The following is a 115343-nucleotide window of genomic DNA, read 5'->3' on the forward strand; positions in this document are numbered from 1 at the left end:
CCTTCAAACCGTCTTGAATAGCTTTTAAGTCTTCAAATTTTAGGTTTTTATCTAGTTCTATTTGGAATAAGCGTGTTACACCATTTTTAGAATTGGTGAATTTTTTAACCACAGTTTCATCATTGGTAAACAACAATAATCCTGTTGAGTTTCTACCTAAACGTCCAATAGGTTTAATACGTGCGCTAGTTGCATTTGCTACCAAATCCATTACTGTACGTCCTTTGCCTTCGCTAGTGGTTGTAGCAAAACCCTTAGGTTTATTAAGTAAAACATATGTTTTTTTCTCAGGTGTAATGCGTGCTCCATCATAACGCACATCGTCATCAAGTTGCACTTTATAACCCATTTCGGTAACTACTTTTCCATTTACAGTTACCAAACCAATTGCAATATGCTCATCAGCTTCACGACGAGAACACATACCAGAATTGGCAATGTATTTATTTAAGCGTATTTCATCTGCTGACGCCTTTGTGGTATTTTTCTTTTTCATAGGAGCATTTCCTCTTGCATAGCTTTTTCCTCCAGAGTTGTTTCCTCCTCTTCCAGATCGAGTTCCTTGGTTGTGTCTTTGTCCTCTACCTGATGGTCTTTTGCTTCCTCCTGTACCTTGCTTTCTGCTCATATCTTTATTCCGCTAAAACGGAAATTGTATTAATTAAACTAAATTTTGCTGCAAAGATATACGATAAATTATTGCTTATCGAATAAAAGTGATTTTATTAAGTACTAAGCCAATATCAATCAAAGGAATACTAATGACTCCTAAAACTATAATAAGCTTTAAAATATTATGAAGAATTAAGTATTGTGATTTTGAATTTGATTTCCATAGCATTACAACAAACACTAAAAGCAACACAATACTTACATAAAAGTAATAACTCATTTTTCCTACTTGATACTGAAAAATAAGCAGCAGCGTAGGCACTAATGTCAAAACACTTAAAACAGTAAGCATTAATTTTGAAGCTTTTTCGCCATACACCACAGGAATAGTATGATAGTCTTGAGCCATATCTCCCTGAAGATTTTCCAAATCTTTTGTAAGCTCACGCATAGAAATCACTAAAAACAAAAACATAGCATGCACAAAAACTACGTGCTCAAAGTTTTTATAGTATACAAAAATGACAAAGAAAGGTGTAATGGTTAAAATAGCAGAAACCAAGTTACCAATAAACGGTAACTTTTTTAATTTATGAGAGTAAAACCAAATTGCAAAAATATACACCGAAAAGAATACTACCGCTCTAAATGACACGTAACTAGCCATAATAACAGCAATGAAATTAAGCACAAAATAGAATGATAGCTTCGTGTTTTGACTCACTAATCTGTCTAACATTGTTTTTCTTGGCCTATTGATTAAATCCTTTTCAGAATCGTAGAAATTGTTAATAATATAACCTCCTGCAATAGCAGCTGCCGATGCAAGTACAAGCATTAATAAATTAAGGTCTAGAACGACTTCCTTTACTGGTTTATCATGTGCTAAAATATAAATGGATGCTAAATACTGCGCAATTACTACAACCAAAATGTTATAACCTCTAATCACAGAAAACATACTGAAAAACTTAAGTAGGATATGTTTTTGTTTTCTGGTTAGCATGAGAATAAAGGATTATTTTGAAGTTACTCCAATAGATGCATGGAGCTACAAAAAAGACCTAAAAATTATAAACTACTTCTAGTTTATAACCTTCTAACGCTTTTTTGGCTTTATTAATGTCTTCAGTGAAACCTAAAATATAGCCTCCTCCACCAGAACCGCAAAGCTTTAAGTAATAGTCATTGGTTTCTAAACCTTTCTTCCATAGTTCATGAAATTGCTTTGGAATCATAGGTTTAAAATGATTTAAAACCACTTTAGACAATTGCTTGGTATTATTAAACAATGATTTAATATCACCTTTTAAGAAGTCTTCAACACAAGCATCTGTATGTTTTATAAATTGGTCTTTAAGCATATTACGGAAACCTTCTTGCTTCATGTTTTCCATAAAAATACTAACCATAGGAGCTGTTTCTCCTACAACACCACTATCTAATAAAAAGACAGCACCTTTACCGTCTACTTTTTGCGAAGGGATACCTGTTGCTTCAATATTATCTTTTGAATTGATAAGAATTGGCAAACTTAAATAACTGTTTAACGGATCTAATCCAGAAGATTTTCCATGGAAAAAGGATTCCATTTCAGAGAAAATAGCTTTAAGCTGCAATAACTTTTCACGTGTTAAATTCTCTAAAACGGTTATTTTATCATGAGCATATTTATCGTAAATCGCTGCAACAAGTGCACCACTACTTCCTACACCATAACCTTGTGGTATAGACGAGTCAAAATACATTCCGTTAGCAATATCTTGCTTTAACGATTCAATATCAAAAGTCACTAATTCAGCATCAACTTGCTCTAAATAATCAGCAAATCGTTTTAAAGCGTCATTGGATGCTTTTGCTTCATTGGTAAGCTCTGATGCTACTTTTAAAGCTCCATTATAAAAATTATACGGAATAGATAATCCTTTGGAATCTTTAATGATTCCATATTCTCCAAAAAGTAGGATTTTTGAGTAAAAAAGTGGTCCTTTCATAGTTTCAATAGCAATCTACTATGTAAATATACGATTAATTATTCTATTTGGTTCGCTCCAAAACCAATTTGGTCGCAAATATATTCGCCATTTTTACAATATGCAACTAATTCGTTTTCAATAAAGTTAAGAATTTCTACTTTTTCAGATTCTGGATATAATATATGAACATTAGCACCTGCATCTAACGTAAAACCAATATAAAAACCTGTATCTTCTCTAAACTTCCAAATACGATTAATTACTTCCAAAGTGTTTGGTTTCATTAAAATGTAATACGGATTGCTAGTCATCATCATCGCATGCAAGGTTAACGCTTCGCTTTCCATGAGGTTGATAAATCCTTTTAAATCGCCAGCTTCTAGAATTGGTTTTAGCTTTTCAAGATTATCGTGAGCTTGCTGAAAACGACTTACTGCATAAGGATGATTATGCATTAAATTATGACCAACTGTACTACTTACTTGTTTTTCGCCTTTATCAATCAACAGGATGGTATCTTGATAGTTTTTAAAATGGTCGTTAACTGTATAAGGATATTTCACTCCAAACAAATCACTGCTTTCAGCTACGTGTTTTGTGTGTCCCCAAACTATCAAATCACCTTCCACACTTCTGCATGCCGAACCAGAACCTAAACGCGCTAAAAACGATGCTTTTTGATTAAAAAACGTATTTGACATTTCTGTATTAAACAGTTTTTCAACACTCATTAAACACAATGCCAAAGCACTCATTCCTGAAGCAGATGATGCAATTCCTGAACTATGCGGAAACGTATTTTTTGTTTCAATAGTAAAATGAAAATCCTTTAAAAACGGTACATATTTCTCAACACGCTTAAAGAATGTTTCAATTTTTGGTTTAAAAGCGTCTTTTTTTTCACCATCTAAAAACACATCAAACGAAAAATCGCTAGTTGCCTCCTTTTGCTTGTATGATAGTGTTGTTATGGTTTTGCATTGACTTAACGTAAAACTTATAGATGGATTCTCTGGAATTTGTGGATCGCGTTTTCCCCAATATTTCACCAAGGCAATGTTACTAGGCGACTCCCAAGTGACTTTTCCTTGTTTTAAAGTGTTTGTATATGGCTTTGGAATAAAATCTTGTTCGGTCATTATATATGTTTTATTAAAAAAGTCAAAAAACTCTTAAAGATGTTCATCTTCCCAAATCTCTATTGATTGTTTACCAATAACAACAGTTCTTAAGCCATAAACATATCTCATTTTCTCTGCATCATCTTTACGGATTAAAGCTGTAACTAAATACAATACGAAATCCCGTTTAGATTTATTCAGTTCTTCATTCCATAAATTAAATACTTTCTCACAAAAACTTTTGTAATCGTAATCTATGGTATAAGTAAACAACAACGCATCACAGTTTTTATATTTCTTACATGTTTTAGCTAATTTTATGATTTCTCCTTTAGGTTTAAAAACCGTATTTGTGTCATATTCCCATTCAGCACATAAATAAACATTATTCTCATAGTCTCTTACAGCTCCATCATGTCTGTTTTCTACTTCAAAATCACAAGCTAAATTCACCATTTGGCAAGTCCTTAAAAAAGTATTGGCTGTGTGTTGTGTCCAATTTGACCTTCCAACTTTTTCTTTATTGTAATAGGAACCTAAATCCTTTAAATACGTCAAATTAAACACTTTAACTATTAATTCAGAAAATATTTCAGGTTTAATAAAACAATTAGAAAAACTAGAGAAACGTTCATACAATTCTGCCGTTTCCTTTTGAACTTCAATTTCAAAACCTTTAATATTTATTTTTTTCGTTTCCATCTATATTTTCAAACTTCTTTGCCCATAATTATTCCGACAAAGATAACAACTTTAGCATTGTTTTATAGTTTCTAGCAGTTGCTGTGACATTTAATTTCTTTTCAAAGAAATTATTGTTGTATTTGGTTTTCCCATAACCTGTGGAACAGTAAAAATAAATACAGTTTTTGGCTATTGAAACTTCTTCGTTTGGGTATTTTATTTCTGCAACAGCATCAATCAATTCTTGCTTTGGCGCATCATATAATAATGAGAAGTAGCTGTTTTGCTTTTTTTCTTCAGAAAAAGGACAATCATCAAAAATTTGTCGCAGTACTTTAGGCGTTATAACCAAAACAGGCACATCAAAGCCAAAATGATTTTTTATAGTAACTTCTATTTGATTTTTAATTGTATCAATAGATGCAGTCGCATCAAAAATGACGTTACCTGTCTGAATATAAGTTTGCACATTTTCTAAACCAGAATCTGTTAATAGTTTTCGTAATTCTGCCATCGGGATTTTCTTGTGTCCCGATACATTAATACCACGAAGTAATGCTATATATTTCATAATTTATTTCCCTCCTAGAAAGGAGGGATTAAGGGAGGTGTATTATTTTCTTCAAATTTAAGAATATAATCTTCAATTGCTCTAATAACATTATCAATATCATTCATGATTTGAAAATCAGAAAAACGCAAAACATAAACCCCCAAATCATTCAATCGTTTTGTCTTTTTCACATCCTTTTCATAAACCTCTAATATTTCATGAGAATAGCCATCACACTCAATAGCTAATTGTAATTTATTACAAAAGAAATCAACAATATACTCATCAATAGGCTTTTGTCTGTGAAAATCATATCCATACATCTGGTTTCTGCGTAAATAAGTCCAAAGTTTAATTTCTGACTTTGTTGCGTTATTTCGAAGTTGCCTTGCTAATTCTTTAAGTTTTGGATTGTAATAAATTTTCATTCGAAACTAATTTATATGAACACACCCCAAATCCCCTCTTTTTAGAGGGGACTTTTTTTGGCTATCGTGTTTGCAGCAATAAAAGCTCCTGTCCAAGCATTTTGGAAGTTAAAGCCACCTGTAATGGCATCTATATTGAGTACTTCGCCAGCAAAATATAAATTAGGAACGCGCTTACTTTCAAACGTTTTAAAATTAACTTCTTTTAAATCGATACCACCTGCAGTAACAAATTCGTCTTTAAACGTGCTTTTTCCATTGACATCAAAAACGGCTTGTGTTAACTGTTCTGTAAGACTGTCTAATTCTTGCTTATTTACATCTGCCCAACGTGTATCTTGAGTCATACCTGACGCTAAAACCAATTGCTGCCATAAGCGTTTAGGCAATTCAAACTGTGGTAATTTATAAACTAGTTTTTTACCAAAATCGTGTTTGATAGCTTTGAGATGATCTAAACAACTCTCAAAATCTTGCTTTATAAAATTAATTTCAATTTGAAATTTGTAATCCATTTTTGCTAATTCCACAGCGCCAAAAGCCGATAATTTTAAAATAGCAGGTGCGCTCATTCCCCAATGTGTAATAAGCAAAGGGCCTTGCGATGATAAATCGGTTTTTAAAATGTTAACTTCTACATCTTGAGCAACAACTCCTGGAATGTTTTTGATACGTTTATCATTAATATTAAACGTAAATAACGACGGAACAGGTTGCACAATCGTATGTCCTAATTGAGATATTAGTTTCCAGAATTTCACGCTACTTCCTGTGGCTACAAGTAGCTTTTCGCATTGAAAATTGATGTCTTTTGTTTTAATTTGAAATACCTCTTGCGCTTCTAAAATTTCAATATCCTGAACATTTTGGCTGTACAAAACGTCTATTTGAAGTTTTTTTGCTTCGTTTAAAAAACAGTCTATAATAGTTTGCGACGAATCGGTTACTGGAAACATACGACCATCTTCTTCTATCTTTAATACTACACCACGTTTATCAAACCACTCAATCGTATCTCCTGTCATAAACTGATGAAAAGGTCCTAACAACTCCTTTTCGCCTCTTGGATAATTATGCACCAATTCCTGCGGAATAAACTCTGCATGCGTCACATTACAGCGACCACCTCCAGAAATTTTTACCTTTTGTAAGCCTTCTTTATTTTTTTCTAGAATGCAGATATTGAGATTTGGGTTTTGCTCTGCACAATTAATAGCCGCAAAAAAACCTGCTGCACCACCACCAATTATTATAACGTCGTAATGTTTCATTAGCTATTTAATGGACGCATTAATCCTTCTTGAGCCACTGAAGCTACAAGTTTTCCGTCTCGTGTAAAAATGTTTCCTTTGGCAAATCCGCGTGCATTTGATGTATTAGGCGATTCGATAGAATACAGCAACCAATCATCAAAATCAAAATCTCTAAAATACCACATAGAGTGGTCTAAACTAGCAGTTTGCGTATTTCCCCAATGTGCTTTACTAGCATGACGATTCATTGCAGCAGCCAGAATATTATAGTCTGAAACGTATGTTAAAATTTGCTGCTTTGATGCTAAATTCAAATTACTTGTGTCGCCTTTTAATTTAAACCACACGTTTGTAAAAGGTGGCAAATCTTCTTTATTAAACGGATTTACAACCTCAACAGGTTTAAACTCAATTGGGCGTTCAATTTCAATAAACCCTTTTGTTTTTTCAGGAATCGCATCGCCAAATTGCTCTAGCATATCAGTCCAACTCATTAGTTCTTCTGGTTGCTTTACCTTGGTATTTATATCAATTTGATGATTATAGCCATCTTCTTTTTTATGAAACGATGCCGAAAGAATAAAAATGGTTTTTCCGTTTTGGTCTGCAGTGACACGACGTACCGAAAAACTTCCGCCATCTCTCACCAAAGCCACATTATAAATTATAGGAAGTTCTAAATTCCCTGCTTCTAAAAAATACGCATGCATAGAGTGCAAAACTCTATTATTAGTTATGGTTTGCGAAGCCGCATTAATGGCCTGCGCCAAAACCTGACCACCAAACACATTTGGGCTTCCTACGGTTTTATTATACCCTTGAAACACATTTACATCAACGGATTTTAAATTGAGAAGTTCGAGTAAATCTTCAACTTTTGTCATAATCATAAAGGCTTTTTAGTTTCAAAATTATTAAAAATGAGCAAGCAATAGCTCATATTTTATAAATACTTTAAGGTTAATAATTTTAGTTTGGTTAACAATCTCAATATCTTGTCAGCATGAAGATTTTTATAATGATTAAAGCCCAAATTTTATTTTTCGCCTTTATTTTAACCGCTTGTCAAACAGGAAAACTAGACGTAGTTTGCAATATACCTGAACATCTCACTGAGGTTTCAGCTATTGAAACTATTGATAACAATGACTTGTTTTGGGTTATTGAAGATAAGGGAAATGCTAACAACCTTTACGCAATTGATGTTAATGGAACTTTAAGTAGAGATATAGACATTGATAATGCAGATAATATTGATTGGGAAGAATTGACTTCGGACACTGAAGGCAATATTTACATTGGAGATTTTGGGAACAATTCAGGTAAACGCGACGATTTTTTTATTTATAAAGTAGCGCATTCAAATTTGAATGATGACGACGTTAATGCTGAAAAAATTGAGTTTTCATTACCAAAAGGTATTAAAAAGAAGGATTTTGAAGCTTTTTTCCTGTTTAATGACCATTTTTACCTTTTTAGTAAAGAAACCAAAAAATGTGTATTGCTTAAGGTGAAAAATGAAATAGGAAAGCAAACTGCAAAACTTGTTACTGAATTTAATCTTGACGGAAAAGACAATAAAATCACCTCTGCTGATATTAGTAACGATGGTAAAACTGTAGTGCTTTTAAACCATGACAAGCTATGGAAAATCACAGGTTTTAGTTCAGATAACTTTTTTAAAGGCACTATAGAAGCTCAATATTTTGACCATAACTCTCAAAAAGAAGGTATTTGCTTTAAAGACCAAAACACCGTTTACATTTCTGAAGAGCGCAATGGCGATTTAGGCAGTAACATTTACAGCTTTAAGCTTCATTAAAAGTTTAAACCAAAGCCAAACGAGAATCGCCAACCTTCGACACTATTAAAAAAGTTGAAAGTTCCTGAAAGACTTTCGGCAGCAGTTATCCAAGTACCAAAACCGTAGTCGTTGTGCCACTTTTCGGAATCTTCATATTTTGCCCAAACTCGACCTACATCAAAACCTCCAAAAACACCTATTTGAAATGGTAATGTTTTTGTTTTAAAAGATGGAAAACTGTATCGTAAATCGGCACTTGTAACCAAGGAACTTTTTCCTGTAAATCGGTCTGTTCTAAAACCTCTTAGTCCATTATGTCCACCAATAATTGCACCTTGGTAAAACAAGAAATCATCACCAAATCTTAGCTGAGTTCTGATATCTGTTTTAAGCACAAGCTCTCGCATACCAAGCGCATTGTAAAACCCTAAATTTGAGTTTACAAAAGCAAATATGTTTTTAAACTTTTCTAATTCGGTTTTTGCTCCTGCATTAAACATAAACGTCATTCCTTTGCTTGGATTGATTTTATTATCAAAACTTTCATATTCATAAGTTGCATCAACTGATGAAAAATAACGTCTTTCATAAAACGCTTCATCTGAACCAACTGGAACCAAATCGGTAATTATTCTATTTGGTGAGTCTTGTAACTCTACACCTTCAAAAGCAAGTTTAAACCCATAATCACTACCAAATCCAGATTTTTTCACAATTCCAATAGCTGCTCCATAAACACTGGTTTTTACCCTATTGTAATCTAAACCTAAATCGTCATCATTATTTACGGTTTCATTACCATATCCAAAGTAATTATTTGCAAAATTCTCACTAGTTAGTACTCCGCTTAAATGCAAGTTCCATTCACCAAAAATATTTGCAAATTCGCCTTCATACCTTAAATCAAAACCACTTGTTGCAAAATAATACCCTGTTTTAAACCTATGTTCTTGTGAAAACGGATTACGTTGGAACCCTTTTACTGAGTAATGAATTGAACCACCTATTAAGAATCCATCATCTGGGTTGAACCCCAAATTTGGTGTAATTACAGTATTTCTAGTAATATTTTTCTTGAAATCAAAAAGGTTTAGGTTGTAAACATCTGTCAATTTTATCTGCGCGCCTTTATTTTCTTGAATTGTGTTCTTTTTACTTTTATGGTCGTAGATTTTAACGCGTCGTCCTTTTTTTATAATGTAAGTGTCGTTTTCTTGACCTCCAATTAATCTTGTGAAAATTAAGTTGTTAGCCTTTCCTGTAACTTCAAAAACATCTTTATCATCTAAACCATAAATCCATAACTCCTTTGTGATGTCTTTATCAAAAACTCTATCAACCAACACATCGGCTTTTTCTCCATCTTTAATTCTTGAGATTGTAACCTGAGTTTTGTTGTCTCCAATACGCTTTACTTCAATATAATCGTCTTTATCAGTTGCTGAAAGAATTACTAATTCATTTAAATAATTGTAATACCTTTTGGCAATGTCTTGCAGATTACCTCTACGTCCTTTTAGCTTCTGTTTGATTTCTTCAAAAGTTTCGTCTTGAACTTCTTTAGGTGTTTTTGAAAAAGCATGCTCAATAACATCATCTGTAACGTTTTCTTGTAAAAACTGTGCTTGTGCTAACCATACATCAAGTTCTGATTGCTGAATTAAAACTCGGTCTAGTTTAACTCCAGCACTATTCATCCATTTGACGTCTTTCAGTTCTTCATCATATACTTGTAACTGATTTGTAGACCCTGAAATTACTCTCATAACATCTAACAACGCACCATCAAAATTTGAAAACACTTGGTCTCTATCTCTTGGTATTGGTTTGTAGAGTTTATCTCCATTTTTTTGGTCAAATTGTGCCCAACGCCATTGGTCTTGGTGTCTGTCCCAATCTCCAATTAGCATATCGAACAAACGTGCACGAATGTATGCTTCTTCGTCTATTTTATATTCTTCATCCTTACGTACTTTTTCAATAATATCGTGTGTGCTTTCAATATCATCAGCATAACCAAAAGTTCTTTCATCAGTATAGTTATCTTCTGGTCGCTCTTCAATCATATATAACTCATCACCATATTCAGTATTAAAATCACCTAAGTGTTTATGCTTTGGAATATAGTACAGCTTTGGGTTGGTATGATACACATTTGCAGCATCAGACAAATCAGGAACTACCATAAACGCGTAAGGATGTGCTGCTGTATAGAAATCGAGAATTAAACTTTCAACTTCGGTTTGTTCAAACTGATCTTCAATATAATTTTCTTTAAATAAAACCGCTTGTAAGTACTGCGTTGCACTTTTTCGTAATGCTCTCATGTTGAGTTCACGACCATCTTTTGTCTTTAATCTTAGAGATCTTGTTTGGTGTCCTCCACCTTTTCTAACTACTTCTAAACCTCCATAAAGGGTATCTAACGTAGCTACTTTAGCTTTAATTTTTGTACTATAAACTTTTCGGTAGTGATCTCCCCAAACCGATTTAAAAAACATAGATTTATCTGTTTCTTCTTCATCGTAAACAGAAACTTCAACTTCATTAGGAAACGTATCAGGAAGCGATGATGTATCAAAATGCTTGTTTGGTTTATAAACCTCTTTTTGAAACATAACTTTAGGTGTATTACCTTCGGCATCATAATATCTCACCCAAGAACTTCCATCTTTAAAAACGGTAAGTTCAGCAAACCCTTGCTTTCCATAGGAAAACAATCCGTCGTGTGATAATGCTGCATAAGACTCTTTAGCTCCTGATCCTGAAACTATTTGTTTTATCCCTTCGTGCTCAATGTACTGCAAGGTATGTTCATGACCTGAAACAAAAACGATGTTTCCACTTTCCTTCGCTAAAGTTTCTATTCTGTTAACGAGTTTATGGTATCTTTCGTTGTATCTATCTTGTATTGAAATTCCTCCTTGAGTTCTAATTTGTGTAATTACCGAACCTAAAATTGGCATTGGAATTTTTTGCTGCAATGGAAATAGATGTTTTATTGCTGCATATTGTCCTCCATGTGTACCATTAGTGTACATAGGATGGTGCATCGCTAAAACAATGGTCTTGTTCTGCGCTTTTTTAATTTCTCCTTCGAGCTCTAGAATAAATCTATCTCTTGTTTTTATTTCGCACTCATCATTTATAGTTGGGTTATGATTCCAGTTTTCGAGATACCACTGACTATCTATAATGATTAATTGAACTGTTTCATTTACATCTATACTCTCTAAAGGACAACCGTTTTCAGGCAAAAAAGTGTTTTTCCCTAAAGCATCCTCTACATATTTCTCTTGTGCTTTAACACCTTTTACACCATTGGCATACCACTCATGATTGCCAGGAATAAAAATGATTTCACCTTTAAAATCTTTAACCGATTTAAATTGAGCATCAAGATTGTTTTCATCACTTGCTCTCAATTTATGGTTTTTACCATGAAGTCCTGAAGGATATACATTATCTCCTAAAAAAAGAACATAATCGTCTTTTGTTTTCTTTCCTTGCAAATGTTGATTTAAAGCCGTTAAACCTTTTGACATTCCATTTTCTGGTGATAACCCTGCATCTCCAATAAGATAAAATGTTTTATCAATTTCTTTATCAGGAAATGTAGGTTGCGACCACTCTTCACTACTATATTGAGGTTTGTAAGTAGCGCAACCAATGGTTAAAAAAGTAATGACGCTTAAAAACAAAAGCTTTTTTGCGGATATCATATGTAAAATTTTATTATAAAAATACTAATTAAGAACTGCATGACAGCATTGAACACCCTATTTTATGTCTTGCCCATTCTGGTCGTTTTGCAAACCACTTTTCATTTCCTAGTTGTTCGTCGTAGGGCTTTTTTAACAATTCAAACAACTCTTCAACCAAGCTATAATCTCCTTCTTCGGCTTTATCTATTGCTAATTGTGCCATGTAATTTCGCAATACATATTTTGGGTTTACAGCATTCATTTTTTTAGAACGTTCAGTGCTACTCAACGTTTCCTTTTTTAATCTTAACGCATACTTATCAAACCAAAGCAGCCACTTTTCTTTTATTTCATTAGATATTTCAGAATAAAAAGCAGGCTTTATGAGTTCTAAACCTCTTTTTGGATTATCTACTGAAAACTTAGAAAGCAACCTAAAAAACAGTGTCATATCTGTTTCAGATAACAATAACGTTTCTTCCAACTCATGAATAAGTTGTATATCTGAATCCTCTTTAAATTCCAAACCAAGTTTTGAACGCATCATTTCTAATGATTGTTTATCAAAATTGTTCTTATAGGCTTCTAAAGCTGTTTCAAAAGGCGTGGCATCTTCAACCAGAGCATACAACGCGTTTGCTAGTTGGTATAAATTCCAAAGTCCAATATTGGGTTGATTTCCAAATCTGTATCGCTTATGTTGAGCGTCTGTTGTGTTTGGTGTCCAACCATAATCAAAACCTTCTAACCAACCATAAGGACCATAATCTATGGTTAAACCAAGAATTGACATATTATCAGTATTCATTACACCATGCACAAAACCTACTCGTTGCCAATGGATAATCATCTCTAAAGTGCGTTGACAAACTTCATCAAAAAACTTAATATAAGTCTCTTTTGATGGCTTTCCTAGGTGAGGAAAAAACTGATTAATTGTATAATCGGTTAATTGAGTAAGCGTTTTTAAATCTTGTCGTGCTGCGAAAATTTCAAAATTCCCAAAACGAATAAAAGTTGGAGACACTCTACAAACTATTGCTCCTTTCTCATAAGCTGAGTTACCATCATACATCACATCTCTAAGCACTTTTTCTCCTGTTGACAACAGTGCCAAAGCTCTAGTAGTTGGCACTCCTAAATGATGCATTGCTTCGCTACATAAATACTCTCTAATTGATGAGCGCAATACTGCCAAACCATCACCTTGTCTTGAGTATGGAGTTTCTCCTGCACCTTTAAGCTGCAAAACCCATTGCTTGTTGTTTTGCTGAATTTCAAAAAGGTTTATAGCACGACCATCACCTAGTTGTCCAGCCCAATTACCAAATTGATGTCCACCATAATTCATGGCATAAGGTTTTGTGTTTGGATACACACTGTTACCAGACATTATTTGCAAAAAATCATTTGATTTAAGGTCTTGCGCTGTTAAACCTAAGTTTTTAGCTAAGTCCACTGAACTATGAATCAACTCAGGGTTTTGAGTCAATTTAGGATTAACATAAGAAAAACACGCCTGCTCAACTTGTCTTCTGGTGTTTTCTAAAACTACATCAGAAGGCAAGTTCTCAGAAAATGTGTTATTGATATTGAATGTTATCATATTAATTTATCGGCATGCAGTTGACGTAGTTTAGCTAATTTTGGAGTAATTACAAAATTACAATAGCCATAATCAGGATTATTCTTATAAAAATCTTGATGTTCAACTTCGGCATCATAAAATACATCTAGTTCACTAAGCTCTGTAACTATAGGGCTTTCAAAATATACATTAAGCTCATTTAAAACCTGTTCAGCTACTTTTTTCTGATTGTCATTATGATAAAAAATCACTGAACGATACTGTGTTCCAACATCAGCACCTTGCCTGTTTAAAGTTGTTGGATCATGCGTTGTCATAAAAATTGTGATAATATCCTTATATGAAATTATATTAGGATTAAACTCTATTTGAACTACTTCGGCATGACCTGTGAGCCCTGAACAAATTTCTCGATAGGTTGGTTTACCAGGAACTGTTCCTCCAGAATATCCCGAGGTTACCTTAACAACGCCTTTAACCTGTTGAAAAACGGCTTCGGTACACCAAAAGCATCCACCACCTACTGTTGCTAATTCATGTGTTGCATTCATAATGTTTAACCTTCCTTTTGCAACGTTAATGACTCCGAATTTACACAATACCTTAATCCACTTGGCTCTGGTCCATCGGGAAAAACATGACCTAAATGCGCATCACAAACGTTACACATAATTTCCACGCGAATCATACCAAACGAAGAGTCCTTTTCATATTTAATAGCGTTTTCCTTTATAGGCTGTGTAAAACTAGGCCAACCAGTGCCTGAGTTAAACTTTATGGTAGAATCAAACATTGGTGTATTACAGCAAACACAATTGTATTTACCTGCTTCGTGTGTTGAACAAAAGGCTCCTGTTCCTGCCATTTCAGTACCTTTTTTTCTTGTAATTCGATATTGATCGGTAGTGAGTAGCGCTTTCCATTCTTCTTCTGTTTTTTCAACTCTTTTGTCTGGTGTTGGATTACCATTAACTGAAAAATCGATAATATTTTTCCAAGTAAGCATATGTTGTCCTTTCTTTTATTAATTAAAACTGAAAAAAATGTGTTCAAAATTAGTCGACATGCTTCTATTTTACTTACAATCAAAGCGTAAAAGCAGTCTGCTGTTTTTCGATTTTTTTTAGTACTTTGTATTCTATAAATTTAAACAAGATTTATGTCTAAACTAGTTGAAAATGCTGAAAAGTTTGTTTTTGATCTTTTTAAAAATGACCTTGACCAAACGTTTCTTTACCATAATTATACACATACCGAACGTGTACTAAGAAGCTTAAGAGAAATTCTTGAAAACTCTGAAGTTAACAAAGAAGATTCTGAAATTTTAGAACTTGCTGTTTTATTTCACGATACAGGTTACACCAAGCTTAGAGAGGGTCATGAAGAAGAAAGTGTAAAAATAGCTTCAACATTTCTAAAAGATAATGATGCAAGTGATGACTTGATAGCTTCGGTTAGTGAGTGCATTATGGCTACAAAGTTTAAAGACACTCCTAAAACTAAACTGGGTAAAATTATAAGGGATGCTGATGCTTCGCATTTTGGTAAAAAATATTTTAATGAAGCCAGTGAGTTTTTAAGAAAGGAAATGGAAATACAAGGTGTTTGCAAGTTTTCACCTAGCGAATGGCTTGAAGAAAACATAAAAGTACTTACCGAGAAGCATGAGTTTTATACTGATTATGCTTTAAAAAATTGGCAAAGACAAAAAGAAGAAAACCTTGCTAAACTGATAAAAAAGAAAAAGAAGAATAAAGAAAAAGCCAATAAAGAAAAAATAAAGGCAAAGTATAAAGCACAATATAAAAACGAAAGTCCTGAACGTGGCATTCAAACCTTTTACAGAACTGCGTTAAGAAATCATATGAAATTAAGCGATATTGCTGATACAAAAGCTAACATTTTGCTTTCTGTAAACGCCATTATTATTTCATTGGTACTTTCTAACCTAATATCAAAGCTTGATTCTCCTTCAAACAGCTATTTAATAGTACCTACATTAATATTTACTGTTTCTAGCGTGGTTTCGATGATTTTATCAATAATTGCTACAAGACCAAATATTACCAGTGGTGAGTTTACCAAAGAAGATGTTAAGAACAAAAAAGTGAATTTAACCTTTTTTGGAAACTTTCATAAAATGGAGTTAAGTGAGTACCAATGGGCAATTAGTGAGCTTTTAAAAGACAAAGATTATGTGTACAGTTCTTTAACTAAAGACTTGTACTTTCTTGGTAAAGTTTTAGACCGAAAATACAGGATTTTACGTTTAACCTATACTATTTTTATGGCTGGAATGGTAATATCTGTGATTTCTTTTGCGGTATCTTTTAAAGCTCAACACCCAAAGAAAGACATTAAAGATGTGATTACTAAAAACGAGTATAAACTAAACCCAAAAACTTCAACAAAAAGTAGTGATTCCTTTTACATTACTGCTTAAGTGTTGCCATTAAATCATCATAGGTGTAGAATTTTTGATCCTCTTTATCAGTGTATAAGATACTGGCTCTTATAGCTCTTAAACCAGTAACACTTTGTAGGTCTTCTAACTCTAAAATTTCAACCTCATCTCCAAGTACGTGCTTAGATTGTAAGAACTTTACATAACGCATGTATTCTTGCTCATCTTCTTTTTGAGAATATACTATAGTAATTTTTCCTTTGTGTGTAATTCTATCAGTAGTTCCTTTAACAAAAGCTTTGTCCACACGTTTTTTTACAACTTCATATCTTGCATTGTAAGTACCATCTACATCAAAACGTTTTTCATCCATTCTAAATCTTATAGACAATGGTTGATTAAACACTAAAATCATTGAAGTAACGTCTAAAGACATTGGATACTCGTGCTGATTGTTGTAAAATTCGTTTTCCATTTCGCACATTACCTGAAGCTGCCATAATCTTAGGTTGTACAAGTATATATTATCAAAGCTATCTTCTTTTGTAATCGCTTCTCCTATATACATATTATGCTCAACTCCATCGGTTTTATAACGCTCAAAAAAGTGTGGGTACATTTGTTGCGCATCAACTTGTTTTTCGTCTAGCATACCAGACATTTTTTTGTTGATAAGCGCAATGGTATCATCATAGTTTTTTCTGTAGTAATAAATCATCCCTAAGCTGGAATCAATTTTACTAAAGTAGTCTTCTATACTTTCTTTTAATTCAGAATGTTTAGCTAGTAAAAACTTAAATAAAGCGTCTAATTCTTTATGGAAAAACGCAGCTATTTGTTGCTCACTATCAACTTTAAAATCGGTCTCAATTTCTTTAATATAAGAATCAATTTGAAATCTTACTTGGTCATAGATAGGCATATTTAAATGCTCAGGAATATCTTCAAGAATTTTATTAGCAAAAGACAGTTGAAGCAATAAATCTTTTTGAGTAGTTAAATTTCTGGCTTCTGATGATCCTTTTACATCAATTTGTCCAAAAAGTGGATATACTTTTTCAAAAGAAATTTTTTGAAACATTGCATTTCCATCATTATTGTGCTGATCAATTAAAAATTGCTTTGCAGCTTTTTTAAATTTCCACGACACACTAGGATGTATAGATGTACATTCTTGTTGTATAACTGCCTCTATTAAGTTTTCTTCTTCGCGTTTAGATCGTTTAACCGAAGACACTATAAATGGCATTACATCGATTAGCTTGTTAGCTACAATGCTATTAAGTACATGTGGTTTTTCTGAAGCTATTTCAAGAACACCTAACACTTCATCTTTATCAGCAATTGGAGCTAAAATAGCACTTTTAATACCTTGTTTGTTTAAAATAGAAACATGAGGCATTTCTTCTTTATCTACACAAGATTTCTCGACATTAGATACCGAAAAAAATTGCTTTTGGTTTATGATTAAATCATAAGACCAATCACAAAGTGCATTTTTACAACTTAAATGATCTTGATCACACAAAAGAAAACTCTCAATACCTTCTCCATAAACTCGTTCAAAACTATCATCTTCTTTATTATAAATAGAAAAACCAACTTTTAAATCTTTAATTCCTAAGAAAGAACTAAAGATATTCTGGAAATCGCCCATAAAGCTTTTATCCTTACGTTTGGCTTCTCCTATAAGTGTAGATTTTATATTGGAGATAGATTGATCATCAGTAACATCAAACATGTTAGAAATAACAAACCCTTTAAACTCATAACTATTAGGCGGAAACTTTTCTTTCCACAAATCGAGATTATCAAAATTGTCTAGTAATTCTTCGTAATCGTCTTGAGTTACTTTAGGAGCATTCTTTTTTGGTACAACTTCAGTAAAATCGGCATTATACAAAATCTTATAATACCTCATTACTCCTTTTTCATCAGGTATTTCGTATAAAAAGGGACGTTTAAAGCTTAAATCGTAACCATAATGAAAATTCAAAATAATAGTACACGCAATAATGTACAAATCGCTTTCAGGAAGGTTTTTGATTTTAAGTTCAAAACCATCTCCTGCTGCTTTTACTATTTTCTTGAAACGCTCAGAGGAGTTAAAAATAATATTCTGAAATGGTAATGAAACTGCTTTAATTTCGTTATTAGTTAAAGCGTCACTAAAAGTATCTTGTAAAATTGTAGTGATCAGTTCTTGATGCTCTTTCAAGGTTGATTCATCATCAAAGCCATCTCTCAATATACTATGAGGTTCTTGTAACCTAAGTATTCTTTCTGCTTTGGCTTTTTCAAAATCATCTCCTGTTTGCTTCAAATCCTCGTAATATTTGAGCAACTTATCAAAGCTTATCTTAAGCTCAAAAGGCAATTGTGTATTAGGGTCAAAATGCTTCATAGTGTGCTGCAAATTTACGAATAAAATAGATTGGTCGTAATTTTATTGATTAAATAACATAATGACTCAACAGAAAAACATGTTTAAAATAACGATTATTTCTGTTTAATGATGGGGAAAAGAGGCAATTAAACTGTTTTAATATTATATTTGATAGTATTCATTACAAACAATAATGCCTTGTAGCTCAATACATAAATTAAAACTTAAACTAACTCGAAGTAAATCATTACAGCTTTCAACAAAAAAGCGAATTGACCTAAGAGCAAAATTGTTTGGAATAACATCTCAATTTTCAAGTAACCTACAGAAGTCTTTTTTTAGCTTTATTTTACTTTTTTTTTCAACGTTTAGCTACGCGCAACTACCTAATTTCAACTTAAACGTTACTGCTGTTAACGAAACTTGTTCTGGTAATGGTGCTCTACAAATGGAAGTTTCCAATACAGCATCAGGAGCTGATATTACATATACACTTTACATTTTACCTGACGACTCTACTCCTGTTGCTCAAACATCAACCAACTCATTTAATAATCTTTTTGCAGGAAACTACAAAGTGGTTGCAACCCAATCGTTAAATGGAGACGAAAACACCCAAGAGCAGGAAGCAACTATTAACAACTTAACTACCGAACTGGATTTTGAAATTAGCCACACAACTGCTACATCCTGTAACCAAACTGCCACATTAATTGTAAATGTAACATCTGGTGACGCAGCATTGTATGAAATTACTTCTGGACCAATAACTGTTGCTCCACAAACCTCAAATGAATTTTCCAATTTAACACCAGGAACTTATGTTGTACGCGTATATGATGAATGTGAAAACGCACTATCTAAAACCTACACATTAATTCTTGACGAAAATGACATTACTATTGAGCAATCAGTACTTCCAGTTGTTTATAGCTCTTGTTCAGAAATAGAAATAACCAATAGCATCAATGCGCCTCCTGAAAACCCTATAATTTATCCGCTAACCATAACTTATACAATTTATCCTCCTGATGGCTCTCCTGAAATTGTAATTGTTGAAGAAATGACCTCAGGACCTGAGCTACAATTTAACATTAGCCAAAGCATTATGACTTTTGGTGAAGAAACATTTACAGTAAACATTACAATTACTGATGCTTGCAACAATGTTTTTGAAAGAGATAATGAAATTGACCCAAACCCAAAAGTAATGTTGTTTCCTACTGAAGCATACTGCGGAAAATTTTTAAACCTTATAGTAAACAACTTCTTACCTCCTTATCAAGTTGAATTCATTGAAGCTCCTGAAGATTTTATACCTTCAGTTTACAATGAAGAATACCCTGGACCTTACAACAATAATGTTGTAGTTTTCGAAACAGAAGGAAACCCTGTACCTTACGGAACATACACTATAAATCTTATAGATGCTTGTGGCAGATTAGGCACACATACTCTACTCTTAGAAGAAATTCCTCTAGAGCCAAATCTAGTAGTTAACAATACAGGTTGTTCGGTTGACTCTGGCTTTATAAATGTTTCCATTCCAGATCGAGAAATTGTATCTGCTATAGTAACTGTAGCTCCAGTATCTTATGAAAACGCCTTACCAGATGATATTTCAGAAAACATCAATAATGGCGCTTTAAGTTTAAGTAATTTAGGAAGTGGAATTTATACTATACTAGTTATCGATGATTGCGGAAGTGAATACATCATTGAAACAATTGTTCCTGAATTTGTAATGCAAGAACTATCAGTTATAGCAAAACCAAATTGCTTAACCGAAACCGGATCTTTACGTCTTGCTAGTGGACATGGTAGCCTTACTACAGTTTTAATTTCATCGGCTCCATCTAACTATACACCTTCACTTCCTGATGATGTAAGTGAAAATATAGCTGACTCAGGTTTTTTCTTTATGAACAACCTTCCTGCTGGAGATTACACTTTTGAATTAGTTGACGAATGTGGATTTCAATACACGGAAAATGTTTACATAAATGCATACATCAGCACTCCAAGTGCTTATACTTTAAACAGAAACTGTGGTTCTTTTGATGTTGGTATTAACGATTCTGACGATTCAGTAGTTTCAAAAACCTATTGGTTTCAAAGGTATTTTCCTGAAACCGAAACATGGGGACACCCAAATACTGGAAGTCCATATACCGAAGGTGATATTCCTAATAACACTACAGCCATTCAAATTTTGAATGAGCAAACCATTTACAACATTTTTTTAACTGGAGAATTTAGACTTATTAAGGTATTTCAACCATTCAACAACCAAAACCCTAACGATTTTTGTTTAGATATTTTTGCAAACTTCTCAGTGTTTTCAAACCTTGTTATTTCTGGTGTTTATAATTTAGGTTGCGATGGTGGTAGCGGACCATCAGATGTTATTGTAGACGTTGTTGGCGTTGGTCCTTTTAACTTTAGTATTATTTCGCCTTTTGAATTTGATAATGGTGAAAGCAACACGTTCTTAAATTTAAATGCAGGAACTTACGAGATAAAAGTTGAAGATGCTTGCGGAAATATTGAAAACACTGTAATAAATATTGAAAACCTATTACCAGTTGTAAATATTACCCAACCTAACAATCTACTGTTCTGTACTGATACCAATAGCAATTCTGAAACCTTTAGTTTAAACGATCAAAATGCATTAATTCTAGGTAATCAAAACCCAAATAATTTCACCGTTAGCTACCACCTAAATCAAGCAGATGCTAACTCAGGTGATAATGCACTACCTAACAACTATACAAACACAAACAATCCACAAACTATCTATACAAGAGTTATTCATAACACATTAGATGTTTGTTATGCAACTACCTCTTTTCAAATTCAAGTTGGCGACATTCCTGTTGTTGATGACGATCAAACTATTTCTATTTGCGATGGAAGCACTACAACATTAACAGCAACATCAGGTTATGATGCTTACGAATGGTCTACTGGAGAAACTTCTCAAAGTATTGTAGTAAGCCAAGGTGGAACTTATTCGGTTACTGTAAAGAATATGTTTGGCAACAATAGTTGTGAGGCTATTCAAAATTTCACAGTCTACACCTCTAGTATCGCAACTATTGAAAACATAGAAACTATTGATTGGACCGCCAACAGCAACTCCATTTCTGTTTCAGTTTCAGGAACTGGAGATTATGTGTTTTCTTTGGATGGTATTATTTATCAAGAATCAAATGTTTTCACTAATCTTCCAGCTGGTTCTTATACTGTTTTTGTCAAAGATTTAAATGATTGTGGTATTGTTACTGAAGACGTTTCAATACTAAATTACCCAAGCTTTTTCACTCCAAACAATGATGGTTACAACGATTATTGGCAAATCATAGAATCGCAAACCGAACCCAGTTTAGAAGTCACCATTTTTGATCGATTTGGGAAAATACTAACGTCTTTTTATGGCAATCATTTTGGTTGGGATGGTACGTATAATGGAAACAATATGCCAACCAATGATTATTGGTTTTTAGTGAAACGTGCTGACGGAACAACTCATAGAGGTCACTTTACTCTAAAAAGATAAAAAGCTCCTTTCGGAGCTTTTATTTATTTCTTAAGAATACTTATTGCAAAACCGCCTCCTTCTGCTAATTTTACTGAAAGATTTGAGCCTTTTGATACTTCAATTTTTTCAATTATGATGTCTAAAGGATTATTATCCCAATGTGCTTCATCTCCATCTCTGTAAATTACCGCTTCGTAACTTTGGTTTTCATCTAAAAAGTCGAAAGTTAAGTCTATTGTTCTCGCATTTTCATCTGTAATACCACCAATAAACCAATTACCTGTTTCGCGCTCTTGTCTTGCTATGGTTACATAATCGCCAACCACACCATTCAGCACTTTGGTTTGTTGCCAATCTACTCCAACATCTTTTATAAATTGAAGTGGCTCTGGATTTGCTTCATAATGTTCTACCAAATCAGCAGCCATTTGTATTGGACTATAAATCACCACATACAATGCTAATTGCTGAGCAATCGTAGTGTTTACCTGATTGTCTGGTTTGTATTCATCAAACTTAATATTGAAAATTCCTGGTGTATAATCTATTGGACCAGACAACATTCTTGTAAAAGCAACTATTGGTAAGTGCTCTGGTGGATTACCTCCATCACTTGCCCAAGCATTAAATTCTTGTCCTCTTAAACCTTCGCGAGAAATGATATTAGGATAGGTTCTTCTTAAGCCTGTTGCTTTAATAGGTTCGTGCGCATTAACTGCCACTTCATATTTTGACGCTTTTATAGCTGCATTGTTATAGTGGTTTACCATATACTGTCCGTGATGGTATTCACCTTTAGGGAGTATCTTACCAACATAACCAGATTTTACCGAGTGCATGCCATATTTTTGCATTAAAGCATAAGCAGTGTCTTGTTGCTTAGTATACGTTTCGGTTGCTGCAGAGGTTTCGTGGTGCATTATAATTTCTACACCTTTTTCTTTAGCATATCGTGTAACCTCATCAATATCATAGTCTGGATAAGGTGTTACAAAATCGAATACACCTTCACGGTCTTCAAAACCAATCCAATGTTCCCAACCAGTATTCCAACCTTCAACTAAAACACCACCAATGTTATTTTTTGCTGAAAAGTCTATAAAACGTTTTACATTTTCAGTATTTGCTCCATGTTTTCCGTGTGCACCTCCTGTATCTGTCCACGTACTCATATTCTGTGTCATTCCGTAATCCCAAGAGGATTTTCCTAAGTGCATTTCCCACCAAACACCTGTATACTTCATTGGTGTAAACCAAGATACATCTCCAAGTTTATTAGGCTCATTTAGATTCACGATTAACTTTGATTCTATAAGTTTTGGTGCGTTATCTGAAATTTGAATCGTTCTCCAAGGTGTCTCAAAAGGTAAAGCTCGTTTTACCTTATAAACAGTATTTTCTGAACCTACTAAATTACTTTTTAAATCAAGATTTTTAGTATCTACTTTTAAGGTCATTCCTGAATAATCTATCAAAGCTGCTTCGTGAAAACTTAAATGTGTTCCATCTGCACCAACCATAGTAACTGGTGTGTTAACAGCATTTTCCGGAATATACGTTTGCGCTAAATTTTTATGGTTTGCAAACTGTAAGGCATCAACCTCTGATAACTTTGTAGTATTGTACAAATGCTCATAAATATCCCAATCTCCAGGAATCCAAAAGGTGTTGTAATCTTCAGTTAAGTTGAACTCTGTATGTTCATCTTTAATCAGTGCTTCTTTAAAATTAGCTTGTTCTGGGAATTCATATCTGAATCCAATACCATCGTCATATACTTTAAAAACAAGGTTTAGTTTTCGTTTTAATTCTGATGTTTCTTGTAATTCAACTCTTAATTCATTGTAATGGTTTACTACATCTACTTGTTCTCCCCAAGGCATTTGCCAAGTCTCATTGAACGTGCTTGTTGTTGTATTTACAATATTGAAATTATCCTTTAAAGCTTTAGCATTTGTAAACTCAAACCCTAAGTAAGAGCTATCTACTACGGTTTTGTTATTGAACATTACTGTGTAAAACGGTTGTCCCTGAGCATTAAGGTTGAAATTTACTTTCACTTCACTATTTGGCGAAGTCACTTCAGTAATATGTTTTTCCTTTTGATTACAAGAAAAGAAAAGGACTGTAAGGATTAATGGGATAAGATTGAATTTCATTAAGATTGATTTATTGTCTTTCGATTAAAATGATATTAGCATTCGAATTTATGATAATTTTTCCATTTTCTACAGTGGCTTTAACACCAGAATATGCATCTTGAAGTTTATCTCCTTCTTCAAAAACTTTAGAAACATCGATAACTTTTTCGCCTTTTGGTAAGTCTAAACCAACAATTACCAAATCTTTAAAGTCTCCTTGCTGATAGCTTCTGTAAAATAAATAAGGCTCTTGGGTTATCATTTGATGCTTACCAGCGCCTACAGCAGAATGATTTGTTCTGAATTGTCCCAACTTTTGCCAATGCTCTAAAACTGCTTTTGTTTTTGGGTCTGAATTTAAAGCTTCCCAATTCATAAATGAACGTAAGGTAGCATCACCTTCAGTGCCTTCTATAACCAATGATCTTGCAGACTCATCTCCATAATAAACTTGCGATGTTCCTGGTGATAGTAATAATCTATTTGCGGTCTCGTATGGTTTTTCTCTTTTAGCATCAAACGGACTACCATCATCGTGAGAACTTAAATAATTTAATGTTCCAAAACCTTTTAATGGACCTTTTAAACTATCATTATATTTTTTAAAAGCGTCTTCATAACTCAACTCTTTTGAATTCCATTTGAATTCAAAATTGATTAAGCTTTGAAAACTTGGTGGATTAAAATAGTTCACTTTTCTATCTCCAAAATCGAACCATTGGCCACCTGAAATTCCGTAGTTATACACTTCGCCAACCAAATAGAAGTCGTTACCGTCTAAAACCTTATCTGGATTGTTCTTCTTATACGTTTCAAATGCATAATCACATTCTTTTTTAAACTCTTGCCATACATATTCTTCGGTGTGTTTTACGGTATCTACACGGTAACCATCAATACCAAAATCGGTAATGTAATCCGTTAACCATTTCATTATGTAAAAACGAGGTGCTCTTGGATGCCCTGTTCGTTCAAAAAAAGCATCGAGCTCTTTTACTTCTTGGTCGTAACGACCTTCAGCTTTCCATTTTTCTACCAATTGTGGTGGTAGTTCTACATTCTCGTTGCTTTCTGTTTTTATATCCGGCAGATTAGCAACAAGTGTACAGCTTATAGTGTTATCATAACTATCGTAAGTACATTGTTTATCTGTTCTTACCCATTCTTCTGGCCAAACTGGGTCTTTTTCTGTCACAGGACCTGTATGATTGATTACTGCGTCTAATACTACACGAATGCCTTTGGCGTGTGCTTCCTTTACCAGTTCTTTTAAATCCTCTTCAGTTCCGAAATTTGGATCAATTTTAGTCCAGTCTTTTGCCCAATAACCGTGAAAACCATAAGTAACACCTGTACCCTCGTCTGTTCCTCCATGGATTTGCTCTACAATTGGTGTCATCCAAATTGCATTTATGCCCAAATCGGTAAAATAGCCTTCTTTAATTTTTTGTGTAATCCCTTTGATGTCGCCTCCTTGAAAACCACGCAACTTCCCTGTTTCTCTCGTCCTGTCAAAATTGACATCATTTGAAGTCTCGCCATTATTGAATCGGTCTGTCAATAAAAAATATAAGTTAGCACCTTCCCAGACAAATGGTGTTTCTGGCTTTGGTGGTTCTTGTTTCTGTTCTTGATTGCAAGACATAGCTAAAGTGATCGTAAGTATTGCTAAAGTTAGTTTTTTCATTGGTGTTTATTTTCTGCGTAACTAGAATTTAAATTATTCTTTGATTTTTAGAATGAAAGATTCCAGAGGTTTTATATCTATCCTCACTTTCCCTCTACTATTTTCAACTTTTAAGGTTGACGTATAATTCTTGTATAACTGGTCTTCCACTTGATAGTCTCCTTCTTTCAAAGCTAATTTTGAGACCAAATCTTCTGGTAATTGCAATTCAAAACCATAGGTGTTTTCGGCATTAAAGTTTGAAATGATAATTAGCTTTTCATCATCACTCCAACGTGAAAAACTTAAGACTTTATCGTTATACCATTCTGTATGCTGCTGATTGTAATGCTGCAAATCTTGATAGTCTCCCATTAAAGCATCACTCTTAATCGTGAAGTTTAACAAACGCTTATAGAAATCTCGCAAAGTTTTTTCTGCTTCGGTAGATTGGCCGCCATCAAACTGTTTGTTGTTTACCCAACGCACAACACTTGGTACGCTTCCATAGTCGAAAATAGATGTTCGTGTTGGGTCTCCAAAGCCTAAATCCTCTTCGGCTTTTTCGCCAAATTCCTGACCGAAATACACCATTGTTGGCGATGTACTAATTGTTGCAGAAACCACCATTGCTGGCTTTCCTTTTTCAGCATTACCTGCAAAATCTGGACTTGCAATACGTTGCTCATCGTGATTTTCTAAAAAGTGAAGCATATGATGCTCAATATCTTTTAAATCTTCTTGAATTGGTGGAATATTATACGTACTTCCGTGACCTTGCATAACGTGCTTTAAGGTGTCATACAATTGTACCTTGTCGTACAGGTAATCCATTTTTCCTTTTTTGATGTAATCTCTGTACAAATGCGGTTGGTAAACTTCAGCCAATAAGAATGCATCTGGATTCTGCATTTTGATGTGCGAATTCATATAACTCCAAAATTCCACAGGCACCATTTCTGCCATATCAAAACGGAAACCATCTACGCCTTTGGCTGTCCAATACAAGGCGATATCTTTAAACTTTACCCAAGAACTAGGCACTGTTTTGTCTTTCCAAAAGTTATAATGTGCTTTGTAATCTTCGTTATCGAAACCTTCAGGTAATTCATCAAAATCTTTTTTGCCTTCTGGATTAATACCGTAGTTAACTTTTACGGTTTCGTACCAATCGTTCATATTTGGCTGCGACGCTCTTGAACCATTACCTGTCCATTTTGCAGGAATTTCCTCAAACTTACTATCAGCTTTTGGGTGATTTTCGCCTCCCAAAGGTTGGTAACCATTTTCCCAATTTGGCACTTTAAATGGTTCTCCTGGATTGTAATAAAAGTTGTTATTGACTGCGTAAGTCACAGTTTTATCATCTTCTGCACCAAAATCTGTTACACCTTCAGGATTCGTTAAACTTTGATAATTACGTGCCACGTGGTTTGGTACAATGTCTATTAACACTTTTAAACCTGCATTGTGTGAACGCTCAATTAAGGCTTCAAACTCTTGCAATCTATTCTCTACATTTTCGGCTAAATCAGGATTTACATTATAATAATCCTTAACTGCATAAGGCGAACCTGCACGACCTTTTACAATATCTGGGTCGTCGTTAGAAATCCCGAATTCACTGTAATCGGTTATCACATCGTGATGTGGCACACCTGTGTACCAAATATGTGTGACTCCGAGATCTTTAATTTCAGTAAGTGCTTTATCTGTGAAGTCGTTGAATTTACCAACGCCATTTTCTTCTAAAGTTCCCCAAGGTTTGTTGTTGGTATTGGTATTTCCGAATAAACGCGTAAAGACTTGATATACGACTTCTTTCTTTTTCATTTTTTGCTTTGTTGCATTTGCTTTCAATTCACTATTATTTGGTGTCGTGTTGTTTTCATTTTTACAACTGAATATCACTGAAGCGATTAAAATTAGAGCAACTATATAGTTTGAACGCATATTATTTGTTAAGCTTTATTTTAATTTCTTTTTTGGTTGAAGTATCCCAAGTCACATCAAGTCTTAAGGTTTCATTATTGATATTGTAATCACCTTCAACTTTTTGACTTCCTATTTTTATTGTTATTGGTGCTTTAGAAATGTTATGAATAACAAGCTCGATTTCTTTTGTTTCACTTGAAAAGTGCTTGCCTATTTCTGCATTAAACTCAAATTCTAAATAGCGTTGGTTGCTTTCAGATTTGAATTCGAGAATTTCGTAGTTTCCATTTTCAAAAGCGTCAACAGTTGAACCATTGTCATTATACATTTGATAATCACTATCTCCTACATCTTTATCAAAATAATAATGAAGTTCTAATACCGAACCATTGTAGGTTTTTGTTGATTGCATTGGTTTTGCCATAGGAATAAAACTTCCACCTCTCACAAATGTTGGTATGCTATTCTCTTTTATTTCGCAATTAATTGGATGACCTCCTTTGTATAATTCATCAGAATAAAAATCAAACCAATTAGATGTCTTTGGAAAATAAACCGATGTCGTTTTTTGTCCAGCCTCAAGAATTGGAGCAACTAGAATATTGTTTCCCCATAAATACGTTTTTGAATAATTATAAAGCTGTGAATTAGCGGCTTCTTCAAAAAACAATGGTCGCATTAATGGTGCTCCTGTTTGGTTGTTTTCAAACATAAGGTTGTAGTTATAAGGCAACAGCTTGTAGCGTAATTCTATGGCTTGTTTCGCCAAAGCTTTGGCTTTCTCACTTCTAAAAACCGGTTCACTAGGAACGTCTTCTTGTGCATGAGGTCTATAAATTGGTTGAAAAACGCCATACTGAAGCCAACGCACATAAAGTTCATCATCAAGGTTTGCTCCTGCAAAACCACCAAGATCACTATGCATATAGGCTAAACCTTGCATTCCCATTTGCAATGCAATTTCTGGCTGACTTTGTAATCCGCCCCAAGTTCTGTTTACGTCTCCAGACCAAGGCACTAAACCATAGCGTTGCGAACCAGAATAACCAGCACGCATTAAAATAAATGGTCGCTGATTTGGTAAAGCTTCATGAAAAGCATCTTGAACCAGTTTTGCCCAGTCGTGACCAAAAGTATTATGAACTTCATCAGCTGTTCCTGTTGCATGAATTACACTGGAAGGATGTACTTCGGGTTCTCCTAAATCGCCCCAAATTCCAGTAACACCAAGATTCAACAAGTCTTTATTTACACCCTTAAACCAATTGTAACCAGACTCACTATATACATCTACCAAGCCTGTGTTTCCGAAGAAAAAATCATAGGTTGCTGGATTGCCCAAACTGTCTTTTGCTAAAGCGTTGTTGGTAACTGCTTCGTTCCAACGGTTAGAGGTTGTTAATATAAATGGTTCAGTAATGAGAATGGTTTCTACATTTTTGCCCTGCAATTCCTTAATCATTTGTTTTGGATTTGGGAACGAATCTCTATGAAATTCTAAATTACCCATGGTTCCCATAACCTCTTTTCCAAACCAATATAAATCCAAAATCACTGCGTCAACAGGAATATGTTCTTCTCTAAAAGCATCAATGGTTTTTAATGTTTCTTTTTGAGAATGATAACCAAATCTGCTTGAAAAATTTCCTAAAGCCCAACGAGGCAACATAGGTTGTTTTCCTGTTAAATCAGTGTAATTATCTATGACATCATACCAAGAATCTCCAACAATGACTTGATATTTTTTACGACCAGAAATAGTTTCGTAAGTTAGTGTATTGTCGCCTTTACTATCTAAATCTAAATATCCTATTGGAGCATTGTCAAAATGTACCATATACTGTTTTGACGACATCACAATTGGCAAAGTAAAATTCATTAACTCACTTGTAGTTTCATAGCCATAATGCGCTTTATTATAAAGCTGCAAACGATGACCACGACGATTCATTCCTAAAGCTCTTGCTCCAGCTCCATACAACACTTCATCAGGTGTTAAACTAAATTGAATGGTCTCAAAAGCATCATTTTTTTGGTAGCTATTTTTTTCTGAAATGACTTCTTTTCCGTCTTTCCAATATGAAATATTGAAAGGCGATTTGGTTATAAGAACCGATAAATCTTTAGATTTTAACGTCACTTCTGAATTGGTTTCAGAAAATTGAATATCAGAAAACCCTTTGTTTAAAACCACTGCGTGAGATGGTTTTGCACTTGCCGTTTCACCTTTTTGCAGAAAGGTGGTTTCTGCAATTTTAGATGTAAAGAATTGAATGTTATATGAACCATCAGAAACTTTCACGTTTAGCTCATTATTATTAAAAGAAGCATTAACAAACTCACGCGTTTTTATAGCATCTTGAAACAACCACGTAATAGCTTCTTCAAAATTTTCTCGCCATAATGTTTCGTTGTGTTTTCCGTCAGGAACAACTTTTGACCTTATGTTTTCAGCAGAAAAACCATTGTTTTTTAAAACAGAAATCATTTGATTCATGTCTTTAACAGTCTGACTTATCTCATCAAAACCAGCTTTTTCACCTTCTTTTCCTCCTGCAAGGAAATACATTTTTGTATCGTTTAGATTTGCATGTGATTTTGTGTAATTTTCAATTTCTGGTGCAAACCAAAATGCTGGTGAATACACACCTACTTTCCCGAATACGTTAGGATATTTTAAGGCTGCATAATGCGAAATTAAACCTCCCATTGAACTCCCAAAAATGGCTGTGTGCTTTTTATCTTTTAAGGTGTTGTAATTAGCATCAATGTATGGTTTTAGTGTATTGACGATAAACTCTAAATAGGCATCGCCTTCGCCTCCGCCATATTTTTCATTTTTGAAAGGCGAATATTCATCCAGACGCTTATCTGCGCCATTATCAATACCAACAACTATAAGCTTTAAATTTTTATTTCGGAATAGTTTATCTAGTGTTTCATCAACACTCCATTCATTTGAATATGAAGATGTTTTTTTATCAAATAAATTTTGTCCGTCGTGCATATACACAACAGGATACGATTGATTTGAGGTCTTATAATCTGCTGGCAAATACAACCAAACACGACGTTTGCGGTTGAGTTGCGGCATGTTGAACGTATCTGATAGAACTGTAACTTGCTTTGTGACTGTTGAGGCATTTTCAACATCAAATAAATTGTCCCAACCTACTATCTTTAGTTTTAAAGTATCTGGTTTACTACCAAATGTGTAGCTACGATTTTCAATAGCAAAACCTTTTTTGTCACACTCAACAGAACTCCAAGCACCTTGCGTAAACTTGAAATTAATTGTGCCTTCGCTTTGAGGTAATGTGATGGTATAACGACCATCTTGTAACTCTAATTGATAGGCTTTTTGTCCTCCAGACCAACCTTCAAAATCGCCTGAAATAAAAATCGAAGCATTTTCTGGTGTTTCCTTTGGCACTTGCTCTACAACAATAGTAACTTGAGCAAACGTTGTTTGGAATAAAAGAAGACATAAGATGTAGGTAAGTTGTTTCATTTAAGTTTTGTTGTTAATACTATGGCTCCTTTTTCTTTTAAAGCAATGCTATCTTTCCAAATTACAGTTTCTCCTGTAAATACATTTTTTAATGTTTTTCCTGTTAAACCTAATTCTTCAAATCGGCTTGTATTTAAATTAAAAGCGTCTTCATTTTTGTTCAGAATATGAACAACTGTTTCGTCATCATTAAACCTTGCTAAAACATAGGTGTTGTTTTCTGGTGCAAAGTGCATGGTTTTTCCATTATGAATGGCTTTAGAGTTTTTTCTAAAATTCATCAATTTAGACACATAACTTTGCATATCTTTTTTAGTTTCTTCCAGATTGTCACCTGTAAATGCATTTACGGCATCACCTTCCCAACCACCAGGAAAATCGGTACGAATTAATCCGTGATCACCTGGTTTATCAAAATCATTCATTAAGATTTCTGTACCATAATACATTTGAAACGTACGCGGTAATACTGCCAAATAGCTCAACGCCATTTTCGTGTTGGTAATATCACCTTGTAATTGCGTAAAAATACGGCTCATATCGTGGTTGTCTGGAAACACTAAAATGTCTTCAGGTCTTGTATAATGAAAATCGTTTGCCAATGCTGTGTATATTTCTTTAAGACCAGTTCCCCAAGTTTCTTCGTTTTTTAATCCTGCTATAATTTTTTCTTGCATAGCAAAATCCATAGTTGAGCGTAAGTTAGAGTCATAACCATCTGCATTTTGATGACCATCTTGCCAATATCCAATTAACAACGGATTGCTTGACCATTCTTCACCTACAATATTAAAATTTGGATATTCTGCCATTATAGCTCCAGCCCAATCGCTCATAAAATCTTTGTCAGGATATGGATAAGTATCTTGACGAATACCACCAAGACCCAGTGTTTCTACCCACCAAATACTATTTTGAATAAGATACTTTGCCATAAACGGATTACGTTGATTAAGATCTGGCATTCCCTGAACAAACCAACCATCGCTCATTTCTTGCTTATCAATTTTTGAAGCATAGCTATCTTGGTTTACCGTTCTTCTGTGTGATGAACGTTTTACAATCTCATTGTTCCAATTGGCTTTATTTGCTTCGTAATGCGCTTGGTAATTTACCCAATCACTAAATGGTAAGTCTTTCATCCACCAATGTTCCAAACCGCAATGGTTTGCGACTTGGTCCATAATTAGCTTCATATTATTTTTTCGTAATTCGTCAGCTAATTTTCTGTAGTCTTCGGTTGTACCAAATCTTGGATCTACTTGATAATAATCAGTAATAGCATAACCATGATACGATGCATGATGCATGTCGTTAGTTAGCACAGGACAAGGCCAAACAGCAGTAAAACCTAAATCTTTAATATAGTTGACATGCTCTGTAATTCCTTGAAGATCGCCTCCATGACGTGCATAATCATTGGTTCTATCTATGTGCTTTTCGTTTAAATTATCAAACGTATCATTGTTTGGATTCGCGTTTGCAAAACGATCTGGTGTGATTAGATAAATAGCGTCTGAACTATTAAACCCTACAAAATCTTCAGCTGATTTTTCTCTAGCTTTAAGCTCGTAAGTTGTTAATAGTTCTTCGTTGTCATCATTTTTAAATATGATATTGAAAGTTCCTGCTTTGGTACTGTTTGAAATGATGACATCTATAAACAGGTAGTTATTGCTTTTTTCTGCTTTACTTACATGTGCAATAGTTACTCCAGGATATTCAATACTTGGTTGGTAACTCCCAATATTTTGATGGTGTACTAATAACTGTAAGCTATCATTTTTAAAACCAGTCCACCAATTAGGTGGTTCTACGCGATCAATATCGTTTTTATTGATAAATTCTGAAACTGAAGTTTCAGCAACTGATTCTTTTTCAGGTTTTTTACAGCCCAACAAAATTGCACTAATGAGCAGCATTAAAACATATTTCTTCATAATCTTTGTTTTTTGTGGATTCCGCATCAAGTGCGGAATGACAAACAGAATAATACAACTTTACACTGTAACCAAGCTATTAGCTTCAATTGTTACTTTTTTATCGTTTACCAAGATGTCTAAACTTTCGCCACCTTCAAGTTCGAAGTTGGTTTTACCTTGGTTAACATTCACTTTTATGATTTGATTTCTAAAGTTGATTTTAAACGAATAACCATCCCATTCTTTTGGAATTTTAGGTGAAAAAGACAAGGTATTATCTTTTACACGCATTCCGCCAAAACCTTCAACAATACTCATCCAAGTTCCTGCCATAGATGTAATATGCAAGCCTTCGTGAACCTCTTTATTATAATCATCTAAATCTAATCGCGATGTTCTTAAATAAAACGTATAAGCTTGTTCCATACGGTCAATTTTTGCCGCTTGAATACTATGAACACAAGGTGACAATGAACTTTCGTGTACAGTATATGGCTCGTAAAAATCGAAATGACGCTCTAACTCTTCAGTAGAAAAATGATCTTCGAAGAAATAGAAACCTTGTAATGTATCGGCTTGTTTTATGTAAGGCGAACGCAAAATGCGATCCCAAGACCAATATTGGTTTATAGGTCGTTGACTAGCATCTAGCTCATCAACTTTTATTAATTCTTTATCTAAAAATCCGTCTTGCTGTAAGTACACATTATGCTCTTCAGAATATGGGAAGTACATCGCATCTGCAACCGATTTCCATTGTGTTATTTCAGCTTTAGACAGCTTAACTTTATTCATTATTCTAGTAAAGTCTGTATCGTATTCTGCTTCAACTTTACTAATATTTTCAATAGCATAATCTATACACCATTTAGCTATATAGTTAGTATACCAATTATTGTTTACGTTGTTTTCGTACTCATTTGGACCTGTAACACCTAAAATAACGTACTTATTTTTTGCTGTTGAAAACGTAGCGCGTTGGTGCCAAAAACGTGCAATACCAATAAGTACTTCCAAGCCTTTTTCAGGTATATAACTGTAATCGTTTGTAAACCTGTGGTAGTTATAAATGGCAAAAGCAATGGCGCCATTACGATGAATTTCTTCAAAAGTAATTTCCCATTCGTTATGACATTCTTCTCCATTCATAGTTACCATTGGGTACAATGCTGCGCCATTAGTAAAGCCTAATTTTTCAGCATTCTCAATAGCTTTTTGCAAATGATTATATCTGTACTCCAATAAGCTTCTTGCTACTTTTTGGTCTTTTGTAGCCATGTAAAACGGAATGCAATATGCTTCGGTATCCCAATAGGTGCTTCCACCATATTTTTCGCCTGTAAATCCTTTTGGACCAATATTTAATCTAGAATCTTTTCCTAAATACGTCTGATTTAAATGAAATATATTAAAACGAATACCTTGTTGCGCTTTTACATCACCACTAATGGTGATATCTGCCATATCCCAAATGTTTGCCCAAGCTTGTTTTTGTTGCTCTAGCAAAGTATCAAAACCAAGTTGTGTAGCTGTTGCCAACACTGATTTTGCTGCAGTTACCAATGCGTTTTTATCATGGTTTCTATCTACAGTATAACCTCCAAATTTATGAATGGCATATGTTTCGCCTTGCTTAACATTTTGTTTGTAGCTGTAAGATACTAATGTTACATCTGCACTAACGTTTGGCTCGATTAATACCGACTTACCATTGATAAAAACCTTTGATTCCATGAACGTGCATGTATAAAAATCGGTTTTCATGGTTTTAGCCTGAATAAACGCTTGGTTATTATCGTGACTTACTTGAGTAGTGTCCCAAAACTTATCGTCCCAGTTAGTATCTTCGTTTGTAATTCCTGAATCTATATAAGGTTGAAATACAATTTCAGCATCACTATTTAATGGTGTTACTTGATAATTGATTACTCCCATTTCGTCTTGGTTAAGACTTAAAAAACGTTTTGCGTTAACTTCTACTTCTATACCATTTTGAAGTGTTGCCTTAAAAGTTCTAGACAACCAACCTTCTTTCATATTAAGTTCTCGTCTAAAATCTTGAACCGTTTTGCACTTGTTTAGGTCTAACTGCTCGCCATTTATTGCTACATTAATACCAATCCAGTTTGGTGCATTAAGTACTTTTGCAAAATATTCTGGGTAGCCGTTTTTCCACCAACCAACACGTGTTTTATCAGGATAATATACACCTGCTATGTAGCTTCCTTGAAAGGTTTTTCCTGAATATTGTTCTTCAAAATTAGCGCGTTGTCCCATGGCTCCGTTACCAATACTAAACAAACTTTCTGATGATTCTACGCGCTCTGCATGAAACCCTTCTTCTATGATTGACCAATTATCTGGTTTAATATAATCTTGGTTCATAATTTTAATATATTGTCTTGTCATCGCTACAACGACAACTTATTTCTTTATTAATTCTTCTATAAATTCTATACTTATTTCAGTGAAATCTTTAAAAACATAATCTGCTTCAGATAACACCGTTTTATCACCTATACCAATTGAAATCATATTGGCATTATTTGCTGCTTGAACACCTGCTACAGAATCTTCAAACACAATGCAATTTTCAGGTTTTTGGTTAAGTGCTTTTGCACCTATAAGGAATACTTCTGGATCTGGTTTTGCCTTACTTACATCGTTACCATCTACAATGGCTTGAAAGTTTGAAATAAGGTTTACTTTTTGAAGTATTTTTCTAGCGTTTTTACTTGCCGACCCTAAAGCTACGCCTTGATTATTTTCATTAAGATGATTTAAAATTTTTGGCACATCTGGAAGAATTTCGCTTTCTCCCATTTTATCTATGTAGCTTAAATAATCATCATTCTTTTTTGCCATTAATGCCATAAACTCATCTTCTGAAATTGTTTTATTTCCCCAAGACAAGATTTTTTCTAAAGATTTTACACGACTTACACCTTTTAGTTGTTCGTTTTGTGTTTCAGTAAAATCAACATCAATACTATTGGCTAATTTTTTCCATGCTAAAAAATGGTATTTTGCAGTATCTACGATAACACCATCTAGGTCAAATATGAATCCTTTTGTATTCATTTTAATTTATTTCGTTTTCTGGTTGATATGAAATTGCGTCTTTATTCACAATAAACAGGTTGCAAAGTGCTGCTAGAATCAAACTAATACCAGCTACAGTCATAGCATTAATAGCATCTTCACCTAAAAGACTAGACACATAATTAATGCCACCAAGTGCTGCTATAATTTGAGGTATTACAATAAACATATTGAAGATACCCATAATAACTCCCATCTTTTTAGGATCTACAGAACTTGATAACATTGCATACGGCATTGAAAGAATACTTCCCCATGCAATTCCTATTAAAATAAAACAGTACTTTAAGGTTTCTGGTGTTGCATAATACATAGCCATAAACCCTACGCCTCCTAGTATAAGAGAACCCATGTGAACAAATTTTCTGTTTATACGCTTTTTTGATGTATACAGTGCTAGTAGTAATGCAAATGCCATAGAAGACAATCCATAAACACCCATTGCAGAACCTACCAAGTTTGATGATTTTTGAAATGCTGTATTTGCCGTATCAAAAGCTTCAGCTTGTGAAACAATAGTTAAATCAAATGCTGCTTCTATTGGTGCAGGTGTGTGAAACACATGCTCTGTAAGTGCAGGATTTGCCATACTCCACATAGTAAAAAACGCAAACCAACTGAAGAACTGTATAAGCCCTAGTTTTTTCATTGTTAGTGGCATTTTGCCTATGTTTTCTAAAATATCAGGAATAAAGCGGTTTTTCTTTTTTCGTTCACGCTCAAATTCCTCCATATCTTCAGGAGGATATTCGGATGTGGTAAATACGGTATATAGTATGCTTATTAAAAATACAACAGCACCAATACCAAAGGCTACTTTTACCGACATTGGCACAACGCCTTTTGGCGCTGCATCGCTAACACCTAGTTGTGATACCATCCAAGGCAAATTACTTGCTATCCAAGTACCAATACCAATAATAAGTGTTTGCACAACAAAACCATATGAACGTTGCGAATTGGGTAGCTTATCTGCTACTAAAGCCCTGAAAGGCTCCATTGAAACATTGATAGAAGCATCAAGAATCCATAAAAAACCTGCAGCCATCCACAAAACTGATGAATGTGGTACTAAAAACAGTGCAAGCGAGCTTAAAATAGCTCCGATTAAAAAATATGGACGACGTCTTCCCCAACGTGGATGCCAAGTTTTATCGCTTAAATAACCAATAATGGGTTGCACTAGTAATCCTGTTAAAGGAGCTGCAATCCATAACAATGGAATAGCATCTTTATCAGCACCAAGTGTTTGAAATATTCGAGACATGAAGCCTCCTTGTAACGCAAAACCAAATTGAATTCCTAGGAAACCGAAACTCATATTCCAGATTTCCCAAAAACTTAAGGAACGCTTTTTCATTAATAGTATAATTTAGATTAATACTATTTTGATAAGCATAAACTCATCAAAACTTATGGTGAGAAGTGAAAATATAAGTTTTGATTTCTGGTGGTAAAGATATAAAAGTTTTTAAATACGCAATGTTAAATTTCTATTTGGTAGATTCTCTTTCAATTAATTCGGTCTCAATTACAACTGTTTGGTAGTTTTCTTCATCGTCTTCATTTTCTAATTTGTCTATCAATAATTCAGCTGCTTGTTCGCCCATAGTTTGCGCATGTTGACTTACCGTTGTTAAACTTGGAGTTGCGTGTTTTGATAAAACTCCGTCAGTAAATCCTATAAACTGTATATCCTCAGGTATTTTTTTCTTTAGCTTTCTGGCTATTTTCATTGCTGTTAGAGCATAAAGTTCATTTACAGCAAAAACACCATCTATCTTTTTATTCTCTTTAAAAAGTTGTTCTATTTCGGCTTCTAGATCTTCTAAATGATCTTCTGAATCTAATTCTTCTACAATTTTCAAAATCAAGTCTGATTGTGGCTCAATACCATGATCCTCCAAAGCTTCTAAATAACCTTGAGTCCTAAGTTTACCTACACTCACATAGTCTTTGGTAGTAATGATTGCTATATTTTTACAACCATTTTCAATAAGTTTATTAACTGCTTTTTTAGAGCCTTTTAAATCGTCTACAATAACTTTATCACAATTAACCTCGTTTACAACCCTATCAAACATCACGATTGGCATTCCTTGATTTATGGTTTCGTAAAAATGATGATAATCTTGTTGTGCTAATGTATCTTTGGAAATAGAGAGCACAAAACCATCTATACTACCATTGGCAAGCATTTCCATATTTATAACTTCTTTATTAAAAGACTCATTAGAAAGCCCAATAATAACATTATAACCTCTTCTATTGGCTACTAACTCGATACCTCTTATCACTTTGGCAAAGAAATAATGTACTATCTCAGGAATTATAATTCCAATAGTTTTAGTTTTTCGGTTTTTTAAGCTTAAAGCAATATTGTTTGGACGATAATTATAGAGTTTCGCAAAAGCCTGAACTTTTTGCTTAGTATCATCACTAATTTCTGCACTATTTCTTAACGCTTTTGAAACCGTAGAAATTGACACATCTAACTCTCTTGCAATCTGTTTTAGGGTAATCTTTCTTTTCATATTTTTTTTGTACCTTATAAAGGTAAAAATTGCTAAATAATTTTCAATAAACATCTTATTGTTAAAATAAGACTCATCTCAATTTTTTTGAAGATGACAATAAAGGTATTACTTTATTACATTTTTAATAATTTTAAGTTGTTTTTTATTGTTTTCTCTCATTTTTAAAAAAGTTTTTAACACGAAAACGTTTTCGCAAGGTAATTAAAAGTAGAACTCCAAGAAGATACACAAAATTTACATAGATTTAACATCGAGAAGTGAAAATATACATAGAAAATTAACAAACTAACATTAAAAGTATTGTATGAAAACAACGTTAAATTGCTTACTGTTTTTGTTCTTTATTATACCATCATTTTTGATGGCTCAAAATAGAGTTTCGGGTACAGTAACAGAACAATCCTCATCATTACCTTTACCAGGAGTAAACGTACTAGTAAAAGGTACAACTCAAGGTACAGCAACAGATTTTGATGGGAAATACCAAATTAACATTAATAATGGTGACATATTAGTGTTTTCTTATCTTGGTTACATTACCCAAGAAATCACTTATACAGGACAATCAACAATTGATGTAAGCCTAGTTGAAGATGCTTCTCAATTAGACGAAGTAGTAGTAATTGGTTATGGTAGTGTAAAGAAAGAAGACTTAACTGGGACTACTGATTTATTAACATCTGACGACTTCAACAAAGGGCCTATTGTATCAGCTCAATCATTAATTAGCGGTAAAGTTGCTGGTGTTAATGTTACATCAGGAGGGGGAGCTCCAGGAGAAGGTCAAAGTATCAAAATACGAGGAACAGGTTCTCTATCATTAGACAGTGAACCGATGTATGTAGTTGATGGTGTTCCAATTTCTGGAGCTATTGGAGGCTCAAGGAACCCACTAAACTTTATCAATCCTAATGATATTGAAAGTTTTGTGGTACTAAAAGATGCTTCTTCAACTGCTATTTATGGGTCTAGAGGTGCAAATGGTGTTATATTGATAACAACTAAAAAAGGAAAGAGTAAAGAGTTTCAATTTAACATTAGCTCTCAAACCACTGTATATGATACATTTAATCAAGTAGATGTTTTAAATGCAGATAGATACAGAGAATTAATAAATAATACTGGAGATGCAGGTGATATTGCTTTATTGGGTGATGCTAACACCAACTGGCAAGACCAGATATATACATTTGCAGTTGGACAAGACCACAACTTCAGCGCTTTAGGAAGTGCCTTTGGAGTGCCAATGAGAGCCTCATTAGGTTTTTCAGATCATGATGGTGTTTTAAAAGGAGATAATTTTTCTAGAGGAACCGCTTCTTTAAATTTTATGCCTAGTTTTTTAGACGATCATTTAAAGTTAGAATTTAATGCCAGAGGTGTTTACACTGAAAATGAATTTGCAAACAGAGGTGCAATAGGTTCAGCAATTATTTTTGACCCTACACAGTCTGTATTCGATTCGAATTCTCCGTTTGGCTATTTTACATGGTTAAATAATGAAAACGTACAAAACAGCTTAGCTGCAACTAATCCAGTAGCGCTATTAGACCTAAGAAGTGATACTTCTGAGATTAGACGTTTTGTAGGTAATGCCAAAGCAGACTATAAATTGCATTTCTTCCCTGATATTACTGCAACTGTAAACGTTGGTATAGATAAATCTAACAGCAACGGTAGAACCATTACTTCTGAAAATATGCCTACTTCAGATCCACTATGGAACGGTTCTAGATATGATTACTCCAATGAAACAATAAATAAGCTATTTGACGCTTATTTAACCTATACTAAGTCATTTAATGATGATGCTCATAACCTTTCAGTTGTTGCAGGACACTCTTATCAATCATTTGAATATCCAACATTTACTTACGATAGCGAACTAGAAGAAGATGGTAACAACCCAATAAACATAGGGAACAATAAAGATGTATTGTTATCTTATTTTGGACGCTTAAATTATGATTATAAAGGCAAATATTTATTAACGGCTTCTTTAAGAGCTGATGCATCTTCTAAATTAAATCCTAATGACCGTTGGGGATATTTCCCTTCTGCAGCAATTGCTTGGAAAATTAGCGATGAAGATTTTATGCAAAACTCAGGATTTGATTTATTAAAACTTAGAGTAGGTTATGGTGAAATTGCTAATGTAAATGGACTTGGTAATTACTTATTCTTGACTAGATATGAAGGTAGTACAGATACTGCACAATACCAATTAGGTTCTTCATTTTATCAAACTTATAGACCAGAACCAATTAACCCTAACCTTCGTTGGGAAGTTGGAAAATCAGTCAACGTAGGTATAGACTATAGTATCTTCAACGGTAGGGTTTCTGGTTTAGTTAATGCCTACATAAGAAAAACAGAAGACTTAATTGCATTAGCAATAGTAGATCCATTTACAAATTTTGGAAACAGAATTGATACTAACATTGGTGATATGGAAAATAGAGGTTTAGAGTTTAACTTAAATGTTGATGCAGTTAAAACTGACAACTTAAAAGTATCCCTTAACTATAATATCTCGTTCAATGACAATGAAATCACTAGCTTACCAACTGACCAACCTCATGGTTTAATTTCATCAGGTGTAGGTAGCAATGTTCAAGTACATAGAGAAGGTGAAGAAGCATCTAGCTTCTTGGTATACCAACAGGTATATGACGATAATGGGACTCCAATAGAAGGTGTTTTTGTTGACAGAAATGATGATGGAATTATCAATGATGATGATAGATATATAAACGAAAGTCCTTTTGCTGATGTATTTATGGGATTAAATGCTAATGTTAGCTACAAAAACTGGGATTTCTCAGTACAATCTAGAGCAAGTTTTGGAAATTACATGTATAATGATGTTGCTGCTAGTAAAGGAATACTTAGTAATGCTACAATAAATAGTGGACTACTTAATAATGTTCATTCAGACTATTTTAACTCAGGCTTTACTGTTTTTCAAGACAGAACAGCTTTCAGCGACCATTTTGTTCAAGAAGCTTCATTCTTTAAGTTAGACAATATTACTTTGGGCTACACCTTAGATAATGCTATAAAAAACACAACCATTAGGTTATTTGGATCATTACAAAATGTTCTTATAGTAACTGATTATGATGGTTTAGACCCTGAAATTAATGGAGGTATTGATAATAACTTCTACCCTAGACCACGTTCATTCGTACTAGGATTAAATGTTGATTTTTAAAAAAATTGTATTATGAAAAATTATATTAAATCATTTATTCTTGTTTCAGTCTTGGCTATAGGTTTTACTTCTTGTCATGACGATTTAAATCAGTCGCCTTTAGACCCTGATTTATTCACTGAACAAGATGTTTTCTCAAACGCAGTTGAAGCTAAAAGTGCTTTAGCTAAGCTGTACTCAAGTTTGGCTCTTACAGGACAACAAGGTCCTGCCGGAAATCCTGACTTAGACCCTAATGATATTGATGAAGGTTTCTCTCAATATTCTAGAATGTTATTTAATTTAAATGAGTTAACTACTGACCATGCCGTGATAGGATGGGGAGATGCTGGCTTACCAGACTTACATGGTATGTACTGGTCTTCTAGTAATGATTTTTCTGAAGCTATGTATTATAGATTAGCTCAAGAAGTATCATTTTGTAATTCATTTATTGAAAACGCATCACAATTAGAAGATGATGAGGTACAAGGATTTATAGCCGAAGCAAGGTTTTTAAGGGCTTTTACCTACTACAATCTTATTGATTTCTTTGGAAACGTACCTCTTCAAACTGTAGTCAGCACAGAATTACCTTTACAAAGCACCAGAGAAGAATTGTTTTCTTTTGTTGAAGCAGAGTTATTAGAAATAGAAGAGTTATTAATTTCTGATGGCGCTAACGAATATGGTAGAGTAGATCAAGTTGCTGCATGGGCTTTATTGTCTAAGCTATATTTAAATGCAGAATCTTGGACAGGACAAAATAGATATTCTGATTGTATTACTTATTCTGATAAAGTGATTAATTCAACCTATTCACTTAACACAAACGATGCCAATGGAAATGGTTCGGCTTATGATGAATTATTTTTAGCCGATAATGATGTAAATGGCGCACAAAACGAATTTATTTTCGCACTAAACTTTGATGGGTTACAATCTACAACTTATGGTGGTACTACCTTTTTAGTTCACGGATCTATTGGAGGATCTATGATTGCAAGTGAATATGGAGTTAATGGAGGATGGGCAGGAATGCGTACCACTAAAAACCTAGTTAATAAATTTGCTAATGATATTGATGATCTAAATGCTGCTCTAGGTTCTCTTTCTGATTGGGGACTTGTTGGAGACGCAACTGTTAATGCATGGGACGGTCCAGATATGGAAATGTATCAAACTGCACCTAATCAATATGCGCTTTATGCCGACTTAAATGCAGGAGAACTTAAATTTAGATTTAATGAAGATTGGGGACAAAACTATGGAGACACTGATGCTGATGGCACATTAGAACCTGGTGGAGCTAATATTGCTATTGCAGCAGCTGGCACATATTTCGTCACTTTAGATTTAGATGGTCTTACATATTCAATTACTCCATTCTCAAGCGATAAACGAGGTATGTTTTATACAGATGGTCAAAATTTAGAAATTTCAGATATAGGAAGTTTTGAAGATGGCTATGCAGTAACTAAGTTTAAAAACATAGACTCAAGTGGAAGTCAAGGGAATGATAGTAGCGGAGAATTTGCATCAACAGACTTACCCTTAATTCGTGTTGCTGAAATTTATTTAAACTATGCTGAAGCTAGCCTTAGAGGTGGTGGTGGAGATAGTAATTTAGCGTTAACATTAGTTAATAACTTAAGAGAACGTGCTTATGGCAACATGTCAGGAAATATATCTTCAGGAGAGTTAACATTAGACTTTATTTTAGATGAACGCTCTAGAGAATTATATTGGGAAGGTCAAAGAAGAACTGATTTAATCCGTTATGGGCTTTTTACCACTGACACCTATTTATGGCCTTTTAAAGGTAATGACGAATTTGGAACATCAGTACCATCTTATAGAAGACTATTCCCTCTTCCATCTAGTACATTAACTACTAACCCTAACCTATCGCAAAACGAAGGTTATTAACAATATAATTATGAAAACAACAATAAATAAAGTATTATTTGTATTAAGCTTGTTTTTTGTTTTCACCTCTTGTGATGACAAAGAAATCATTACGCTTAATAGTGATGCAAACACAGTAGTTACTTTGTCAACTAATTCAGTAGTACTAACAGGTGATACTGCTAGTGAAGAAGCTGTAACAGTATCTTGGACAGAGCCTGATTTTGGTTTTGAATCTGCCACAACATATCGAATTTTGATGGATGTTTCTGGTGGAGATTTTTCAAACCCTCAAACCATTTCAATTGGTAATGCTTATAGCAGAACATTTTTAGTGCAAGAACTTAACAGTAGAGCTATTAATTTAGGTTTAGAACCTGATATGGAGTCTTCCATAGATATAATAGTTGAAACTCGTTTAAGTGAGCAAACAACAATGCAATCTAACCTTGTAACTTTAACTGTAACTCCTTATTCAGCTGTTTTAGACTTAAGCACTACTTGGGGAGTTGTAGGTAGTGCAACACCTAATGGTTGGGATGGTCCTGATGTTCCATTTTATCAATCTTCTACAGCAGGCGTATATGTTGCATATACAACATTAATTGATGGACTTATAAAATTTAGAGAAAATAATGATTGGACTAATAATTATGGAGATGATGGTGCTGATGGAACACTTGAAGCAGGAGGAGCAGATATTCCTGTAACCGCTGGGACATATAAAATTACGTTTAACATTAATGCTCTAACTTATACCTTAGAAGCTTATTCTTGGGGTGTTGTAGGTGATGCAACTCCTAACGGCTGGGATGGTCCTGATATAAATTTAGAATATGACCCAACATCTGATCAATGGAGAGCACTAGCTACATTAACTGATGGTTTAATAAAGTTCAGACAAAATAATGATTGGGGAACAAACTATGGTGATGATGGAGTTGATGGAACACTTGAATTAAATGGCTCTGATATTAGTGTTACAGCTGGTAATTATTTAATAACTGTAAACTTCAATGACTTAACTTATACTCTTGAAGAAGTTGATTTTTGGGGAGTTGTAGGTAGTGCAACACCTAATGGCTGGGATGGTCCTGATGTAGAATTAAGCCTAGATTATACTAGTGATGGTGCTGTATGGTATAATGACAATGTTGATCTAGTTGATGGTCTAATAAAATTTAGAGCAAATAATGATTGGGGGGTAAATTATGGAGATGATGGTGCTGATGGAAGTTTAGAATCTGGAGGAGCAGATATCAATGTAACTGCAGGTAACTATTCTATCTCAATTAATCTTACTGAGTTAACATACACACTTACTCAGAACTAGATTATAAAATTATAACTATAAAGGCTGTATATATTTACAGCCTTTTTCTCTTTAAAAATATAGAGCTATGAAAAAAACTTTACTTTTACTTTTCCTTTTCTTACTTGCTTTTACAAGTTTACATGCGCAACTTTCATGGCAAGGAGGAACTAACCCTGAAGAAAATGACTCTGCAACACTTTTGTTTGATAAAACAGGTACAGGATTAGAGTCTTATTCTGGAACTATTTATGCTCATACTGGTGTAACTTTAGATGATACTGATCAATGGCAGAATGTTATTGGTACTTGGGGAAGCAACAGCACACAACCAGCTTTAACTCTTGTTTCAGGAAATATCTACGAACTAGACCTAACGCCAACAATAAGAGATTTTTACAATAACCCTACAGGTTCTATCACCTCAATTAATGTTGTTTTTAGAAGCGACGACGGATCTCAACAAACCGTTGATCTTGAAATTAGTGTAGGTGCTTTTCAAGTAACTATGATTAATCCTGCACCTAGTGCTAACGGTGTTATTATAGTTGACAATGGTGGTGGCACACAAATTTTAGCCCAAAACAGTAATGGTCCTGCTAACTACGAATTATTTGCTAATGGAGTTAGTATACACACTCAAAACAATACAACATTTTACAACGGTTATTTGTTTTCTGGATTAACCGAAAATCAATATTGCGAATTAGTAGTTACTCAAGGTGCTGCAACTACTTCTCGTTCTTTTTTAATTCTAGTAAATAGCACTATTGAAGAAAGTATACCTTCAAACCTTGAAGACGGAATAAATTATAATGATAGTGACCCTACAACAGCTACATTAGTTATCGATGCACCTAATAAAGATTTTGTGTATGTCGCAGGAAGTTTTAATAATTGGGAGCCAACATCTGCTCATGCAATGAAAAAAGACCCAAGCTCTAGTAAATTTTGGGTAGAATTAACTGGTTTAACTTCTGGCCAAATAGAAACTTATCAATACTGGGTTGGCAGCTTAAACCCTATTGCTGGTTCACCTAAATTAGTTAAAACAGCAGACCCTTATTCAACACTAGTACTGTCTCCTTTTGATGATCCATGGATTTCTGCTACTACATACCCTAACTTGCCTGCCTACCCTGAAGGTCAAGAGCGCGAAGTAACTGTTTTAGAAACTGGTCAAACACCTTACGCGTGGCAAGTAACTAACTTTCAAAAACCTAAAAAAGAAGATTTAATCATCTATGAGGTATTAGTACGCGATTTTGACCAAGACAGAAATTTTCAAGACTTAATTGACAAGGTCGATTATTTTAAAGACCTTAACGTTAACGCAATTCAATTAATGCCTGTAATGGAATTTGAAGGCAATGAAAGTTGGGGATACAATACTTCATTCCACATGGCTTTAGATAAATTTTATGGTACTGAAGAGAAGTTCAAGGAATTAGTAGATGTTTTCCATCAAAACGGAATTGCAGTAATTCTTGATATTGCTTTAAACCATGCTTTTGGAAGAAACCCAATGGTACGTATGTGGATGGACGATCCTGATGGTGATGGTTGGGGAGAACCAAGTAGCGAAAACCCATATTTTAATCAAGTTGCAAAACATAGTTACAGCGTAGGTTCTGATTTTAATCATCAGCAAACAAGAACTCAATATTATGTTGAAAGGGTTGTAAAACATTGGATAGAAGAATTTAACATTGATGGTTTCCGTTGGGATTTAACCAAAGGGTTTACACAAAACTGTGAAAACAGTGATACCTGCACAGATGCTCCCCAACCTGACAGAATTGCAATTTTACAGCAATATGCTGATTATAGTTGGAGTTTAGATCCCGATCATTATGTTATTTTTGAACACTTAGGCAATCCTGCCGAAGAACAACAATGGGCAAATTACAGAATTGATGAAGGAAAAGGTGTGATGATGTGGAAAGAAGTATGGAATGATTATAAAAATCTAGCTCAAGGTAATTCTGCAAACATTAATGCTATGGGTAATACTGCTAGTGGTTTTACTGGCAAAAGAGCCCTTGGCTACCCTGAAAGTCATGATAAAGACCGAATAATGTATGAAATGTTACAATTTGGTAACAGTAATGGCGGCTATGATGTTACAAACTTAAACACAGCATTACAACGTATGTCAACTATTGGTGCTGTTTCATTAACCATTCCTGGTCCAAAAATGATTTGGCATTTTGGTGAGCTAGGTATGGACGTATCCATTTGGACATGTAATAATGGTGTTGTTAATAGTGATTATGATGGTAACAATGATGGTGATTGTAAATTAGACACAAAGCCACAACCACAATGGGTAAACAACTGGATTGCAGACACTAACAGAAGTCAAATTTATAACGATTGGGCTAGGTTAAATGAGTTAAAAATAAATGAAGATGTATTTGAAGGTAACTACTCTATAGATTCAGGTGATACGACACCTCGTATTTATATTTGGGATGATACGCTTCCATCAACAAGTTTAAAAAATGTTGTTATTCTAGCAAACTTTGATGTAACTGCTCAAAACATTGTTCCTGATTTTCCTTATACTGGAACTTGGTATGATTTAATGGATGATTCAGGCAGTTCATCAATTACTGTTTCAAGTACTACTGCTACTATCAACATTCCTGCTGGAGAATTTAGAATTTATGGAAACCAAGCTTCAACTTTAAGCGTTGAAGATTTCTCATCACTATCAACACTTAAAATGTTCCCAAATCCTACTTCAAACTCTTTCAAAACTAATAAAACACTTGATAAAGTTTTGATTTACAACACCACTGGTAAACTGATCTACACTTTTGATGGAGGATTCGAAAAAAATCACGAGTTTAATGTTTCTAATCTGTCTCAAGGATTGTATATGGTTAAATTAGAAAGTAATTCTAACACTACAACTAGAAAACTAATTATTAACTAACACCTATAACTCATGAAGAAACTTTATACTTTAGCTTTAAGCTTTTTATCATTTGGTTTGTTTGCTCAAACTACAGTTCAGTATCCTCAACAGGCAGAAAACTATAACGCGTTTTTTTCTGATAGTGGCGGACATTTTAACCAAAACTCTGATGAGTTTGGTATGTGGGCTAATGGTGGCGGAGCAAAACAATCAGTAGCTTGGAGATCATTTACTGAAACTGGTCTTCCTGGAGGCACACCTTCTACAATGGCTGTTGGTGACAGCTTTACAATTACTGTTTCTGCTACCCAAGCATCTTATGGACAAATTGGTGTGTCACTACTATCAAATCCTTCAACAACATCTTGGGATGACAGAGTGAGTAACTACGCTGTTCAGGTAAACTTAAATGGAAACAGTGGAGCAAATGACCCATGGGAAGTTGTTTCAAATGGTGGCACAATAAACACTTCTTCAATTGGAGGTTCTACAAATTATGCTGATTTTAAATTTCAGTTTACTTTAAATTCTGCCAATACTATGACAGTATCAATAAACGATGGTGCTGAAGTTTTTAATATCACATTAAATAATACTGATATTACTGGTTATTCTGTTTATTTTGCTGATGACTGGAATGGAGCCGCAAATGCCAATATTTACTGGAAACCTGTTACTGAGTACACTTATGCTTCGACCTTAAGTATTAATAATGTAAATGCTGTTCCATTTAACTTATACCCAAATCCAGTTAATGATTCCTTTAAGACCAATAAATCCTTAAATGGACTTCAGATTTATGATATTACTGGTAAGCTAGTAAAATCATTTACTGGTGAGTTTACTAAAAATGATAGCTATGATATTTCGAGTTTAACTAATGGTATGTATTTAGTAAAAATAGAAAACGAAAACGGTGAGTCCATTACATCAAAACTTGTAAAGCTTTAATTGATAATAGTAATTTGAATTAGCCTTAAAAGCTTTCCATTGATTTGGAAAGCTTTTTTTTATTCTAACTTAACTTTTATAATTCCAACTCCATGAGCATCATTTTGTTGTTGCTTAGGTACTTCTGGTCCAATTGAAAACTGGATACTTTCTACTCTATTTACATCAAACTTTGAGTTATTATTGTTCTCAAAATAATAAGGTAAAAAACTTGGGTATGGTCTAGGCAGCGTAACTGTTTTTACTGGTTTTAGTTCTGATAGATTTAGTATATAATCTTTAGTTTCAGCACCTATTTCTATAACGTTCCCAAAAGAAGAACCATCATCCATCACCAAGGCTATTTGTAATTTACATGGTTTATTGTTCAAGGCTCTTCCTGTAAATACCAATTGGTTTTTAGAAGCCAAATCTTTTTGCCTTTGATTTATTTCATCAATCACAAAATGCTTGAATGAATAATCAAAAACAGGCTCAGCATTTAGGTTTTCTTCATCTACCACAAATAGGTTCTCTATGTTCATTTGGTATTCAGCTTCGTTCATATTTTGGGTTGGAATCAATTTAAAACCGCGTCGCCATTGTCTCACCAATTTATCAGAATCCTCTAAGGCATCAAACAGATAAATTGGGTTGTTTGCATTCACCACTCGTGTGGTATATGTCTCTCTATCATAAAAATCCCAAGCAAACGGATTTCCTTCTTTGTCGGCTGGATAGGTTCTGGTTTTTCCATTGGTTTCTACCAAAATATAATAGTTCAAAAAACCTTCTTTCAAATTTTCGACAGGAACCGTAACTTCAAACTTATAAGGTGCAATCTCTTTAAACTCAAGATTAAATCTACTCTCACCATTGTAACCTACTAAACTTATCTTGTCTGGTTGTTCTAGAGCTACATATTGAAGAGAAAAGGTAAATGGTTTGTCAGCACTAATTTCACCCACTTCTTTAAAAGTCATCCAAGGCTTATCAACTGTGGTTTTTGGTGCATAAAACTGATTGAGTTCATAACCCTTAAAATCTTGGTTTTTTGACCATTTTTTTGAGTTTCCTTTTCGACTCAACACATAAGTTCCTGGTCTTACTTGGAAGTTTTTCCCATTTACTTCTGAAGAAAAATTATTACCATCATTAATGGCGATTATTGAGAAATCGCTTCCTAAATCTTTCAGATTAATAGTCATATTTCGGGTTTCCCATTTGATAACGCCTACGGTTTTATCCAAACTGTTTCTTCCAAAAGGATTGTTGACCCAAATAGCATCAGGCTGCACTTCTAATCGCCAAATACCATCATCCAGCTTATCCAAAAAATAAGCTCCTGTTCCATCGTAGGTCACAAGCGTAGAATTTCTTGAACCTGCAATTTCCTTGAGCGATTTTTCATTTTTAGGATGTGATGTAGTACTATTAGTATAAAAGAATTTAGCTTCGGAATTGTATTCAGCTAAATCGGTTTTATAATCGATTTTAAAATCTCCAAACGTAGTGTTTTCAGGATACGTCCCAAAATTAGCATGCATTGGCACTTCATGAAATACTTCAGAACAAATCTTCAATGCCAAAGCTTTTTGCGGTGTGTAATTTAAGTTCATGTAGTGTGTGTTGTATTCAGTATTGGCATACGCCAAATAGGTTGGATCGTATGCAAAATGAGTCCCAATTTGGATGCCAGCACTTCTAAAACTACGTGCCATAGCTGGATAAATGTAAGAACGTCCCACATCGGCAGCATCAAATTCATACACTAACTTTGCGCCTTTATGCTTTTTGAAAACAGCATCAAAAGGCATGTTGTAATCGTTCACATTAGGCAACAAATTACCTTGCAGTTCTTCGCCATAGCCTAAACCTGTTGGATACCATTGAAACGTTCCTCCATCTACTCCTCCTTCAAAATAAGCATCCATAAACTGAACTGCATGACTCATATTATAGAAAATAGGTTTTTTGGTTCCAGTACGTTTCATAGCGTTTACCATACCACTAACAAAATTGGTAACATCTTCCGAATTTCCTCTATGGTGTGGCTCGTTGCTTACTTCAAAAGCAATAATATTAGGTTCATCTTTATAAGCTACTCCAGTGTACGGATTCACATGATTTAAAAACTGAAACAAATAATTCTGTTGCGCTTTTATCGCTTCAGGATTTGTCAAGCAATCGCCTTTTCCATATTTATGCGAAAATCCAGGTGTTTCGGTATCAGGTTCAGGCCAACCGTTTCCCCAAAAAGCAATAGGTGTAATCACATAGTTAATGTTATGGTCTTTAAGCGTTTTTAATAAATAATCGAAAGTATCCAAGTATTCATTCTCCAATAAATTTCCTTCTACATCACTTATTTGAGTATCCCAAACATGCAACCTATAAAGGTCAAAACCTAATCGGGTAAAATGGTACACTTCATTATCAATAGCTGTTTTTGGGTCTATTCCCAATTTTTTAGCAGACCTATAAGCATGTGCAAAAGGAACAGAATAATTAACTCCAAAACCTTTGACTTCTTCATTTGTGTTTTCCCAACGCATTACACCATCATCATCCACATAAACATTAGAATTTTGAGCTATTCCTACTATTGAAAAAAGCACGATAAAAAGAGTTGCTAACTTTTTCATTTTTAAAGGTATTTTGTTGTGTATAAATTATCTGCTAAATGCTTAAGCGTTTGAGCTGCAGTTTCAGGTGTAATATCGCGTTGTGCCATACCAAACATTTCATAGCCTACCATAAACTTTTTTACGGTTGCGCTTCGTAACAAAGGCGGATAAAAACTCATGTGCCAATGCCAATGCTCATTGTTTTCATTGTTAGTTGGTGCTTGATGTATTCCGCTGGAGTATGGAAACGAAGTATTAAACAGTTTATCATAAATTTTGGTCAATACCGAAATAGCTTCAGCAAACAAAATAGTTTCTTCTCTAGGCAACTCAATAATATCTTTTTGAGGCTGCTTAGGCACTATCATTGCTTCATAAGGCCAAATAGCCCAAAAAGGAACCAAGACCACAAAGGCTCTATTTTCAAAAACAATACGCTCTTTAAGTTTTAATTCTTGTTTTAAATAATCCTGAAGTAAAGTATTATTATTCTGCTTGTAGTAGGTTTCTTGATGAATATCTTTTTTTGAAACCTCATTTGGCAAAGTAGATTGACTCCAAATTTGACCATGCGGATGCGGATTACTACAACCCATTACTGCTCCTTTGTTTTCAAAAATTTGCACATAATTGATATTAGGTTGCTTCCCTAAAGACGTAAACTCACTTTGCCAAGTATGAATTACTTTTTGAATATCCTTTACATTCATATCTGCTAAGGACTTGGAATGGTCTGGACTAAAACAAATTACTTTGCAAATACCTTGCTCTGCTTCTGCTTTTATCAATCCATCATTAAGTGAGAATTGTTTAGAATCTTTTTGAAGTGCCGAAAAATCATTGACAAACACAAACACATCTTCATAGTCTGGATTTTTTTCTCCATTAGCTCTTGTATTTCCAGAACACAAATAACAATCAGGATCGTGTGTTGGTCTTGTCTCTTGATTTGTATCTTCCTCCTGCCCTTGCCAAGGTCGTTTTGCACGATGTGGAGACACCAAAACCCATTCACCTATTAATGGATTAAAGCGCTTGTGTGAATATTCTTGTGTATTTTCCATAGCTATTAATTATTAGTAAGGTGTGTACCTTGAGATAATTCGACAAAATAGATAGAGCATTCTCTCTTAAAAGCTTTTCTGTATTTTTTAGAAATGTCCTCTGAAAACGCGTTTACAGCTTCAGCCTTTACAAAATTGATAGTACAACCACCAAAGCCTCCACCCATCATTCTTGCTCCAATTACATGAGGATTATTTCGAGCTTCATCAACTAAAAAATCTAATTCTTTACAACTAATTTTAAATTGATGCTGTGCGCCATAGTGCGCCTCAAAAAGTAGTTTCCCAAAACCCAAAACGTTTTTTTCTTCAAGCATTTTTCCTGCTTTCAAAACGCGTTCATTTTCTTGAATGATGTATAAAGCTTTTTGATATTCGTCTTCAGAAAGTTGATGCTTAACACTGTTAAGCATGGCTTTAGTAGCATCTCTTAAAAAATTCACATTTAGTAATTTTGCTACTTTTTCGCATACGTCTCTTCGATCATTATATTCGGCATCAACCAAATTATGACTTACATTGGTATTGATAAGCATAACCTGATAATCCTCAAATTCTAATGGATATGTTTTTGCTTTTAGTGTTCTACAGTCAAGCAATAATGCTCTGTCCTTTTCACCAAACATGCTCGCATATTGGTCCATAATACCACATCGTACACCAACGTAATTATGCTCAGCTTTTTGGGAAATTTCAATCATTTCCTTTTTAGATAACTCAAGACCAAACAATTCGTTTAACCCAAAAACCACACTGTTCTCTAAAGCTGCTGAAGATGATAATCCAGCTCCTTTTGGGATATCACCACCAAAAACAAAATTGAAAGGTTCTACTTCTATACCTCTCTTTTGTAATTCGCCTACAACACCTACAACAAAATTTCGCCATTGACCATTAGCAATTGGCTTGATTGTGTTTAATGAAAATTCGTACTCCTCGTCTAAATCATTAGCTATTACAGTGCAATATGGTTTTTCAGCTTTTTGTATTGCTCCAACAATACCTTTGTTTATTGCGGCAGGAAACACAAATCCTTCGTTATAATCGGTATGCTCTCCAATTAAATTTATGCGTCCAGGAGAATGCAACACTAAAGGTTGAGTTTTGAATTTATCTTGAAATCTAGTTACGATTTCTGTTGTTAATTTTGGATTCATTAGCGTTTAAAATATTACAATGAATGTCTTATAATAAGTGTATTTGGGTTTTCAATATTTTGCTTTTCTTCTTTAATCAACATTTGAGCTAATCGCTTTCCCATGGCTTTAAAATCAGTTGAAATAGTTGTTATTCCATCCTCTACAACTTCTTTTAAAAGCGTATCGTTATATGAAATAATACCAATATCACTTCCTGTTTTTAATTGTTGCTCTTTTATTTTTTTTATAAGAAGTATTAAATCATGATCGTCTAAAACCAGATATACTTCTCCTTTTTTAAGTATCCTATTATCTAACGAATCAATAACTTCACAAGGAAAATCAATGGACTTTCTAAATTTTTGAAAACCATTTAACATGCCTTTAGGCTGCTTTAAACTTGGAAATAACAACACCACTCTTTCATATTTTTTAATTAAGTGGAATGCGTCATTTAAACTCTTAAAAATGTCGTTTTCAAAATTTTGATGAATAGATGGATAGTGTTGTAATTCTTCAGGCATTTGATCAAGAATATAAACCTTATCTTCTGGAAGTTTATCAATCACCATTTGTGTTTGGCTCATATTTGCAGGCATAATTACATAGTAATTGTAATTTCCAATACTATCATAAATATGCTTTTGGAAAACATCAAAACTAAAATGATGAAAAAAGATATCTACTTGAATATTATCATTTAATTCTTCTAAAAAAGCATTATATAAATCTTCCTTAAATGCATTAAGTTCATCAAAAAGCAAAAACACTTTTCGCTTCACATCTATATTTTCACTTTTAATGTAATAACCTTTACCAGAAACCGACTCAACAATCCCTCGCATTTTCAACTCATTAAAAGCCATCAAAACAGTATCTCTAGACAACGAAAACTTATTCCTAATACTATTAATAGAAGGTAGTTTGTCACCCTTTTTTAGCAATCCACTGGTTAAACCATCTTCAATTGAAGTTATAATTTGTTTATACTTTGGTGCTCCTATTTGTTCTGAAACTGAAATAATACTCATGTGACAAAGATATAAAAAACTGGTAGGTACTGGTAGGGTTTTTGAAAAATATTTTTTAAATTCGCATCAAACAATAGTGTTTTTAAGTATTTTAATCATCAAACTCTTTGATTTTTATGAAATTAACAAAGTCCATATACGCTCTCAATTTAATCCTGTTTTTAGTTTTTGCATGTTCGTCTGATAGTGATAATTCAAACAATCAAGATCCATCAGATGACGATCCTACTCCTATTGAAGATAGTTTTTATTATGGTGCAGATTTATCTTACGTAAACGAAATGGAAGATTGTGGAGCGACATACAAAGATGCAAACGGAGCTACTAAAGACCCTTTTACCATTTTTCAAGAAGCAGGAACAAACCTAGTACGTGTGCGTTTATGGCACAATCCTACTTGGACCAATTACTCAAATTTTAACGATGTAAAAGAAACCATTCAACGTGCTAAAGCAAAAGGAATGGATGTACTCTTAGATTTTCATTATTCCGATACTTGGGCAGATCCAGACACTCAAGAAATTCCAGCAGCTTGGGTAAGTGAAATTGATAACAATGAAACATTAGGAAACCTGCTTTACAACTATACTTATGATACTTTAGAAGCACTTTCTAATGACAACTTATTACCAGAAATAGTGCAAGTGGGCAACGAAATAAATGGTATGATTTTACAACAAGGCGAACTCGTTTGGCCTATCGATTGGACTAGAAATTCGCATTTGATAAATAAAGGCATTGAAGCAGTTAGAGACATTTCAGTAGCCAAAAATAAAAACATTGAAATCATGCTTCACATTGCTCAACCCGAAAATGGCTTGTGGTGGTTTGAACAGGCAACCAGTGCAGGTGTAACTGATTATGACTGGATTGGGCTTTCCTATTATCCAATATGGAGCGATTACAATTTAAGCAACGTGGGTTCTGCCCTAAGCACATTAATCAACACCTACAACAAACGTTTAATGATTGTTGAAACTGCTTATCCATTTACTATGGAAAATACCGATAGTGCCAATAACATTCTTGGAAACGACGCTTTAGTTTCTAGTTATCCTGCTACTCAACAAGGTCAATTAGGGTATTTAAATCAACTCCAAAGCGTCGTAGAAAATGCAGGTGGAGAAGGTATTGTGTATTGGGAACCTGCTTGGGTTTCTACTAGCTGCTCCACGCAATGGGCTCAAGGTTCTCATTGGGACAACGCTACACTTTTTGATCATAATTATCAAGCTACTTTAGGCATGCAATTTTATAACGGTTCACAAGGCAATTAAACATGAAAACTAAAGCACTTCTTTTTTTCTTATCAATCATAATTTTAAGCTGTTCAAAAACTAAAAAGGAGTCTTCCACTCGTGAAATTTTAACTTTAAAAGAAGGCTGGAAATTCCAAAAAGGCAGCTTTCCAGATGCGGCTTCAAGTGATTTTGACGATAACAATTGGGAAACCATAAACGTACCACACGATTGGGCTATTTACGGACCGTTTGACAAAGAAATTGATAAACAAGTAGTAGCCATCACCCAAAATGGTGAAGAAGTAGCCACAGAAAAAACAGGACGCACAGGTGCTTTACCTTACATTGGCGAAGCGTGGTATAGAAATACGTTTGACATACCTAATTATGATAAAAACAAAAAGGTTTTGATTTTATTTGAAGGCGCTATGAGCGAACCTGAAGTCTTCGTAAACGGTAAAAAAGTTGGCGAATGGAAATATGGTTACGCCTATTTCTATTTTGATATTTCTGAGCACATACAAGCAACAAACAATACACTTTCAGTAAAACTCAACAACAAAGGAAAATCTTCAAGATGGTATCCTGGAGCTGGCTTATACAGAAATGTACGTGTTATTTTAAAAAATCAAGAAAGTATTGACCAATGGGGAACCTTCATTACAACGCCAAATATTAATGAAGAGGTTGCTCAAGTAAATGTTAAGACCAAAGTCACAGGAGATAATCTAAAACTAGTTACCACTATTTTTGATGCTGAAGGCAATGAAGTTGTTTCAAATGAAACTACTAAGCGTTTCGGTAACCAATTCGAACAAAACATTGCCGTAAAAAACCCAAAACTGTGGGATACTGAAAATCCTTATCTATATAAAGCTATTTCAAAATTGTATGTGGGCAATACTTTAAAGGATGAAGTCACTACCAAATTTGGTATTCGTGACATCAACTACGACCGAAATACTGGTTTTTCTCTTAACGGAAAACCAACCAAGTTTAAAGGAGTTTGTTTACATCATGATTTAGGCCCTTTAGGAACAGCAGTCAACACCTCAGCTTTAAGACGTCAGTTAGAAATATTAAAAGATATGGGAGCAAATGCTATTAGGAGTTCCCACAATATGCCATCGTTTGAACAACTGGAATTGTGTGACGAAATGGGATTTCTATTTTTAGCCGAAAGCTTTGACGAATGGAAAAAACCAAAAGTTGAAAACGGTTACAACCTATACTTTGATGACTATGCCGAAAAAGATGTGGTCAACTTAGTGCGTGCAACAAGAAACCATCCTTCAATTGTCATGTGGAGTTCTGGAAATGAAGTACCAGACCAATGGGGAAGCGAAGGTGTAAAACGTGCCAAATGGCTACAGGATATTTTTCATCGTGAAGACCCAACACGACCTGTTACTGTAGGTATGGACCAAGTAAAAGCGGTTATGGAATCTGGGTTTGGAGCCATTATGGACATTCCAGGACTAAACTATCGTGTGCATTTATATGAGGAAGCTTACGAACGTTTTCCGCAAGGATTTATTCTAGGTTCAGAAACAGCTTCGACCGTAAGTTCTCGTGGTATTTACCATTTTCCTGTTGAAAAAGGTAGCATGGTGCAACATGACGATTACCAATCCTCTTCTTATGATTTGGAATATTGCAGCTGGTCTAACCTTCCAGAAGACGATTTCATCTTACAGGACAACAAACCTTGGGTTTTAGGCGAATTTGTTTGGACTGGTTTTGATTATTTAGGTGAACCAACACCTTATGACGAAGTGTGGCCATCACGTAGTTCGTATTTTGGAATTAATGATTTAGCAGGCTTGCCAAAAGACCGTTACTATTTGTACCGAAGCAGATGGAATACTAAAGACGAAACCTTACACATCTTACCACATTGGAATTGGGAAGGTCGCGAAGGCGTAACAACACCTGTTTTTGTTTATACCAATTACAATAGTGCTGAATTATTTTTGAACGGAAAAAGTTTGGGTATTCAAACCAAAAATAATAGTTCACCGCAACATCGCTATCGATTAATGTGGATGGATGTAAACTATGAATCTGGAACTTTAAAAGTAGTAGCGCTAGATGATAACGGAAATCCAACTGCTGAAAAAGAGATTAAAACTTCAGGTAAACCACATCAACTAATTTTAGAACCTAACACTACAACTATAAAAGCAAATGGCGAAGATCTTGCTTTTGTAACCGTTTCAGTTGTGGATGAAAATGGGATTCCTTGTCCTACAGCAACTAATCAGTTAAAATTTGAAGTAACAGGCAATGGAAGGTATCGAGCAGCTTGTAATGGAGATGCTACCTCATTGGAGCAATTTCATTTACCAACCATGAAACTATTTAGTGGAAAGCTTGTTGTTTTGGTACAATCCACAAAGGAAGCAGGAGATATTACGCTTACCGTTTCAGGTGAAGGATTAAAACCTTCTAGTGTTCAGTTAAAATCAATGTAATAAAAAAAGCCTCAGTATTTAACTGAAGCTTTCTCGTCTTGTACAGGCGGAGAGACTCGAACTCTCACACCTCGCGGCACTAGATCCTAAGTCTAGCGTGTCTACCAATTCCACCACGCCTGCATTTATTCTCCGAAGTTTCGGGATGCAAATATAAACAATAGTTTCAATATTCAAATAACTTTATTTACTAAAAAATCGTCCTCGATTTTGTATTTTTGGGAGAATTCAAAAAAATACAACATATGCAACATATTCAATCTTATATTGAAGAACATAAAGATCGATTTTTAAATGAGTTGATTGATTTACTCAAAATACCTTCTATTAGTGCTGACTCAGCTTATAAAAATGATGTTTTAAAAACGGCTGATGCTATTAAAACCAGCTTAGAGCTTGCTGGATGTGACCATGTAGAAGTTTGCGAAACCGAAGGTTACCCAATCGTTTATGGCGAAAAAATAATTGATAAAAACCTACCTACCGTTTTAGTGTATGGTCATTATGATGTACAACCACCAGACCCACTTGAGCTGTGGACTTCACCGCCTTTTGAGCCAGTAATAAAAGCAACCGAACTTCATCCTGAAGGTGCTATTTTTGCGCGTGGAGCTTGCGATGACAAAGGCCAAATGTATATGCATGTTAAGGCTATGGAGTTTATGACTAAAACCAACCAACTACCTTGTAATGTGAAATTTATGATTGAAGGTGAAGAAGAAGTTGGTAGCGTTAACCTTTCAAAATTTGTTAAAAACAACCAGGAGAAATTAAAAAATGATGTCATTTTAATTTCTGATACAGGAATGATTGCTAAAGATGTACCTTCTATTACAACAGGCTTAAGAGGATTAAGCTATGTAGAAGTTGAAGTTACTGGACCTAACAGAGACTTACACTCTGGTTTATATGGAGGAGCTGTTGCTAATCCAATAAATGTGTTAACCAAAATGATTGCATCTCTTCATGACGAAAACAATCATATTACAATCCCAGGATTTTATGATAAGGTTGAAAATTTATCAGATGCAGAACGTGCTGAAATGGCAAAAGCACCTTTTTCATTAGAAGACTACAAAAAAGCTTTAGATATTGATGCTGTTTATGGAGAAGAAGGATATACTACAAACGAACGCAACTCAATACGACCAACTCTTGATGTTAATGGCATTTGGGGAGGTTATACTGGCGAAGGCGCTAAAACAGTTATTGCTAGTAAAGCTTACGCCAAAATATCAATGCGTTTAGTACCTCATCAAGATTGGGAGGACATCACACAGTTATTTAAAACTCATTTTGAAAGTATAGCTCCAGCAGGAGTAAAAGTAAAAGTGAAACCTCATCATGGTGGACAAGGTTATGTAACACCTATTGATAGTATAGGTTATCAAGCAGCTTCAAAAGCTTATGAAGACACCTTTGGAAAAACACCAATACCTCAACGTAGTGGTGGAAGTATTCCAATTGTTTCTCTTTTTGAGCAAGAACTGAAAAGTAAAACTATTTTAATGGGATTCGGTTTAAATAGTGATGCTATACATTCACCAAACGAACATTATGGTGTGTGGAATTATTTTAAAGGCATCGAAACTATTCCTTTATTTTATAAGTATTTTACTGAGCTTTCTAAATAATAGTAATAAAAAACCGTTCAATTTCTTGAACGGTTTTTTTATGCTTTTTACAAAAAGTTACTCCTTAACAATTTTATAAGTCCCTGATTTATTAGAAGACGACACTTTTAAAAAATAAATACCTTTAGGCAAATCTTTTGTTTTCAAAGTTGTTGAACCCATAATTTCTGATTTATTTAATAGCAATTTACCTCCAACATCATAAAGAGTAAATTCATAAGGCTCTTCAAAAGAAATATCGATATTGAGTTTACTTTTTACAGGATTTGGAAAAACACTTATTTCAGAATTAGAAAACGGTTCTAAACTCAACGAATTAAAACTCACACAAACACTAAACTCTGAACAACTTCCATTGGTGACTTCAACAGCATAATTACCATTTACAGTTGGTGTAAAAGTTTGCCCTGTTTCACCTGACAATGCAATGTTTGTATCACAATTATACCATTGATAAGATGCAGAAGCATCATTAGAAGTTAATGTACTTGGGCTTTGCGTAATTGTATTATCAACATCAATCAAATTTGCCTTAGTAACCATATAACCCATAATAAGCTTAGCTAATTCATGATAATACGGAAAGTTTAACGTGTTGTACCTATCATTTGAAGAATGGTAAAATGGTGTTTCGTCATTAGTTTCCCAAGACTCTCCTACTAAAACAGCTGTAAAACCTTGATTCCAAAACCTAGCATGATCACTTGCTGTTGTTCCAGGATTTACAACATTAACATTTAAAGTAAAACCATAGGTAGGATCTTCTAAAACTGCAATAATATCATCTTTCATAGCAAGCGAATTGCCAAAATCTCTAACATCAATATCAAAATCGTTATCATCATTGCCATCATAACCCATCATATCAATGTTTAAAACGCCCAAGATATTATCACCATTTGAAGCTGCTTGAGTAGCGTAATAATTTGCACCTAGTAAGCCTATTTCTTCTTCATCCCAAAGTGCATAAACAATAGTATTGTCTAAGCATTGTGTCGATAAAATACGAGCAATTTCTAGTACAGTTGCAACTCCACTAGCATTATCATCAGCACAATAATCGGCAACCGTATCATAATGCGCACAAATAATATAAATATCGTCAGGATTGGTTTTTCCTACTTGAGTTGCAATTACATTTCTACCGTTAGAGTCGAATTGTTGAGCTACTACAGTAATGTTGTCCATTTGCTCAAACCTTTGAACCAAATAGTCTGCTGCCAAATCGTTATTTGCTTGTTGCCTATTAAGAATTGTTACTGTATTTCCGTTAACAACAGTCGATTGCTCACCTGAAAATTCTCTTAAGGTGAGTTGAAGAGAGTCTAAATTGACTTCATTTATAATGTCTGAAATGTTTTGAGCACTTGTAACGAACACAAATGCAAAAACACCTAACAGACTAAAAATAAGCTTCTTCATTTTGGGGATTCGTGTGAAATTTAGTCAAATATAATAGATTTTAATAAAATAATGCCTTGGATAATTTGGTTGTTTTGTTTTTTATTCTACATTTGTAGAGTTAATTCTAAATATGTAGAATAATGAGTTTATCAAAAACCGAAGAAGATTTAATGAACCATCTGTGGAAGTTAGAAAAAGCTTTCATGAAAGATTTGCTTGATGCTTACCCAGAACCAAAACCAGCTACAACAACCGTTGCTACACTTTTAAAACGTATGATTGATAAAGGATTTGTAGATTATAAACTCTATGGAAAGTCTAGAGAATATTTTCCTTTAGTAAAAAAGAAAGATTATTTCTCTAAGCATGTTAATGGGTTAATCAAGAACTTTTTTAATGATAGCGCAAGTCAATTTGCATCGTTTTTTACCAAAGAAACTAACTTATCAAAAAAAGAACTTGAAGACTTAAAAGCTTTAATTGATAGTGAAATAAAAAAGAAACCAAACTAAAAAACCATGCTCGATTATATTTTAAAATCATCGGCTTGCTTACTTGTTTTACTACTATTTTACAAGTTAATCTTGGAGCGTGAAAACATGCACCAGCTAAAACGTTTCTACCTATTGTTTGCAACCGTTTTAGGGTTTACTATTCCGTTTATTACCATTACAACCTATGTAGAACCAACATATACTTTAGGCACATTTCAACCTCCTTTATTAGAGCCAGTGTTTTATCCTGAAACAACTCAACCTACTGAACAAAACACCAATTTTTGGTCTATACTATTATGGAGTATTTATGGAATAGGAGTGCTTTTATTTTTAGTGAAGTTTATGGTTAACCTCACAAAACTCATCGTAAAAATAAAGACCAATCCTAAACTAAAAAGCAAAAACATCATTAATGTTTTAATCAATAATCTTGAAATTCCTCACACGTTTTTAAGCTATATCTTTTTAAACAAAGCCAAGTTTGAAAACAATCAAATACCAGAAGAAGTATTATTACATGAGCACACACACGCTACTCAAAAACATAGTTTAGACATATTATTTATTGAACTTTTACAAATTGTGTTTTGGTTTAATCCAATTATATACTTCTTAAAAAAAGACGTTAAACTCAACCATGAGTACTTAGCTGACCAAGCCGTATTACAACAAGGTACACAAATAAACACATACCAACATTTATTGTTGGCTTTTTCATCAACACATGGTGGTAACGAACTTACCAATGCCATTAATTATTCATCAATCAAAAAACGACTTACAGTTATGAAAACACAAACATCATCCACCAAAAAATGGATTAAAACCTTAGTGGTTTTACCACTTTTGGCAATTTTAATCTTTGGGTTTAGTAAGAAAGAAGAGGTTGTAAAAGAAGTCACACCTTTAATTACTGAAAACAACCACACAACTACTCCTGTTTTAGAAGTAAAACAAAATCAATCAATATTAATACTGAACAATGAAAATACATCTTTAGAAAGCTTAGGTGAAGATTTTTTGAGTATCACAAAAGGCGAAAAATCAGATTTAAAAATCATTTCAGAAGAAAACATTAAAATGTCCTTTATTGAACAAATTAGTGAAGCTTTAAAACCAAACTTATTGCAAATCTATTTTGAGTCTGAATATGGAATAACTCACGATAATTTCAACTTTAATAGTGACAAGGAAATTGTAAACAATCATATTGAGAATAAACCACTACTAGAGTTTATAAATGGAATTAAAACGGATTGCAACCAATGCGCTCTAAGTAAAAACCTAATTGGTCAGTTAGCAATTACCACAACTCTTGATGAAACTGTTGAAGAGTTTAAAATTCAATTTAAAAATGAAGATGCGTTTTTAGTAAAAGGCAATCAATTGGATGCCAGAGCACAGGAACTTCTTAAAAAAATGAATCATAATGATTTGGTATTCATTTATGATATTAAAACTAAGTTCAAGACATTTAAAAACAAAATACAGCTTAAAGCAAAAATCACAAAACAAGACGAGAACAAAGGTGCTTCAGAAGAACAAATGCAAGAGTATCGCAATTTTATCAATGAATACAAATCAACTAACGTTGTTTATTCTGAAAAACATAAACGTGCGGTAATTATTTATGACCAATTAATGACTGATAAGCAACGTGCATCGGTTGATAAATATCCTAGTAATTTAATTCCTGATAGCAATCTTTCTAAAACACAACCAAAGCAACCAACATCCTCTGAGTTTGAATCTTGGAAAAATGAAAAAGAGTTTGCCATTTGGTTAGATGGAAAACCCATACCAAACTCAAATCTAAGCAAACTTTCTGCTAATGATATTGTATATTATACAGGTTCATTTGTTCACAATAATGCAAGAAGCGATAGGTTTCCTCAACCTTACCAATACTCATTATACACAAAGAAAGGGTTTGAAAACACGTATCAAAAAGCAAATGTAAATCAGTATAAAAAAGCATCAGAAGCATATACTAATGCGATACAAAATTTCTTAAAGGGTTCACAAGAAGACAATTCTGAACTAAAAATTTTAAAAGCTCAAGCTGATAAAATATACAATACGTTTACAAAAGAAGAACTTAAAGAGAATAACATACTACAAACACCTCCATTACCAGCTCAAAAAAAAGCATTTAACAATTGGGTTAAGGTTGAAAATATCTTAGAACAGAGTTCGCAAGACACTAAAGGAGTTACTAAAGAAGAATTAAAAGAATACAATACGCTTGCTAAACATATCAATTCTCAAATTTCTGAGAGTGAATATCCAATTGTGAAGCACAAAGATGCAGTAAGGGTAAAGTATTTGTACAATAAAATGTCTAAAGAGCAAAAAGAATCTGCCGAAGCTTTTCCCGATTTCTCAAAGCTTCCACCTCCACCTCCACCTGCTCCAGACCCAAATGTTAAAACAGGCTTTATAACTATTAATAATTCTACTCATTATTATGTTACTCAAAATGGAAACACTAAATATTATAACCGTTATGGTCAAGAAACCAATAAGGAAGGAACTATAATCAACGACACTCAAGTTGATGGCGACAAAGTAGTTCCAGGTCAAAAAATAACAAAAGTATATAAAGATGATAAGGTTGTAAGTGAGTTTAATAAAAATTGGGATCAAGACGTTCCACCTCCTCCACCTCCTCCAAAATCACCTTTAGACCATATAATTGACATGGCTAAAAAAGGCGCTGCATTTTTTTATGAAGGAAAGTCAATTTCTTCAGACGAAGCCATTGCTTTATTAAAAAAGAATAATGAGCTTAATATTTCCACACAACAGACTGATTCAAAACAAGCTAAAGTTTACATCACAAAAGCACCTGTTAGTATTAAAAATTGATTCACTTAAAACTTACAATTACCAGAAGCCTTGAATTTTCAAGGCTTTTTTTGTAACAATTCAGTGTTTTTTACGTTCTAATAGTCATCAACCAAAAAACCGAATCAGTTATGTTAAAAAAATTCTTCATCATTTGTTCTGGTTCTGATACTGATATTCTTGACAATTGTTCTATTGGCGAACAAAACAAATTTGCAGGTATTGGAGCTACTGTTTTTTTTACTGCAGTAATGGCATTTATTGCTGCTAGTTATGCGCTTTATACTGTTTTTGATAATTATTTTACAGCTGTTGCTTTTGGTTTTATTTGGGGATTACTCATTTTTAACCTCGACCGCTTTATAGTATCAACCATAAAAAAAAGAGGTAACATTATTGATGAGCTTATACAAGCTTCTCCAAGGATAATTTTAGCAGTGATTATAGCTATAGTTATTTCTAAACCACTCGAATTAAAGATTTTTGAAAAGGAAATCAACCAGGTGCTTTTAGAAGAAAAGAATAGCATGACACTTGCTAATCAAAATCAAATTGCTGAACAATACACTCCTGAAATTGCAGCATTAGAAAACAATATTGAGTTTCTTAGAAATCAAGTCAACACCAAAGAAGCTGAAGTTAATGCACTGTACGACACCTACATTACTGAAGCTGAAGGCACAAGTGGCTCCATGAAACTAGGCAAAGGTCCTGTTTACAAAGAAAAACGTGATAAGCATGATACTGCTCTAGCGGAATTACAACAACTAAAAGCCGCTAATAAAACAAAAATCGAAGCGATTGAAGCTGAAATTACTCAGCTTAAAACCAATTACGACACACAAATTGCAACCACACAACCTATTATTGATGGTTTTGATGGTTTAATGGCTCGTGTAAATGCTTTAGGCAAACTACCTTGGCTGCCTTCGTTTTTTATCTTTTTGCTGTTTTTAGCTATTGAAACCTCTCCTATTTTTGCAAAACTATTATCTCCAAAAGGCGAGTATGATTTCAAACTAGAAGATGCTGAAACTGCTGTTAAAACTTGGGTTGAACAAAAGGTTAACGAACGAAATGTTCTATTAAAAACAGATAGAGACATCAACAATAAAATCTACAGCGATATTGCTGAGGAAGACGAGTTGTATCAATACAAGCGCAAAAAAGCTCGAGAATTAATGCAACTACAAGCTGAAGCCTTTTTTAAGCACCAAAAAAACGCATTATAAATTAAGCTGCTGTTTCTTTAGTTTTAAAATGGTCGTATAACTCTTTACATCCAAAACCAATAATCGACAAGCGTTTTTGTTTTGTAATAGATTCGTTATGGAGTTTAGCTAATGCTCTTACACCATATCTATCAATACTTTCAATGCCTTCAATACTAATGGTGATTTCATCAGACTTTTCGAATACATTTCTAAATTCATGATGAAAAACATCTACACTAGTTCTATCGAGTACACCAGTGACTTTAAAAAAATTGTTGTAGCAAGTAATTTTAAGACTCATAAACATAATTTTATAAGGTTAAACAATAAATCTGGTGCTATTAAAATCGGGTGGGAATGGTGTAAATGTCTATAAATGAAATAAAAAACCGAAAGATTTTCGATAAACTACTTAAAAGCTAGACTAGATAAAATTACAAAGCAGAAAAGTCGACAAAACACAGGTTTAGAGTATTTTACCTACTAAAATCTTCTGTCTGGAGTAAAAACATTCACATCTAGCGAAGTTGGATGATTTGAAATAATTTCAGACACTAACTTCCCTGTTGCTGTTCCCATACTCCAACCCATCATTGCATGCCCTGTTGCAATAGTTAGATTTTCGCATTTTGATGATTTTCCTATATAAGGTAATCCATCAGGAGTAACTGGTCGCAAACCACACGCTGCATTTTGCTTTTCTTGTTGAGTTAATTCTACATTAGGATAAAAACGTGTTGTCGCTTGAGAAATGGCTTCAACTCGAGTGTTGTTGACTGTATGGTTAATTCCTGCTATTTCCATAGTACCTGCAAAACGCGTAAAACCATTCATAGGAGTTACTGCTACTTTAGCTTCTGTTAATATTGAAGGAATTTGTATTCCAGTAGTCTGAGTAGTATTGATTCTGTAGCCTTTTCCTGCTTGTAACAATAATTTTAAACCTAATTTTTTACTGAGCAAGTGACTCCAAGAACCAGCAGCCAAAACAAACTCATCTGCCTTTAAAGATTGCTTATTTGTTTTTATTTCTGAAATCTTTCCGTTGTCAACCGTTAAATCTTCTACTTTTTCACTTAAAAGAAATTGAACTCCTACAGTTTGTAAATATGTTTTCATTTCAGCCATAAACTCATGTGGTGTAGTATGCGAATCGCATTTATAATACGTTGCACCTTTAACATTTATGTTGACGTTAGGTTCTAAAGTTTTCAGATCTTGAAGACTAATTTCTGATGCATCTAACCCTTCTCGTTTAGCTAAATGTGCTGTTTTAACTTCTTCTTCAAGCATTTTTTCTGTTTGACACAACATTAAAAGCCCTTTCTTTTCATAATGAAATGAAAAGTTCTCAGCTTGCTTTATATCGTCATACAAGTCCTGACTCAACAATGAAATAGATTTTATGGCAGGAATTGCTTTTTTAACATGATTAGCATTACACGACTTATTAAACGCTAAGACCCATTTTAGAAAATCAGATTCTAATCTTGGTTTAATGTATAACGGACTTGATGAATTAAACATCCATTTTAATCCTTTTTTCATAACTCCAGGAGCAGAAAGTGGAACAATATGACTTGGTGATAAATAACCTGCATTTACATAAGAAGCTCCTGAGTCCATACCAAATTGATCAACAACAGTTACTTGGTGACCTTCTTTTTGAAGATAATACGCAGAACATAAACCAATAATTCCGCCTCCAATTATTATACAATGCTTCATGGATTTAATGATTTAATGAAATAGTGCTTCATAAAATTAATTAATTGTTCCTGCACTTTTTCTAGCTTTAGAAACTATTTTTACAATTTCAAGCGCTTCGTTCATTAAAGGTGTAAGATGTTCAACAGAAACTAAATTAGAATCATTTAAAATTTCTAACCAAAATAAAGTCTCGTCAGCCTCTTCAACTACAATAGACATTTTCGAGAAAAATTCTTTTTTTGAACGTGAAATACAAGCAGCTCTATAATTTGCTGCAGTGGAAGTTGCAGATCGAATAAGTTGCCTACCAATAACTCTGGTTGCTTCAGTTTTCTGAATTTCATCATAAAGCAAGATAATATCGACAGCCAATTGCTTTGTTCTTTTCTTTATTGATTCTACAAATTCTGACTTTTCCATAATTACATCATTATTTCATTATTTCATTGTTTCATTGTTTCATTGTTTCAGTCTTAAATCACTTGAAATCCATACGCATAAGGATCGTCTTCAGTATCTATAGTTATTGTATTATGTCCATAAATTTTTGCCCAACCTTGAATACTTGGCATTATGGCTAATTTACTATCTAAAGTTGTTTCTTTTTCAACACGTCCTATAAATTTACTACCTATAAAACTTTCATGAATAAAATCTTCTCCAACCTTCAGCTTTCCTTTTGCGTACAACTGTGCCATTCTAGCTGAAGTTCCTGTACCACATGGACTTCTATCTATGGCTTTATCACCATAAAACACCGCATTTCTACCTGATGAATTAGCATCAATAGGGTTTCCTGTCCAGAGCATGTGTGAGACATCTTTTATAGTTTCATTTTCAGGATGTATAAATTGATTAGGATATTTTTCATTAATGCGCTGTCTTACCACTTGTGAGTACTGGATAATTTTTGATGCTGAAAAATCATGAACTCCAGAAAAATTATCTTGTGGGTCAACGATAGCATAAAAATTTCCTCCGTAAGCAACATCAAACTTAATTTCACCTAATTCAGGACATTCAACTGATAAGTTTTCTGCTGCTAAATAACTTTTCACGTTAGTTAGCTTAACCCAATCTACTTTTTTACCTATTTGTTGATATTCTATATCTACCAAACCAGCAGGAGCTTCCATTTTTATTTTTCCAGGTGTTTTAGGAGTAATCAATCCCTCTTCAATAGCAATGGTAATTGTTCCTATAGTACCATGTCCACACATTGGCAAGCATCCTGAAGTTTCAATAAACAAAATGGCAAAATCATTTTCTGGATTGTGTGGTGGATATAAAATTGAACCACTCATCATGTCATGACCTCGTGGTTCAAACATTAATCCTTTTCGTATCCAGTCAAAGTCTTTTAAAAAATGCTGACGCTTTTCGCTCATTGTTTTACCAATAAGTTTTGGCCCTCCTTCTTTTATAAGCCTAACAGGATTTCCGCAGGTATGCGCATCAATGCAAACAAAAGTGTTTTTACTCATTTACAAATTTTTAAGCACTCTCCTTATAAGTTTTAGGAAAGTGTCATTCAATTAACAATTCTTTTATTTTTGTTTCTAATGATAACAAAACGCTAAACATATTTTGTTTGACTTCAATATCTGAGAACCTAACAAAAATTACTCCTTCTTTTTCAAGTCGTCCCTGTCTTCTTGCATCATAAAAATATTTATGTTCATGACTACTTCCATCAATTTCAATAGCCAAACCTATTTCATGACAATAGAAATCTACAATATAATCCAACATAGGCACCTGTCTATGAAACTGGACTCCAAAAGCTCTGTTCTTTATATTTTGCCAAAGTAATATTTCTGACATTGTAGAGTTTTTTCTTAAATGTCTAGCATATTCTCTGAGCTCAGGATTATATGGAATTATTTTGTTAGGCATGTTTCTTTTTACACTCCCCTTAATCCCCTCTCAAGAGGGGAATTCTTTTGAGTTTCCTCCCTTGAGGGAGGACTAAGGTGGGTGTTTAGTTTACTTTTTGAATGTAGTTATTCACTCGCTCTTCAAGGATTGACAAGGTTACTGTGCCTTGTTCTAAAATTATTTCATGAAATGCTCTAATATCAAACTTAGCACCTAATTCTTTTTCTGCTTTTTGACGTAGTTCTCTTATTTTCAATTCTCCAATTTTATAAGATAATGCTTGTCCTGGCCATGAAATGTATCTGTCAGTTTCGGTATTAATTTCGTGTAGTGATAATGCAGTATTTGATGACATATAATCCACTACTTGCTCTCGCGTCCATCCTTTTGCATGTATCCCTGTATCAACCACCAATCGGCAAGCACGCCACATTTCGTAAGTTAATTTTCCGAATTGTTCATATGGCGTTGTGTATATACCCATTTCATCAGCTAAATATTCTGAATATAATCCCCAACCTTCTCCATAAGCTGAGAGGTATAAATTTTTTCTAAACTGCGGAATACTGTCTCCTAGTTCATTATTTAAGCTCCCTTGTAAGTGATGACCAGGAACTGCCTCATGAGCTGTTAATGCTGGCAAGGTGTACAGGGTTCTACTAGGTAAATCGTAAGTATTTACCCAATAATAACCAGGATTAGTGCTTTCTTTAGAAGTGCCTATGTAACGACCACCTGTATATTTTGGTGCAATAGCATCTGGTACTGGAGCTACACCATAAGGTTTACGTGGTAAGGTTTTGAAATATCTTGGCAACTGCGCATCAATACGTTTTGCCATATCACGAGCAATCATTAAAATTTCCTCAGGAGTTTCAGCATAAAACTGCTTGTCTGTTCTTAAAAAATGAAAGAAGTCAGCAAAGCTTCCTTCAAAATTTAACTCTTTTATGATTTGCTCCATTTCGGCTTTTATACGAGCAACTTCTTTTAATCCAATATTGTGAATATCGTCTGCTGTGTATTGTGTACTAGTTGTATAAAAGTTAATTCTATTTTGATAAAACTCATTTCCGTTTGGCGTTTCAGAAACACCTAAAGATGTTCTTGTTTTTGGGAAATACTCGGTTTCAAAAAAAGTTTTAATCCGCTTAAATTCTGGAGTTACTTTTGTTTCAATTGCATTTTTAGCAGCTGTTAACACAGAGTCTTTTTGAGCTTCACTTAAATCTGAAGGTAAATTCTTAAATGGCGAATAGTAGTAACTATCTTGATAATTATCTACAATATTATCGTTATACGTTGATTCATAACCTTTAAAAATAACTAGAGGTTGCGAAATCCCTTTTTCTAATCCTTCTCTTAAGTTTACCAGATGCTGATTTACAAATTCTGGAATAGCATTAAGCTTATTTAAGTAATCTTTTACTTGATTATAATTTGCAAGCGGTCTTACCTCATAAGTCAAGCTGCTATGAAAACCTGCATCAGAAAGTATTGGATTTAAGTATTGTTCAAACATGTAATAATCAATTTGGTCTTGAAGCACAAACGCTAAAAGTTTAGCTGAAATTTTATCAGTTTCGCTCAAACTACTTGTGTCAATTTTTGCTAATTCATCTAATGTTTTTTGAGCAAAAACAGCTTCGGTTTTATAATATTCTTTTGTAAAAAGACCTAAAGGATATGACTTGTAATCATACCCTTCATGATCTTGATAGCTATTAATGATTTCATCTAATTTTGATGCTTTCTCAACTTGTTGGTCTTTGTTGCATCCAAAGCATAGTACCAATGCAATAAGTGCAATTTGTTTTATGCGTTTCATATTTTTTCAGTGGTTTGTTTGTTATTTACTAAACGTGAAATCTCAAGTGGATTTTCATTTTTCAGTTCATCAGGAAGCAATTCATTAGGCCAATCTTGATAACTAAATGGACGCACCCAACGCTTTATAGAATGAATACCAACAGCTGTAAAACGACTATCAGTTGATGATGGATATGGACCACCATGTGTCATTGAAGGGCAAACCTCAACTCCTGTTGGCACACCATTAAAAATGATTCGTCCTACTCTATTTTGTAATGCAGAAACAATTTCAGGATATTGAGCAGCTTCATCATCATGAGCAATTAATGTTCCTGTAAGCTGACCTTCTAAATTTGAAATAATAGCTTCTAATTCTTCTACAGAGTCACATTCAACAACTAAAGAATATGGTCCAAACACTTCTTGGTGTAATGTTGGATTATCTATAAATGCTTTTCCAGAAACCGTTGCAACTGTTTGTCTAGCATAGTTGGTTTTAACGTCTTCAGCATATTCAGCAGCAACGTGTAAATTATCTTGAGTCACAGCCTTTTGTCGTTTAGCATCATAAGCCTTAATAATATTAGGATGTAGCATACAAGTAGGATCGATTTTTATAATTTCTTCAGATAATTTAATGATGAAATTGGTTAAATCATCACCTTTAATTCCTAAAATTAAACCTGGATTGGTACAAAACTGACCTGTTCCTAACGTGATAGAACTCGCATAGGTTTTTGCTAAACTCTCATGATTGTTTTTTACGGATTTTGGAAGCATCACAACAGGATTTATACTTCCCATTTCAGCAAACACAGGAATTGGCTCATCGCGTTGAGCAGCTAAATCGTACAATGCTCTTCCGCCATTAATACTTCCTGTAAATCCTACTGCTTTAACTCCTGAATGTTTAACCAGTTGCTCTCCAACTTCAATTCCGCTACTATTTAAATTTGAAAACACTCCGTTTGGCATTCCTGTTTTTTGAGCTGCTTTTACTATTGCAGAAGCTACTAATTCTCCTGTTCCTGCGTGCATAGGATGTGATTTTACAATAACAGGACAACCAGCAGCAAAAGCTGCAGCTGTATCACCACCAGCAGTTGAATATGCTAAGGGAAAATTACTTGCTCCAAACACCACTACTGGACCTAAAGGAATATACAGTTTACGTAAATCGGGTTTTGGAGCTGGTTCTCTGTTGGGTAATGCTGTATCTATTGTAGCATCAACCCAAGAGCCTTCATTTACTAAATCGGCAAACATGCGCAATTGCATTACTGTTCTACCTCGTTCTCCTTTTGCTCTGCCTTCAGGTAATCCGGATTCTGAACAATAGGTTTTTATCAGCAAATCGTCTAGAGCTAAAATTTCATCGGCTATCGTGTTTAAAAATGCTGCTTTTTTCTCTTTTGAAATTGACCTAAATACTTTAAAAGCACTTGTTGCCAATGTAACTGCTTCATCAATTTCTTCTGCAGTTGCCTCAGTAAACACATACTCATTTTTTATATTGAGCTGCGGATTAAACGTGTTGTACTGCTTTGTTCCTTTGGATGATAAATTGTTTCCTATGTAGTTTTTTCCGGTTATCATATTTCTTATTGTCATTCTGCGCTACGACGCAGAATCTATTTGTTTTACTTATGGATTCCGCATCAAGTGCGGAATGACAAAGTCTAATTTTTTATTAATTCGTTTTAAATGTGCTTCAACATCTACTGGTTTAAAAATCACTTTTGTTGAAACAGGGTATTTTTTTAAAAGCTGTTTTGGTCGTATTGGTCGTTTCTCAAAATCGCCTCCACAATTAGGACATACATGCTGTAAAACGTTCTCTACACAATCCTTACAAAATGTGCATATCATTGCCTCCCGAGAATCATAAGGCAATGATTTATTACAATGTTCGCATGTTGGTCTTATGTCTAACATTTTTTATTGTGTTAAGGATTGAGGCTTTGTTTGAGCTCTTTAGCTTTTAAGGATTCCGAACCGAAGTGCGGAATGACAAAAAGGTAAAAGCGAGTGCCGAAAGCCTGACCACGCTTTTTGCGTGGGAACACCCAAATTAGTTTATAAATTTTTATAATCTGGAAGTTTTGGTCGATTTTCCAGACTCTTTTCTATGATTTTTATAACCTGTTTGCGCTCTTCTCCATGTAATGGCAAACGAGGAGCACGAACATTTTCGGTTCCTATTTTAGTATAAACTTCAGCGAGTTTAATATTTTGTACTAATTTAGGGTTTATATCTAACTCCAACAACGGCAAAAACCATCTATAAATGTCAATTGCTTCCTTAATGCGTCCTGCTTTTTGAAGTTCGTAAATTGCAACCGTTTCTGCTGGAAACGCGCAAACCAAACCAGCAATCCAGCCATCTGCTCCCATGAGCAGACTTTCTAACGCTAAGGTATCAACTCCTGTCATGATTTTTAATCGGTCACCAAATCGGTTTTTAATTCTAGTAATGTTAGAGATATCTCGCGTGGACTCTTTTACTGCTACAATGTTATCGCACTTGAGTAATTCTTCAAACATATCTAAACTCACCTCTACCTTATAGTCAACAGGATTGTTATAAATCATTATTGGCAATGAGGTATTATTTGCTACTGCTTTAAAGTATTCTACAGTTTCTTTATCTCCAGATTTATAACGCATTGGAGGTAACATCATGAGTGCTTGTGCTCCATCATCTTCAGCTTTTTGAGCTGTAGCAATTGCAGCTTTGGTACTTTGTTCTGCCACATTAACCAACACAGGAACTCTTGAATTTACTAGATTTACTGTAGTTTTTGTTAGAATACGCTTTTCTTCATCTAACAACGTACTCGCTTCTCCTAAAGTTCCTCCTAAAACAATACCATGTACACCAGCTTCTAACTGAGCATTGATATTTTTTTCAAACATTTTTAAATCTAGTTCATCAGTGTCAGTGAACTTTGTAGTAACTGCTGGCATAACGCCTTTCCATTGTATACTCATAAATTACGTTTTTTTTGATAGTGTAAATTTAGAGTAACAATTGACTAAAAAATTAATAAGCAGTTATCCTTAATTGATATTATATTATCCAGTTTAGTATATTTATACTTAATTTTGAGTAGTATTTAATTATAAAATCGTTTTTGATTACTCACTATTAAGCCAGTATTTAAACATTTGTCAAAAATCCATCAGCTTAGTCACCTTGAGCGCAGTCCAAAGGTCAATAAAAACATCTCGACTGCGCTCGATGTGACAACTTTTGTTACTGGCATAATAGTGTTTATCCAAAATTTGTTTTCACAGAAATAAAAACAGCCATTTTCAATGCGAGTATTACCTTTTAAAATTCCAAAACCTGAAAAAGATGCTTTTGTCTATCAAGTTGATAACGCAGCTATTTTTTATGATAAGCTACATCAACACGAAGAAATACAAATGAGTTTTATTGTTGAAGGTGAAGGTACTTTACTAGTTGGCGATACAATTAACTACTATTCTAAAGGCGACATACTTATTATTGGCAGCAACTTGCCTCATGTGTTTAAAAGTGATGACAGCACGTGTAACACATCACACATGCTAACATTGTTTTTTACTAAAAAGACTTTTGGAAGCTCTTTTTTTCAGCTTGAAGAACTGAAAGAGGTTCAACCTTTTTTTAAAAGAGCAACTCACGGATTTAAACTTACATCTAGACAAAAACTAGCAAGTGAACTGTTTTTTAAATTAGAAAATGCTTCAAAATTAAACCGACTGATCATCTTGCTTCAGCTTTTAAAACTGACGTCTTCAGCAAACTATAAAAGTTTATCTTCTTTTATATATGACAAAAAATATACTGATAATGAAGGTGCGAGAATGCGAAATGTTTTTGAGTATACTATGAATCATTTTCATGAAAATATTACACTTGAAACGATTTCAGAAATTGCAGCAATGACCAAAAACGCATTTTGTAAATACTTTAAAAAACGCACCAATAAAACTTATATTCAATTTTTAAATGAGCTAAGAATTGAGCATGCCTGCAAACAATTAATTTTAGATAAAGAAATTACTATTGCTCAAATAGCTGAACACTGCGGATTTAATAATATGTCCAATTTCAACAGACAGTTCAAATCTGTTAAAGGCATGACGCCTTATGTTTTTAGACAAACAAGCTGAAATGAAAAACAAACACACTTATTTAATACTAGCTATTGCCTTACTCATTACAATTTATGGTGTAGTAAGTGGTAAATTTTTCTTCTTGTTTATTTTTTTGCCTTTAGGTTTAGGGCTTTTCAGTAGAAAGAGAAAGGATGATTAAAGTTTTTTTACATACTCGGTAACAATAACTATTTGTTGTCCGTCTACTTTTCCTTCAATATAAGTGGCATTTTCATGATCTAAACGAATGTTGCGAACGGCTGTTCCTTGTTTAGCTACCATACTTGAGCCTTTTACTTTAAGGTCTTTAATAAGCACTACAGAATCACCATGTTCTAATATTACACCATTGGAGTCTCTATGAATAATTTTTTCGCTGTCGTCTTTATGCTCGCCTGTTTCTTTTGCAAATGCCATTGTTTCGTCATCTAGATACATCATATCTAGTAAGTCTTGTGGCCAACCTTCTTTACGAAGTCTTTGTAACATTCTCCAAGCCATTACTTGTACTGCTTTGTGCTCGCTCCACATGCTGTCGTTTAAACAACGCCAGTGGTTAGCATCCATATCTTCATTGCCTTCAATTTGATTAAAACAGGTTTCGCATGCAAGAATACTTGTATCTACAGTTTCATTTAATGCTGGAGGAATATTGTATTGTTTTAAACCTGTTTTTGATCCACAAAGTTCACAGCTAGTATTGCTTCTTTCTTGTAATGTTTGTAAAACGCTCATGTTATAGAATATTATTTTGCAATAATAAAACAAATAATGGTTTTACGAGTTTGAAAATTTGAGTAATCGTTAGTTTATCTCAAAGTTCACTTGTTGTAATTCAATTTGGTCATACGTTGGCTTTGATCTATACACCCAAGCTATTTGAGCTAACTGCATTACAATTTTTACAGAATCTTTCATTGATAGTTTAGAACCATCTGCGTGTATCCATCTTTTTAATGGCTGCTCACAAAGCAATGCCTTTGCTTGTTTTAAGCCAAAGTGTTGACTCATTCTTTTAAAGATTTCTACATCAAAAATCCATTGTGTAACAAACTTATCTTTAAAGGCTACTTCTATAACATCTTTACTAAAGATTTTAGCTCCACATTGTGTGTCTTTAAAATCCATTTTTAAAATCTTTCTGATTATAAAATTGATTGTTAAGCTTATTATTTTACGAGCAGACTCTTTGGTAATATTAGCTCCCATTCTAGATATTCTAGAACCGCTTACAATTTTAAAATTTGAAGTTTCAATCGTTTTTACTAAATCGTCAAAATCTGATAAATCTGTAGACAAATCGGCATCTAAAAATCCTATGTAATCTAAATCGGCTTTTTTTGCCATGTGTAACATACCTAATCTAACAGCTTCTGCTTTTCCGCCATTTTTCTCACAGTCATACACCGTTATAAAGTCTTCTCTTCCTTTTTGAAGCTCTTTTAAAACCTTAAGAGTATTGTCCTTGCTTCCGTCGTTTACAAAGCACAGGTGATATCCTGAATTCTTATCTATATAGCTTAAAAACTCATCACTTAACAAACGTTCTTCTTCATTATAACAAGGGATTACAACACCTACACAACGTTGTTGAATCATTACATCACTTTTTTCCACAGCTGATGCAACTTTTGGCGCACCTATTAATCGTTTTACACGAGCGCTGATTTCGTTTAAGCTTAAAGGTTTTTTCATGTAGTCATCTATTCCTAATTCAAAACCTTCAGTTATTGTTTCATCTTTAGTATCTCCAGACAATACCATGATTGGTGTTTGTGCTTTTTTAGTAATTCTTATGTGTTTTACAACATCTAATCCAGAAATATCTGGCATGTTTACATCTACAATTACCAAATCTGGTTGGTATGAATTGTATGTTTCAATTCCATCTATACCTTTAGTTTCAATTTTTACATCGTAACCTAATTCTATTAATCTTTTTTGAAGTGGTAATAACACTAATTGTTGATCATCTATTGCTAAAACTTTCATAATGAATTATTTTTAATTGTTTTTGATACTCCAAAAGTACTCTCAAAGACGCTCTAAAAAGATAATTTTAGTTTAACCTATATTTTAGTGTCGACGAATGGTAGATTGCTGTAGATGATTAAAAAATGAACCACTATCTAATTTATTTATCTTTACATTGTTGAAATGTTTAACCCTAAATGAAAGAAACTTCAAACAAATATTTAATTACTGCGCTCCTACTTGGTTTAGCGTTTCATGGTAGTTCTATCTTTTTTACATTAGAGACTACGTATGATGCATTAATTCATTTGTTTTTTGCTGATCATTACGCTAACAGTTGGTTTGAACCCTGGAATTATAAATGGTATACTGGCTTTACCGTACAAAGTTATCCGCCATTAGTTCACCAAAGTATAGCGTTACTTTCTTTGATTGGTGGTTTAAAATTTGGTCTATTTAGTGTCGCGCTTATTGCTATTGTTCTTTTTATAACAGGTGCTTATAGGTTTTCATTAATGATGACTGGAAACAAAACCGTTGCAGGATACGCTTCTGTTTTGGCTGTATTCTCCTCTTCGTTTGTTGAAACTCTTCATATTTTTGGGCAATTGCCAAGTATTGTTGGTATTTCAGTTTTAATGCATGCCTTACCGGAAATATACTTATGGCTTAAAACTGGTAAGAAATGGTATTTAGCAACCTCTTTATCATTGATTGCTGTTACTGTTACGTCTCATCATGTGACACCTATTTTTGGGATGGTCTTTTTTATATTTCCTTTGATAGGCATGGTGCTTATGGATGTCTCAAAAGAGCAAGTTGGCACCATGAAAGCTGTTACTTTTAAAGTATTTTTAAGTAGTTTTTTTAAGCTTTTTAAACGCATTGTTGTTTTTGGTGGCTGTTCTTTAGTGCTTATTGTTGGTTGTATATTTCCTTATTGGTTAAACTCAAAAGCAAACCCAATTACACAAGTCCCTATTCCGCATGGCTCTAGAGATAATTTTCTTGAGATTACATCTTCTGGTTTAGTTTTCTTTTTAATTCCTTGGGGCATTTTACTTATTCTACTTCCTTACATTTTTTACAGATATTACAGTAAGCGTTATTTATTTTTTGGGTTATCCATAACAATATTAACCGTTTTAGGAACTGGAGGCACAACACCTATTCCTAGAAAAATGCTTGGTGAAACTGCTTTCAACATTTTAACGTTAGATAGATTTACACTTTGGGCATCTATTATGTCTATACCTATGCTTGGTGAATTTGCCTACCGACTTGTTGAAGGTGATTTAAAAGCTAGAATTCAATCACGATTTGGAGCTATTTACCATCGTATTATTGGTGGTATTCTTGCTGGTTTATTTGTTTTTATGGTTGTATTCACAATGAGTTTAGGCTATTTTAGGCCATCACAACCGCAAAAAATAAAAATGCTTCCTATTGTGAATTTCTTGAACCAGGATGATCATGATAAGTGGCGATTTTTAACACTTGGTTTTGGTGACCAAATGGCTTGGTTAAGTGCACAAACCAATGCTATGACTGTAGATGGCAATTACCATTCAGCAAGACGATTACCCGAACTTACCACTCGACCTATAGAACGTTTAGAAAACTCAAAATTTAAAGGTGTTGCAGGTATTGGTTCTTTACAGCAGTTTTTAACCACACCTGAAAAATATAATCTTAAGTATATTTTTTCTAACGACAAGTTTTACGACCCAATCCTTTACTTCTGTGGTTGGCAACGTTTACGTCAGTTAGAAAATGGCATTATGGTTTGGGAACGTTTAAACATTCCTCCTGTTTCGTCTATTTTACCAAAAGATGATGTTGCTAAATGGTTAAAAATACATTGGGGAATTATGCCTTTTTTAACGGTTTTAATTGCTTTTGTTTTAAACATTCAAATGCTATGGGTTAACATGCTTAAAACACGTTTTAAACCAATTCCTGATTTTTTAAAATACCCAGTAAACTATTCACACTTTTCTAAAAACCTGTTACGCATAACGCACGTTTGGTCTTTTATTTTAGCTATTGCTGTGTTTTATGGTATTTATCTTTTTTACTTAAAAAACGATTCGCAACGCAGTCCTGAAAACGCCATTATTGCTTATTATGATGCTTTAGATTTTAAAGAGTTTGAAAAAGCTCATAGTTTAATCAACCCAAAAAGCAATATTGATATTGCGCAATACATGCTAGAAATTTCTGTTACCGACGGTTTGTTAAGCAGCTATGCTAAAATGGATGCGATTACTACTGAAATCACAAAACACAATGACAGTGTTGCTTCTGCAAAAGTAACGAGTCAATGGATTACACCTCTTGAAAAAATTGAAAAGATCGATTACAAATCCCTTTTAAAAATTAAAGGGAACTGGTTTTTACAACCAGACGAATTAAATAACGACTTGCCACCAGACCAACTGTATTCAAATAATACCACACAATATTTCAACCAAGGAAGAAGACGTATCACGACAGAGCAAACGCATCATGAAGACATTTTAAAACAACCTGTTTTAGAAGTTGTTTCTGCAAAATTGGTAAAACATAATAATAGCTATGCTATTGTTGGCGAAGTACAAAATATTGATAATGTTCCTGCTGATGTCACTTTAAAAGGCACACTTTATAATGATACCAATAAACAACTAGCCACTTACAATGCTAAATATCATGTAAAGCATAAATTAATGCCTAAAGAATCTAGTAGTTTTAGAATAAACTTTGAAGGTATTGCATGGTCTAAAACGCAAGACTCCATACCAGACACTTTTAATCCTGACGAATTTACTCCGGTTGAATTTGAAGAACAACCAACTAAATTCAACTTGCAAGTAGCTGGAAATGTTTCTGGTTCTGATTTATATAAAAATGTGGTATTAAGTGACATTCACATTACTAACAACTCAATTAATGGCAACCTTTTTAATAGTGGCATTCAAGAAATAACCATACCACAGTTACTTATTACCTATTACAATGCAAATAAAGAAATGGTTTGGGTTGATCACTTATTTATAAAAGAAGGCATTAGGCAACAGCGCAAACAAGATTTTAAATATGATATTTTAAACAATGAAACTATAGCTGTAATTTCTGAAAACATGGAAAACATTTATGTCAATGGTTTACCTAACAAAGCCATTGCTTCAAAAATTATATCAAACAGAATACAAAATCATACTGCCGCACAATTACAACCTATTGAGCATCCTGATTTTAGTTATATAAAAATTGAAATTAACACCTATATAGGAAACCCTAATTAATGCAAATAAAAGGCACATACTTGTTTATTTTATGCTTGATGTTTTTATCATCGTTTTTTGTTGTTACGCAACAAGAATCAGTAAAAGACATAAAACTTCTAACTACCAAAACACAGTTTGAAGTTGGTAATGCCATTACATTAAAATTTTCTGGTAACGAAACCTCAACACCTTTACTTTATTGTTCTAGTAGTTATGGTTCCACATTAATTTCGAGTGTAACAACTGATAACACTTTAGTTTATACTATTCCAGAAGCAATTTCAAATAAAACAGGCTTTGTAAACTGGAAGCTTGTTAACGACAGTATATTGCTTTCAGGAAAGTTTAATATCAATCCAAAAGCTGAAGTAGCCACTATGGAAACCTATATTGGTCCACCAAGTATTGAAGCTGGTGGAACAGATTACACCATGCTTGTAGTGATACCAACAGATTCACTTGACAACCCTGTTCCTTCAAACACACAGGTTAATGCAAAACATCAATTTTTAGCATCAGAAGATACTAGTGCTATTTTCACAAATAACTTAATTGCTTATAAAAACATTTATTCTAAAACTGAACATGGCAGAATGCTTATTTCTTCTGAAAGTTTAGGCACAAATTCTAAAGAATTTACCATTAATGTTACTGCTGCAATACCTTCAAATTTCAATATTTATTCAAAACGTCCTCATGAATATGCAGACGGAAATCAAATAACAACTTTTTCAACATCAATTATAAAAGACCGATTTAATAACACTGTAAGCGACGGTACATTTGTAACTCTTATTATTACAAATAGTCAAGGAAATATTTTAAAAACCTCCGGAACAACTATTGAAGGTGTTGCTACTGCAAAAATGATTCATCCTGATTATAGTGACAATTGGGTAGTTAAAGCCTTTATTGATGGTATGGCTGAAAGTGATGAAATTACCATAAACTACAAGCAAGCAATAGATGACTTTGATGTTGCTTTTTCAAAAAACAATCGAAACATAAACGTTGGTCCTTTACAAAGTTTCATGCAACAAATGATTCCTGACGGCTTGCAGGTAACACTTCATATTTACAAAAACAATGCTCTTATTCAGTCTGAAATAAAAACCTCTTATAATGGTTTTGTGAGTTTTAATATTAACGAAAACATTTACCATAAAGGACAATATGACTTTACGGTTATTGCTGCTGGCATAGAAAAAAGCTTTAAAAACAAAACCCTATGGTAAGCCTTAATAAAAACATATTGCGTGCTGCACTTTTGGCTTCGTATATAGTAATTATTGCGTTGATTATTTTTGGCGTGAGCGCTTTATACAGCTACTTAAATACAGGTGCTGACAGAAGTGCAATGCTACATACAGAAATAAAAAAGATAGATCAATATTTACCTAAAGTACATTGGCAATCTACAAATAACGAAGGTAGACCCATTGATAGTGAAAACCTAAAAGCAATTCAAAATGATTATTTAGATGCGTGGTATGTTAGGCATGTTGCCTATAAAACCAACACAAAAAATGGCATAGAAGATTATTTTACTGATAGTGCAAGAGAAAATATATACCAATTTATTGCACTAAACAGTTCTAAAAATATCACTGTAGAATCTACTACTTTAAGTCACAATATCACATTAGAGTTTTTTAGTGAAGACGGACAACTAGCAGTAATCACTGATCGTGATGTACAGGAATACAAACGTGTATTTCAAAACAAAAAACAACTACTAGAAACCAAAGAAGTTTCTACCTACAAAGTGGTTTTACTTTTAGAAGATGGTTTTTGGCGTATTAGACATTTTATAAAAGAAACAACTAATATAGACAATACAGCACCAAAACCTGTTTCAGTTAGTCCTTTGAGCATAAAAGGAATAAACTATTATCCGCAAGCAAATCCTTGGGATATGTTTGGTGATAGTTTTTCTAAAGACACCATTAGCAAAGACTTTAAAATTATAAAAGATGCTGGATTAAATTCGGTTAGAATTTTTGTGCAATATGATGATTTTGGTAGAACCAATGTAAACCCCGAAAAACTAAACAAACTACAACAAACTCTAGATGCAGCTGAAGAAAACAAGCTAAAAGTTGTTGTAACATTATTTGATTTTTATGGTGATTACTCTGTACTAAATTGGACCTTAAATCAGCGACATGCTGAAACCATTGTAAAGGCACTAAAAAATCATAACGCTTTACTTGCTTGGGACATTAAAAACGAACCTAATTTAGATTTTGAGTCTAGAGGGAAAGAAAATGTTATTGCTTGGTTAGATAACATGATTGATTTGGTAAAATCTGTTGATAGCATTCATCCTGTTACCATTGGTTGGTCAAACACCAAAAGTGCTACTATATTAAAAGATGATGTTGATATAGTTTCGTTTCATTATTACGAAGATTTAGACAATTTAGATACCGAAATTAAAACGCTAAAATCTAAAACAGACAAACCATTAGTGCTACAAGAATTTGGATTATCATCTTATTCTGGGTTTTGGAATCCGTTTGGCGCTTCAGAAGAAGACCAAGCTAATTATCATAAAAAAGCCCAAAGCATCATTGCAAAAAACAATTTACAATTTATGTCTTGGACCTTGTACGACTTTGATAAAATACCAAAGGAAGTCGTTGGTAGACTTCCTTGGCTCAAAAACACTCAAAAACAATTTGGTTTCATTAATAAAAATAATACCAAAAAACTTTCTTTTAAATATATTTCTAGAGAATAATTTCTGAAGTACTTACTTCTTCTCTATTGATTTTTCTGTCTATAATTTGCTCAAAATTATTTAGGTACATATCTGCTATTGTTGACATAGGAAATGCTGTAGCTGCTTTATAATTAGCTTGTCCTAACTGCTCTCTATAGTTATCATTTACCACAATTGCTTCAATAGCATTTGCTAAACTCTCTACAGATGTTGGCTCAAAAAACTCACCTTGGTATCCTTCATCTTTTACTAATAATGCTAAGTCTCCTAAATCTGGCATTACAACAGCCTTTCCATAACTTCCTGCTTGGTGTAAGACACCAGAGCTTCCTGTTGTAGATGTATAAGGGAATACAACAACTGCACTTTCATTAAAAATTACTGGCACATCTTCTTCTTCAACATAACCTGTAAATCTTACTTGTGGCACATGCTTATAATCTTCTTGCACTTTAGCTAAATATCCTGGTACGTTAGGGTTATCTGTTCCTGCAATAACTACTTCTAAATCTAATCCTGTACGTTCTCTTACAAGCTCAACAGCTTCAATCATACCTTCAACTTTTTTGTAAGTTCCAAACTTACCAAAGGTCATAATTTGCATTGGTCCTTCAGGGATTTGATAATTTGGTTCTTCAGCTACTTCAAAAGTGCCATGAGGAATTAATGTTACATTTTTAGCATTGTACTTGCTTTCTAAAATGTCAACATATTTTTGCATTGTTACAGCAACAGTATCTGCCTGAAGTATTAATCGTGTTAATGTGCTTCCTATAAAACCATACACTTTTTGCATTATTTTATTAGAGGTAAAACCTGCATTTCCTAAGTCTACTTCTTCTAAAATGTTATGTAATAATACAATGTTTGGAATACGTTTCAATCTGCAAACTAATGGCAACATTAATCCTAAAGCTGCTGCTACTTTTTTATCTCCAAACTTCATAAATTGTAAATTGAACAATACTGAATCTGGCTTAGTGTCGTTGATTGCTTTAGTTACTGAAACAATATTTTTATAGCTATTGAATTTCCAGCATTCTTTTACAGTAATTTTACAACCTGCTTCGGTAAATTCTAAGTCTTTTTCTCCTTCTGTTTTATCAGTTAATAGTATTAATTCAGTTACATTTTCTTTTTGTCTAAACTGCTTTACTAAATGATATGCATATTCGTTTAAAGTAACTTTACTTGGTGGATATGCTGTTACAATTGCTAGTTTCATAAGGTTAAGTTTTTGATGTTTTTGTTGTGTTTTAATTATAGTACAAATTTGGGGTTTATATTTCCTAAAAAGGGTTGATCTTAGACAGAACGTCTTTTACTGTAGACGAATGGTAATTTGTTATAGATTAAGTTTTTTTAACGTCTTTTTTGATCAATTACAAAGAATACCACTTGAATTAATAACAGCAACACCATGGCTATAATTTGCATGTGTACCACTTGTTCTAAACTGTCGTGAAAGAATACGACTAAACCTACTTGAAGCATTCCAAAAAGACCTGAAATAACCACTGGAACATATCTACCTAAAGACAAATAGTAGTAAGCAAACAAGTTTGATATTGCAAACAGTCCTGTTGCTAATGCGTACTTCCATAACAATGGAGCCATTGCTAAATAACTATCTCCAAATAGTAGTGCAATAGCTGTTTCAGGAAACAAAGCGCAACCAATAATTATCAAAGCTGCAATAGTTGCTATGTAACCAACATATTTAAATAAAATAGGTGCTGTTTCTTTTCCTTCTTTTTTAAGTTGAATTACAGTTGGCAACAACAACATTACAAACATCCAAGCTATAAAGTAAACGATTCTACCTATAAGCGCTAGCGAAGCATAAAGACCTGCATCATAAGACTCAAAGTAATGCTTAACCAGTAATATGTCACTGTTGTTAATTATAATTTGTGTTAATTCATAAAACGCTGTTATTAAGAAAAAACGTTTTACTTGCTTTGAATACGCTGAAGGTATTGCATAAGATGATTTAAAACTAAATCCTTTAAACTTGAATGGTATTAAACCAAACCCAAAAGAAATTAAAATACCTACAGCAATAACTACTGAAGACTGTATGTTGAATAAAAAAATTAAACCTAGTGTGATGAGTAGTCTACTCAACATTTCAGATTGGTAAGTAACTGATAATGCTTTAAATTGCTTTTTACCTTGAAAAACACCTCTGTTTACACTCATTAAAAAATACAAAGGCACTCCAATACCAAAAATAACGAACATACTAGACGAAGATGTATTAAAAACCACCTGTAAGTCTTTAGCAAAAAATACTATTAAAGCTCCAAATGCTAAACCAAATATTGTGGCATTTTTATAGATTTTAGCTATAAAGCTGTTAAAAATTTCATTCTCAAAAATCACTGAAAATTTAGCAGTCACCAACTGAAATGTCATTGCTACAAATGATAGCACCAACAAAAAAGTGATTAATACTGCGGCATCAGCAAATTGAGCAGGTCCTAAAACACGACCTAAAATAAGATTGTATAAATAGTTTCCTCCGTTTACAGCCAAAACGCTTAACATAAACAGCTGTTCTGGAGACATTTTCTTAACTTTTATTGTAGTAGTTGCTTGCATGACTTTAGGGCTTTAAGATCAAACTTGTTTAGGCTACGTTTTTAAGTCTTAACTCGTCAAAAATTTCTTTACAACCATTACCTAAAATGTAAAATGGCTTTTTCCAAGCTTCTGCTTTTTCATAAAGTGATTTTAAAGCTCTCATTCCGTTAGAATCAATTTCAGTTACATTATTGATGTCTATCGATAATCCGTTTCCTGAATTAAGTGCAATTGCAAAATGCGCTTGAAAATAGCTTGCAGTTGCAGCGTTAATTCTCCCTTTTACTTCAAATGTTTTCTCGTTTCTTGTAATACTAAGTGCCATAATCCAATTATTTTTGTGTGTTTGTTTTTGATTTCTGATACAAATATCTTTCAGAAAACACTGTAAAATGGTTGAATTTCGGTGAGTGGTCGATTGGTGTAGACGAATGATTAAATACGAATGCTTAACTTGCAATTAACTAAACGCTAAAACATGAAACTAAAACCTTTTGTTTTATTTATCTTTTTCTTAAGTAGTATTGTTGCCTACTCGCAAAACATGCAAGAAGGGTTTACATATTTAGAAACAGGAAAGTACAATGAAGCTGAAGCTTTTTTTAAACATATTTTAAAAGAATATCCCAATAACAAAACAGCGCGTTTATGTTTTGGAAGAGCTGTTGGATTAAACGGAAACCCTGAACAAGCCAAAATTCTTTTTACCAACTTACTTGCCGATCATCCTAACGATTTTGAAGTGAAATTAAATTATGGTGAATCTTTACTTTGGAATAAAGAATTTAATCAAGCTAAACCCTACTTTAAAGATTTAATTAAAGAAGACCCTAAAAGTTTTCCTGCTTTGTTAAGTTATGCAAACACCTTGTCTAACTTAAAAGATTATGAAAATGCTTTAATTTATGTAGACAAAGCGCTTGAGGTTTCTAACAACAATCCTAATGCGCTAACTTCTAAAAAATACATGCATTTAGGCTATGCTTACCAAAATCAACAAGCACAAAACTATGATGTTGCTGAAACTATTCTGAAAAAGAATTTAGAACTCTTTAAGGATGACAAAGACACGCTTCTCAATTTAGCTAATCTGTACTTAATTGCTAACAGACTAGAAGATGCCGAAGCAACTTATACTATTTTATCTAAAAATCCTGAAAACAAAATTTTAGCATTGAATGGTTTGTCACTAGTTGCACACTTAAATGGAAAAGAAAAAAAGGCTTTAGCTTTAAGCTCTCAAGCCTATGAAAGTTTAGAGGCTTCATCTGACGAAAAAACAAAACAACAAACTACAGAACGTTATATTCAGGCGCTTATTTGGAATAAAAAATATAAGCCAGCAAACACACTTATTAATTCTATAATAGAAACAAACCCTAATGAGAATTGGATATTAGCACTTCGAGCGACACTTAATATTTATAGAAGCGATTTCAAAAAGAGTCTAAATGATTACAATCTCATTTTACAAAACGACAGCACATCGTTTGATGGAAATTTAGGAAAAGCCAATGCATTAAAAGCTTTAGGTAAGTATGACGATGCTTACACATCTGCTGAAAACACTTTAAAATTCTACAACAAACAAAAGGACGCAACTAATTTTATAACAACACTTGATAATAATTTCACGCCTTTTTACGAAGGAAAAGCGTCTTACTCTTTTGATAATGGCGACAATGAAGCCTTTGCATTTAGTAATAATTTAGAATTCCCTCTTTCAACAAAATTTAAAATTTTAGGAAACTACAATTACAGAACCACAAAGAACACTACCACCAATAATAAAGCAACTTCAAACGATTTCAGCCTAGGATTATCCTATCAATTAATACCAACTATTACTTTTAAAGCTACAGCTGGTATAACATCGGCAAATGCTAGCCCAAGTGATTACACGCAGTTACTAACTGATATTTCTTTCAACATTAAACCTTATAAATTACAAGATTTAACTATTGGCTACAAACGTGAGATACAAAGTTTTAATGCTGAATTATTAGATAGAGAAATTGTTCAAAATAACTTTTATGCTAATTATAACGTAAGCACAAATTTTAATTTAGGATGGTTTACTCAATATTTTTACACAAGTCAAAATGACAACAACACTAGAAATCTTCTTTTCACATCTTTGTATTATAACATCTTACCCAAACCATCACTTAAAGCTGGTTTAAACTACCAATACATTACATTTAAAGACCAAGTGCCTACAGTTTATTTTTCTCCTGAAAAGTTTAACGCAGGAGAAGTATTTGTAAACATCATTAAAGATGAAGCTATTACAAAGCCTAAAGAATGGTTTTATGAACTTACTGCTGCAACAGGCTTACAGTTTATAGAAAACAACAAAAGCCAAAGTACTTATAGAGTACAAGGTAAGTTAGGTTATAGTTTTTCTGATCGTTGTTTGGCAAATATATTTGGAACACGAAGTAATATTGCATCAACAACTGCTGCTGGTTTTACTTTTACCGAAATAGGCATACGCTTTAAATGGTTACTCTTTGATAAGCCGTTGTTTAGAGACTAAATACTATATAAACGAAAAGGCAAAAAACTTTCGTCTTTTGCCTAATCTTCTTGCTAATAATCAGGGACTACTTGATAAGCAGCTTCAAAGTATCATAGGTTTGTGTTTTGCTTATTACTTTACAGAAATACAAACCAGAGCTTAAATTGTTTCTATTTATGTTAATTACATTTTTTCCTTGTGAAACATTACTATTCATGTAGTATACCTGCTTACCTAACTGGTTGTACATTACAAATTGCACAGTCTCATTTTGATTAGCCATAAACTGAATAGATGTGTTTACAGTCATTGGATTTGGTATAGCAGTTACAGTATTATTTAGAGTTTCCTCTTCATATGTTTCTAAGTCTAATGTTTCTGCCTCTTGTCTAAATTCTAGTCCATTAATTCCAATATTGAAAGGTGCATAACTTGCATAATCTCCTATTACCGAAAACACTATTGTTTTTACATCATTTATAGTAGCTGATACGCCATTACCATCTACAAAATCAGAAAAAGAAATTGTATAAGTTGTTTCGTTTTGATTTTCTGGAATTGTGTATCTAAATCTATTATTCCAATCTTGCAGGTTTTCTTGCATTAATACAATTTCTATTGGCATATTGTTAGTTATATTGAATTTTAATGCTGAATACTCGGTTACATCTAGTGTTTGATCTCCTGGTAGCACGTGTCTGAATAAGTTTACATTACCCTTTACTTGACCAGAAACCATAGGCTGTCTTTCAACTTCATAAGCATCATCAGTATAATCTATTGCTTGATTGTCTACAAAAAATGTATCTATTGTTGCATATTCTTCAAGATAATCAACTCCCCAAGGTCCATCAGCCAAATACAACGCGTCTTGTTGTGTTGATGCACTTGTAGTTAATGAGAACCCAATATCAAACAAACTTCCTGTTTGTATAGAAACCGAATCATTCCAATCTCCATTTAAGCTTACTACTTGTGTCATATTTGTTCTATCAGACACTTCTGTTGCTGCAATACTACCATTGAATGTAAATGATGATGCACTAACTTTGTTAATGATATTTAAGTGTAACGCACCATTACTGTAATATCCTGAACTCACAAACACTGGAGGAACTACATCGCTTAAAGCTTCACTATTTAAAGGCTTTTCAGCAGTTAAAGTATCAATAATGTGATTTCCTATTGAAAATACTTGTGAGAATGAACTACCCCAAATTTGGAAGTTATAATAATCGCCTTCTGGGTATTGTGCTATATTCCAAAAGCTATATAATTCATTAGCTGCATCACCTAACTTTACTGAAAAACTTAAAGTAAACTCTGTTTCTCCTGTAGCTCTTTTTATTTTTGAACTTATAATTTGATGACCTCTTACAGTTACGGTTCTAACATCTTCTAGAGATGAACTATTTAATCTATCACAAATTACCTTTGAGTGATCATAAATACTACCTTCTGTTGCTGTTGCTAAAACTGCTGAAACTCTAGTTTCTTCTTTATAAAAATCTACTGAAAATATTTCTGATGCGTTTGTTACACCTAGTAAATCTTCTGGACTAGACACATAAGCAGTTTCTGTTCCGTACATACCTGTTTCTGGCAAATAAGACTCTAATGTTGGTGTGTTTGTACTAGATCTGTACAGTATTTGTTGCTTAATAAATGGTGCTTGTTGCACTTTTCTATTTTGAACTTGACCTGTTTTAGTTCTTTTAAAATTTCTTTTAGCAATTAAACCTGCTAAATTACCATTACTTTCAAGTCCGCCATCATTAGCTGAAGACACATCAGTTGCACTTGAAACATCAGCATAATTTGTTGTTCTTAATGCCTCATATGGATTTGCTGACACATAAAAAATAGCATCGTTAAAATCGTTATCACAAGAGCTATAATCTCTTCTTATATCTTCAAAACCAAGAATGATACGCTCATTATTTGGATCGTTTAGTAACACATTATGGTGTCTTAAATTTTCTTGAGCTTCAGGGTTATAATCTGGATTTGAAAATAATTGCCATAAACCATTTCCAACAGAACTACTACTAGAGCTCCAAGCATTTGCCAACAACACCCAACCAATTCCCGTTCCTGGTTGAAATGTTCCTATTTTCACTTTATCTCCTACTACTAATCCGCCACCACTGCCTAATGCTGACACATTAGGAAAAATAATAGTAATGTCTTCTGGTTGAGGCGCAGTAGCTGGTGGATTGTTTACATCATACGTATAAAAACCTAAAACATTTTTATAACCTGCACCTTCGCTAACAAATGTTACCCAAACATCTGCTAAATCATCAATAATTAAATCGGTATCATATCCTGATGAAATGTAATGCGGATTGTAATCTGGCACAGGATAACTTTCAGGTAAAGAACTGCTAATCATTTCTAATGTAGCAACATCAACGGTGTCTCCTATAGGTTCTAAATAATCTGGAACTCCATTTGCGCTGTAAGATCCTAAATATTGATAGTTTTGAGCGTTGATTGTAGCACTCAAGCATAAACATAATAATAGTAGTAGTTTTTTCATGATATAATAGATTTATACCACAAAACTATACTGTTGTTAAGGTGTAAAGATTATTTTTCGACGAGTAAAAATTTACTGTAGACGAATGGAATTTAAAGCAAGTTAAGACGTTTCATTAATTCTGGTCTATTAGAACGACTTACCGGAATTACATCTTTTTTAATAAGTACGCTATTATCTTCTATATCAATAATTTTATCAACGTTAATGATATAGGAACGATGTATTTTCAAGAACAAATCGTTAGGCAGTTTCTCTTCAATTTTTTTTAAGGTAGAATGTACTGTGTAGTTTTTATCTTCGGTTTTTACATTAATGTAATCGCCTTTGGCTTCAACCAAATATATGCTTGGAATATCAATCTTAATTAAACGCCTATCAATATTTACATACAAGTCGTTACCTGAAGTTGTTTCTATTTTTTCTGTATCAGCATCAGACTTTTTAGGTGCTGTACTTGCTACGCTTTCAGCTTTTAAAATGGCTTTTTGAAAACGTTCAGGTGTAATAGGTTTAACTAAATAATCAACAATACAATCATACTCAAAAGCTTCAATAGCAAATTTAGGATCTGAAGTGGTAAGTATTATTTTTGGAGGATTTTTTAGAGTTTGAATAAAATCAAAACCTGTAAAATCAGGCATATGAATATCTAAAAAAATCAAATCGACTTCGTTTTGATTTAAATATTTTATGGCTTGTATAGCATTAGGAAATTCTTCTAGAACGTTTAAACTAGAAATATTACTACATAACTGCGAAATGATAGCTCGTGCAGTAGCTTCGTCGTCAATAATTATACAATTCATAAAATTAGGTTATAGGGTCTCTAAAAACTCTGTCATGATTTGTAAGATAGATTCAAAATCTTCTTTACCTGTTGTGCTACTTTCTACAAGGTTATGCTCATAGGTAACAGCAACATCATAACTTTTTTCAAGTCCTAAAATACTAATTTTATGTTTAAGTTTATGAACGTTTTCGGCAGCCTCCTTAAAATTATTAGCGTTTATGTTATTAAAATAAATGCGCTTTTCTTCAGGAAACTCTGTTTTTATAATATCTATTAGCTTTTGCTCAAAGGCTTTGTCTCCTCCTGACATACTTGCTATGTAAGATAAATTAGGCTGCTCCATCTAGTTGTTTTTTTAAGGTAAAAAAGAATGTGGTTCCTTCATTAAGTTTAGAGGTTAACCAAATTTCACCTCCATAAATTTCTACAATCTTTTTTACTATTGACAATCCTATTCCTGTTGAGTCCACACTGTTTTCAAGTTTTTCAAAAGTGTTAAATATCTTATCATGATATTGCTCATCAATACCTATACCATTATCCTTGATATAAAACTCCCAGTGTTCGCCTTTATCTAAAGCACCTAATTCTACAAAACCATTTTCTTTGTCGTTATACTTAATAGCATTATCAATAAGGTTTTGAAATAATTGAATCAATCTGCTTTTGTCTCCATAAATCTGTGGTAAATGGTTTACTTTAACCTTGAAATTTCCAGGTAAATGCATAACCGAAACCAACTCATTTACCAGGTTTTTTAAATCTACATCATAAAACTCTACTTCACTTTTCGAAATGGTTGAGTATTGTAAAATTCCATTGATAAGCGTGTCCATTTTTTCAACATTGGCTCTTATCAAGTTAAGTTGAGAATTACAATGAGCGTCTAGTTTGTCTTTATTATCTTCTATTAACCAAGACACAAGTGTATCAATACTGCGAAGAGGAGATTTTAAATCGTGAGATACCATATGTGCATAATCACTAAGTTCTTGGTTTTGGTGCTCTAACTCTTTTAATAATTTTTCTCGCTGCTTATTAATTTCTAAAATTTCTCTTGCTTGATTATCAATAAAATCGACAAGTTTTAGTTCATTTAAATCATTATTACTTTCACTCTCACTAGAAGTATTATCCACTAGACCTTTAAACGTTTTTGTAACTCGCTTAAGCTTGTCTATAATCTTTTTTTGAGATTCAGCTTCTTCCCTTAGTTTTTGATTAGCTTCAAACAGTTCATCAGAGCTAATGGTCATTGCACGCTGTTGCATATTAAACTGCTCATCAAAGTTGGTGTATGACCTATCAACAGCATCTAAAAACTGTTCTATTTTTTCATCTGAGGCTAATTCTTCAGTTAAGTATTTTCTTATTTGACGTTTTAGTAATGAATTCATTATTCGCTTATTAGCGTTATAGTCATGGTTTGATTATGTAATTGACAGTTAATTTCAAGATTAAAAGGCGCTATTTCTCCATAAGAGTAAAAACCACAAATTGTTGTATCGTCTCCGACTATTGAAACTACTTCTTCAATCTCTTCCTCAACACGTTGGTCTAATACAAGTTTTCTACCAATACAACTAACTAGTAATGCTAATTGAGGTTTTGTTTTTCGTTTTTCAATTGCTTGTTTAGCAGCCAATTCTGATGCATTTGCAATATTATCTACATTGGTCATCATTAATTGCACTCTAGAATTCTCAGGAATATCACCTGCTAAAACCATAGCGTTAGTTTCTTCATCAATATTTAAAATAGTACGCACATAAGACTGCTTTTCGCTGGCAGACAACACATTAAGCGGATACAACAATGCTGCTGCTGGTAACTCTTTAGATTTTTCACCTAAATACTTTTTATACAAATCTAAAGCTGGTTGACCATCTAGCTCAAACAACACATTAGACTCTGACGAAGTTACTACACGTTCGGGTCCAAAAGGTGTCCAACCTCCATGAATTGCAAATGAAGCTTCAAAAGTTTCGCCATAAAAACCAATAGCAATTATTTCTCCTTGCTTAGGGTTTTCATTGTATGATGCTAGTGTTTTTTCAAAACGTGCAGCATCACCACATAAACCTCCTGTAACAAGTAACTCATTATCACTTGCTGCATTCATACCTTTAGTAAGCTGGCTTCCGTTTATAAAACTTCCTTCAGAAATTACGAAAACGTGTTTTAATCCTTCTTGGTCGAACTGATTTACTAGATCTTGTCCTGTTTTAAAACTGTCTAAATCTGAATTTAATACGTTACTCCTTTTTATTTGAAATGTGCTTCTTTCAAACTCAATTGCTGTTACAGTTATGCTATCATCTGAAACAAATTGAGAAGTTATATCTCCACTAGTTGAACCAAATACAAGATGACCATCTGGGAATTTTTGACGAAGCTCATCGTAAATCCCTTCATCTTCTAATAAAAATCTATTACCAAACACTAAAACCAAAGGTTGTTTTAATGTTATATCATTTGAAAGATATTCCCATCCTTGGTCTTGTTGTTTTCTTAACTGTACTGTTTTCATATTATTTTTTTAATGTGAAATAAAATGTGGTTCCTTTTTTGGGCTCACTTTCTAACCATATTTCACCTTCGTGTAAATTGACAATCTTTTTTACAATAGATAAGCCAACACCTGTTGAGTCTTTACTTTTGTTTAACGAATGAAAGATTTTAAAAATTTTATCGTGATATTGTTTTTCAATTCCTATACCATTATCAGACACTGAAAACTGATAAAACTCTCCTACGTCTTTAACATTAATATGAATTTCTCCTTTTGGTTTATCAATGAACTTTACAGCATTGCTAATTAAGTTTTGAAACAATTGCTGCAGTTTTACTTTATCTCCTTTTACAACAGGTAACTCATTAGCCACAGAAATATTTATATGTTTTGGAACATATAGTATTTGACACAGCTCATTAACAACTTCGCTTAAATTTACATCAATTTTTTCTTTATCATCTGAACCAACACTAGAATATTCTAAAATATCAGAAATGAGTTGTTCCATTTTTTCCAAAGTGGTTTCAATATGACTTATATTTTGAAGACTTGCCTCATCAAGCTTATCTTTATTATCTTCTTTAATCCATTGCATTAAAGCATCTATACTTCTTAGAGGAGATTTTAAATCGTGAGATACTATGTGAGCATACTCTTGAAGTTCATTGTTACTTTTTTCTAATTTAGATAAAAGGTTTTCCTTTTGTAATTGTAAGCTTTTTAGGTCAGTAATATCTAGATGAATTCCTATTGAACCAATGACATCTCCATTTATATCATAATTTGGAGCTCCACTAATTAACCAATGCCTTATATTGCCTTGTTTAGTTTTTACTTTTATTTCGTATGAGTTCGATTCTCCTTTTAAACGGTTAGTATTTTCCTCTGCAATAACATCAGTCCCACCTTCAATAGGGAAAATGAGTCCTCCTTTTTTACCTTTTAGTTCTTCTTCAGTATACCCAGACATTTCAGAAAAACTCTGGTTAATCATTTGAATTTCATCATCATTATTCACCTCCACAAGACCTAAATTCATGTTAGCAATAATGCTACTGTACTTTTGTTTTTCGGCTTCAATAGCTGATCTATACTTATTTTCCAAAGTAATGTCTCTTACTATTCCTTGAGCTGCTACAGGTTTATTGTCATCATTTAAAATGATACTTGCGTTGATTTGAACTAGCTTTTGTTCTCCATTTTTAGTGTTCAGTTTTATTTGAAAGTTTGTAATTGAACCTTCAGTAATTAAGGCTTCAAAACTGTTCATGACATTATCAACTTCTGATGGGTCTGCTAGTTCTAATAGATTTAAATTGTCTTTTTCATTATTGAAGCCTAGTAAATTTATTGCAGCATCATTCATTTTAATGACATTTCCCCATAGGTCCATTACCACATAGGCATCAACAATGTTTTCAAAAACACCTTTAAGTTCTAGTGTTTTTTCTTTAACAAGCTTTTCGAGTTTTTTATTGGATTCTTGTAGTTTTTGGGTAGTATCATAGAGTTGAGCAGACTTTTGTTCTAAGATTTCTTCGGCTGCTTTTCGTGCAGCTTTTTCTCTTGCAAGTGCTCTTTTAAGAATCTCTATTTCTTCTTGACTCATTGTTTTTTATTAATGGTAAACCTTACTTCAGTACCTTCTTCATTAAGTTTTTCAAAATCAATTTCAGCTGGTACTTTAAACAGTTTAAAGGTTTCTAACATTAATCCTTTCCCTAGCATATACAATGCCTTATCAGATTTATAAACCATTACCATTTTGGTGTCGGTTTTTTCTTCTAATTCAAACGTAGGTAATTGTGCCTCAGGATAAATTTTCTTGACCTCAACATGAATATGATTTTCTATGGAAGCTAATAAATCCATTGGGTCTTTGTAGTGTTCAACTAAGTTTGGATGCAATTTTATTAGGGCTTTAAACAAATGTTCAGAATACACCATTAGTAAATCATCTACAGAGATGTCAGTATTTTCACTTAAATGCGAAATAAGTTGAAGCATCTCTGAAAACTCATAGGTTCCAACTGCAGTGTAAACACCGTTTGACTCTAAATTTGATTGGTTAATGATTTTATCAACCATAACTAAACCAAATTTTTCTTCAACTAACTCTAAAAACTCTGTAAAAATTATTCCTTTCACTATGCTGTAATTAATTCGTTAATACTCCAATATGCTAATAATTTTTCAATTTTAGAAACATAATCTTCATATTTTAATGGTTTTAAAACATAGCCTGCAATTCCAATTTTGTAACACTCCAGTAAATCTCGTTGATTATTAGAGGTTGTAAGAATTATAGTAGGAATATATTTAAGTCTATCATCATTTTTAAGGATTTTTAAAAACTCAATACCGTTAATTTTAGGCATGTTAAGATCCAACAAAATGATATCAGGAAGATTATCTTTTTGCTCAAGAAGTTTTAAGGCTTCTTCACCATTATTAGCTTCTCTTATTTTATGATTTAGTTGAAGTGAGCTAGAAGCTCTATTAAGCTTCATTACTTCAATCATATCGTCTTCTATAAGTAAAACATTGAGGGTTTTCATGTCAAATAATTAATATTAATCTGTAAAATAAATTAATACTTAATATTTGTATCTTTTAATTCGTTTGAGGGTGATTAAGTGTCGACGAATGGAATTTAAGTGTCGACGAATGAAATTGACTAGCTTAACTGATCTCTCATTTTTTTAGTCATTCCCTTAACTACCATATCATAAGAATGATCAATGAGTTCAAATAGAAATGCTGCAGAAATCTCACCAGAATTGAGCTCAACAGAGTTCCAATGCACTTTGCTCATATGGTATCCTGGATAAATACTATCGTACTCAGCTCTTAACTCTTGGGCATACTCAGGGTCGCACTTTAAATTAATGAAGCGATTACCTGACTCCCATTTTTCAAGTCCTATTAAAGCAAACATTTTACCTAAAACCTTAAACACTAAGGTGTGTTCATCAAAAGGAAAATCTTCAGTAACGCCTTTCTTCTTTAAACAGTGATTACGTAGTTGGTCTATGTTCATTTGGAATAAAGTATATATAAAAGAAAGATGAGGTTTATAATAATCGCTAAGTAGTGAATTTTATAGTTAAAATCAATTTTCCGATTTAATACATTAAATAATACCCAATCAACTATTATCCACGTAGAAGCTAAAATAACAATAAATAAAGGTATTATAAAACCTATTGGTGGTGTATGACTTGATACTAAACCATATTTTAAACTTGAAAAAACTGTTAATAAAGCGCCAAACGCGTATACTGCACATTTTATATAATAGTAAATGTTATTCCTGACAATTTTCAAAATCATGAAATTTGTTTAACGTTGTTGTCTTCAATTTTTAATGCTGAATAGTCTAACGACCAACCAATGGTTTGCACGATATTTTCAATTAATGAAATGGCCTCAAGCGCTTCTTGTTTTGCGACATTAAACAGTCCGCTTTCTGGCACTTTGTTCATAATATGAATTTTTGCTTCGTTGTGCAACTCAGTTAAATCAGAAGCTTCAAACTTATTGAACATACCATCTTTTTTATCGTAATAATTTAAATCGGTTTCAACACTTAGCACTTCAGGTTGTGGAAAATGATACAACTTTACGGTTTTTGTTTTAGTATCCGATTCCATTTTTATTTTTGATAAATCAAATCCAACATGTGCTTTGGCGTTGATAACCACGAGTGCTTTCTTTTTACTTGTAACTAGTTTTAGAAAGCGTTCTTTTACATCTTCGTAATGATAAATTTCGGCAAAATCACCTTCAACAGTAATAAACTTACACACTTTTTTAATTTTGTCCAAGAGTATAACCGATTGAGAATTTGTGCGCTTTTTAATTTGAAATTGCTTCACTATAGTTACAATAGCCAAGGTTACCAAAATGCTAATAATGATTATAAAAAATGTTTCCATAATTACGTTCTGGTTTTAATCTAAAATTTCATACAAAACAGGTTTACTTGGTGTAGCATCGTTTTCAAAAGGTGCTATTTGCAGGTTTAAAAAGTAAGTACCATCTACCACATTATTAGGCACAAAAATAAACTCGGTTATGGTTGCATCTAACCTTAGTTTTCCTGTGGTATTCCAAAATGCATTATGAGCCAACAGCTTACCTTCGTCCTTTTCTTTATCTACACTAGGCAAATCGATAAGTAAGTGCTTAACGCCTTTCTTTTTTAAATAATTAGCAGTCTCCTCAAGCAAATACGTTGGGTTTGTATTTGAATACTGCATTGACAGCTTTTCTTTGGTATTTGGTATGGTTCTTATGACTACTGCATCTCTTTTTTTGTTTCCTAATGCAAATTGCACTTGCTTTTTAGAAATCACAAAATCATCATTCAATTTTTCTGGTGCAACCGTAATAACTTCAGCTAAAAAAAAGAAGGTATTCAGGTTTTGGTTTATAGAGTGTACTTTTTTTGTAATGTGTCCTACGCACTCGGTATGTGTACCATGAGCATGTGGATTAAACTGAATGTTATTGAAGTTTACTGGTGAACCTTCAGCTACACTTGCAATCCAATCTTCTATTTGAACAGGTTCAATTTTTGGTTCGTCAATATACCACGCATTTACATTTTGTTTTGAGGCAATTAACGGTATGGATATGTCAATTGGTTGTGAAAAATCTATTTTATATTTGTTTGAGTTGTATTGTATGCTTGCAATCATTTATGTGTTTATTTTAAATAAGTCTGAAGCGATGCCATCGCTTAAAAATTTTCCTTTTTTGGTGACTAACAATTTGTCCTCTTCAATATACAACAAATCATTTTTTAAATGAATATCTGCCTGATTCAAAAGATAGCTTTTGTAGTCTTTACCAAAATCACGTTCAACTTTATCTAAAGACACTCCCCAAATAGTACGCAACCCAGTCATAACATACTCGTTGTATGCATCAGTTACTGTTAGGGTTTCGATTTCTATTGGTAGTTCGTGATTTAATATTGATTTAATGTATTTTGAATTGTTATTTATGTTCCAGCCTCTAGTGGCTCCATCAAACGAATGTGCTGAAGGACCTATGCCTAAGTAAGGTTTTCCTTGCCAATAAGCAGAATTATTTCTACTAAAGAAACCTTCTTTTCCAAAGTTTGAAAGTTCGTAATGCACAAACCCATTTTGGTTTAGCTTTTCAATTAATATATGAAACTGCTCATTAGCCAAATCATCGTCAACATTGGCTATAATACCTTTTTTTATGAAATGTTCCAAAGCTGTTTTAGGTTCTACGGTTAAAGCGTAGCTTGAAATATGAGGAATATTAAACTCTAATGCAGTGTCAATATTTTCAATCCAACGTTCATTGGTTGACCCTGGAATTCCATAAATTAAATCGATAGAAATATTGCTGAAATATTGTGTTGCTTGCTCTAAACAGGTTTTAGCTTCATTGGCATTATGAGCACGATTCATTAGCTTTAAATCATCTTCAAAAAAAGACTGAATGCCTATACTCAATCTATTTACAGAACTTTTTGACAATGCTTTTAAATACTCTAGATTTAAATCATCAGGATTTGCTTCTAGAGTAATTTCGGCAGTTTCAGAAACCTGATAATCTATTTTTATCAAGCTAATAAGCCATTCAATATCTTCAACTTTTAAAATGCTTGGAGTTCCACCACCAAAATAAATGGTCTCTATTGTGGTGTTTTTCATTTCGTTTTTACGCAAAATGAGTTCCACTTTAAGAGCAGACAACATTTTATCTTCTTGCTTTAACGATGTAGAAAAATGAAAATCGCAATAGTGACAAGCTTGCTTGCAAAATGGTATATGAATGTAGATTCCTCCAGCCCCTTCTAACTTCCCCAAAGGGGAAGAACTATTACTCAAATTTTTATTAATGACATCTTTCACTATACTGACTTCATCATTTATTTTTTCTCAAATCTACAATAGGGTTATTTTTTGCTCCTCCTTTGGAGGTTGGGAGGCTATTCTGCTTCACAAAGCTTGCCCAACCAGAATAGCTTTTACCAACCTCCACTCTACCTTCGTTGTAAAAATGGCAAACTGCAGCTGCTAAACCATCGGTTGCATCTAGGTTTTTAGGTAACGTTTTTAAACCTAAAGTACTTTGTAACATTTTAGCTACTTGTTCTTTACTGGCATTACCATTTCCTGTAATTGCCATTTTAATTTTCTTTGGTGAATACTCAGTAATTGGTACTTCTCTAGATAAACCTGCAGCCATAGCAACACCTTGAGCTCTACCCAATTTTAACATACTTTGTACGTTCTTCCCAAAAAAAGGTGCTTCAATTGCAATTTCATCAGGATGATGAGTTTCAATTAGTTCAATGGTACGTTCAAAAATGAGCTTCAGTTTTAAATAATGGTCGTCGTATTTTTTTAAATCCAATTCGTTCAACTGCAAAAACTGCATAGTCTTCCCAACAACTTTTATAAGCCCAAAACCCATAATTGTTGTTCCAGGATCAATACCTAATATAATTTTTTCTTTACTCATGTATTAACAATATTGACAACCACTTAATGAAAAGGTTATACCAAAAGTTACCGTTAATAAATTTCCATTAAAAGCACCATAACCTTCAGTAATTGGGTCAAAATCCTTTCCAAAACCTAAAATGTATGATACATCAGTGTAAAATGACATACGTCTGTTAAAAGCATAATGCACTTCCAAGCCTGCCATTGCATTTAAAAACGACACATCGTTTCCTGAATAATTACCAAGCGGTTTCACAAACGAATATCCAGGTCCTGCATGTGCTACAAGTCCCATTCGCTCTGGAAGAAACGTAAGGGTTTCGGATGGATCGTAGACCACTTGCAAATTAAGTCTTGTATAATTGGTTTTAAATTCTGGCGAACTATCTTCACTTGAAAATCGGTTAAATCCAAAATCAACCTTTGCTCCCAACTGCGATTTAAACATGTGTTGAATTCCTAAATTCACTGTCGGAAAATTTATAGGCTTACTCTCAAAATCAGCCACAAAACCTGACTGCGACGGATTGTTAAACCCGAGTGCCAATTGTGCTTTCCATTTGTTAGTATCTCGTTGCGCTGTAAGTGTTGCTGTAACAAACACCATAAACACACATACTAAGAGTGATTTTATATGTTTAAAATTTGAGGTCATAGTCTAATTGGTTTTATTTGTAATATGCTTCTAGGAACGCTTTCTTACAAAACTAAGCAATTCTTTGTTGTGCTTATTAAATTAAGCATAGTTGTTGGCGCATTTTATTTTATTTATAAAAAACTGACAGATAATGAGTATTTAGATTTTAACGATTTTACTCGATTTTTATCCGAAAACAAGTCGTTTTCAACAAAAAACATTGCTTTTTTAATCATTTTAAGCATTTTTAATTGGTTTTTTGAAATTGTAAAATGGAAAACTTTAGTCGATTCCATAAAAAATATAACCTTTAAAAATGCACTTGAACAAACCTTAGGTTCATTAACAGCATCATTAATTACACCTAACCGAATTGGTGAATATGGAGCTAAAGCAGCTTACTATACTAAAGCATTTAGAAATCGAATTGCACTATTAAACCTTGTAGGCAATATGATGCAAATGACAGTTACAGTACTTTTTGGTATTGCTGGTCTTATCTTTTTTAAATTAAACTACAACCTGGACATCAATTACCTTAAAGTATCAAGGTTTTTGTTTATTATACTTTTGGTAATAGTGTTAACCCTTTTTGGAGCTAAGCATAAAACATTCAAAATAAAAGGAAATACGCTACAAAAGATCATTCATTTCATTATCTATTTACCAAAAACTGTTTTAGTTAAAGGGTTTTTACTTTCTGTAATTAGGTACGCGATTTTCTCATTTCAGTTCTATTTTCTGCTCACTATTTTTGGAGTAAATGTACACTACAGTAATGCTATGATTGTAATTACAAGCATGTACCTATTAGCCTCTATTATTCCTTCCATTTTTATTTTTGATGTAGTGATAAAAGGGAGTGTTGCTGTGTATTTGTTTTCTATTGTTGGCGTAAATGAGCTTACTATTTTATGCATTGTAACGTTAATGTGGTTGTTGAATTTTGTCATTCCGAGTGTATTTGGAAGCTATTATGTCCTAAATTTTAACCTACCTAAAAACACCACAAACACATGAGTTTAATAGCACTTATTATTGTGATCCTATATCTAGCTTTAATTGGAAGCTTGATTTTAGGCTTTGACAAAGTGATTGAATTTACTTTAAAAGATGTTACACCAGAAAACAGGTTTTCAATACTTATTCCTTTTAGAAATGAAGCTGAAAATTTACCTGCTTTACTACAAGCTATTTCAACACTAAATTACCCAAAAGCACATTTTGAAATTATTTTTATTGATGACGATTCTGAAGACAATTCAGTAACACTCATTAATGCGTTTCAAAAAAAATCGAAGCTAAACATAAGCTTGATAAAAAACATTCGCAGTTCAAACTCTCCAAAAAAAGATGCTATTACATTAGCTATTTCACAAGCAAAACACCCTTGGGTAATTACCACAGATGCTGATTGCGTTTTACCTATATATTGGCTTGATAGTTTTGATTGTTTTATACAAGAGCGTCAACCCGATTTTATTGTAGCTCCAGTAACGCTTAGCCATTGCAATACGTTTTTTAAACGCTTTCAATTACTTGAAATTTTAAGTCTGCAAGGAGCAACTATTGGTGGTTTTGGTATCAACAAACCATTTTTGAGTAATGGTGCCAACTTAGGTTTTAAAACAGATTTTTTCAATACTGTTAACGGTTATCAAGGCAACAACACCATTGCTAGTGGTGATGATATTTTTCTTTTAGAAAAAGCTATTAACCATCCTCAAACGCAAGTAGAGTATTTAAAATGTGATAAAGCTGTTGTAACTACAATACCTGAAAACAGTATAAAAAGCTTATTTGCACAACGCGTTCGTTGGGCAGCAAAAACAAGTAACTATCGTAATATTTTTGGGAAGCTTTCTGGATTAATCATTTTTACAATGAATGCTGCATTGCTTTGTTATTTACTATTTGCTATTTCAGGAGTTGTTTCATATAAAGAGTTGGTATATGTGTTTGCTATAAAATTTTGTATTGACTTTCTTCTCATTTTTAAAAGCGCTCGGTTTTTTAACCAAGAACATACTTTGTTCTCATATATTTTTGGCTGTTTTTTATATCCTTTTTTTAGTGTTTTTGTGGCCTTCACATCTGTTTTTAAAGGATATAAGTGGAAAGGAAGAGCATACCGAAAATGATGTTTTATCATTTATTTTTGTTAGATTTACTAAACTATAATCCTAAATCCTGATGAAAAAAATAGTCGCTATTCTCTGCATCTTGTTAAGTTATGCTTCAATGAGTGCTCAAGACACCTACACTGTAAATGGTGAAACCCTAGAGTTAAAGACCGAAATTGATGGAAACCTGGATTTACTTTGGACAACTATTGATGGTAAATACCGTTATTTTGTAAGAACTCAAAACAACACCATCTTAGAGTTAAAAAACACCAAAGGTGACAATAACAAATACCAAGAAGAGTATAAAACCACGCTAGACAATGTCATGGAAGATTATGGTTTATCAACTGATAAGGTAAAACTCACACTTGGCAGCCTTAAAGACTTTATTGATATGTACAACAGTACGTCTGACGTGTCTTACCAAACGCAACTTAAAAAAAACAAACTCGAACTACGCTTAGGTGTTTTTGGTGGTATTACCAACAATCCTTTTGTTCCAAACCCTGACAATTTAAAATCTCCTGTTTTTGGAACCGAACTAGAAGTGATTACTAATGCTGAAAAACCTATACACTCTGGGTTTTTACAACTTAGACAAGTTCTTAAAAACGATGATTTAGAATACACCTCAACCGAGTTTTCTTTAGGTTATAGGTTGAGAGCTATTAATATTTCAAACTTAAGTATTTATGGCAATGTAAAATTTGCAACACTCAACTTTAGTAAAGTAACTGTAGCAACCGAAGATGACGTTATTGAAGAAAGCGACACTTCTTTTAATGCGCCTTTTATTTTTGGATTAGGTGCCGATTACAAAGTGGGCAACGGTTATATTACATTTGGATTTAATCAATTATTTGCTTTAGATTTAGACACTAACGACAATTTCCCAACTGATTTTACATTGGGTTACAAGTTTACGCTGTAAATGAAATTATCAAATTTTAAAACCTCTAACCCAGCCTTTACACCTTATTTTTGGGGCGACAACAAAAAGCCTGAAGCAAAAATGACTGTTTCAGGGATTTTTGTAAAATCCATGTTATCCATATTGGTTATTGCTGCAGTTACTGCTGGAGTTTGGAAACTTCATGAAGATGGAATGGATGTAAGCTGGTTTACACTTGGTGGTATGATTGCCTCAATAATTGTAAGTGTAATGATTTCTTACAAGAACAATTGGGCACATATTTTAGTGCCTATTTACTCCATAACCAAAGGTTGTTTTTTAGGCGGTTTTTCGGCTTATGTAAGAGTTAAATTTCCTGAAATGCCTTATCAAGCTATTGGTGTTACCATTGTAACTTTTTTTGTAATGCTCATTTTATACCAAACACGAGTTATTGTAGTTACCAAACAACTTAGAAGTGTAATTATTACAGCTGCTGCAAGTATATTTTTGGTGTATATCATTTCGTTTATTTTAGGCTTTTTTGGTATCAAATCGTTTATTTGGGGAACTTCTTGGGTTGCCATTGTTTTTAATGTAGTTGCAGCAATTGTAGCTTCGTTTTCATTGTTGTTGGATTTTGATTTTATAGAACGCCATAAAAACAAAGCGCCAAAATATAAAGAATGGCTTGCCACTTGGGGACTTCTAGTGACTCTAGTTTGGTTGTATGTTGAAATTTTACGCTTAATGCGAAAGCTAGCAATTCGGTTTTAATTGATACTAACTATTACAGGAAGATTAAATTGAGTCGTTACCTGTTGACTGCGTTTAATTGCTGGATATATTTTTGGCAACGAATCAAAACTATGAGTTAACAAACTATCCAACTCAGGAATTTGTTGACGTGTGACATCAGAACTTTTAATGTCTTCAATAGTGAATTGACCTTTGCTATCTATTTTAATTTTTAAAATAACAGTATCATTAACGTCTTCAGAAACTACAATGTTATGTTTTGAAAGGTTTTCGTTTAGTATGTTTCTTAGTGTATTTTCAAAGCAGTTTTTTTTGTTTGCCTTACCTGAAGTGGTGTCGCACGATGCAAATGTAGGATACTCATCAACATCATTCCAGTTGAAGGTTTGCAACTCTTCCTGAAGAATTTCTTCTGTAGAAATCTTCTGTTTATCAAAATAGTCGCAAGACACCAACGTAAAAACACAAAAAATAAAGAATAAGTGCTTCATTAATATACTACTGAAGCCGAAAAGTACAATTTTTTTGGTATTTAATCTTCATTCATAAACTTTTCTTCTTTGAGCTCTTGTAAACGCATATTGGCTAGCTTTACATAAAAACTCTCAGGATATTGGGTTTTAAAATCTTCGTAGAGTTTAATTTTAGCATCAGTATCAGCATAATATTTGTCTTTTGAAACAACCATATAAAATGCTGAGTTGATATTGTCTGGATTTTCTTTTAAAGCAGTTTGAAAGCTTGCAATGGCTTCTTTATACTTTTGTTGACGGTTGTAGATTGTACCCAATTTTTGATATTCATAATCCAATGGCACATCTTTTAACTTTAAGCATTGTACAATGTACTTTTCGGCATTTTCATAATCGTTTAAACGCTCATAATATGTTCCTATAAGAAACAATCCATTAGAATCGTAAGGATTAAAGTTTAATGCGCGTTTTCGTTGCTCAATGGCTTCTTTATATTCTGAAAGTTCAGCATGAATAACACTTAATTTTACATGAATAAACTCTGATGATTCTCCAAGCTGCACTAACTTGTGAAACCAGATTTTTGAGTTTTTGTAATCGTCTTTGTTATAATAGTTTTGCGCTTTTAAGCTAATAAGACTTACATTGTTCTCATAGCTTTCCAAGCCTTTGTTTATAAAATATTCTGCTTGTTCATAAGCACGTTTTTTCACATAGGATCGTGCAATTTTATAAATGGCTTTTTGATGGGTTTGATCCAAATCATAAGCAGAACGAAACCTATTCATTGCAGTTGAATCGTTTAAAGCTTCGAGTGCTAAACCTAATTCATAATGGTAATTTGGATTTTTGTAATCTATATACACCAACTCATTAAATTGAGTTGAAGCTTCTTTAAACTTCTTAGTTTTTGAAAGTAATTTGGCGTATTCGTATTTTACAAGTGCATCATCAGGATTTGCCTCCAAACTTTTTTGGTAATACTCTAAACCAGCGTCATAATTTCCTATTGCAATGTAGGCTTTTGCAATTTTATCAAACATCTCCTCAGTTTTACTCAGCGTTTTGTATTGCTCAATAGCTTTACTATAGTTCCCGTTTAAGTACAAACTATCAGCATACTGTAAAACCGAAGTTTGAGCTTCGGTTTTTAATGCTATTAATACTATTAGGATTAAAAGTATTTTATTCATTGACTTGAAATAGTATTGGTAAGCTATAGGCAACTTTTACAACTTTTCCGTTTTGCTTTCCAGGAATAAATGTTGGCAATGTTTTTATAGCACGTATTGCTTCTTCTTCCAATGCAGGATGCGATGCTCTAGCTTTTACCTCTTTTACAGTACCATCTTTATCTATTTTAAAAATGACATTGATACGCTGTTGTCCTTTAAGTCCCTTTTCCTTTGCAACATTTATGTTGAAGTTTTCATTGACATGCTTAGCGACATTATTACTTATGCATTTTTTCTTTTCATCTTGTGTTGCTAAATTTTCACAAGATGCTAACATAGGAATCTCATCAACCACTGCAAATGGCACTTCATCTGCATTCTTAAATTGCTCTTTTAACTCTTTGATATACTCTTTTTGGTCTTGAGTACTATTTACTTCATTTTGATTATCATTATCTGACACTTGAAATAAAATTGGCAAACTATAAGGCACTACTACAGTTTTTCCTTTTTGCTTTCCTGGTATAAACCTTGGCAATGTTTTTATAACACGCTTTGCTTCTTCTTCTAAAGCTGGGTGTGGTGCTCTTGCAGCAACATCTTTTACAGTACCATCTTTATCTATTTTAAAAATAACATTAATACGCTGTCTTCCTGTAAGTCCTTTTTCCTTTGCAATATTTGTGTTGAAATTTTTATTGACATGCTCAGCAATATTGTCGCTCATGCACTTTTTCTTCTCCTCTCGAGTTGATAAAGTTTCACAAAAGGTAAATGTAGGTGCTTCATCAATAACTGCAAATGGCACTTCAATGGTTTCTTCAATATGCTCAACTATAACCTCATCGCTTTCATTACTTGAGTTTGGTGCTTTTTTGCCATCAATATCATTTACTTGCATTTTTAATATTATGTTTTTTGTAACAATCATTAACGTATTGAAGTAGTCGTCATTTTCAATCATTTTCATTTTTTGATCATAACGTTGTTGCTCAGCAGCTGTCATATTTTTAAAGTCATCAACTACCAATCGTAAAATGCCATCTTTGGTGTTACTTTCCCAGCTTAACTTAGCCTCATCAGTCTTCTTATACTCTAAATAATCTTCATAAGTTTTATGTTTAGGAAACCCTTTTTCTCTTCTCTCAAGATCTTCTTGAGTTAAACTTCCGTCTTTTTGCTTTCTCTCAATTTCCTTATCTGCTAAAAATTTATAAAATGCTCCAAACTTTGCATACTCTATTCTCGTAAGAATATATTTATCGGTTTTAGGCATATACTCTTTATATACTTCATCAAAAATATTACTTGAAGCCGTTAGCTCTTTTAATTCCTCATAATACTTTTGAAGCAATTCATCATCAGTCATATCTTTCGTAGACGTATCTTCATGAGTGGTTTTAGTTGTTGACTTTGGGTCTTGTGAATATGACGATGTATACATAAGCATTCCAAATACCATTGGCAGTAATAATGTATACTTGAATAAATGGATTTGTTTTGATTTTGATTTACTTAACATGACTATTCGTTTTTTGATTAATGCTTGTTTAAAAAATGGGTTTATGAAAGAAATGTTTTTGGTCTCGAAAACCTGAGCCAATAAGTTTTCATAGTATTCCTTTTTATCGTGATGCTGTAGTGCTTTATAATCTGCAATGAACTCGTGCAACTCAACTATTCTAGATTGATACATGTACACCAATGGGTTAAACCAAAACGCAATCCTCAGCGCTTCAAAAAACAACAAATCGATAGTATGCTTTTCCTGAACATGAACAAGCTCGTGCTGTAGAATCGTTTTTTGCTCTTTTGACTGTATTTTTTCGCCTAAAAACACATAATTAAAAAACGAAAATGCCGCGTTACTATTCAATAAATTAACGATTAGCAAATTGCCTTTCCAACGCTTTGGGTTTTTGTAAAATAGAACTAGAAGTTTAATCAATTTAACCATAAACAGTATAGCTGCAATACACATTCCTACATATAGCAGCATACTCCAAGACCAAGTAAAAACGGGTTCAACCGTTTGTTGCGGTTGAGCAATAAAAACATCAATTACAGATTGTTTTTCTTCGACCTTACCTATAATAATTTCAGGCAATTGAATAACAAACTGCTCTGGAACGATAGCTTTTATACTTTTAAATTTAATGAATGGTAATACCACTGAAAGTATCGCAGTCGATAACAAGTAAAACCTGTTCCAATTAAAAAAAGTTTCCTTTTTTAAAAACACATCGTAGATGAGCAAAAAGAATAATTGAAACGCTATAGTTTGTAATACATAATGTAACATAATACTATTCTTTTTTATTGATTTCTTTTAGTACAGCTTCCAAGTCTTTTAGGTTAATGTCATTTTTCTTCACAAAAAAAGACACCATGCTTTTAAAAGAGCCTTGAAAATAATTATCCACCAATGTATTTATGGTCTGGTTACTATAATCTTGCTTTTTAACCACTGGAAAATACACATGACCTTTACCTTGTTTTTCATAATCAACAAAGCCCTTACTTTCCAAAATTCTCACAATAGTTGATACAGTATTGTAAGCTGGTTTGGGCTCTGGTAACTCATCTATAATATGTTTTACATTGGCCTTTTTAAGTTGCCATAAAACTTGCATGATTTCTTCTTCTGCCTTGGTAAGTTGCTTCATGATGCTTATTTTTAATTTAAAACTCTGAACAAAAGAGCTTAACAAATATAACTAAATTTTTAGTTTAAACTAATTTTTTAGTTACAAATGTAACAAATGACTATTTTCATCGTCACATAATTGTATAAACTCTAAATAGATTTAATGGATATATTTTTATTGATAATTAGTGGCTTATTAATGCTTCTTGGAATACTTGGTAGCTTTTTACCTGTTTTACCAGGTCCATTAACCAGTTGGGTTGGGCTTTTAGTTTTACATCTTACTGATGCACTACCAATGAACTGGACATTTTTAATCATAACATTAATTGTAGCTATTGCCATTTGGTTGTTAGACTATGTAATTCCAGCTATGGGAACCAAACGCTTTGGAGGCAGTAAAGCAGGAATGATAGGTACAACTATTGGTCTTATAATAGGCTTAATATTTTTAGGACCTTTTGGAATAATTATAGGTCCGTTTTTTGGTGCTCTAATAGGTGAGCTTATTAATAAAAGTGAATTTGATAAAGCTGTGAAAGCTGCTTTTGGATCTTTTTTAGGGTTTCTTGCTTCAACGTTTATGAAGTTTATTGTAGCAATGATTTTTACCGGATTCTTTATTTATAAAGTAATAAAATATTCTGACGGTTTTGTATAAATGAAAAAACCCAATAACCTAGTGGGTTATTGGGTAATTCTTTATTTGCTATTAATTCAACAAATTACTTAGAGGGATTAATTAATTTCGTTGACTATTACAAATGTATATAAGTAGAAGGTTTTAAATGTGCGGAAAAACCGCAAACTTGATGCGGAAAAACCGTACTTTCTAGCAATAACCTAGTGTTGCATCAGATTGAAAAAGCTAAAAAAAATGAAGATTTAATATAAATTTTACAAAAAGCCTTTTTTTCTGGCTTCTTCTAACAAAGTTTCGTCTTTACCATCTTCAACAGAAAATAAAAGTTTCATCTGCTTTTTACGTTTTTCAATAGCACTCATTGATAAGTCTATGTACTCTTTTAGACTTCTTGTTTTTATGCCTTGAGATAATAAGTGAAGTATTTTTCTATTAATGTCGTCAATATAAATATCACTAGTAATAGACTTCTTTAAATAGTTGTTTACTGTACTACTGTAGTATGGAGGGTTGGATAGAATATGCTGAAATGCTTCAGCTAATTCCATTGATGTTAAATCGCTTTTTATTAAAAACCCATCAGGACTTACCTCTTTAATAATATTATGAATCCTGTACGACTCATTAAACATTGTTAAAATAATAATTTTTGCATTAGGTAATATGTCTCGAGCAATTTTTGCTAAATCTTCTCCTGATGTTATTGAACCATCTGAAGAACTGGGTAAACTAATGTCGAAAAAACAGACATCATAAGGTTTTTCTTTAGATGCTTTTTGAAGTAACTCGTTAGCTGTATCACAATTATTAGCTGTATCTATAACCAGTACCTGATCATCGTTTTTTGTAGCCATCAAAGTATTTTGATAACCTTCAATAATTATTGGATGATCATCTACCATTAAGATATTTATGTGTTGCATGATAATTTAACTTTTATAAGGAATGTCAATTAATACCGAAGTTCCTTTATTTATTTCTGAGTAAAACTTAACTGAGCCTTCTAGCTCGTTTACTCTAGAATTGATATTTTTAAGACCAATTCCTTTCTTACTCTTATTGATTTCAAACCCTTTTCCGTCATCAATAATCGCTAATAAAATTACGTTATTTTTTAATTCAATACTAATTTTTACCTCATTAGCTTCGGCATGTTTATAAATATTTTGAAGTGTTTCTTGTATTATTCTGTAAATATTAATTTTGGTTTTATTAGGCACGAATTCCCAGTTAATATCATCAGTATATTTAAAATCGTATTGCAATTGATACGCTTTGGTTTGCTTCTCAATTAATTCAGAAATAATATCCATAAACCCTGACCCTGAAACAAAATCGGTATTTAAATCGTGTGATACTTTTCTTATATCTTCTTCAATAGTTTTTAATTCGCTTATATAATTTGCTCTACTTTTTATGGCATCTTTACCTTCACTAAAATTTAAACTATCTAAACTCAACCTTGTTCCAAATAAACGACCTAAAATACCGTCGTGCAATTCTTCAGAAATACGTTTCTTTTCACTAGCTCTAGCTTCATCAACTTTATCTTGCTGCGATAACATAAGGTTGTAAATTTCCTCATTGGCTTGTTGCTGGTCTTGTTTAAACTTTAACTCTTTGTTTCTTGCTCTTTGGGTAATGATAATATAAATTAAAAGCGCAGTAAACAACAAACCTATTGACAGTATTGTAAGCCACAAACGCTCTCTAGAAATACGCTTATTTTCCTCTTCTAGTTTATCTGTTTCAAATTCAATTCTTGCAAATTTATTTCTGTTTTTTCGCTCGTTCAACAATAAGCTATCGCTTAGCTTTATGTATTGATTTAGATATGCTTTACCTTGCTCACCTTCATTAATTTTTGACAGTAGTTGCATAGATTCTAACCATATTTGATTAGAGTTTGTTTCTCCACCAATATCGTAAGCTTGTTTAGCATATACTAATGATGAATCTTTGTTTTTTTGTCCATAATAAAACTTAGCCAAATCAATACTAACAGCTAGTTTGGTGATTGGATCCTCGAGACTATCACTAATTTTATATGCAGTTTTCAGCATCTGCTCAATATTATCAATGTCGCTATGTTTTGCTTCATACTTAGTAAACGCTAAGTTTTCTAAAACCAAAGGGTAAAAGGTAGGATCTTCTTCATTATAGACTTCTTTATTTTCTAATACTGTATTATAGAGCTCTAACGCTTTAGTATGATTACCTAACTTTCTATAAACAAATGCCATATTATTTAGTGACAGCATTTGATCAATAAAGCCAAACTCCATTTTCTTACCAATATCGTAAGCCATATTATGATACTCTAATGAAGCATTATAGAGTTCTAATTTTAAATTTATTACGCCCAATAAATTATATAGTATCCATTTTGTGCTTAAATAATTTTCAGTTTCAGGGAGTCTTTCTAAAATTTTAATAGCTTTAATTGAATTAGCTTCAGCACCAATATAATCTCTTTCAGTATCTTGAATATCTGCTAAGTTTACTAATGTTGTAACCTGTCTATCTAACTCTCCTATTTCGTCAAAAGTTTTAGCTGCTTTTGAATAATAATAGTAAGCGCTATCATTTTGAACCATATTGAAATGATGATACCAACCCAAGTTAAGACTGGCAATACCAATAACCAATGAGTCATTAATTTTCTTAGCCAGCTTTAAGTTGTTATGATTGAGTTTTCTATACTTCTCATATTCACCTCTATTCAAATATACACTCGACAAAGTCCTGTTTGAGTTGATTAAAACCGAATCTATTTTAGTTTTTGAAGATAATTCTACAGCGCTAAGTGCAAAATTTAAACGTTCTTCTAATGAGAATTCAGCATCAGAAGATAAACTTCTTAACTTTTGGATACTATCAAGCCCTTTAACACTCTTTTCGTTTTGAGACAAAACAGCTTTGGTATTAAAAAAGAGAAAAATTAAAAGAGAGAGGTAACGCAACAATGTATTTGGATTATTATGGTTAATCCAAATTTAGAATAATTTATTTAATGTGTTTGACTTATTTTTAATTATAAAGCTAGTTTACAGAAAACAACAAAAGCCCTTATCTAAAAAAGATAAGAGCTGTATATTTTAAGAAGAAGTATTTTTTATCCGTTAGTAGGAACTAAAACCTTCTTTTTGTTGTGCACCAATAAGTCGTATTTAGTTTCTGATTTTTTGGTAGAGTTATTCTCTTCATTATTAAAAGAATCACTGCTTTGTCCTGAAACAGTTAATAATAATACAGCTAATAATAAGAAAGTAATTTTAAGGGTCTTCATGTCTATTAATTTTAGGGTTTTACAATATTTAATTTTAGTTAATTACAAATTTTAGGGCATAACCTAATGCCATTGGAGGGAAGAATGGATTATTAACTATAAAGCGTAAACCGCTAAGACTGTATATTTTTTTGAGGGAAATGTAAAATACTAATACAGAGTATTCTACTAAAACGGATTAAATATTACCTTAATAAGTATTTGGGGCTTAAGAAGGGCCTCAAATGTAATTCAAATATAATTATTAAAATTAAAAAATCGGATGAAACGCATAAAAATATCGATGAAATGCATATTTTTATACATTATAGAGGACATAATTTATCTTTTTTTGGTAGAATTACGTTCTATAATATTAGTTTTCACAACTTTGTGTACAGGTTGCTCTGGTAGCTTTCCTTGAATTCTATCTAAAAGTATTTCAACAGATGTTCTACCTATATTTTCAGCATGCTGGCTTACGACAGTTAAAGAAGGGATTGAATGCTCTGCCATTAATCCATTTGTAAAACCAATAACTGATATATCATTAGGAACATCATAACCATTAAGTCTAGCTACATTAATCGCTAAAATAGCTGAGTATTCATCAGCAGCTAGAATTGCATCAACTTTTTGATTATTTAAAATTTTAGTAAGCTCTTTTTCTATTTGATTATAATGTTCAACCTTTAAAACTAAGGGCACTAAACTCAAATCTTCAATAGCCTTTACATAGCCTTCTTCTCTAGACTCGCCAACACTTATATTAGAAATAGGATTTATGAAGATGATATTTTTTGAATCTAATTCATGAAGAAATTGAGTAGCTTCATATGCTCCTTCAAAATCATCGACAGTTACTTTATCACAACTAATGTCCTTTGCAACCCTATCAAACATTACCATTGGTAAATTATACTTTTCACTCTTTAAAAAATGGGTGTGATTTTTTGTTTTTTGGGTTTCTTCAGCAACTGATAAAATAATTCCATCTACACTACCATTAATAAAAGTGTCTATACTCTCACTCTCTTTTTGTTGTAATTCATTAGATAGGCATATTATTATTTTATAGCCTCTTTTAGTAGCTTCAATCTCAATACCATAAAGCACCTTACTAAAAAACTCAAGCAAAATTGCAGGTATAATTACACCTATTGTTTTTGTTGATTTTGACTTTAAACTTTGAGCTATATTATTTGGGACATATCCATAAGACTCAGCCAATTCTTTAATTTTAGCTCTAGTCTCAATACTAATTTCAGGGTTATCATTGAGTGCTTTAGAAACCGTAGATATTGAAACATTTAAAATTCTTGCTAAATCTTTAAGCGTAATTTTTGAGCCCATGTGTTAAATTTAATAAATCTTTTTGTTCAAAAACAGTTTTTGTAGCACTTAATCTTAAAAGAAAAGCTAATTCTTTGTTTAAAAATTAAAAATACC

Annotated in this window: 89 protein-coding genes and 1 tRNA gene (1 of these 90 only partly in view); 25 read left to right on the plus strand and 65 right to left on the minus strand. The window is 33.1% G+C overall.

The features are described 5' to 3' along the window. The 9 genes from ACQ0RB_RS04835 to ACQ0RB_RS04875 form a co-directional block, all read right to left on the minus strand. Nucleotides 1–628 carry the 5' portion of a pseudouridine synthase gene (locus ACQ0RB_RS04835; protein WP_131506071.1) on the minus strand. 242 nt of this gene lie to the left of the window's left edge, so the window shows 628 of its 870 coding nt (coding positions 1–628); it begins with the start codon at nt 626–628; the stop codon falls past the left edge of the window. Between the two features lie 75 nt (nt 629–703). Next, a complete protein-coding gene (locus ACQ0RB_RS04840; protein WP_129759361.1) occupies nt 704–1618 on the minus strand; it encodes a geranylgeranylglycerol-phosphate geranylgeranyltransferase in 915 nt (304 codons plus the stop codon). A 58-nt stretch (nt 1619–1676) separates the two neighbouring features. After that, nucleotides 1677–2606 carry a mevalonate kinase family protein gene (locus ACQ0RB_RS04845; protein WP_430496875.1) on the minus strand — a complete coding sequence of 310 codons (930 nt, stop codon included), beginning with the start codon at nt 2604–2606 and terminating at the stop codon, nt 1677–1679. 38 nt (nt 2607–2644) lie between these two features. Then, nucleotides 2645–3727: a diphosphomevalonate/mevalonate 3,5-bisphosphate decarboxylase family protein gene (locus ACQ0RB_RS04850; RefSeq protein ID WP_430496877.1), complete on the minus strand. Its 1083-nt coding sequence runs from the start codon at nt 3725–3727 to the stop codon at nt 2645–2647. A 33-nt stretch (nt 3728–3760) separates the two neighbouring features. Next, complete coding sequence (locus tag ACQ0RB_RS04855; protein WP_430496879.1) at nt 3761–4411, minus strand: hypothetical protein; 651 nt, start codon at nt 4409–4411, stop codon at nt 3761–3763. Between the two features lie 28 nt (nt 4412–4439). Beyond that, nucleotides 4440–4964: a DUF1697 domain-containing protein gene (locus ACQ0RB_RS04860; protein WP_430496881.1), complete on the minus strand. Its 525-nt coding sequence runs from the start codon at nt 4962–4964 to the stop codon at nt 4440–4442. Between the two features lie 14 nt (nt 4965–4978). Continuing rightward, complete coding sequence (locus ACQ0RB_RS04865; protein ID WP_430496883.1) at nt 4979–5374, minus strand: endonuclease domain-containing protein; 396 nt, start codon at nt 5372–5374, stop codon at nt 4979–4981. Nucleotides 5375–5415: 41 nt separating this feature from the next. Next, the gene (locus ACQ0RB_RS04870; RefSeq protein WP_430496885.1) at nt 5416–6645 is read right to left on the minus strand and encodes an NAD(P)/FAD-dependent oxidoreductase; all 1230 of its coding nucleotides are present in this window, start codon (nt 6643–6645) and stop codon (nt 5416–5418) included. Continuing rightward, complete coding sequence (locus tag ACQ0RB_RS04875; protein WP_430496887.1) at nt 6645–7511, minus strand: acyl-CoA thioesterase; 867 nt, start codon at nt 7509–7511, stop codon at nt 6645–6647. The genes ACQ0RB_RS04870 and ACQ0RB_RS04875 overlap by 1 nt, the downstream gene beginning before the upstream one ends. A gap of 119 nt (nt 7512–7630) precedes the next feature. Here ACQ0RB_RS04875 and ACQ0RB_RS04880 point away from each other — a divergent pair, with 119 nt between their 5' ends. Further along, entirely contained in the window at nt 7631–8449 is an 819-nt protein-coding gene (locus ACQ0RB_RS04880) for a hypothetical protein (protein ID WP_430496888.1), read from the plus strand. Here the strand turns inward: ACQ0RB_RS04880 and ACQ0RB_RS04885 are convergent. Genes ACQ0RB_RS04885 through msrB form a run of 4 tightly spaced genes read right to left on the minus strand, consistent with a single transcriptional unit; the run spans nt 8446 to nt 14729 of the window. Continuing rightward, nucleotides 8446–12153: a metallophosphoesterase gene (locus ACQ0RB_RS04885; RefSeq protein ID WP_430496890.1), complete on the minus strand. Its 3708-nt coding sequence runs from the start codon at nt 12151–12153 to the stop codon at nt 8446–8448. The genes ACQ0RB_RS04880 and ACQ0RB_RS04885 overlap by 4 nt on opposite strands. Nucleotides 12154–12181: 28 nt before the next feature. Beyond that, complete coding sequence (locus ACQ0RB_RS04890; protein ID WP_430497013.1) at nt 12182–13738, minus strand: protein adenylyltransferase SelO; 1557 nt, start codon at nt 13736–13738, stop codon at nt 12182–12184. Further along, the gene (gene msrA, locus ACQ0RB_RS04895) at nt 13738–14274 is read right to left on the minus strand and encodes a peptide-methionine (S)-S-oxide reductase MsrA (RefSeq protein WP_134198577.1); all 537 of its coding nucleotides are present in this window, start codon (nt 14272–14274) and stop codon (nt 13738–13740) included. The genes ACQ0RB_RS04890 and msrA overlap by 1 nt, the downstream gene beginning before the upstream one ends. Nucleotides 14275–14279: 5 nt before the next feature. After that, nucleotides 14280–14729, minus strand: a complete 450-nt coding sequence (msrB, locus tag ACQ0RB_RS04900) for a peptide-methionine (R)-S-oxide reductase MsrB (RefSeq protein ID WP_343795917.1) — start codon at nt 14727–14729, stop codon at nt 14280–14282. Nucleotides 14730–14882: 153 nt separating this feature from the next. Here msrB and ACQ0RB_RS04905 point away from each other — a divergent pair, with 153 nt between their 5' ends. Then, entirely contained in the window at nt 14883–16166 is a 1284-nt protein-coding gene (locus ACQ0RB_RS04905; protein WP_129759371.1) for a Pycsar system effector family protein, read from the plus strand. Here ACQ0RB_RS04905 and ACQ0RB_RS04910 read toward each other — a convergent pair. Beyond that, complete coding sequence (locus ACQ0RB_RS04910) at nt 16156–18531, minus strand: GAF domain-containing protein (RefSeq protein ID WP_430496893.1); 2376 nt, start codon at nt 18529–18531, stop codon at nt 16156–16158. The two genes, ACQ0RB_RS04905 and ACQ0RB_RS04910, sit on opposite strands and share 11 nt — an antisense overlap. A gap of 175 nt (nt 18532–18706) precedes the next feature. Here ACQ0RB_RS04910 and ACQ0RB_RS04915 point away from each other — a divergent pair, with 175 nt between their 5' ends. Next, complete coding sequence (locus ACQ0RB_RS04915) at nt 18707–22075, plus strand: T9SS type B sorting domain-containing protein (protein WP_430496895.1); 3369 nt, start codon at nt 18707–18709, stop codon at nt 22073–22075. Nucleotides 22076–22098: 23 nt separating this feature from the next. Here the strand turns inward: ACQ0RB_RS04915 and ACQ0RB_RS04920 are convergent, their stop codons facing one another. From ACQ0RB_RS04920 to ACQ0RB_RS04960, 9 genes are all read right to left on the minus strand, one after another. Continuing rightward, a complete protein-coding gene (locus ACQ0RB_RS04920) occupies nt 22099–24216 on the minus strand; it encodes a glycoside hydrolase family 97 protein (protein WP_430496897.1) in 2118 nt (705 codons plus the stop codon). 10 nt (nt 24217–24226) lie between these two features. Continuing rightward, nucleotides 24227–25885, minus strand: a complete 1659-nt coding sequence (locus ACQ0RB_RS04925; RefSeq protein WP_430496899.1) for an alpha-amylase family glycosyl hydrolase — start codon at nt 25883–25885, stop codon at nt 24227–24229. Between the two features lie 33 nt (nt 25886–25918). Beyond that, on the minus strand, nt 25919–27817 hold the full coding sequence (locus ACQ0RB_RS04930) for an alpha-amylase family glycosyl hydrolase (protein WP_430496901.1): 1899 nt from the start codon (nt 27815–27817) through the stop codon (nt 25919–25921). Nucleotide 27818: 1 nt separating this feature from the next. Beyond that, nucleotides 27819–31310 carry a TIM-barrel domain-containing protein gene (locus tag ACQ0RB_RS04935; protein ID WP_430496903.1) on the minus strand — a complete coding sequence of 1164 codons (3492 nt, stop codon included), beginning with the start codon at nt 31308–31310 and terminating at the stop codon, nt 27819–27821. After that, nucleotides 31307–33250 (minus strand): glycoside hydrolase family 13 protein, encoded by a 1944-nt coding sequence (locus ACQ0RB_RS04940; protein ID WP_430496905.1) that lies wholly within the window; start codon nt 33248–33250, stop codon nt 31307–31309. Before ACQ0RB_RS04940 ends, ACQ0RB_RS04935 begins: the two co-directional genes overlap by 4 nt. A gap of 60 nt (nt 33251–33310) precedes the next feature. Beyond that, nucleotides 33311–35617, minus strand: coding sequence for a glycoside hydrolase family 65 protein (locus ACQ0RB_RS04945; protein WP_430496907.1), 2307 nt, complete (start codon nt 35615–35617; stop codon nt 33311–33313). A gap of 39 nt (nt 35618–35656) precedes the next feature. Further along, entirely contained in the window at nt 35657–36313 is a 657-nt protein-coding gene (pgmB, locus tag ACQ0RB_RS04950) for a beta-phosphoglucomutase (RefSeq protein ID WP_335973614.1), read from the minus strand. A 1-nt stretch (nt 36314) separates the two neighbouring features. After that, on the minus strand, nt 36315–37694 hold the full coding sequence (locus ACQ0RB_RS04955; protein WP_430496909.1) for an MFS transporter: 1380 nt from the start codon (nt 37692–37694) through the stop codon (nt 36315–36317). Nucleotides 37695–37827: 133 nt separating this feature from the next. Then, nucleotides 37828–38868, minus strand: coding sequence for a LacI family DNA-binding transcriptional regulator (locus ACQ0RB_RS04960; protein WP_131506090.1), 1041 nt, complete (start codon nt 38866–38868; stop codon nt 37828–37830). Nucleotides 38869–39175: 307 nt separating this feature from the next. Between ACQ0RB_RS04960 and ACQ0RB_RS04965 the strand changes: the two genes are divergently transcribed. From ACQ0RB_RS04965 to ACQ0RB_RS04985, 5 genes are all read left to right on the plus strand, one after another. Further along, nucleotides 39176–42085 (plus strand): SusC/RagA family TonB-linked outer membrane protein, encoded by a 2910-nt coding sequence (locus ACQ0RB_RS04965; RefSeq protein ID WP_262732205.1) that lies wholly within the window; start codon nt 39176–39178, stop codon nt 42083–42085. 12 nt (nt 42086–42097) lie between these two features. Next, nucleotides 42098–43993, plus strand: coding sequence for a RagB/SusD family nutrient uptake outer membrane protein (locus ACQ0RB_RS04970; RefSeq protein ID WP_430496912.1), 1896 nt, complete (start codon nt 42098–42100; stop codon nt 43991–43993). Nucleotides 43994–44003: 10 nt separating this feature from the next. Then, on the plus strand, nt 44004–45305 hold the full coding sequence (locus ACQ0RB_RS04975) for a SusE domain-containing protein (protein ID WP_430496913.1): 1302 nt from the start codon (nt 44004–44006) through the stop codon (nt 45303–45305). Nucleotides 45306–45372: 67 nt separating this feature from the next. Further along, nucleotides 45373–48225: an alpha-amylase family glycosyl hydrolase gene (locus ACQ0RB_RS04980; protein WP_430496914.1), complete on the plus strand. Its 2853-nt coding sequence runs from the start codon at nt 45373–45375 to the stop codon at nt 48223–48225. 12 nt (nt 48226–48237) lie between these two features. After that, nucleotides 48238–49158, plus strand: a complete 921-nt coding sequence (locus ACQ0RB_RS04985) for a T9SS type A sorting domain-containing protein (RefSeq protein ID WP_430496916.1) — start codon at nt 48238–48240, stop codon at nt 49156–49158. A gap of 59 nt (nt 49159–49217) precedes the next feature. Here the strand turns inward: ACQ0RB_RS04985 and ACQ0RB_RS04990 are convergent, their stop codons facing one another. From ACQ0RB_RS04990 to ACQ0RB_RS05005, 4 genes are read right to left on the minus strand one after another with little or no spacing between them, the layout of a single operon-like run. Then, nucleotides 49218–51782 (minus strand): hypothetical protein, encoded by a 2565-nt coding sequence (locus ACQ0RB_RS04990; RefSeq protein ID WP_430496918.1) that lies wholly within the window; start codon nt 51780–51782, stop codon nt 49218–49220. Nucleotides 51783–51784: 2 nt separating this feature from the next. Beyond that, nucleotides 51785–52828: a UDP-glucose--hexose-1-phosphate uridylyltransferase gene (locus ACQ0RB_RS04995; RefSeq protein ID WP_430496920.1), complete on the minus strand. Its 1044-nt coding sequence runs from the start codon at nt 52826–52828 to the stop codon at nt 51785–51787. Nucleotides 52829–52833: 5 nt separating this feature from the next. After that, nucleotides 52834–53985 carry a galactokinase gene (galK, locus tag ACQ0RB_RS05000; protein ID WP_430496921.1) on the minus strand — a complete coding sequence of 384 codons (1152 nt, stop codon included), beginning with the start codon at nt 53983–53985 and terminating at the stop codon, nt 52834–52836. A 14-nt stretch (nt 53986–53999) separates the two neighbouring features. Then, nucleotides 54000–54998, minus strand: coding sequence for a GntR family transcriptional regulator (locus ACQ0RB_RS05005; protein ID WP_335973592.1), 999 nt, complete (start codon nt 54996–54998; stop codon nt 54000–54002). 116 nt (nt 54999–55114) lie between these two features. On the opposite strand from ACQ0RB_RS05005, the gene ACQ0RB_RS05010 reads away from it, so the two are divergent. Then, nucleotides 55115–56275, plus strand: coding sequence for a glycoside hydrolase family 53 protein (locus ACQ0RB_RS05010; protein ID WP_430496924.1), 1161 nt, complete (start codon nt 55115–55117; stop codon nt 56273–56275). Between the two features lie 2 nt (nt 56276–56277). Then, nucleotides 56278–58713, plus strand: a complete 2436-nt coding sequence (locus ACQ0RB_RS05015) for a glycoside hydrolase family 2 TIM barrel-domain containing protein (protein ID WP_430496926.1) — start codon at nt 56278–56280, stop codon at nt 58711–58713. Nucleotides 58714–58754: 41 nt separating this feature from the next. Here the strand turns inward: ACQ0RB_RS05015 and ACQ0RB_RS05020 are convergent. Beyond that, nucleotides 58755–58836 (minus strand) — tRNA-Leu (locus ACQ0RB_RS05020). Nucleotides 58837–58958: 122 nt separating this feature from the next. On the opposite strand from ACQ0RB_RS05020, the gene ACQ0RB_RS05025 reads away from it, so the two are divergent. Beyond that, nucleotides 58959–60347, plus strand: coding sequence for a dipeptidase (locus ACQ0RB_RS05025; RefSeq protein WP_430496928.1), 1389 nt, complete (start codon nt 58959–58961; stop codon nt 60345–60347). Between the two features lie 57 nt (nt 60348–60404). Here the strand turns inward: ACQ0RB_RS05025 and ACQ0RB_RS05030 are convergent, their stop codons facing one another. Continuing rightward, nucleotides 60405–61769: a M28 family peptidase gene (locus ACQ0RB_RS05030; RefSeq protein ID WP_262732224.1), complete on the minus strand. Its 1365-nt coding sequence runs from the start codon at nt 61767–61769 to the stop codon at nt 60405–60407. A 122-nt stretch (nt 61770–61891) separates the two neighbouring features. Between ACQ0RB_RS05030 and ACQ0RB_RS05035 the strand changes: the two genes are divergently transcribed. From ACQ0RB_RS05035 to ACQ0RB_RS05045, 3 genes are all read left to right on the plus strand, one after another. Next, the gene (locus ACQ0RB_RS05035; protein WP_129759462.1) at nt 61892–62263 is read left to right on the plus strand and encodes a BlaI/MecI/CopY family transcriptional regulator; all 372 of its coding nucleotides are present in this window, start codon (nt 61892–61894) and stop codon (nt 62261–62263) included. Nucleotides 62264–62269: 6 nt separating this feature from the next. Next, the gene (locus ACQ0RB_RS05040; protein WP_430496930.1) at nt 62270–65116 is read left to right on the plus strand and encodes a M56 family metallopeptidase; all 2847 of its coding nucleotides are present in this window, start codon (nt 62270–62272) and stop codon (nt 65114–65116) included. 110 nt (nt 65117–65226) lie between these two features. Then, the gene (locus ACQ0RB_RS05045) at nt 65227–66327 is read left to right on the plus strand and encodes a DUF4407 domain-containing protein (RefSeq protein WP_430496932.1); all 1101 of its coding nucleotides are present in this window, start codon (nt 65227–65229) and stop codon (nt 66325–66327) included. A 1-nt stretch (nt 66328) separates the two neighbouring features. Here ACQ0RB_RS05045 and ACQ0RB_RS05050 read toward each other — a convergent pair whose 3' ends face one another. The 9 genes from ACQ0RB_RS05050 to ACQ0RB_RS05090 form a co-directional block, all read right to left on the minus strand. Then, a complete protein-coding gene (locus ACQ0RB_RS05050) occupies nt 66329–66610 on the minus strand; it encodes an STAS domain-containing protein (RefSeq protein WP_129759465.1) in 282 nt (93 codons plus the stop codon). A gap of 182 nt (nt 66611–66792) precedes the next feature. After that, the gene (locus tag ACQ0RB_RS05055; protein ID WP_430496934.1) at nt 66793–68037 is read right to left on the minus strand and encodes an NAD(P)/FAD-dependent oxidoreductase; all 1245 of its coding nucleotides are present in this window, start codon (nt 68035–68037) and stop codon (nt 66793–66795) included. A gap of 36 nt (nt 68038–68073) precedes the next feature. Continuing rightward, on the minus strand, nt 68074–68439 hold the full coding sequence (locus ACQ0RB_RS05060; RefSeq protein WP_262732228.1) for a four helix bundle protein: 366 nt from the start codon (nt 68437–68439) through the stop codon (nt 68074–68076). Nucleotides 68440–68492: 53 nt separating this feature from the next. Continuing rightward, nucleotides 68493–69503: a 4-hydroxyproline epimerase gene (locus ACQ0RB_RS05065; protein ID WP_430496936.1), complete on the minus strand. Its 1011-nt coding sequence runs from the start codon at nt 69501–69503 to the stop codon at nt 68493–68495. A gap of 43 nt (nt 69504–69546) precedes the next feature. Continuing rightward, complete coding sequence (locus ACQ0RB_RS05070; RefSeq protein WP_430496938.1) at nt 69547–69915, minus strand: endonuclease domain-containing protein; 369 nt, start codon at nt 69913–69915, stop codon at nt 69547–69549. Nucleotides 69916–70000: 85 nt separating this feature from the next. Beyond that, the gene (locus ACQ0RB_RS05075; protein WP_430496940.1) at nt 70001–71725 is read right to left on the minus strand and encodes a DUF885 domain-containing protein; all 1725 of its coding nucleotides are present in this window, start codon (nt 71723–71725) and stop codon (nt 70001–70003) included. Beyond that, entirely contained in the window at nt 71722–73305 is a 1584-nt protein-coding gene (locus ACQ0RB_RS05080; protein ID WP_430496942.1) for an aldehyde dehydrogenase (NADP(+)), read from the minus strand. The genes ACQ0RB_RS05075 and ACQ0RB_RS05080 overlap by 4 nt, the downstream gene beginning before the upstream one ends. 48 nt (nt 73306–73353) lie before the next feature. Next, nucleotides 73354–73644, minus strand: coding sequence for a DUF1272 domain-containing protein (locus ACQ0RB_RS05085; RefSeq protein ID WP_262732232.1), 291 nt, complete (start codon nt 73642–73644; stop codon nt 73354–73356). 141 nt (nt 73645–73785) lie between these two features. Then, nucleotides 73786–74700, minus strand: coding sequence for a dihydrodipicolinate synthase family protein (locus ACQ0RB_RS05090; protein ID WP_430496944.1), 915 nt, complete (start codon nt 74698–74700; stop codon nt 73786–73788). 327 nt (nt 74701–75027) lie between these two features. Between ACQ0RB_RS05090 and ACQ0RB_RS05095 the strand changes: the two genes are divergently transcribed. Then, the gene (locus tag ACQ0RB_RS05095; RefSeq protein WP_430496946.1) at nt 75028–75870 is read left to right on the plus strand and encodes an AraC family transcriptional regulator; all 843 of its coding nucleotides are present in this window, start codon (nt 75028–75030) and stop codon (nt 75868–75870) included. A gap of 1 nt (nt 75871) precedes the next feature. After that, nucleotides 75872–76015, plus strand: coding sequence for a hypothetical protein (locus ACQ0RB_RS05100; RefSeq protein ID WP_166667434.1), 144 nt, complete (start codon nt 75872–75874; stop codon nt 76013–76015). Here ACQ0RB_RS05100 and ACQ0RB_RS05105 read toward each other — a convergent pair. Together ACQ0RB_RS05105 and ACQ0RB_RS05110 are read right to left on the minus strand one after the other, a co-directional pair. Beyond that, on the minus strand, nt 76012–76590 hold the full coding sequence (locus ACQ0RB_RS05105; RefSeq protein ID WP_262732235.1) for a PhnA domain-containing protein: 579 nt from the start codon (nt 76588–76590) through the stop codon (nt 76012–76014). The genes ACQ0RB_RS05100 and ACQ0RB_RS05105 overlap by 4 nt on opposite strands. Before the next feature lie 69 nt (nt 76591–76659). Continuing rightward, a complete protein-coding gene (locus ACQ0RB_RS05110; protein WP_430496949.1) occupies nt 76660–77847 on the minus strand; it encodes a glycosyltransferase in 1188 nt (395 codons plus the stop codon). A 179-nt stretch (nt 77848–78026) separates the two neighbouring features. Between ACQ0RB_RS05110 and ACQ0RB_RS05115 the strand changes: the two genes are divergently transcribed. The 3 genes from ACQ0RB_RS05115 to ACQ0RB_RS05125 are packed head-to-tail and all read left to right on the plus strand — an operon-like array spanning nt 78027 to nt 83841. Then, nucleotides 78027–81116: a hypothetical protein gene (locus ACQ0RB_RS05115; RefSeq protein WP_430496951.1), complete on the plus strand. Its 3090-nt coding sequence runs from the start codon at nt 78027–78029 to the stop codon at nt 81114–81116. Continuing rightward, nucleotides 81116–82333 (plus strand): hypothetical protein, encoded by a 1218-nt coding sequence (locus ACQ0RB_RS05120; protein WP_430496953.1) that lies wholly within the window; start codon nt 81116–81118, stop codon nt 82331–82333. Before ACQ0RB_RS05115 ends, ACQ0RB_RS05120 begins: the two co-directional genes overlap by 1 nt. Then, nucleotides 82327–83841 (plus strand): glycoside hydrolase family 2 TIM barrel-domain containing protein, encoded by a 1515-nt coding sequence (locus tag ACQ0RB_RS05125; protein WP_430496955.1) that lies wholly within the window; start codon nt 82327–82329, stop codon nt 83839–83841. Before ACQ0RB_RS05120 ends, ACQ0RB_RS05125 begins: the two co-directional genes overlap by 7 nt. On the opposite strand, the gene ACQ0RB_RS05130 is transcribed toward ACQ0RB_RS05125, so the two are convergent. The 3 genes from ACQ0RB_RS05130 to ACQ0RB_RS05140 all read right to left on the minus strand — a co-directional run bounded on the left by ACQ0RB_RS05130 (nt 83831) and on the right by ACQ0RB_RS05140 (nt 86734). Then, the gene (locus ACQ0RB_RS05130; protein WP_262732240.1) at nt 83831–85048 is read right to left on the minus strand and encodes a glycosyltransferase; all 1218 of its coding nucleotides are present in this window, start codon (nt 85046–85048) and stop codon (nt 83831–83833) included. The two genes, ACQ0RB_RS05125 and ACQ0RB_RS05130, sit on opposite strands and share 11 nt — an antisense overlap. Before the next feature lie 137 nt (nt 85049–85185). Next, the gene (locus ACQ0RB_RS05135) at nt 85186–86427 is read right to left on the minus strand and encodes an oligosaccharide flippase family protein (RefSeq protein ID WP_430496957.1); all 1242 of its coding nucleotides are present in this window, start codon (nt 86425–86427) and stop codon (nt 85186–85188) included. A 28-nt stretch (nt 86428–86455) separates the two neighbouring features. After that, the gene (locus tag ACQ0RB_RS05140; protein WP_131506127.1) at nt 86456–86734 is read right to left on the minus strand and encodes an STAS domain-containing protein; all 279 of its coding nucleotides are present in this window, start codon (nt 86732–86734) and stop codon (nt 86456–86458) included. 153 nt (nt 86735–86887) lie between these two features. Between ACQ0RB_RS05140 and ACQ0RB_RS05145 the strand changes: the two genes are divergently transcribed. Beyond that, the gene (locus ACQ0RB_RS05145) at nt 86888–88948 is read left to right on the plus strand and encodes a tetratricopeptide repeat protein (protein ID WP_430496960.1); all 2061 of its coding nucleotides are present in this window, start codon (nt 86888–86890) and stop codon (nt 88946–88948) included. Between the two features lie 67 nt (nt 88949–89015). Here ACQ0RB_RS05145 and ACQ0RB_RS05150 read toward each other — a convergent pair whose 3' ends face one another. From ACQ0RB_RS05150 to ACQ0RB_RS05215, 14 genes are all read right to left on the minus strand, one after another. Then, nucleotides 89016–91472 carry a DUF4114 domain-containing protein gene (locus ACQ0RB_RS05150; RefSeq protein ID WP_430496962.1) on the minus strand — a complete coding sequence of 819 codons (2457 nt, stop codon included), beginning with the start codon at nt 91470–91472 and terminating at the stop codon, nt 89016–89018. A 92-nt stretch (nt 91473–91564) separates the two neighbouring features. Then, complete coding sequence (locus ACQ0RB_RS05155) at nt 91565–92281, minus strand: LytR/AlgR family response regulator transcription factor (RefSeq protein ID WP_430496963.1); 717 nt, start codon at nt 92279–92281, stop codon at nt 91565–91567. A gap of 9 nt (nt 92282–92290) precedes the next feature. Beyond that, nucleotides 92291–92608: an Hpt domain-containing protein gene (locus ACQ0RB_RS05160; RefSeq protein ID WP_262732245.1), complete on the minus strand. Its 318-nt coding sequence runs from the start codon at nt 92606–92608 to the stop codon at nt 92291–92293. Beyond that, entirely contained in the window at nt 92595–93662 is a 1068-nt protein-coding gene (locus tag ACQ0RB_RS05165; RefSeq protein WP_430496966.1) for a sensor histidine kinase, read from the minus strand. Before ACQ0RB_RS05165 ends, ACQ0RB_RS05160 begins: the two co-directional genes overlap by 14 nt. Then, the gene (locus ACQ0RB_RS05170) at nt 93662–94795 is read right to left on the minus strand and encodes an FIST signal transduction protein (RefSeq protein ID WP_430496967.1); all 1134 of its coding nucleotides are present in this window, start codon (nt 94793–94795) and stop codon (nt 93662–93664) included. The genes ACQ0RB_RS05165 and ACQ0RB_RS05170 overlap by 1 nt, the downstream gene beginning before the upstream one ends. A gap of 1 nt (nt 94796) precedes the next feature. Next, on the minus strand, nt 94797–96389 hold the full coding sequence (locus tag ACQ0RB_RS05175; RefSeq protein ID WP_430496969.1) for a sensor histidine kinase: 1593 nt from the start codon (nt 96387–96389) through the stop codon (nt 94797–94799). Then, a complete protein-coding gene (locus ACQ0RB_RS05180) occupies nt 96386–96928 on the minus strand; it encodes a heme NO-binding domain-containing protein (protein WP_430496971.1) in 543 nt (180 codons plus the stop codon). The genes ACQ0RB_RS05175 and ACQ0RB_RS05180 overlap by 4 nt, the downstream gene beginning before the upstream one ends. Then, nucleotides 96928–97338: a response regulator gene (locus ACQ0RB_RS05185; protein ID WP_131506135.1), complete on the minus strand. Its 411-nt coding sequence runs from the start codon at nt 97336–97338 to the stop codon at nt 96928–96930. The genes ACQ0RB_RS05180 and ACQ0RB_RS05185 overlap by 1 nt, the downstream gene beginning before the upstream one ends. 119 nt (nt 97339–97457) lie before the next feature. Continuing rightward, entirely contained in the window at nt 97458–97820 is a 363-nt protein-coding gene (locus tag ACQ0RB_RS05190) for an MmcQ/YjbR family DNA-binding protein (RefSeq protein WP_430496974.1), read from the minus strand. Nucleotides 97821–98109: 289 nt separating this feature from the next. After that, complete coding sequence (locus ACQ0RB_RS05195) at nt 98110–98718, minus strand: DUF4230 domain-containing protein (protein WP_131506137.1); 609 nt, start codon at nt 98716–98718, stop codon at nt 98110–98112. 15 nt (nt 98719–98733) lie between these two features. Beyond that, nucleotides 98734–99483: a cyclase family protein gene (locus ACQ0RB_RS05200; protein ID WP_430496976.1), complete on the minus strand. Its 750-nt coding sequence runs from the start codon at nt 99481–99483 to the stop codon at nt 98734–98736. After that, complete coding sequence (hemW, locus tag ACQ0RB_RS05205) at nt 99484–100653, minus strand: radical SAM family heme chaperone HemW (RefSeq protein ID WP_430496978.1); 1170 nt, start codon at nt 100651–100653, stop codon at nt 99484–99486. It abuts the gene before it with no gap. Nucleotides 100654–100690: 37 nt separating this feature from the next. Then, nucleotides 100691–101290, minus strand: a complete 600-nt coding sequence (gene ruvC / locus ACQ0RB_RS05210) for a crossover junction endodeoxyribonuclease RuvC (RefSeq protein ID WP_243832934.1) — start codon at nt 101288–101290, stop codon at nt 100691–100693. 3 nt (nt 101291–101293) lie between these two features. Then, nucleotides 101294–101929 (minus strand): outer membrane beta-barrel protein, encoded by a 636-nt coding sequence (locus tag ACQ0RB_RS05215; RefSeq protein ID WP_430496981.1) that lies wholly within the window; start codon nt 101927–101929, stop codon nt 101294–101296. A gap of 24 nt (nt 101930–101953) precedes the next feature. Between ACQ0RB_RS05215 and ACQ0RB_RS05220 the strand changes: the two genes are divergently transcribed. The 4 genes from ACQ0RB_RS05220 to ACQ0RB_RS05235 are packed head-to-tail and all read left to right on the plus strand — an operon-like array spanning nt 101954 to nt 105706. Further along, nucleotides 101954–102931: a lysylphosphatidylglycerol synthase transmembrane domain-containing protein gene (locus ACQ0RB_RS05220; RefSeq protein ID WP_430496983.1), complete on the plus strand. Its 978-nt coding sequence runs from the start codon at nt 101954–101956 to the stop codon at nt 102929–102931. Then, entirely contained in the window at nt 102928–104052 is a 1125-nt protein-coding gene (locus ACQ0RB_RS05225; protein ID WP_430496985.1) for a glycosyltransferase, read from the plus strand. Before ACQ0RB_RS05220 ends, ACQ0RB_RS05225 begins: the two co-directional genes overlap by 4 nt. A 52-nt stretch (nt 104053–104104) precedes the next feature. After that, nucleotides 104105–104968 (plus strand): hypothetical protein, encoded by an 864-nt coding sequence (locus tag ACQ0RB_RS05230; RefSeq protein WP_430496986.1) that lies wholly within the window; start codon nt 104105–104107, stop codon nt 104966–104968. Then, on the plus strand, nt 104969–105706 hold the full coding sequence (locus ACQ0RB_RS05235) for a Bax inhibitor-1/YccA family protein (protein ID WP_430496988.1): 738 nt from the start codon (nt 104969–104971) through the stop codon (nt 105704–105706). On the opposite strand, the gene ACQ0RB_RS05240 is transcribed toward ACQ0RB_RS05235, so the two are convergent. From ACQ0RB_RS05240 to ACQ0RB_RS05255, 4 genes are read right to left on the minus strand one after another with little or no spacing between them, the layout of a single operon-like run. Beyond that, the gene (locus ACQ0RB_RS05240) at nt 105703–106179 is read right to left on the minus strand and encodes a hypothetical protein (RefSeq protein WP_430496990.1); all 477 of its coding nucleotides are present in this window, start codon (nt 106177–106179) and stop codon (nt 105703–105705) included. The two genes, ACQ0RB_RS05235 and ACQ0RB_RS05240, sit on opposite strands and share 4 nt — an antisense overlap. Before the next feature lie 41 nt (nt 106180–106220). Further along, nucleotides 106221–107354 carry a tetratricopeptide repeat protein gene (locus tag ACQ0RB_RS05245; RefSeq protein WP_430496992.1) on the minus strand — a complete coding sequence of 378 codons (1134 nt, stop codon included), beginning with the start codon at nt 107352–107354 and terminating at the stop codon, nt 106221–106223. Next, entirely contained in the window at nt 107347–109638 is a 2292-nt protein-coding gene (locus ACQ0RB_RS05250) for an energy transducer TonB (protein ID WP_430496994.1), read from the minus strand. Before ACQ0RB_RS05250 ends, ACQ0RB_RS05245 begins: the two co-directional genes overlap by 8 nt. 4 nt (nt 109639–109642) lie before the next feature. Beyond that, nucleotides 109643–110002 carry a BlaI/MecI/CopY family transcriptional regulator gene (locus ACQ0RB_RS05255; protein ID WP_129759487.1) on the minus strand — a complete coding sequence of 120 codons (360 nt, stop codon included), beginning with the start codon at nt 110000–110002 and terminating at the stop codon, nt 109643–109645. Nucleotides 110003–110146: 144 nt separating this feature from the next. Between ACQ0RB_RS05255 and ACQ0RB_RS05260 the strand changes: the two genes are divergently transcribed. After that, nucleotides 110147–110644 carry a DUF456 domain-containing protein gene (locus ACQ0RB_RS05260; protein WP_129759488.1) on the plus strand — a complete coding sequence of 166 codons (498 nt, stop codon included), beginning with the start codon at nt 110147–110149 and terminating at the stop codon, nt 110642–110644. Nucleotides 110645–110880: 236 nt separating this feature from the next. Here the strand turns inward: ACQ0RB_RS05260 and ACQ0RB_RS05265 are convergent, their stop codons facing one another. From ACQ0RB_RS05265 to ACQ0RB_RS05280, 4 genes are all read right to left on the minus strand, one after another. Beyond that, nucleotides 110881–111549: a response regulator gene (locus tag ACQ0RB_RS05265; RefSeq protein WP_129759489.1), complete on the minus strand. Its 669-nt coding sequence runs from the start codon at nt 111547–111549 to the stop codon at nt 110881–110883. 6 nt (nt 111550–111555) lie between these two features. Further along, nucleotides 111556–113538 (minus strand): tetratricopeptide repeat-containing sensor histidine kinase, encoded by a 1983-nt coding sequence (locus tag ACQ0RB_RS05270; RefSeq protein ID WP_430496998.1) that lies wholly within the window; start codon nt 113536–113538, stop codon nt 111556–111558. A gap of 203 nt (nt 113539–113741) precedes the next feature. Further along, entirely contained in the window at nt 113742–113915 is a 174-nt protein-coding gene (locus tag ACQ0RB_RS05275) for a hypothetical protein (protein ID WP_161566725.1), read from the minus strand. A gap of 321 nt (nt 113916–114236) precedes the next feature. Beyond that, nucleotides 114237–115247, minus strand: coding sequence for a LacI family DNA-binding transcriptional regulator (locus ACQ0RB_RS05280; protein ID WP_430497000.1), 1011 nt, complete (start codon nt 115245–115247; stop codon nt 114237–114239). Nucleotides 115248–115343 lie beyond the last annotated feature (96 nt).

The sequence above is a fragment of the Gaetbulibacter sp. PBL-D1 genome (assembly GCF_050509525.1).
Lineage (GTDB): Bacteria > Bacteroidota > Bacteroidia > Flavobacteriales > Flavobacteriaceae > Gaetbulibacter_B > Gaetbulibacter_B jejuensis.

Excerpts from the sequence above, each read along its gene's own strand:
- ACQ0RB_RS04840 (WP_129759361.1), bottom strand. The coding sequence starts at position 1,618 with ATGCTAACCAGAAAACAAAAACATATCCTACTTAAGTTTTTCAGTATG.
- ACQ0RB_RS04845 (WP_430496875.1), bottom strand. The coding sequence starts at position 2,606 with ATGAAAGGACCACTTTTTTACTCAAAAATCCTACTTTTTGGAGAATAT.
- ACQ0RB_RS04850 (WP_430496877.1), bottom strand. The coding sequence starts at position 3,727 with ATGACCGAACAAGATTTTATTCCAAAGCCATATACAAACACTTTAAAA.
- ACQ0RB_RS04855 (WP_430496879.1), bottom strand. The coding sequence starts at position 4,411 with ATGGAAACGAAAAAAATAAATATTAAAGGTTTTGAAATTGAAGTTCAA.
- ACQ0RB_RS04860 (WP_430496881.1), bottom strand. The coding sequence starts at position 4,964 with ATGAAATATATAGCATTACTTCGTGGTATTAATGTATCGGGACACAAG.
- ACQ0RB_RS04865 (WP_430496883.1), bottom strand. The coding sequence starts at position 5,374 with ATGAAAATTTATTACAATCCAAAACTTAAAGAATTAGCAAGGCAACTT.
- ACQ0RB_RS04870 (WP_430496885.1), bottom strand. The coding sequence starts at position 6,645 with ATGAAACATTACGACGTTATAATAATTGGTGGTGGTGCAGCAGGTTTT.
- ACQ0RB_RS04875 (WP_430496887.1), bottom strand. The coding sequence starts at position 7,511 with ATGACAAAAGTTGAAGATTTACTCGAACTTCTCAATTTAAAATCCGTT.
- ACQ0RB_RS04880 (WP_430496888.1), top strand. The coding sequence starts at position 7,631 with ATGAAGATTTTTATAATGATTAAAGCCCAAATTTTATTTTTCGCCTTT.
- ACQ0RB_RS04885 (WP_430496890.1), bottom strand. The coding sequence starts at position 12,153 with ATGATATCCGCAAAAAAGCTTTTGTTTTTAAGCGTCATTACTTTTTTA.
- msrA (WP_134198577.1), bottom strand. The coding sequence starts at position 14,274 with ATGAATGCAACACATGAATTAGCAACAGTAGGTGGTGGATGCTTTTGG.
- msrB (WP_343795917.1), bottom strand. The coding sequence starts at position 14,729 with ATGCTTACTTGGAAAAATATTATCGATTTTTCAGTTAATGGTAATCCA.
- ACQ0RB_RS04905 (WP_129759371.1), top strand. The coding sequence starts at position 14,883 with ATGTCTAAACTAGTTGAAAATGCTGAAAAGTTTGTTTTTGATCTTTTT.
- ACQ0RB_RS04910 (WP_430496893.1), bottom strand. The coding sequence starts at position 18,531 with ATGAAGCATTTTGACCCTAATACACAATTGCCTTTTGAGCTTAAGATA.
- ACQ0RB_RS04915 (WP_430496895.1), top strand. The coding sequence starts at position 18,707 with ATGCCTTGTAGCTCAATACATAAATTAAAACTTAAACTAACTCGAAGT.
- ACQ0RB_RS04920 (WP_430496897.1), bottom strand. The coding sequence starts at position 24,216 with ATGAAATTCAATCTTATCCCATTAATCCTTACAGTCCTTTTCTTTTCT.
- ACQ0RB_RS04925 (WP_430496899.1), bottom strand. The coding sequence starts at position 25,885 with ATGAAAAAACTAACTTTAGCAATACTTACGATCACTTTAGCTATGTCT.
- ACQ0RB_RS04930 (WP_430496901.1), bottom strand. The coding sequence starts at position 27,817 with ATGCGTTCAAACTATATAGTTGCTCTAATTTTAATCGCTTCAGTGATA.
- ACQ0RB_RS04935 (WP_430496903.1), bottom strand. The coding sequence starts at position 31,310 with ATGAAACAACTTACCTACATCTTATGTCTTCTTTTATTCCAAACAACG.
- ACQ0RB_RS04940 (WP_430496905.1), bottom strand. The coding sequence starts at position 33,250 with ATGAAGAAATATGTTTTAATGCTGCTCATTAGTGCAATTTTGTTGGGC.
- ACQ0RB_RS04945 (WP_430496907.1), bottom strand. The coding sequence starts at position 35,617 with ATGAACCAAGATTATATTAAACCAGATAATTGGTCAATCATAGAAGAA.
- pgmB (WP_335973614.1), bottom strand. The coding sequence starts at position 36,313 with ATGAATACAAAAGGATTCATATTTGACCTAGATGGTGTTATCGTAGAT.
- ACQ0RB_RS04955 (WP_430496909.1), bottom strand. The coding sequence starts at position 37,694 with ATGAAAAAGCGTTCCTTAAGTTTTTGGGAAATCTGGAATATGAGTTTC.
- ACQ0RB_RS04960 (WP_131506090.1), bottom strand. The coding sequence starts at position 38,868 with ATGAAAAGAAAGATTACCCTAAAACAGATTGCAAGAGAGTTAGATGTG.
- ACQ0RB_RS04965 (WP_262732205.1), top strand. The coding sequence starts at position 39,176 with ATGAAAACAACGTTAAATTGCTTACTGTTTTTGTTCTTTATTATACCA.
- ACQ0RB_RS04970 (WP_430496912.1), top strand. The coding sequence starts at position 42,098 with ATGAAAAATTATATTAAATCATTTATTCTTGTTTCAGTCTTGGCTATA.
- ACQ0RB_RS04975 (WP_430496913.1), top strand. The coding sequence starts at position 44,004 with ATGAAAACAACAATAAATAAAGTATTATTTGTATTAAGCTTGTTTTTT.
- ACQ0RB_RS04980 (WP_430496914.1), top strand. The coding sequence starts at position 45,373 with ATGAAAAAAACTTTACTTTTACTTTTCCTTTTCTTACTTGCTTTTACA.
- ACQ0RB_RS04985 (WP_430496916.1), top strand. The coding sequence starts at position 48,238 with ATGAAGAAACTTTATACTTTAGCTTTAAGCTTTTTATCATTTGGTTTG.
- ACQ0RB_RS04990 (WP_430496918.1), bottom strand. The coding sequence starts at position 51,782 with ATGAAAAAGTTAGCAACTCTTTTTATCGTGCTTTTTTCAATAGTAGGA.
- ACQ0RB_RS04995 (WP_430496920.1), bottom strand. The coding sequence starts at position 52,828 with ATGGAAAATACACAAGAATATTCACACAAGCGCTTTAATCCATTAATA.
- galK (WP_430496921.1), bottom strand. The coding sequence starts at position 53,985 with ATGAATCCAAAATTAACAACAGAAATCGTAACTAGATTTCAAGATAAA.
- ACQ0RB_RS05005 (WP_335973592.1), bottom strand. The coding sequence starts at position 54,998 with ATGAGTATTATTTCAGTTTCAGAACAAATAGGAGCACCAAAGTATAAA.
- ACQ0RB_RS05010 (WP_430496924.1), top strand. The coding sequence starts at position 55,115 with ATGAAATTAACAAAGTCCATATACGCTCTCAATTTAATCCTGTTTTTA.
- ACQ0RB_RS05015 (WP_430496926.1), top strand. The coding sequence starts at position 56,278 with ATGAAAACTAAAGCACTTCTTTTTTTCTTATCAATCATAATTTTAAGC.
- ACQ0RB_RS05025 (WP_430496928.1), top strand. The coding sequence starts at position 58,959 with ATGCAACATATTCAATCTTATATTGAAGAACATAAAGATCGATTTTTA.
- ACQ0RB_RS05030 (WP_262732224.1), bottom strand. The coding sequence starts at position 61,769 with ATGAAGAAGCTTATTTTTAGTCTGTTAGGTGTTTTTGCATTTGTGTTC.
- ACQ0RB_RS05035 (WP_129759462.1), top strand. The coding sequence starts at position 61,892 with ATGAGTTTATCAAAAACCGAAGAAGATTTAATGAACCATCTGTGGAAG.
- ACQ0RB_RS05040 (WP_430496930.1), top strand. The coding sequence starts at position 62,270 with ATGCTCGATTATATTTTAAAATCATCGGCTTGCTTACTTGTTTTACTA.
- ACQ0RB_RS05045 (WP_430496932.1), top strand. The coding sequence starts at position 65,227 with ATGTTAAAAAAATTCTTCATCATTTGTTCTGGTTCTGATACTGATATT.
- ACQ0RB_RS05050 (WP_129759465.1), bottom strand. The coding sequence starts at position 66,610 with ATGAGTCTTAAAATTACTTGCTACAACAATTTTTTTAAAGTCACTGGT.
- ACQ0RB_RS05055 (WP_430496934.1), bottom strand. The coding sequence starts at position 68,037 with ATGAAGCATTGTATAATAATTGGAGGCGGAATTATTGGTTTATGTTCT.
- ACQ0RB_RS05060 (WP_262732228.1), bottom strand. The coding sequence starts at position 68,439 with ATGGAAAAGTCAGAATTTGTAGAATCAATAAAGAAAAGAACAAAGCAA.
- ACQ0RB_RS05065 (WP_430496936.1), bottom strand. The coding sequence starts at position 69,503 with ATGAGTAAAAACACTTTTGTTTGCATTGATGCGCATACCTGCGGAAAT.
- ACQ0RB_RS05070 (WP_430496938.1), bottom strand. The coding sequence starts at position 69,915 with ATGCCTAACAAAATAATTCCATATAATCCTGAGCTCAGAGAATATGCT.
- ACQ0RB_RS05075 (WP_430496940.1), bottom strand. The coding sequence starts at position 71,725 with ATGAAACGCATAAAACAAATTGCACTTATTGCATTGGTACTATGCTTT.
- ACQ0RB_RS05080 (WP_430496942.1), bottom strand. The coding sequence starts at position 73,305 with ATGATAACCGGAAAAAACTACATAGGAAACAATTTATCATCCAAAGGA.
- ACQ0RB_RS05085 (WP_262732232.1), bottom strand. The coding sequence starts at position 73,644 with ATGTTAGACATAAGACCAACATGCGAACATTGTAATAAATCATTGCCT.
- ACQ0RB_RS05090 (WP_430496944.1), bottom strand. The coding sequence starts at position 74,700 with ATGAGTATACAATGGAAAGGCGTTATGCCAGCAGTTACTACAAAGTTC.
- ACQ0RB_RS05095 (WP_430496946.1), top strand. The coding sequence starts at position 75,028 with ATGCGAGTATTACCTTTTAAAATTCCAAAACCTGAAAAAGATGCTTTT.
- ACQ0RB_RS05100 (WP_166667434.1), top strand. The coding sequence starts at position 75,872 with ATGAAAAACAAACACACTTATTTAATACTAGCTATTGCCTTACTCATT.
- ACQ0RB_RS05105 (WP_262732235.1), bottom strand. The coding sequence starts at position 76,590 with ATGAGCGTTTTACAAACATTACAAGAAAGAAGCAATACTAGCTGTGAA.
- ACQ0RB_RS05110 (WP_430496949.1), bottom strand. The coding sequence starts at position 77,847 with ATGAAAGTTTTAGCAATAGATGATCAACAATTAGTGTTATTACCACTT.
- ACQ0RB_RS05115 (WP_430496951.1), top strand. The coding sequence starts at position 78,027 with ATGAAAGAAACTTCAAACAAATATTTAATTACTGCGCTCCTACTTGGT.
- ACQ0RB_RS05120 (WP_430496953.1), top strand. The coding sequence starts at position 81,116 with ATGCAAATAAAAGGCACATACTTGTTTATTTTATGCTTGATGTTTTTA.
- ACQ0RB_RS05125 (WP_430496955.1), top strand. The coding sequence starts at position 82,327 with ATGGTAAGCCTTAATAAAAACATATTGCGTGCTGCACTTTTGGCTTCG.
- ACQ0RB_RS05130 (WP_262732240.1), bottom strand. The coding sequence starts at position 85,048 with ATGAAACTAGCAATTGTAACAGCATATCCACCAAGTAAAGTTACTTTA.
- ACQ0RB_RS05135 (WP_430496957.1), bottom strand. The coding sequence starts at position 86,427 with ATGCAAGCAACTACTACAATAAAAGTTAAGAAAATGTCTCCAGAACAG.
- ACQ0RB_RS05140 (WP_131506127.1), bottom strand. The coding sequence starts at position 86,734 with ATGGCACTTAGTATTACAAGAAACGAGAAAACATTTGAAGTAAAAGGG.
- ACQ0RB_RS05145 (WP_430496960.1), top strand. The coding sequence starts at position 86,888 with ATGAAACTAAAACCTTTTGTTTTATTTATCTTTTTCTTAAGTAGTATT.
- ACQ0RB_RS05150 (WP_430496962.1), bottom strand. The coding sequence starts at position 91,472 with ATGAAAAAACTACTACTATTATTATGTTTATGCTTGAGTGCTACAATC.
- ACQ0RB_RS05155 (WP_430496963.1), bottom strand. The coding sequence starts at position 92,281 with ATGAATTGTATAATTATTGACGACGAAGCTACTGCACGAGCTATCATT.
- ACQ0RB_RS05160 (WP_262732245.1), bottom strand. The coding sequence starts at position 92,608 with ATGGAGCAGCCTAATTTATCTTACATAGCAAGTATGTCAGGAGGAGAC.
- ACQ0RB_RS05165 (WP_430496966.1), bottom strand. The coding sequence starts at position 93,662 with ATGAATTCATTACTAAAACGTCAAATAAGAAAATACTTAACTGAAGAA.
- ACQ0RB_RS05170 (WP_430496967.1), bottom strand. The coding sequence starts at position 94,795 with ATGAAAACAGTACAGTTAAGAAAACAACAAGACCAAGGATGGGAATAT.
- ACQ0RB_RS05175 (WP_430496969.1), bottom strand. The coding sequence starts at position 96,389 with ATGAGTCAAGAAGAAATAGAGATTCTTAAAAGAGCACTTGCAAGAGAA.
- ACQ0RB_RS05185 (WP_131506135.1), bottom strand. The coding sequence starts at position 97,338 with ATGAAAACCCTCAATGTTTTACTTATAGAAGACGATATGATTGAAGTA.
- ACQ0RB_RS05190 (WP_430496974.1), bottom strand. The coding sequence starts at position 97,820 with ATGAACATAGACCAACTACGTAATCACTGTTTAAAGAAGAAAGGCGTT.
- ACQ0RB_RS05195 (WP_131506137.1), bottom strand. The coding sequence starts at position 98,718 with ATGGAAACATTTTTTATAATCATTATTAGCATTTTGGTAACCTTGGCT.
- ACQ0RB_RS05200 (WP_430496976.1), bottom strand. The coding sequence starts at position 99,483 with ATGATTGCAAGCATACAATACAACTCAAACAAATATAAAATAGATTTT.
- ruvC (WP_243832934.1), bottom strand. The coding sequence starts at position 101,290 with ATGAGTAAAGAAAAAATTATATTAGGTATTGATCCTGGAACAACAATT.
- ACQ0RB_RS05215 (WP_430496981.1), bottom strand. The coding sequence starts at position 101,929 with ATGACCTCAAATTTTAAACATATAAAATCACTCTTAGTATGTGTGTTT.
- ACQ0RB_RS05220 (WP_430496983.1), top strand. The coding sequence starts at position 101,954 with ATGCTTCTAGGAACGCTTTCTTACAAAACTAAGCAATTCTTTGTTGTG.
- ACQ0RB_RS05225 (WP_430496985.1), top strand. The coding sequence starts at position 102,928 with ATGAGTTTAATAGCACTTATTATTGTGATCCTATATCTAGCTTTAATT.
- ACQ0RB_RS05230 (WP_430496986.1), top strand. The coding sequence starts at position 104,105 with ATGAAAAAAATAGTCGCTATTCTCTGCATCTTGTTAAGTTATGCTTCA.
- ACQ0RB_RS05235 (WP_430496988.1), top strand. The coding sequence starts at position 104,969 with ATGAAATTATCAAATTTTAAAACCTCTAACCCAGCCTTTACACCTTAT.
- ACQ0RB_RS05240 (WP_430496990.1), bottom strand. The coding sequence starts at position 106,179 with ATGAAGCACTTATTCTTTATTTTTTGTGTTTTTACGTTGGTGTCTTGC.
- ACQ0RB_RS05245 (WP_430496992.1), bottom strand. The coding sequence starts at position 107,354 with ATGAATAAAATACTTTTAATCCTAATAGTATTAATAGCATTAAAAACC.
- ACQ0RB_RS05250 (WP_430496994.1), bottom strand. The coding sequence starts at position 109,638 with ATGTTACATTATGTATTACAAACTATAGCGTTTCAATTATTCTTTTTG.
- ACQ0RB_RS05255 (WP_129759487.1), bottom strand. The coding sequence starts at position 110,002 with ATGAAGCAACTTACCAAGGCAGAAGAAGAAATCATGCAAGTTTTATGG.
- ACQ0RB_RS05260 (WP_129759488.1), top strand. The coding sequence starts at position 110,147 with ATGGATATATTTTTATTGATAATTAGTGGCTTATTAATGCTTCTTGGA.
- ACQ0RB_RS05265 (WP_129759489.1), bottom strand. The coding sequence starts at position 111,549 with ATGCAACACATAAATATCTTAATGGTAGATGATCATCCAATAATTATT.
- ACQ0RB_RS05275 (WP_161566725.1), bottom strand. The coding sequence starts at position 113,915 with ATGAAGACCCTTAAAATTACTTTCTTATTATTAGCTGTATTATTATTA.
- ACQ0RB_RS05280 (WP_430497000.1), bottom strand. The coding sequence starts at position 115,247 with ATGGGCTCAAAAATTACGCTTAAAGATTTAGCAAGAATTTTAAATGTT.